This window comes from Pseudomonas sp. NPDC087626, assembly GCF_044743405.1.
Taxonomy (GTDB): domain Bacteria; phylum Pseudomonadota; class Gammaproteobacteria; order Pseudomonadales; family Pseudomonadaceae; genus Aquipseudomonas.
Map to the genome: position 1 here is coordinate 110,166 of NZ_JBIUWJ010000007.1, position 82,148 is coordinate 192,313.

Below are 82,148 nucleotides of genomic sequence, written 5' to 3' on the forward strand. Positions count from 1 at the left end.
GCGCGCAGGTGGTTTTCGAACTGGCTGCACTCGGCGCCTTCGGTGGTCCAGTGCCCGGAGTTGTGGACCCGCGGAGCGATTTCGTTGGCCTTGAGGCCACCGTCGACTTCAAAGAACTCGAACGCCATCACGCCGACGTAGTCCAGTTGCTTGAGCACACGGCTCGAATAGTCCTCGGCCAGGGCTTGCAGCGGGTGCTCGGTGCTGGCCACGGACAACTTGAGGATGCCGCTGTCGTGGGTGTTGTGCACCAGTGGGTAGAATTTCGTCTCCCCATCACGGGCACGCACGGCAATCAGCGAGACTTCGCCGGTGAACGGCACGAAGCCTTCCAGCAGGCAGGCCACGCTGCCCAGCTCGGCGAAGGTACCCTCCACATCTTGCGCGGTGCGCAGGACTTTCTGGCCCTTGCCGTCATAACCCAGGGTGCGGGTTTTCAGCACGGCGGGCAGGCCGATGGCAGCCACAGCGGCGTCCAGGTCAGCTTGCGACTGGATGTCAGCGAACGCCGGGGTGGGAATCCCCAGGTCCTTGAACATGCTTTTTTCGAACCAGCGGTCGCGAGCAATGCGCAGCGCTTCGGCGCTCGGGTAGACCGGGACGAACTGCGACAGGAAGGCCACGGTTTCAGCCGGGACGCTTTCGAACTCGAAGGTCACCAGGTCGACTTCGTCGGCCAGTTGACGCAAGTGATCCTGATCGCCGTAATCGGCCCGCAGATGCTCACCCAGCGCGGCGGCACAAGCATCCGGCGCCGGATCCAGGAAAGCGAAGTTCATGCCCAGCGGAGTTCCCGCCAGGGCCAGCATGCGGCCCAACTGGCCGCCACCGATTACACCGATCTTCATCGTCAACAACCTCAGGCGATGCGTGGGTCTGGATTTTCCAGGACGCTGTCTGTCTGCTCAGCACGGAAGGTTTTGAGCACCGCGTGGAACTGCGGGTGCTTGGCGCCAAGGATACTCGCCGACAGCAGGGCTGCGTTGATCGCGCCCGCTTTGCCGATGGCCAGGGTGGCGACCGGAATGCCCGCAGGCATCTGCACTATAGAGAGCAGCGAATCAACGCCCGAGAGCATCGACGACTGCACCGGCACGCCCAGGACCGGCAGGTGGGTCTTGGCCGCACACATGCCAGGCAAGTGGGCCGCGCCGCCAGCACCGGCGATAATCACCTCGATGCCACGCGACTCAGCCTCCTCGGCGTACTGGAACAGCAGGTCCGGGGTGCGGTGGGCAGAGACCACTTTCACCTCGTAAGGGATGCCGAGCTTTTCCAGCATATCGGCGGTGTGGCTAAGGGTGGACCAATCGGACTTGGAGCCCATGATCACGCCAACCAGTGCACTCATCGTCGCGCCTCTTCTCTCTGGGCGCCCGCAGGCGCATCAAAAAACAACAAGCCACGCAGGATGCGTGGCTTGTTTGTACGAATTATGGCCAGTCGTAACCGGCCGAAGGCCGCGCAGTATACCTCAAAGAAGCGGATAAACAGCCCCTGTGGCGACCATCTGTCACGCGCTCGAAAAATAGGTATTTCTTGACTATCAAGTCAGTCAATTGACTGCCTGAATGTGTTCGGATCTCGAGATCGCTAGTTTATTAAAACGCTTACTCGAAACAATTAAACCCACTAAAAAATTGCGGACACCGCCAGACAACGTAAATATAAAACGGCAAAAAATCATAATTGAACAGGGAGTACAAATATGAAAAAGCCTATTACCATAATAGTTGTCCTTCACAATGACCTTCAGGAATATCAAAAAAATGATTTATACACTGATTACTTTTCCTGGTTGAAAACAGAACTTGAATCCATCTCGGAACGGTACGTCAGATTTTTGTTGCACTCTCATCATGAAGTTCCGCACTTATCAGGATACAACTACAAAAACGAAGATGGTGTAGCTGCGCTGCGAGGGTGGGTAAACCTGATACAGGACTGGTATACAAAGATATTAAAATACGAAGAACATGAACCGGGCCTGACGAAAGTCCTCTTGTTGACCCGAAACAATATCTACGCAAAGGCAGGGGGGCTCCTCGGAGGGATAGCCGGATACGGCCTTGTCAAAGGTCATTGCGCAATTGCGGCGATCACCTCCAAACAAATTCCAGCACATGAAATAGGCCACATGTTGGGCGCGACACATGAAGACAGCGAAGTCATCTATAACGGCTGGTGGCACGACACGATCATGCTCTCGGACGAATTCTCCAGCGCACGTGGAAACGCTTATCGATACAGTGATAAGAACAGGGAAAACATTCGCAAACACCTTAGTACTTTTGTGTAAGTTCGATTCGCATCGTGCGATCGGAAATCCGAGCATGGCGTGTTTGCGCTATTAACACGCTGACGCCGAATTAACAGCAATTCATGGCCACAGCAGTGGCCATGAATTTTTGGCACTCAAACAGTAGCACCCGCTACGCCACTCTCGAGCTTGCGCCACAACAACCGGACATTCGCTTTGCGCACCAGCGCACAGCGATACAAACGGATCTCCAGCGGCACATGCCATTGCGGTCCACCACACACTACCAATTCGCCACGCGTCAGCTCGGCACGCACGCTCAGCTGCGGCACCCAGGCGATGCCCAGCCCCTCCAGGGCCATGCTTTTCAGGCTGTCGGCCATGGCGGTTTCGTAGATCGTGGTGAAACGCAGTGCCCTTTGGCGCAGCAGCATATTCACCGAGCGGCCAAGAAACGCACCGGCGCTGTAGGCCAGCAACGGCACGCTGCCCTCGCCTTCCAGATCGAACAGCGGTTTTCCATCGGCATCGGCCGCGCACACCGGCAGCATTTCGGTGTGGCCCAGGTGCAGCGAAGGAAAGATCTCCGGGTCCATTTGCATGGCGGCATCCGGGTCGTAGAACGCCAGCATCAGGTCACAACCGCCCTCGCGCAGCGCATGCACCGCATCGCCGACGTTGGTCGCCACCAGGCGCGTGGCGATGTTCAGGCCTTCGTTGCGCAATTGTGCGATCCAGCGCGGGAAGAACCCCAGGGCCAGGGAGTGCGCGGCCGCCACCTGCATGACCTCGCCCTGGCCGCCTTCAAGGTGGTGCAAATGCCGCAGCACTTCGCCCAGTTGTTCGACCACGGTGCGTGCGGTTACCAGGAACAACTGGCCGGCCGCCGTCAGCTCGATCGGCGTGCGCGAGCGATTGACCAGTTGCAGGCCCAGTGCGGCCTCCAGGCTGCGGATTCGCCGGCTGAACGCCGGCTGGGTGACGAAACGTCGCTCAGCCGCCTGGGAGAAGCTGCGGGTGGCAGCCAGGGCACTAAAGTCCTCCAGCCATTTGCTTTCCAGATTCATCAGGTCCTCCCGGACACGCACCATTTTAGGTCACACGCTCGCCGCTCGGGCGGCGTCACATCGGCATTATGCCGAATACGCATAGGCCAGTGTTTAACAGCATTGGCCCAAAATTCTCCACAAGCCTAGCATTCACAGCGTTCCGGCACAGACCGGGTCCATATCGAGATGATTTCTATCATGTCCTCCGCTGCATCTTTCCGCACCGAAAAAGACCTGCTTGGCGTACTCGAAGTACCGGCTCAAGCGTATTACGGCATCCAGACCCTGCGAGCGGTGAACAACTTCCGTCTCTCCGGCGTTCCGATTTCGCATTACCCGAAGCTGGTTGTGGGTCTGGCAATGGTCAAGCAGGCCGCTGCTGACGCCAACCGCGAGCTGGGTCACCTCAGCGAAGCCAAGCACGCTGCCATCAGCGAAGCCTGTGCTCGCCTGATCCGCGGCGACTTCCACGAAGAGTTCGTGGTGGACATGATTCAAGGCGGCGCTGGCACTTCGACCAACATGAATGCCAACGAAGTGATCGCCAACATCGCGCTGGAGGCCATGGGCCACCAGAAAGGCGAATACCAGTACCTGCACCCTAACAACGACGTGAACATGGCGCAGTCGACCAACGACGCTTACCCAACGGCCATCCGCCTGGGTCTGCTGTTGGGTCATGACGCCCTGCTCGCCAGCCTCGACAGCCTGATCCAGTCGTTCGCCGCCAAAGGTGAAGAATTCGGCCACGTCCTGAAGATGGGTCGTACCCAGCTGCAAGACGCCGTGCCGATGACCCTTGGCCAGGAATTCCGTGCCTTCGCCACCACCCTGGGTGAAGACCTGGCACGCCTGAAGACTCTGGCTCCGGAGCTGCTGACCGAAGTCAACCTGGGCGGCACCGCGATCGGTACCGGCATCAACGCCGACCCGCGTTACCAGCACCTGGCCGTTGAACGCCTGGCCTTGATCAGCGGTCAACCGCTGGTCCCGGCTGCCGACCTGATCGAAGCGACCTCCGACATGGGTGCCTTCGTGCTGTTCTCCGGCATGCTCAAGCGCACCGCGGTCAAGCTGTCGAAGATCTGCAACGACCTGCGCCTGCTGTCCAGCGGCCCACGCACCGGCATCAACGAAATCAACCTGCCAGCGCGTCAGCCAGGCAGCTCGATCATGCCAGGCAAGGTCAACCCGGTTATTCCGGAAGCCGTCAACCAGGTAGCGTTCCAGATCATCGGCAACGACCTGGCCCTGACCATCGCGGCCGAAGGCGGCCAGCTGCAACTGAACGTGATGGAGCCGCTGATCGCCTTCAAGATCTTCGACTCGATCCGCCTGCTGCAACGCGCCATGGACATGCTGCGCGAGCACTGCATCGTCGGCATCACCGCCAACGAAGCCCGCTGCCGCGAACTGGTCGAGCACTCGATCGGCCTGGTCACCGCGCTGAACCCGTACATCGGCTATGAAAACGCCACCCGTATCGCCCGCATCGCTCTGGAAAGCGGCCGCGGCGTACTGGAACTGGTGCGCGAAGAAGGCTTGCTCGACGAAGAAATGCTCGCCGACATCCTGCGCCCGGAAAACATGATTGCCCCGCGTCTGGTGCCTCTGAAGGCCTGATGCTGTAGCACCGCTCACCAGGTCGAGGGACTAGACACCTCTCACCTTTTGAGGGCTTGGAGATCATTCTCCAAGCCCTTTTTTTTACCTGCAAAACCCTCGGTACGGGGGCTATAGCTGAATCCTTTAATCAGCTGTTGCAGACGTGTGCTCCATGGATAGGTATAGTGCCGCCCCTCTTCGCAGGAGCGGTCGTCGGTAGCGAGATCCAACCCGTGCGAAACCCGAACTAATAACAAACCCGCGATATGAAGCCGGGACAAATACCGCTTGGCCTGTAGTGCTGTGCACAAACGGGTGTAACGGAATGTGTCTGACTGGTCAGCATTTGCCAACACAAAAAACAGCGAGGAATACTCCATGCTCGAAGTCATTAACGACTTCCTCTCAGGGAAAGTACTGATCGTGCTCATTGTCGGGCTCGGTGGTTACTTCACGATCCGCTCGCGTTTCGTTCAATTGCGGCACTTTTTCCACATGTTCGCGGTGTTCCGCGACAGCCTCAAAAGCAGCGCTGGCCAGCTCAGTTCATTCCAGGCCCTGATGCTCAGCCTCGCCGGCCGTGTCGGTGCGGGCAACATTGCTGGCGTCGGCATTGCCGTGACCCTCGGCGGCCCAGGCGCAGTGTTCTGGATGTGGGTGACCGCGCTGGTCGGCATGTCCAGCAGCTTCTTCGAATGCTCCCTCGGCCAACTCTACAAGCGCTGCGACTCTGAAGGGCAGTACCGTGGCGGTCCGTCCTATTACATCCAGCACGGCCTGCAGAAACGCTGGCTGGGGATGATCATGGCGTTCCTGCTGCTGATCACCTTCGGCTTCGCCTTCAACGGCCTGCAAGCCCACGCCGTGACCCACTCGCTGAACAACGCCTTCGGCCTCGACACCACCTACACCGGCCTCGGCCTGGCGGTGCTGCTGGGCCTGGTGTTCGTCGGCGGGATCAAGCGCATCGCGGCCATCGCCGACCTGCTGGTGCCGGTCAAGACCCTGGTCTACATCGCGGTGACCATCTACGTGATCGTGCTGCAGTTCGACCAGGTGCCGGGCATGCTGATGACCATCGTCAAGAGCGCCTTCGGCCTGGACCAGGCCTTCGGTGGCCTGGTGGGCAGCGCCATCATCATGGGGGTGAAACGCGGAGTGTTTGCCAACGAAGCCGGCCTGGGCAGTGCGCCCAACGTCGCCGCCGTGGCGTCGGTCGAGCACCCGGTCGCGCAAGGCGTGGTCCAGGCGTTCAGCGTATTCCTCGACACCTTCATCATCTGCACCTGCACTGCGTTGCTGATCCTGCTGTCGGGTTTCTACACCCCGGGCTTCGAAGGTGACGGCATAGCCCTGACCCAGAACTCCCTGGCCGCAGTCGTCGGCGAGTGGGGCCGGATGTTCATCTCCGTGGCACTGGCGTTGTTCGTGTTCACCTCGATCCTCTACAACTACTACCTGGGCGAGAGCAACCTGCGCTACTTGATCGGCGAGAACCGCAAGGCGCTGATCGGCTATCGCGCCCTGGTGCTGGTGCTGATCTTCTGGGGTGCCATCGAGAACCTCAGCACGGTGTTCGCGTTCGCCGACATCACCATGACCATGCTCGCGTTCGTCAACCTGATCGCGCTGTTCCTGCTGTTCAAGGTCGGTATGCGCATCCTGCGCGACTACGATGACCAGCGTGCCGCCGGCATCAAGACCCCGGTTTTCGACTCCAGCAAGTTCCCCGACCTGGACCTGGACCTCAAGGCCTGGCCAGCCAACCCTCCCGCCGCGCCCCAGGCTCAGGAGCAACTGCAAGGCGTGACCGCAGCGCAACGCTGATCGGTAAAAAACCGGGTGCATCCCCTGCGCCCGACGTGACACAAGGTACGACCGGGGTCATGCTCGGTCGTACGCCGTCATCGTTCTCGGAGAATGACCATGAACTCATCTACCTATCCCGCCGCCCAACACGTCATGGTGCTCTACACCGGTGGCACCATTGGCATGCAAGCCAGTGCCCATGGCCTGGCGCCGGCGTCCGGCTTTGAAACACGGATGCGCGACTACCTGCACAGCCAGCCCGAGCTGGTGCTGGCGCAGTGGCGGTTTCGCGAAATGGCGCCGCTGATCGACAGCGCCAACATGACCCCGGCCTACTGGCAGCGCCTGCGCGAGGCCGTAGTCGAGGCGGTCGAGATCGACGGCTGTGACAGCGTGCTGGTCCTGCACGGTACCGACACCCTGGCCTACAGCGCAGCGGCCATGAGTTTCCAACTGCTGGGCCTGCACGCCCGCGTGGTGTTCACCGGTTCCATGCTGCCGGCCGGCGTGACCGACAGCGATGCCTGGGAAAACCTCAGCGGTGCCCTGGTCGCCCTCGGCCAGGGGCTGGCACCGGGCGTGCACCTGTACTTCCACGGCGAACTACTGGACCCGACCCGCTGCGCGAAAGTGCGCAGCTTCGGCCGGCACCCGTTCAAGCGCCTGGAGCGCCAGGGTGGCGGCGAAAAGGCTGCCGGCATACCGACGGCGCTTGGCTATAAACAGCCCAGACAACTGGCTAACGTCGCGGTGTTGCCACTGTTTCCCGGCATCGGTGCCGAGATCCTCGATGGCTTGCTCAACAGCGGCATCCAGGGCCTGGTGCTCGAATGCTATGGCAGCGGCACGGGGCCCAGCGATAACCCAGGGTTTCTTGCCAGCCTGGAACGGGCGCGCGATAAAGGCGTAGTGGTCGTTGCGGTCACGCAGTGCCATGAAGGGGGTGTCGAGCTGGATGTGTACGAAGCCGGCAGCCGCTTGCGCGACGCCGGCGTACTCTCGGGTGGTGGCATGACCCGCGAGGCAGCATTCGGCAAGTTGCATGCGCTGCTGGGAGCCGGGCTACAAACCGCTGAAGTCCGGCGGCTGGTCGAATTCGACCTGTGTGGCGAACTCAGCTGACACACCGCCCACCCCAGAACTGTCCTGCCAGCGATAGCGTTGTTGCCTGACACCGCGCTTTCACTGGCAAGACAGCGTCTACTATGTTCATCGCCAGGCACATAACTTGCTGCCTATTCCAGTACCCCATCGCTGGAATTGCCCATGCTGCACTCCCACCTCACCACGCTCAACGCCGTCTCGCTGGTGCTCAACACCTTCAAGGCCGAGGGACTTTCCAGCGATGCCTTGTTGGCCGGCAGCGGTATCAGTGCCGCGGACCTGAACCGGGCCGACACGCGCATCACCACCAACCAGGAGATGCAGGTCTGCGCCAATGCCGTCGCGCTCAAGCGTGACATCGGCCTGGAACTGGGCCGGCGAATGCACGTTTCCTGCTACGGCATCCTCGGTTACGCCCTGCTCACCAGTGCCACCTTAGGTGACGCATTGCGCCTGGCGATACGCTACCCGGCGCTTCTGGGAACACTCTTCGAGCTGAGCCTGGAGGACGATGGCGAGCGCGTCTGGTTCGTCGCGGCCGATTACCGCGAAAGCCCGACGATGGCTGTGTTCAATGCCGAGTTCTGCCTGGTCTCGCTGAAAGTCATCTGTGATGATCTGCTGGGCCATTCGCTGCCGTTGCGCGGGGTCCGCTTCGAGCATGCAGCACCGGACTATGAGGCGAGCTATGCCGAACACTTCAACTGCCCTCTGCATTTTGGCGCACGTGACACTGCGTTTGCCTTCGACAGGCACTGGTTGCAGCAAGTGCTGCCGCTGGCCGATGTCATCACCCACCAGGCCATGGCCGAACGCTGCCGCAAGCAGAACCTGGAATTCACGGGGCGCCAGGCATGGCTGGGGCGTATCCGGCAATTGCTCAGCTCGCAATTGAACGCCGCGCCAGGGCTCGAAGGCCTGGCTGGGCAGATGAATTGCTCGGCGCGCACCCTGCGCCGCCACCTCAAGGACCTGGGCTGCAGTTATCAGGAATTGCTCGACGAATTGCGCTTCGAGCAGGCCAAGCAAATGCTCTGCGAAGACCAGCTACCGATCTACCTGATCGCCGAGGCATTGGGCTTCAGCGAAACCGCCAGCTTTCGCCATGCGTTCGTGCGCTGGAGCGGTGTCGCGCCGAGCCAGTTCAGGCCCTGAGGGATCAAGGGGCGAATTTCGGTCATCTTTTTTGGCCGTATCGATCCCCTTTTGGCCTTTCCTGCCGTTCTCTGAAACCCTGCGTGCCGCAAGACTGTGTTCAACCGAATCAGCCCTGCGGAGAACAACAACATGCTGACCATCTACTCGGACGATCACCACCTGCACCACGGCCGTTGCGAACTGATCGACGGGCAACTCAAGCCATGCTTTGAGATGCCGTCACGCGCCGACCATGTGCTGGCACGGGTGCAACAGCAGAACCTGGGGCCGGTCGAGACGCCCAAGGACTTCGGCCTTGAGCCGATCGCGCGCATCCACAGCCGCGACTACCTGGACTTCTTCAAAGGCGCCTGGGCGCGCTGGACCGAGTTCAACACCGACGGCGATCTGCTGCCCTACACCTGGCCCGCCCGCACCCTGCGCGCGATCAGGCCCACCAGCCTGCACGGCCAACTCGGCTACTACAGCTTCGACGGCGGCGCACCGATCACCGCCGGCACCTGGCAAGCGGCCTACAGCGCTGCACAGGTTGCCCTGACCGCGCAGGCGGCGATCCAGGCCGGGGCTCATAGTGCCTTCGCCTTGTGCCGGCCACCGGGACACCACGCCGCTGGCGACTTGATGGGCGGTTACTGCTACCTCAACAACGCCGCCATCGCCGCCCAGGCATTCCTCGACCAGGGTCACCAAAAGGTCGCGATCCTTGACGTCGACTACCACCACGGCAACGGCACCCAAGCGATTTTCTACCCGCGCAGCGACGTGCTGTTCACCTCGATCCACGGCCATCCAGAAGCCGAGTTTCCATTCTTTCTTGGCTACGAAGATGAACTGGGCGAAGGTGCGGGCGAAGGTTTCAACTTCAACTATCCATTAGCGGCCGGCAGCGGCTGGGACACCTGGAGCGCAGCGCTGGAACAGGCCTGTAAAGAGATCCAAAGCTACGGCGCCGACATCGTCGTCGTATCCCTGGGTGTCGACACCTTCAAGGACGACCCGATCTCGCAATTCAAGCTCGACAGCCCGGACTACCTGGCCATGGGCAAACGCATCGCCAGGCTCGGCGTACCGACCCTGTTCGTCATGGAGGGCGGTTATGCGGTCGAAGAAATCGGCATCAACGCGGTGAACGTTCTAGAAGGTTTTGAAAGCGCTTGAAGAGTCGGGCATCTGATAGCCGCCTCGCTCCACCGTTACCAGACCTGCGCTAGCGCAGGTTTTTTTTGCCCACAATATTTTTTTACCGCCAATGCCTCCCTACCCATCACTACTTTGCAACGGATTGCGCACCCAACATCCCACGGTGCCTTCTGCCCCCCGCAAGGACGTGACCATGACTGAGTCTTCCAGCCCCTCTGCTGTACCAGGCCTACCACCCGATCAAGATGCCCTGCTCACCCAATTGGTGGCCGGCCCCTCGATCAGGGAAGTCGCCACCCATGCCCTGCAACCCGCCTTGAAAACCCTGTACCCGCTACTGTCTATCGACCCACGGCTGGCGATGGTGGTAACGCCGACCTGGACCTTGCACAACCAAGCCGTCGTTCCTGGGCCGCGACATGTCGAATCGCTGACCGATGCCCTGGTGCGCCATGGCGTCGCCGGTTCGCCGGTGGTCTACCTCGATGGCGAGCACTACCTCACCTTGCAACCCCAGGAGCGGACACCGGCTCAGTTGCCCGTCAGTATTGACGCCATCGGGCAGTTGCTAAACGAGCTGGTGCCGTTGCTGTTTGTCGCGTTTCAAGAACAGCAGGTCGATTACTGGAACCAGTTCACCCGCGCCTCGGCCCCGCGTTGGCAAGAATTATCCAAATCCCTGCGCGAGCTCTGGAACATCGATACCAACCCGAACTGGAGCAATGACCTCTGTGCGATGGCCCGCAACCTGTTCACCTACCCGCAAAAAAGCGCTCGCACGCTTCACGACCGCTATCGGTCGCGTGCATGCCTGGTCGACCTGGATTACCTGAACAAGGGTCTCTCGAACCACCTCAACATCCTCGACATGGCTGTACTCATTGGGACGGTGGGCACGCGCACGTTAATCCTCAGTCACTCCATCACCAGTGGTTTCAAGACCTATGATTCCTTGCAGGCGCTAGGCGAGTCCTTGCAGGCATACGCCGATGAGTCGACAGCGGACAATACCTTGCAGTGGCGACTGATTGAGCCCGAGGGCAATTACTTCGACCATCTGGCGTGCAACCTGATTGCCCTGCAAGCCGACTCGATTGGCGAGTTGGCGAACGATACCGCAACCCACAACCCTGACCTGGCGCCCCACATCAGCCGTACGCAAAACGAACTCGATCCGACGGACAAACAGGCACCTTCGCGATTCAACCGAGTCGAGCAAGCACTGCCGGACTGGATGGCCAACGCTTCCTCCAGCGATCTCACCGCTTACAGCCGTCACCTGATGGACCTGGCAACCATTCAGGAACAAAACCTCGGGCAGTCCTTTGAGGATGGGATCAAGCCGATTCGTCAGTACGCCCTGGATCAGTTGCGCGAGGCCATGCTCAAAGAGCATGCCGATGCCGAGCGACTGAACCTGGCTGATATCGAAATCGTGGTCGACAGCGTGGTGGTCTGGGGCAGCTTTACGCCCCTGGTGGAGCCTGAGCGCACCATCCTGAGCCTGGTCGACCTGGCGCTGCAAAACCTGATTGCCCTGCCGCTGGGCAACAAATCCGTGCGTAGCACCAGCGCCACAGCACTACCCACCTGGATGACGGTGAGTTACCTGGAGGCACTGATCGTCAGCGTCGACATCGGCAAGACCTACCCGGCACTGATCAAGAGCAAGTTGCTTGACGATCCGCTGGACAGCTTGCGGCGACAGAACCTGTTCACCAGTCGCCTTCGCGTCGAACTGCCACTGCTGGCCTTGCAGCAAAAGATTCGCGCGCAGGCTGGTATCGACGAACTGGGTTACCGCTACGTCGCCGCCGTGGTCCAGGTACTAGACGCCAATCGCTGGGTCGATGGTCAGGAGATCGTCATTCGCCCACTGGCTTTCAAACCCGGTTGGCGCATTGGCAACTCGACCGACAAAGTGACCAACATGTTCGTGATCGGCCCTCGGCAGATGGATAAGGGGCCATGCCTGCTTTACCGCCCCATGCTCGATCGGCCCCTGAGCCAACACCCGACGCCAGCCAACCTGATTTATGCCATCAAGCGTTCCCCGACATTGCGCCAATCGGTGCTCGCCTGGCTGCCGGACGGGGCGCGCGCCAATTACAGCAACTACGTGTTCACCGGTGACCGGCCTTCGGTCTGGACCCTTTCACAACTCCTGGCCGATCCTCTGACCCCCTTGCAGATGGGCGGTACGCTTACCCTGGGTTCTGAGGTCCTCGCCAGCGATTCCCTGGCCACGCTGTACAAGGCCAACGTCAACGCGCTGGTCGAGCTGGCGCAGCGACAATCGGTATCCAATGCGCAAAATCGCTGGGGCACCTTCAAACATGCAGCCTGGTTGATCCTTAACGCGGCACTGCCCTTTCTTGGCCGCACTGTCGGGACGGCCGCCTGGATCTGGCAGGTGCTGGATGACGTCGAACAAACCCTGGACGCCGCTGATACAGGCGACCGCGCACAACAAAAAACCGCCATGACCGACCTGTTGCTGACCCTGGCCATGGTCCTCGCCCACCACGCCAGCACACGCAAACCGACGGCCCGCAGAGTCGAGGAAAAGGTGCCGATAACCGAAGTAACCGAGAGCCCGGAAAAACCCGCAGTCACCCCTAAGACCATTGTTCAACAGCCTGATGTGATCGGCGAACATCCTGCACAACACCGCACATCGGTTACGACCGACGCCACCCTGAATCTGGCCAGCACCCTGGATCGCTTCGCAATCACCCGCCCCGAGAAAATCACCCTGACCACCGGTGAAAACGCTGTTCTGCGCGGCCTCTACCATCACGAGAACAGGTACTACGTATCCGTGAGTGAACGCTGGTTCGAGGTGGCCGTGGACGACGTGGGTGAGGTATCGCTTATCGACAGTCGACAGAACCCGGTGCGCAGCGGTCCTGCGTTGATCCGCAATGCGCGTGGCGAGTGGTTCATCGACACCCGCTTGCGCCTGCGTGGCGGCGGTTTGTCGAGTCGGCGCAAGGCACTGAAACAGCAAAACCGAGCGCGCGTCAGCGAGCTCAAAAAACAACTCGGTGAATTTGATAACGAACGCGAACTGGCACGTGCCGAGCTGACGGATGCGCGCAAAGCGATGAAATCGCTCAGTGGTGACGCCCTGCTTGCAGCCCAAACGCAGTTTCTCGAGAAGCTCGAGCGCCGCACCCTGGAGTACGCCACCCCTATCGAACAGCTGAAATCGCTGAACCTGCTCGACTCGGCCCCCAATTACCGAACTGCCATGGTCGAGATGCTCGATACCCAGCTGTTTTTTAACCAGACATGGCTTGATGAGCGCAATCCCACCTTCGCTCAGACCCTGACGCAAACCCTGGGGTTGCTTGAGGCCGAAGAAACCACAGGGGGGGCTGCCGACCGCGCAACCTACCGGAGAATGATCGACCTGACCGAGGAGGTGATCGGCAAAATCGAGTTTGCTCAATCGCGTTTCCAGGAGTTGAGCCGACTGGGTCGAAGCGCTGCCGAGGTCACCAGCACCTATCAGGCAAGACTGCCCGCGTTCAGCCTTAATGACCTCAAGGCGCTTCAGGTCTCGCTGGCCCGCGAGGTCTGCCTGAAAGAGGCAACCAGCGCTGCGCTGATCGAAGTTCAAAACTCATTCGAACGCCTGCTCGACACCGCCAACCTGGTGATCCAGACCTCGCAGGAATTGATGCTGGAAGGAGCTACCTGGGTTGCGGGCGACCGTATCGAGGGCCTCAACGGGACGCTGGAGCAGTTTGCCGCCGTCGACCAGGCGTTCGAAGACTTCGCCCTCAACCACAAGGACGCGGTGCTGGAGCAACCGTTCAAACATCTACGGATGCGCATCAGCGGGTTCCAGCAGACCGCCGAGGGTTACCTGGCGCAGTTGCTACGCGAGCAACTCCCACTGGAGCCCCAGCCCGGCCCTTCAAGGCCGGCGCCAGTGTCGCGCAAACGGGTAATCAAGACCCGCTTTCGGGGCACGGTCGTTGGCGAGGTCCGCCCCTCGGCGCCGGGACAACCGATATTGCTGGACGTAAAAGCGCCCATGACCGGCGACGTGATTGCCACCTTTCACGAAAAAACCCCCGGGGTCTGGGTTGAGCGGTTACAACCCCGGCGTCCTCGCCCGGCCGTACCACTAGCCGATCTCCAGGCGCAGATCACTCAAGGCCGGACGCTGCTTGATGGCGTGGAAAGCTTCATTCGACAAACCGAAGCGAGCGCGAAAAAACCAGGACGTATCCCGGTGGAAATCGAAGAACTGTTCCAGCACAAAGCCGACCTGCTCGACGAAGCTGCCAGGAGTCTGGAGCAGGCCCGGATCAGCGCCAATACCAGCAACGCGCCTGTGCCAGAGATCGAGCAACTCAACCAGGCACGCGATCGACTGAACGCCGAGGGCTACCGGATACGGGTCGAGATGATCAAACAACAACCGCCCACAGCCGCCCGTGTCGAATGGCTACTCGCCAAGAATGAAATCGACATAGTTTCGGGTGGTGATCGACGCCGGCTCAAAGGCCCGCGCCGGGATTACTTGCAGGAGTATGAAATTCGCCAGCGCCGCGGTGGGCAAACGCTGTGGTACGCACACTTCCACTACTCCAGCCAGGACGCGCCGCTCAAAGCGTTTACCGCCGCCCACCTGAAACTGCGCGATCAGCGATTCCTGACCGCAGCATTGGACGTACACGCGGCCACCAGCGCCCAGATGATCGCCATCTATCGCAGCGAAATCAGCCCGCAACTGGCGCACTCGCTGTTCTTTTCGTAAGCCGCGGACGTCAAAAAGGAAAATGACGATGACTGAACATACTGAGAACACCGATACCCACGCCCTGCTGGAAAAAAGCCAGGTCGTTCATCAGACCAGCCGGGGTCCCACTGTCGATGAGGTTGCCGCCCGACTGCTGCGCCGGGCGCTGGAAGAGCTGTATCCGGAACGGAATATCGACCCCGGCCAAACGCTGATCGGCACGCCTCAATGGCAGTCCGTCGACGGTACGCTCGTGGCCATGCCTACCCGGTTCGAATCACTGACCCAGGCACTGGTCCGGCAATTTTTCAGCTCGGCCACTGCCAACTATCTCGAAGGCGAGCACTTCCTGACATTAAATCCGCCAACCTCGCCCGTGGTGCATCTGGACCTCGGCATCGAAGCCATTGCCAGGTTGCTCAACGACTACGCCCCCTTGCTCTTCGTGGCCTTCGGCGAACACCAGCTTGCGTATTGGAACGAAGCCGGGCAACGGGCGCCGCACTGGCTGCAACTGTCCGATGCCTTGCGCAAGACCCTCGAGGTGCAACACCTCAAGGATTGGGATGACGAGCAGTGCCTGGTGGCCCGGGCCATATCGCTCCATCCGGACAAAAAGCAGCGCCAAGCCCACGACTCCGCGCTTTCGACTATCCGGGTATGCCTGATCGATATTGACTCGGTCGACGCCCAAGGCAATATCCGACATTTGATACTGGCCGGTGCCTGCGTGATCACTGGCCGTTATAAACAACGTGACCTGCTGATGATGTACACCGTTGAAAATGGTTATGAAACGTTCGACTCCCTGGAACAGTTGGGGGCTTCGTTACCGGAACGCGTGGAGACGCAACCGACCGGGTGCAACCTGAAGTGGCAGCTGTTCGAGCCCGAGGGTAATTTTTTCGATCATATGGCTTGGGCGCTGATCACCACCCAGCTCGATGCCATCGCCGCAATCAGCCACGAAAGCCTCACGGCCGAAACGCAGCAGAAATTCGATTCAATCGCTCTGGCGGAACACGCCAGCGCCCAGGAAAAAACGGCACTCATTGGCCTCGATAACTCAATACCCGATTGGCTGTTTGGTGCTTCGGCTGCCGATCTGGATCAGTACAGCCAATCCGTCAATGCGCTGGGAAAACTGTACAAACAGACTGACAAAAAACTGGTGCGGATTCTGCCCCTCACGACCTACGCCCAGAACCGCCTGCGCGACGCAATCATTGCCGATAAGAAACCCGCCGCCGGGTTGCCGCTGGACAGCCTCGAGATCACCGTCACCAACAGTTTCGAATCCGGCGGACTGACACTGCCCAATCCGCTCGACGTGCACACCGAAACACTCGGCGAGTACGCCTTGCAAAACAGCGCACCGTATCAGGCCACCCTGCGGTTCAAGCCGACACAACCGCTCCCTGACTGGCTGAACGTTGCGTACCTGACGAAAATGGCGAGCAAGGTCGACGTCGGTGAGGCATACCCTCAACTGATCAAGGACAAACTGATCGACGATCCGCTGCAGGCGCCCTTGCAGCAGCATTTTTACATCGACCAGATGCGTGCCCTGCTGCCGCTGATAGCGCTGGAGAGCAAGATCCGTGGTATCGGTGGCATTGATCAACTGGGTTGCCTTTACGTGCGCGAATGGCTCAAGCCGACCCTCGGTCACTCGCAGCCGGTGGTCACTCGCCCACTGACGTTCATCCAGTCAGGGCAAACCACAGGCGACACCGTCGCCAACATGTTCATCATCGCCCCGCGCGAGCCGGCAGTCGGGCCTTGCCTGCTCTACCGCCCGTTGTTCGAACAGCCATTGCTGCAGTTCCCTTCAGCGCAGAACCTGCTGTATGCCCTGCATCAACCGGGAGAGTTGAGGGATTCGGTGCTGGCGTGGCTGCCAGACTCGGATATCGCTTTCAAATACGCCCAGTACACATTCCCCGTCGGCCTGCCCAGCCCATGGCTGGCGGCGCAGTTGCTCTCCGAGCCCTGGACAACCGTGGACTGGACCGGGCCGGTCGAACTCGGGTCAGTGCAATTGAGCGGCGACATCTTCAAGGTCCTGTTCAAGACCCATGCCCTGGCCATGGCCGAACTCTCCGACCGCCAGTCGTTATCCAATGCACAACGACGATGGGCCTTGCTGCGTGACAGCGGCTGGGCGTTGTTCAATGTTGCCGCGAATTTTCTCAGCGGCCCGGCGGGGGCTGCGGTCTGGATCTGGCAAAGCATCAGTGAAATCGAGCAGGTGCTGGACGCCCATCAGCGTGGTGATGCCTATGCGCAATGGAGCGCGGTTGCCGATATGCTGCTGAACCTGGGCATGATCCTGGCACATCACGCCGCCACACGTCGCAAGACCGACCCCCGAACGGCATCGGCACCGCAGGTTGACCACGACAGGTTACCCGAGACCAACGTCACGCCGACGGTCAAACCGGCGGCCCCCACTGTGACCTTGGTTCCCACTCCCATGACCGGTGAACTTGCGTCCAGCCATTACTCCTCACTTGAAGCCAGCGGCTCAGTGCCCCATCGCTCGCCCTCGGCCCTGGTGGTTTTTCTGAGCGCCTTGAGCGTACCGCCCCCCGATCTCACAGCCCCAACCGTGGAAACCCTTCTGCGCGATACCGCGCGCCTGTATCGCCTGGATGCAAAGACCTATGCAAAGGTCGGCGAGCGCTGGTACCGCGTTATCGAAAATGACGACGAGCAGATACAAATCGTTGATCCACAAACACCCTCGAAAACCGGACCTCTGTTGAGCCATACCCAACAAGGCCAGTGGTTCGTCGACACACGTTTGCGGTTGCGCGCAGGTGCTGGTGGTACCAGCCTGCGCAGCCAGCTCAAGGCACAACGCAAGGCCAAGGAACAACAGAAAAAACAACTGGGTGTCGAGCTGGAGAATTTCAAACGCCTGGAAGCGTCGAACAATGCCATTTTGATAAAGGCCCAGGCAGAGATGATGGACGCCACCGGGCAAGCGCACGAACAGGCGACAGCGCGCTACCTCAGTCACTTGGAAAAACTGATTGGTGACTACGATCAGGCTCTGAAAAACCTCGAGCAATGGCGCATCAACGGCGGAAGTGAAGGCTATTTCCAAGATTTACAGCACATGACCATCGAGCTGCAAAAGAACCTCGCCCTATGGCTCGTACTCAAGCGCAACGCCTATGCAACACTCACCCACATGTTGGCTCAGGACACTGCCATCGACTCAGACGCCTCATTGCAGCTACACGTTGAGAGTGTCAGGCAAGCGTTGGCATTGAGTCAGGAAATAATCGCCCGTCTGCACATTTCCCAAGTGGCGCTGGAGAAAATCGCCGCGGTAAGCAGCGCCGGCATGACCACTGCACAAAGCCTGCGAAAACTGATGCCGGTGTTCACCGCGTGGGATTTAAAGTCCAACGAAGTCGGCATGTCGCATGAGTTGTGCATGCGCAACACTGCCACCCAGAACGCTGAACCGGCTCGTGAAGCGGTGGGCCTGGTGATTATCGAGGCCGCAACCGCCACCCACCGGCATACGGCCTTGATCAGAACGCCGGATAGCGGTGCGACCAGCGCGCAGCGCATCGACACCCTGAGCAGGCTGATCGATATTTACGTCGATGCCGATCAGCGTCTTAAAGACTTCCCCGAAGAATACCCCGACAAGGTCGAGCCGACTGGGCTTGAACGGGTCAGCACATTGATCGGCGAGTTCAGGCAACTGGCGCAGGAACAACTCAATGCGCTGCTGCCCGTGAGCGGGACGAGCGCCGTGCCGGCCGCACCGGCACCCGCAGTTGCGGGCCCGTCCCGGCCTGCTGGCAAAGTCACCAAGAGCCGACCACGGGATCCCGTGCCCGCCAGACCCTCGCCATCCGGCGAGCCACTGCTCGAGGAAATGGTTCCCACCAGCAAAAGTCCTGCACCGATGTCAGAACTGGACGATATCGACATCATTGCCAATGCCCTGACCTTGACTGAAGAAGTACAGGGTTTTATTGATCGAACCCGCAAGGATGCCTTCAGACCTAACCGTATTCCCGCAGACATGCAGGATCTGTTCGATCACCAGGCCCAGCGACTGGAACAAGCCGCGATCAATGTCGACCTTGCCCTGGCGCGCATCAACAAGGCAGGAAGAACCCGACTTCCTGTGGCTAACCTGAGCTCAGATCTCAATGAGTACGCCGCTCGTTTACGCACACAAGGCATCAGTATCCGCGCCAGCCTGCTCAAGGAGCGCCCGCCCCGGCAGGCCTATTTGCAGTGGCTGCTGGACAACAACCAGGTAAGGGTCGTGCGCAACCAACAAGGCCGAATCAGGACCAAAAAACGCCAGGACTACTTTCAGGAGTACCAGGTGCTCGACATTACTGACAACGACCAGCCGTTATGGCTTGTGCATTTTCACTACAACTCGCCTGACGCTCCTTTGGCGCAGTACACCGCGGCGCACCTGAAGATCGCCGACGAGAAGTTGAAGCAGTTCACTGCCGAACGTCGCAAAGTACTCACGACCCTGGCGCCGATCGACTACGTACTGCGGCGCATCAGTGATCCGTCGCTGTTCTTCAGTCTGCCAGACCAACCCTGATGCACGACCGCGGGCGGGCGGGTAATCCGCCCGCTTCAGCGAACACGCCAAACCGGCCGCAATCGTTCCAGCGCCGCCTTGATCGAGGTCTCCGGTACTGCCGCAAACCCCAGCACCAACCCCGCACGTTGATCTATCGGGGTTACGCAGGTCGGTAGCCAATAACTGCTCAAGCCGTTGATCTCGACGTCGACGCTGCTCGCCAACTCGATCAGTTCACGCTCACGCGCCACGCTCTCGACAGGCACGGTCATGTGCAGTCCGGCGGCAATCGCAGGTAACTCGCCCACGCCCGGGATATCCGCCGGCCAACCGCTAAGCAGAGTATTGCGCCGGCTCAGCGCCGCACGGCGCATGCGCCGGATATGCCGCTGGAAATGCCCGGCTGCCATGAACTCGGCCATCACTGCCTGGGTACTGACCTCAGAATGGCGAACGTCCACGGCACGCCGCCGGGAAAAGGCTTCAACCAGCCCCAATGGCAATACCAGGTATCCCAGGCGCAGTGCCGGGAATGCCACTTTGCCGAAAGTCCCGACGTACAACACCCGGCCACCGCGATCGAGTGCTGCCAATGGCGCCAGCGGTGCTCCGCTATACCGGTACTCGCCATCGTAATCATCCTCGACAATCCAGCCTTGCGTACGCTCGGCCCAGGCCAGCAGTTCCAGGCGCCGCGCGAGGCTCATCACCACACCGGTGGGGTACTGGTGTGATGGGGTGACGTAGGCCAGACGGCAATCGGTAACCCTGGCCAGCTCGGCGCAGTCGATGCCCTCGCTATCTACCGCCACCCCATGCAAACGCGCACCTGCCACCGCGAACGCATGACCAGCGGCGCGGTAACCCGGATTCTCGACCGCGACCCCATCGCCCGGCTCCACCAGCAACTGTGCACAAAGGCTAATCCCCTGTTGCGCGCCACTGGTGATCACAATTTGCTCAGCGCTGCACTGCATACCTCGCGAACTGCGCAGATAGGCGGCGATCAAGCCGCGCAAGCGCGCGTCACCCTCAGGGGCGCCGTAACACAGTTGCTGCAAGTCCGGCTTGCGCCAGAAAGCCGCATTCAGCTTGGCCCATACCTCGAACGGGAACAGGTCGAACGCTGGCACGCCGACCCGAAAAGCCCTCGGCGGGCCACTCGGTGGCGAGGGCAAATGATGCTTTTGCATCCGTTCCAAGGCAGCATTGTGGATAACTTTACTGGATAAAATTCCAGGTGTTTCTGCCTGTTTTGTGGATAAACCTGTGGGTAAGCCTGTTGATAACCCTGTGGATGGATTTGTGGATAGTTTTTTTGCCGGCAACCCGTTTTGCGGCAATTGTGCGACGTAAGTGCCATCGCCGACCCGCCCCTCGATGAAACCTTCGGCGTACAGCTGGTCGTAGGCGCGCACCACGCTGTTGCGCGAAATCGCCAACGCTGCCGCCAGGTCGCGACTCGCCGGCAAACGTGTACCGCTGGCCAGGCGCCCGTCGAGTACGCGCATGCGCAAGGCCTGGTAAAGCTGGCGGCTCAAGCCTTGGCGTCGATCCAACTCGATGCCTGCGGGGTTGAACGACAAGGAAGGCGGCACGCTTGTCATGGGTAATGGACCTATGAAATTAGCCGTTAATGGCTCTTACAACAGACCAATAGCCTGCCTAGGATGCTGGCATTCGCCAAGGAATTTTTCCATGTACACGCCCAGTGCCTTTGCCCTCGAAGATTTGCCCGAACTGCAGCAACAAATGCTCGGCAGCCGCCTCGCACTGCTGGTCACCCATGGCGAGCAGGGCCTGCAAGCCAGCCATTTACCGTTGCTGCTGCAGGTCGACGAAGGTCCCCATGGCACCCTCTACGGCCACTTTGCCCGGGCCAATCGGCAGTGGCAGGAGCTCCAGGGCGGCGCCGAAGCGTTGGTGATCTTTGCTGGCGCCGACGCTTACGTGAGCCCCGGGTTTTATCCCAGCAAAGCCGAGCACGGCAAGGTCGTGCCGACCTGGAACTACATCGCCGTGCACGCCTACGGCACGGCCGAGGTGTTCACCGATACCGAGCGCCTGCGCCACCTGGTGGGCGCCCTGACCGAGCGCCATGAAAGCGCCCGTGCCCAGCCGTGGAAACTCGCCGACGCGCCCACCGATTACATCGACGGCATGCTCAAGGCCATCGTCGGCTTCGCCCTGCCCATCCAGCGCCTGGAAGGTAAGCGCAAGCTCAGCCAGAACCGCAGTACCACAGATATCGCCGGCGTACGTGAAGGGCTGGCTGCCAGCCCCGACCCGCATGACCAGGCACTCGCCCACTTGATGCCAAAGGAATGAACATGAGTCAGATCGAAATTCGCCGCGTCAGCGCCGACGACCACGCCGCCTGGCTGCCGTTGTGGCAGGCCTACCTGGGCTTCTACAACACCGAGCTGCCGGACACCGTCAGCCACAGCACCTGGCAGCGCATGCTCGACCCGAGCGAGCCGACCCATGCAGCGCTGGCCTGGGCTGACGGCAAGGCGATAGGCATGGTGAATTTCATCTACCACCGCTCGAACTGGAGCATCGAAAGCTCCTGCTACCTGCAAGACCTGTTTGTGGCAGCGCAAACCCGCGGCACTGGAGTCGGCCGTCAACTGATCGAATTCGTCTACAGTACCGCCAAGGCCGAGGGCTGCTGCAAGGTGCACTGGCTGACCCACGAAACCAATGCCACCGCGATCCAACTCTACGAGCGCATCGCCGAACGCCCTGGCTTCATCCAGTTTCGTAAAGCCCTTTAAGGTTCAAGGAGAACAACATGTCGACTTCACTTGCAGACTGGCAAGGCGCCCCGCCGCCCTCTGCGCAACGGCTCGAAGGGCGCTTCATCTGCCTGGAGAAACTTGACCCGGCGCGCCATGGCGAGGGTCTGTTCAAGGCCCTGCAAGGCCCCGGCGCCGACCCGAAACTCTGGGACTACCTGCCTTACGGCCCGTTCCCGGAGCGCAGCGTCTTCGATGCCTGGCTGAACAACCACGCCGCCCACAGCGACCCGTATTTTTTCACCGTCATCGATCGCGCCAGCGGCGACGTACAGGGAATGCTCAGCCTGATGTCGATCGTCCCGGCCCAGGGCCGCATCGAAATCGGCCACGTCACCTTTGGCGCACCGATGCAACGCTCACCGAAAAGCACCGAGGCCGTGTACCTGCTGGCCAAGGAGGCATTTGCCCTGGGCTACCGTCGCCTGGAGTGGAAGTGCAACAACGCCAACGCCCGCTCCAAGTACGCCGCCGAACGCCTGGGCTTCAGCTTTGAAGGGGTGTTTCGCCAGCACATGGTGGTCAAGGGCCAAAACCGTGACACCGCGTGGTATTCGATCCTGGACTCGGAATGGCCGACGATTGGCGCAGGGTTCCAGAAGTGGTTGGCAAATGACAACCAGACGGACTCGGGGCAGGTGAAGACCCTGGTGGAGTGCCGCGCCTAAGTGCTTTGAGGGCAAAAGATCGCAGGCTGCGATCTTTTGCCCTAACTGCTTAAACCAGTTTCTGCGCCAGCACCGCGATGTGCTCCGGGCCGATGCCGCAGCAGCCGCCCAGGTGACTGGCGCCACGCTGCTGCCAGTCGGCCGCCCAGTGCAGATAGCCCGGCGGATCCAGGTCATCGCGCAGCGGGTCCAGACCATCGTTGGCCGTGGCCTCTTTGGGTTGCGGCGGGAAAGCGTTGGCGTATGCCCCGATATCAATGTCCACAGCCAACCGGGCGAAGGTTTGCCGTGCGGCATCGATTGCCGCCCCGATCACTTCCGGTTGGCTGCAGTTGAACAGCAGGGTCTGGACCCCCAACTCAGCCGCCACCGCAGCAGCCTCGGCGACGGGCTCGCCGGAGCGCAGGCGCGGCACGTCATCGGTGTCTTCGTCCTTGAGGGTAAAGGACAACCAGAACGGTTTGCCATCCTTGGGCAACCCGGCGTGAATCGCCCGCGCTTCGGCGATCGAGCTCTGGGTTTCAGCCAGCCACAGGTCGACATGGGGCGCCAGGCCCTTGACCAACGGCGTGAGCAATTCGCTGACTCGCGCAGCATCGAACAGGTCCGGACGATAGGAGCCAAACAGCGGCGGCAAGGAGCCCGCGACACGCACTGGTTTACCCGAAGCGTCCACTGCCCGGCGCGCCAACTCACCGGCCAAGGCGGCAAGCGCCTCACCTTCAGCCGCAAAACGCGCTTCGCCGATATGAAACGGCACCACTGCGTAACTGTTGCTGGTGATCACATTGGCACCGCTTTCGATATAAGCCGCATGCACCGCCTCGACCGCCTGCGGCGCTTCGCTCAACGCCAGCGCCGACCACTCGGGCTGCCTGAATGGCGCTCCTCGGCGTTGCAGCTCACGGCCCATGCCGCCATCCAGAATCACTGTCCTTGCTACGCCCATATGCTTTTCACTCATATGCTTATGAAAATAACTCACTATCAGAGTCAGCCTTATAACTATTTAATACGCACCATTCAGTTAATCACAACCTCTTTTTTGTTCAGGGATCGACCGTGAAATTTCAACCACTGCTGGCCCTGGGCCTAACGATTCTGGCTGCCTCCACCCAAGCGTTTGGCGGCGCAACCCTGGACCGGGTCGAGCAGAAGAAGGAGTTGGTAGGGGTGCTGATGGAGAGCTACCCGCCCTTCTCGTTCCTCAACGAACAGAACCAGCTCGATGGTTTCGACGTGGATGTGGCCAAGGCCGTTGCCGACAAACTGGGGGTCAAGCTGCGCCTGGAAACTCCGTCCTGGGACGTGATCGCCGCCGGGCGCTGGAGCGGTCGATACGACATCTGCATCTGCTCCATGACCCCGAGCAAGGCTCGCGCCGAAGTGTTCGACTTCCCGGTGCAGTACTACGCCTCGCCAGCGGTGATCGTGGTCAACGCCAAGGATGAGCGCATTCACGGGGCCAAGGATCTGAGCGACAAGAAGGTCGGCCTCACCAGCGCCTCCAGCTACGAAAGCTACCTGAACAAGAACCTGGTGATCGAAGGCGCCGAAGACACCCAGTTGCAGTACCCGTTCGAGAACGTGCAGATCGCCCCCTACGACACCGACAACGTGGCCTTCCAGGACCTCGGCCTGGGGGCCGGTGTGCGCCTGGATGCAATCCTCACCAACCTGGTCACCGCCCAGCCGCGCCTGACCCAGGACCAACGCTTCAAGCTCGCCGGCGAGCCGCTGTATTCAGAGCCCAACTCGGTGGCCATCGAGAAAGGCGATGCCCAGTGGGACGCCAAGGTGCGTGAGGTGTTCGCCCAACTGAAACAGGACGGCACCTTGAGCCAGCTGTCGCAGAAATGGATCGGCGCCGACATCAGCCAATGACTTCCTTCCCTCCTCCCCAGCCACCGCAACCGGTGGCTGAGTCGTTGCTCAAGCGCCTCTGCGGTTTTCGCACCCGCCTGTACCTGACCTGGGCGGCGATGTTCGGGTTGTTCGCCAGCTTCTTCCTGAGCTTCGACCTGAAGTTCTCGATCATCCTCGACAAGCTACCGAACCTGGTAGGCCTGCACCTGGCCCCCAATGGTTTCCTGCAAGGGGCCGCGCTGACCCTGTTCCTGTGCCTGTGCTCGATTGTTGCTTCATCGTTGCTGGGCTTCGTCACCGCGCTCGGGCGTCTGTCGAACAGCGCCGTGGCCTTCGGCATCGCCAGCTTTTACGCGTCGTTCTTTCGCGGCACACCGCTGCTGATCCAGATCCTGCTGATCTACCTCGGCCTGCCGCAACTGGGCATCGTCCCGGGCGCCATCGCCGCCGGTATCATTGCCCTGTCGCTGAACTACGGCGCGTACCTGAGCGAGATCTTCCGCGCCGGCATCCTGGGCGTCCCCTACGGCCAACGTGAAGCCTCGCTCGCCCTGGGCATGCGCGAGAGCGTGATCTTCTGGCGCGTGACCCTGCCACAAGCCATGCGCACCATCATCCCGCCCACCACCAACCAGTTCATCTCGATGCTCAAGGATTCGTCGCTGATTTCGGTGATGGGGGTCTGGGAAGTGATGTTCCTGGCACAGTCCTACGGCCGCTCCAGCTACCGTTACATCGAAATGCTCAGCACCGCGGCGATCATCTACTGGCTGATGTCGATCGGCCTGGAGCTGATTCAGGCGCGCATGGAAAAGCATTACGGCAAGGCTTACGCCAAGCGCGGCTAGGCTTTCTTGCTCGGCGCCAGCGAGCCCATCCTCCAGGCTTTTCGCCCCCTGCAGTCGGCCGTAGAGCAGGCAAAAAAAAGGGGAGCATGTGCTCCCCCGAGGTAAAACGTTGCAGATGAAGGCGTTAAATCAGCCTTCGATCTCGATCAGGATTTCGCCCGGGTTGACCCGGTCGCCCTTGGCCACGTGAATGGCGGTGACCTTGCCGGCGATGGCCGATTGCACTTCGGTTTCCATCTTCATCGCTTCGGTGATCAGCACGGCCTGGCCGGCTTTCACAGTGTCGCCTTCCTTGACCAGCACATCGACGATGTTGCCCGGCATGGTGGTGCTGACGTGGCCCGGGGCCGTGGCTTGCTTGCGCTTGCTGCTGCCACCGCCGACAAATTCGTTGAGCGGTTCGAACACCACTTCTTCCGGCATGCCGTCGATGGACAGGTAGAAGTGACGCTTGCCTTCGGCCTTGACGCCCACCCCGGTGATATCGACGCGGTAGGTTTCGCCGTGCACATCGATGACGAATTCGGTCGGCACGCCTTCGCCACCCGCCGAGGTCACGCCGCCAGCTTCAGGAATCGGCAGCAACACTTCCGGAGTCAGGGTGCCGGCTTCGCGCTCTTCGAGGAACTTGCGCCCGATGTCCGGGAACATGGCGTAGGTCAGCACGTCTTCTTCGGACTTGGCCAGCGCGCCGATTTCGCCACGCAGCTTGGTCATTTCCGGCTTCAACAGGTCGGCCGGACGAACGTCGATCACTTCCTCGCTGCCGATTGCCTGGCGACGCAGGTTCTCGTCGACGGCACCCGGTGCCTTGCCGTAACCGCCTTGCAGGTACAGCTTCACCTCGTTGGTGATGGTCTTGTAGCGCTCGCCGGCCAGCACGTTGAAGAACGCCTGGGTGCCAACGATCTGCGAAGTCGGGGTCACCAGCGGCGGGTAGCCGAGGTCATGGCGCACCCGCGGGATTTCCGCCAGCACTTCGCTCATGCGGTTCAGGGCGCCCTGCTCTTTCAACTGGTTGGCCAGGTTGGAAATCATCCCGCCCGGTACCTGGTTGACTTGCACGCGGGTATCGACCGCGGTGAACTCGCTTTCGAACTGGTGGTACTTCTTGCGCACGGCGTAGAAGTACAGGCCGATCTCTTGCAGCAGTTCCAGGTTCAGGCCGGTGTCGAACTCGCTGCCTTTAAGGGCGGCAACCATCGACTCGGTACCCGGGTGGCTGGTGCCCCAGGCGAAGCTGGAGATGGCGGTATCAATGTGCTCTGCACCGTTTTCGATGGCCTTGAGTTGGCACATCGCGGCCAGGCCGGCAGTGTCGTGGCTGTGGATGAACACAGGCAGCGACTGTTCGGCCTTGAGTGCCTTGACCAGTTCGCCGGTGGCGTACGGGGTCAGCAGGCCGGCCATGTCCTTGATTGCCACCGAGTCGCAACCCATGGCTTCCATCTGCTTGGCCTGGGCCACGAACGCCTCGATGGTGTGCACCGGGCTGGTGGTGTAGGCGATAGTGCCCTGGGCGTGTTTGCCGGCAGCTTTCACCGCTTCGATGGCCACCCGCAGGTTACGCACGTCGTTCATCGCGTCGAAGATGCGGAACACGTCGATGCCGTTGACCGCGGCCTTGGCGACGAAAGCCTTGACCACGTCGTCGCTGTAATGGCGATAGCCCAGCAGGTTCTGGCCGCGCAGGAGCATCTGCAGGCGGGTGTTGGGCAAGGCGGCGCGCAGTTTACGCAGGCGCTCCCACGGGTCTTCCTTGAGGAAACGTACGCAGGCATCGAAGGTGGCGCCGCCCCAGCATTCCAGCGACCAGTAGCCGACTTTGTCGAGCTTGTCGCAGATCGGCAGCATGTCTTCGGTGCGCATGCGGGTGGCGAGCAGCGACTGGTGGGCGTCGCGCAGGATGGTGTCGGTAACAAAGATCTTCTTGGACATTCTTATCTCCTCATAGCAACAAGCTTCAAGCTACAAGCCGCAAGAAAAAGCCGATCTGCTTCTACTTGCAGCTTGCCGCTCACAGCTTGGCGCTGCATTCAAAGGCCTGCGTGGGCGGCGATGGCGGCGGCGATGGCCAGGGCCAGCTCTTCGGGTTTGCGCTTGATCGAGTAGTTGGTCAGTTCCGGGTGGCTTTCAACGAAGCTGGTATTGAACTGGCCGCTACGGAATTCCGGGTTGCGCAGGATTTCCTGATAGTACGCAGCGGTGGTCTTGACCCCCTGCAGGCGCATGTCGTCGAGGGCGCGCAAGCCACGGTCCATGGCCTCTTCCCAGGTCAAAGCCCAAACCACCAGTTTCAGGCACATCGAATCGTAGAACGGTGGAATGGTGTAGCCGGTGTAGATCGCCGTGTCGGTACGCACGCCAGGGCCGCCGGGGGCGTAGTAGCGAGTGATCTTGCCGAAGCTGGGCAGGAAGTTGTTCTTCGGGTCTTCGGCGTTGATGCGGAACTGCAACGCGAAACCACGGTGATGAATGTCTTCCTGTTTCACTGACAGTGGCAGGCCGGAAGCAATGCGGATCTGCTCACGGACAATGTCGATGCCGGTGATTTCCTCGGTGATGGTGTGTTCCACCTGCACCCGAGTGTTCATCTCCATGAAGTACACCTCGCCCTCGGCGAGCAGGAACTCCACGGTGCCAGCATTCTCGTAGCCCACGGCCTTGGCTGCGCGCACCGACAGGTCGCCGATGTAGGCGCGCTGTTCCGGGGTCAGTTGTGGGCTGGGGGCGATTTCGATCAGCTTCTGGTTACGGCGCTGGATCGAGCAGTCGCGCTCGAACAGGTGCACCACGTTGCCAAAGCTGTCGCCGAGGATCTGCGCTTCGATGTGCTTGGGATTGACGATGCATTTTTCCAGGAACACTTCCGCCGAACCGAAGGCCTTGGTGGCCTCGGAAATGACGCGAGGGAAGTTCTGTTCGAGTTCTTCGCGGCTGTTGCAGCGACGAATACCACGGCCGCCACCACCGGAAGTGGCCTTGAGCATCACCGGGTAGCCGATGCGGTCGCCTTCGGTGAGGGCTTCTTCGATGCCCGCGACGTTGCCTTCGGTGCCTGGAGTTACTGGTACGCCCGCCTTGATCATGCTGCGGCGCGCTTCAGTCTTGTCGCCCATGCGGCGAATGACTTCTGCCGACGGGCCGATGAACTTGATCCCGCGTTCTGCGCAGATATCTGCCAGTTCGGCGTTTTCCGAGAGGAACCCATAACCTGGGTGCAACGCGTCGCAACCGGTTTCCACGGCCAGGTTCACCAGCTTGCGCGGGTTCAGGTAACCGGCCAATGGCTCGGCACCGATGCTGTGGGCCTCATCGGCGCGCTTCACATGCAAGGCATGACGGTCGGCGTCGGAATAAATGGCAACCGAGCGAATGCCCATCTCGGCGCAGGCACGTACGATTCGTACGGCAATTTCACCACGGTTGGCGATCAGGATCTTTGTTATCACTTGGAGTTTCCCTTGAGCCGGTTGCTACCCACGACCCGCTAGACCGGGTCGGCGAGTGACTAAATGTTTCAAGCCAGTCGCAGAGCCACACTATCCCGCGCAAGGGATTAACAAAAATCAATAATTATTGGGTTAGCTATAAGTAAAGACTTATAGTTGAGCGACAGGCCCGCCACCAGAGCACCTATATAATGCGTAAGTCATTGATGCGTATGACATTACGGCAATTGCAGATCTTCAATGAAGTCTGCGATTTACGCTCCTACAGCCGCGCAGCTGAGGAAATGTCACTCACACAACCGGCCGTCAGCCTACAAATTCGTCAGCTTGAAGAGCTGGTTGGGCAGCCATTGTTCGATTATGTCGGTAAAAAGCTCTACATGACCGAAGCAGCTGAAGCGTTACAGCGGGCCAGTCGGGACATCTTTGGCCGCCTGGAAAACCTCGATATGCAGCTGTCCGACATGCAGGGTTCGCTGCAAGGACAGCTGAAACTGGCGGTGGAATCCAGCGCCAAGTACTTCGTCCCCCATCTGTTCGCCGCCTTCAAGCGCCAGCACCCGGAAGTCAATTTGCAACTGACGGTAGTCAACCGTGGGCAAGTGATCCGGCGCCTGTCGGATAACCGCGACGACCTGGTGATCATGTCCATGGTGCCGCAGGACATGGGCCTGGAATTCCTGCCCTTCCTCAATAACCCGATTGTCGCCGTCGCCCCGCCTGACCACCCGCTGTGCCACATGGGCCCCCTGCGCTTGCAGGACCTTGAGCCTTACACCTTGCTGTTGCGCGAGCCTGGTTCCGGGACGCGCCTGGCCTGTGAAGAGTATTTCAAGGAGAAGCGCGTGCACTTCAACCAGACCCAGGAGGTCTCGTCGGCCGAGGCCCAGCGCGAATGTGTGGTGGCGGGTCTGGGCGTGGCGCTGTTGACGCGCCACGCCCTGAACCTGGAGTTGGCGACCGGCGGGCTCAAGGAGCTGCCGGTCGAAGAGCTGCCGTTGTATCGCAGCTGGTGCGTGGTGCAGGCCAAAGCCAAGCGCCTGTCACCGGTCGCGCATGCGTTCCTGGGATTTATCCGCAATGAACGGGTGCAGATCAGCGCGCTGGTTGAGCGCTTCGACGCGAAGCTGCCGGGCTCGCTTGCCAGTAATTGAGCTCAAGGCTGTCGGAAAAGTCGCCAATCTCGGCGAGAAGTTGCCGGCGCTCACAACGATCTTCAATCGCGCGGCGGAACGCCATGCGGCGCTGGTCTTCCTGCTGACGGCGGGTTTTGATAGCGCTGTTGCGTTCTTCGTAGGGCTGGGCCATTTCGAGTCTCCCAAGGCGAGTACGGGAGTTTCAAGATAGGCCGCTGGGATGACGGTTTGGCTGCGCGTGGGTTACAGGGATGTGAACATTGGCAGACGTCCTGGCGAGCAGGCTCGCGATAAGATCGCCAAGACCTGCCACCATCGCGATCGAAATCAGTCGTCCAGCGCCTTCACCGACTTGGGCGACAACCGCAAGCTGCGCAGGCTGCGCTTGACGCTCTTGAGGTGGTTGACCAGGCTCGGGCCACGCGCCATGGCCACGCCCATGGCCAACACGTCGATCACCACCAGGTGGGCGATACGCGAGGTCAGCGGGGTGTAGATTTCGGTGTCCTCATGCACATCGATCGCCAGGTTGACGGTCGACAGCTCGGCCAGCGGCGTCTGACTCGGGCACAAGGTGATCAACGATGCACCGCTCTCACGCACCAGATTGGCGGTGATCAGCAGGTCCTTGGAACGCCCGGACTGGGAGATGCAGATCGCCACATCAGAGGGTTTCAACGTGACCGCCGACATCGCCTGCATGTGCGGGTCGGAATACGCTGCAGCCGTCAGCAGCAAGCGAAAGAATTTATGCTGGGCATCCGCCGCCACCGCGCCAGACGCACCAAAACCGTAGAACTCGACACGCTGGGCCTGGGACATGAGCGTCACGGCCCGCTGCAGTTCGATCGGATCGAGCTTCTCGCGAACCTCCATCAGGGTGTGCAGGGTGGTGTCGAAAATTTTCAGGCTGTAGTCGGCGACCGAATCGTCTTCGTGGATCGCGAACTGGCCGAAACTCGCACCCGCCGCCAGGCTTTGCGCCAGCTTCAGCTTCAAGTCCTGGAAACCCGAACAGCCGATGGCACGACAGAAGCGCACGATGGTCGGTTCGCTGATGCCAACGCTGTGGGCAAGATCGGCCATGGAGCTGTGCATCACTGCCGCAGGGTCAAGCAGCACGTGGTCGGCAACCTTGAGTTCCGATTTGCGTAACAGGTGGCGAGACTGGGCGATATGTTGCAACAGGTTCAAAGGGCAGGACTCATTGTTATGGGCAGGCGCCGGGGATGTAGCAAGCTTGTAGTTATACTACAAGAATTCACTTTTTGCCTGCTCAATGCATAACTCCATGTCCCCAGCCTGCGCCATGCGCGCTGCATGTAGCCCTCAGAGCGCAGACCGGCCTGGCACCCGGTGCTGCACGCCGACGAAAAACACATCTACATACTAGGACACTACATATGTAGCGCATTCATCCTCCCCTGTAGAAGGATAGTGACAGTGCAGGACACACACACTATTCATTACAGGAGTTAATAACCATGAGTCTTACTACATGTGGCTGGGTAGCCCAGCAGGACCTTATGCCAGTCAGCCCGACCTTTCGCACCTATGGCACGGTCACCGTCGCCCATTCGGGCATTACCCCCAGGCTGACCAAAAGCAGCCAGCAACCTAACCCAAGCGCCTTGAGACTGGACCTTACGCTGGAGCATACCGAGCAAAACGCTCTACTCGTTGAGGTGGATAAAACTGTCGAGTTCAGGCAATCCGGCGACTTGAAACTGACGGCCGTCAGCATTTTCTACGAAGGCACCTTGCTGGTGCACCTGGGTGACATCCAGGTTACTCACTGAATTCAGGAAGTCATTCCTGGAGCTTGACCATGCCAGCCAACGACCCATAGGAGCCGGTGGCTGGCATGCCTAAGACCGCCCCTCATCTGCCATCCTGGGCACGCAACTGCTCGGCAAGCGCAACGGCCTCCACAGGCCGACTGATCAGATAGCCTTGCACCTCATCGCAGCGCGATGCCTTGAGAAACTCAAGCTGCTCCTGCCGCTCTACGCCTTCCGCGACGACCTTCAGCGACAAGCCATGGGCCATGGCAATGATTGCCCGGGTGATTGCCGCATCGGCACAGCCCTCGCCCAGGCCGCGGATAAACGCCTGGTCAATCTTCACGTAGTCCACGGGAATGCGCTTGAGATAACTCAACGACGAGTAGCCGGTGCCAAAATCATCGATCGCCAGTTTCACCCCGAGATCACGCAGCTGCTGAAAGGTAGCAATGATGTGTTCGACGCTGTCGAGCAACTGGCTTTCGGTCAGTTCCAGCTCCAGGTAGCGTGGCTCCAGGCCGGTTTCCTCGAGGACCTGGCGCACCAGGCTGACCAGCTTGCCCTGGCGCAATTGATGCACCGACAAATTCACCGAAACCCGGATCGGCGCCAGCCCCTGGCGCTGCCACTCGCATGCCTGCCAGCAGGCCTGACGCAACACGAATTCGCCAATCGGGCCGATCAACCCGGTTTCCTCTGCCAAGCCGATGAACTCAGCCGGCGACACCTGCCCCATGGTCGGATGGTCCCAGCGCACCAGCGCTTCGGCAGCGTTCAGGCGACCGCTGGCCAGACACTGCTTGGGCTGGTAATAGACTTTCAGCTGTCGCTCTTCGATGGCCTTGCGCAACTGGTTTTCCAGTTGCAGGCGCTCAAGGGTGCTGGCCTGCAGGCTGTCGGTGTAGAACTGGAAATTATTGCCACCCAGGTGCTTGGCGTGCTGCATGGCCATGTTCGACTGGCTGACCAACGCGGGAATTTCCCGCGCGTTATCCGGCAGCATGCTGATACCCATCGAGGCACTGACTACCAGCTCATGCCCATCGATGCTCAACGGCACCCGCAGCTTGGCCGCCAACCGGGTGGCGACCCGCGCCAGACTCGACAGGCTGCCATAGGCATCAAACAGCACGGCAAACTCATCCCCGGACAAACGGGCGATGGTGTCCGCTTCCGGCAGCGCGTTCACCAGGCGCCGGGCCATTTTCTGCAACAACTGGTCGGCCACATCATGGCCCAGGCTGTCGTTGAGCAATTTGAAACGATCCAGGTTGATGTGCAGCAGAGCCAAGCTGCGACCGCCCTGGCGCACCCGCTGATGAGCGTCCTGCAGACGCTCACGGAACAGCGCACGGTTGGCCAGCCCGGTGAGCTCGTCGTAGTGGGTCAGGTAGCGCATGCGCTCTTCGGATTCGCGCCGAGCGGAGAGATCGGCGAAGAAGCCCACAATATGGCTCACAGTTCCCCGAGAATCGCGCACTACGTTCAGCTGCAACCATTGCGGGTAGAGCTCGCCGTTCTTGCGCGCCTCCACCAACTCGCCCTGCCAACTGCCGTGTTGTTCCAGCGCCTGATGAATCGTTGGGTAGTGGCGGCGGGCGTCACGACTGCAGGGAAGCTCGATCACATTGCGCCCCAGCAGGTCCTCGGCCTGATAACCAGTTACCCGGCTGAACGCCTGATTGACCGCAATCAACGCGTAATTCGGATCGAAAATCACAATGCCTTCGCTGGCGGCCTCAAACACCGTCGCCGCCAACTGGCGCTGTTCTTCCAGGCCTTTGCTGGCGCTGATGTCGCGCCGCGTGCCAACCATGCGCAGCACACGACCATCAGGGTCGCGCTCCACCGCGCGCCCCCGGTCCTCAATCCAGACCCAGTGCCCGTCACCGTGACGCACGCGGTACTCGATCTGGTAATCCTCGCTGCGCCCCTTCAAATGCGCGACCAGTGCCCGCCGCAGCGGCGGCAAGTCCGAGGGATGCAGGCGCGGCTTGAGGTGGCTGAGCATCTCGGTGATGAACTCGGGCTCGATCCCGAACAACTCCTTGAGCTGGGTGTGATGCACTTCGTCGGTTTGCAGATTCCAGTCCCACAAGCCCAGTTCGCTGGCCTTCAACGCCAGCGCCAGGCGCGCTTCGCTTTTGCTCAGCGCCTGGTTGGCGGCGTCCAGTTCGAGGCTGCGTTGCGCCACCCGAGTCTCCAGGCCGACTTGCGCGGCGCGCAGCTCGGCTTCGGCCTGGCGGCGCTGGTCGATTTCCCGCGCCAGTTCCTGGTTGAGCTGGTCACTACCGCTTTGCGCCTGCCGCAAATGCTCGATCAGCGCCTGATTCTGAAAGCGGCGCAACAACCCTCGTCCGATCAGCCGGTTGACCTGCCACGCCACCACACTCAAGGAACCCAGCAGAATCAGGCCGAGCCAGCCCCAGCCCTGCTGCTGTTGATCGCCGCCCCAGAACAGATAGCCGATGGCCGGCAGCAGGCAGGGCAACGTAAAGGACAGGAAGGCCGACAGGCTGACCGCGTAGGCGACACTGGCGCACAGGGTGGCCGCGCCGATCAGGCCAAACACCCAGGCTTGCTGCAGGAAACTGTCGGTGGGCACCAGGGCGATACCAGCTGCGGCCAAGGTCAGGCCACTGAGGGCCGACCCCAGCAGGAACATGCGCCGCCAGATCGGCTGCGCCTGGCGGCTGGGCATGGCCGAGTCGAAGGCTGCCACCTGGATCACCCGCAATGCCACCAGCAACAGCAACCAGACCAGCCAGGCACTGACCAGCACATAACGCTGCGGGTCCCAGAGCAAAGCGGCGCAGACCAGGCCATTGAGCAACATCAGCAAGGTCGGCAGCAGCGAGCCCTGGTACAGCATACGCGTGCGCTCGACCGCCATCTCCATGGCGTACTGCTTGCGGATAACCTGCGGCTCCACGAAGGATCCTGCCAGGCTGGAGCTGAAGGTCATAGGCGATATTCTTGTTCTTATAGAGGGGGCATGCGTGCCCGAAACGTCGACGGAGCATACACAAGCAAGCACCCTGACCAAACTGGCGCGAGGGATAAAATCGACGAAAGCGAGTGCCTGGCAAAACCGCGCAAAACCGCAGAGCCGCGGCCTGTAAGGGCCGCTGCCGCGTGACTGGGTGGTCGCCCTCGGCAACTCTTTCATCGGTTAATGCAAAGCTCGGTTTGCCCGGTTTGACGCGGCACCCTAGAATGCCCCGATGCGCGATGACCTCTCCCTTTTGCTGAACTCACTCAACGATGCCCAACGCCAGGCCGTAGCTGCCTCCGTGGGTCGTCAGTTGGTCCTGGCCGGTGCTGGCTCCGGTAAAACCCGTGTGCTGGTGCACCGTATCGCCTGGTTGATCCAGGTCGAAAACGCCTCGCCTCACTCAATCCTGTCGGTGACCTTCACCAACAAGGCTGCTGCCGAGATGCGCCATCGCATCGAGCAACTGATGGGTATCAACCCGGCCGGCATGTGGGTCGGCACCTTCCACGGCCTGGCGCACCGCCTGTTGCGGGCGCACTGGCAGGAGGCCGGCCTGAGCCAGACGTTCCAGATCCTCGACAGCGACGACCAGCAGCGGCTGGTCAAGCGGGTGATCCGTGAGCTGGGCCTCGACGAGCAGCGCTGGCCGGCCCGCCAGGCCCAGTGGTTCATCAACGGCCAGAAAGACGAAGGCCTGCGTCCACAGCACATCCAGGCCAGTGGCGACCTGTTCCTGGGCACCATGCGCAGCATCTATGAGGCCTACGAGGCCGCGTGCCTGCGCGCCGGTGTCATCGACTTCTCCGAGTTGCTGCTGCGCGCCCTCGACCTGTGGCGCGACCATCCGGGATTGCTGGCGCACTACCAGAAACGCTTCCGCCATATCCTGGTAGACGAGTTCCAGGACACCAACGCCGTGCAGTACGCCTGGTTGCGCCTGCTGGCCAAGGGCGGCGACAGCCTGATGGTGGTGGGTGACGACGACCAGTCGATCTACGGCTGGCGCGGGGCGAAAATCGAGAACATCTATCAGTACTCCGACGACTTCCCGGATGCCGAGACCATTCGCCTGGAACAGAACTATCGCTCCACCGCCGGTATCCTCAAGGCGGCGAACGCCCTGATCGCCAACAATACCGGGCGCATGGGCAAAGAACTGTGGACCGATGGCGGTGAAGGCGAAGCGATCAACCTCTACGCCGCCTTTAATGAACACGACGAAGCCCGCTACGTTGTCGAAACCATCGAAAGCGCGCTGAAAACCGGCTTGGCGCGCAGCGATATTGCGATTTTGTACCGCTCCAACGCCCAGTCTCGGGTGTTGGAAGAAGCCCTGCTGCGCGAACGCATCCCGTACCGCATCTATGGCGGCCAGCGCTTCTTCGAACGTGCTGAAATCAAGAACGCCATGGCTTACCTGCGCTTGCTTGAAGGGCGCGGCAACGACGCGGCCCTGGAGCGGGTGATCAACGTTCCGGCGCGTGGCATTGGCGAGAAAACCGTCGAAGCCATCCGCGACCACGCTCGCCACAGCGATGTGTCGATGTGGGAAGCCATGCGCTTGCTGATCGCCAATAAAGGCCTGACTGGCCGCGCTGCCGGCGCCCTGGGCGCCTTCATCGAGCTGATCGACAACCTGGCGGCGAAAACCGCCGAGATGCCGCTGCACTTGATGACCCAGACCGTCATCGAGCAGTCGGGGCTGATTGCCTACCACGAAGCGGAAAAAGGCGAGAAAGGCCAGGCCCGGGTAGAAAACCTTGAGGAATTGGTCAGCGCCGCGCGCAACTTCGAGAACAGCGAAGAAGACGAAGAGCTGACGCCACTGGCTGCTTTCCTCGGCCATGCCTCCCTGGAGGCCGGCGATACCCAGGCCGACGAGCACGAAGACAGCATCCAGTTGATGACCCTGCACAGCGCCAAGGGCCTGGAATTCCCCTACGTGTTCCTGGTCGGTATGGAAGAGGGTCTATTCCCGCACAAGATGAGCCTGGAAGAGCCCGGCCGTCTTGAAGAGGAGCGTCGCCTGGCGTACGTCGGCATTACCCGCGCCATGCAGAACCTGGTGATGACCTACGCTGAAACCCGGCGCCTGTATGGCAGCGAGACCTACAACAAGGTCTCGCGTTTCGTTCGCGAAGTACCCAAGGGCCTGATTCAGGAAGTGCGGCTGTCCAATAGCGTCAGCCGGCCGTTCGGCGGTGGCCAGAAGCAGAGCTCGAGCAGTATGTTCGCCGGCACGGAAATCCCCGAAACCGCGTTCAGCCTCGGCCAGCAAGTGCAGCACGCGGTGTTCGGCGAAGGGGTGATTCTCAACTTCGAAGGTGCCGGGGCCCAGGCCCGGGTGCAAGTGAACTTCAGCGAAGGCAGCAAGTGGCTGATGCTCGGCTACGCCAAGCTGGAAGCGATCTAAAGGCTCGCGCGCGTCCTTGTGGGAGAGCGCCGGACGGCGCTCCGTCTGCTTGCGAATAGCTACACCGCCGTTTATCAGATGCATCGAGGCGTGTGCATTCGCGAGCAGGCTCGCTCCTACAGGATGCGGCGTTGATCTTTGCTCCTAGTCCTTCTGAACTTGTCGGCCCATCCCACAGACAAAAGTACATAGCCCTACGCAGGCCGGCTGAGCTGAACCCAGCCTGTCAGGCAAAAGCCCGAAACACTCTGCCGCTAGCCAGCAACACTTCACCTGTGCAACATGGCGCGCGTGCCATCCACAAATGGGAACTCCCTTTATGAAACGTTTTCTTAGCATCGCCATGGCGTTGTGCATCGGCCTGACGATGAGCCTGGACGCCAACGCCAAGCGCTTTGGTGGCGGCAAGAGCTCCGGCGCTGCGCCGACTCACCAGACCAGCCAAATGGCTCCTTCTTCTCCTGGCATGGGCGGCGCTGCGGCGACCGCTGGTGCTGCCGGTGCCGCGGGCGCTGCGGCCAAGGCCGGCGGTGCTTCGCGCTGGCTCGGCCCGCTGGCCGGTATCGCCGCTGGCGGCCTGCTGGCCTCCATGTTCATGGGCGGTGGCTTCCAGGGCATGCAGATCTTCGACATCCTGATCATGGCGGTCATCGCCTTCGTGATCTTCCGCTTCATCGCCGCTCGTCGTCGCAAGCAGCAAGAGCACCTGGCCCCGGCCGGTCACGCGCCAATGCAGCGTGAAGTGTTCGAGAACAAGCCTGCCATGGGTTCGATCTTCGGTGGTTCGGCCGCTCCGGCTGCCGCTCGTCCGGTGATCAACGCTCCGGCCTGGTTCAACGAAGAGCGCTTCATTGAAGCCGCGCGCAACCACTTCCAGTCCCTGCAGCAGCACTGGGACGCTAACGAAATGGACAAGATCGCCGAGTTCGTGACCCCACAACTGCTGGAGTTCCTCAAGCGCGAACGTGCCGACCTGGGCGACGGCTTCCAGTCGACCTACATCGACAACCTCACCGTGCAACTGGACGGCGTGGATGATCGCGCCGACAAGACCATCGCCACCCTGACCTTCAGCGGCGTGTCGAAAACCTCGCGTTTCGACCAGGGCGAAGTGTTCAGCGAAAGCTGGAACATGGAACGTCCGCAAGGCGACAACCAGCCTTGGCTGGTCGCCGGTATTCGCCAGAACGGCTAATACCTCGCGCGGTTCGCATGCAGTAATAAAAACCCCAGCCTCGGCTGGGGTTTTCTATTTCGCGGTTGCATCTATAGCAAGCTACTGTATAAACCGCCCCAACCAAACCGCGCCATTGAGCAAGAGGATCCCGGACGTGGAAGAAATCATCGAACAACTGCGAGAAGCCAACGAACCGGTACCGGTGCCCTTGGAGCTGCCTGACGAAGACCAACTGGTGGAAATCGAGGAACAACTGTTCATCGACATCCCGTTTGTCTTCAGGGAATTCCTGCTGACCGTCAGCGACGTGGTCTACGGCAGCCTGGAACCTGTGACTGTCACAGACCCGCAATCCCACACCTACCTGCCGGACGTTGCCGCCAACGCCTGGGACGCAGGCGTGGACCGTAGCCTGATCCCTATCTGCCAGGATGGTGACGACTACTACTGCGTCGAAGAAGACGGCACCGTGGTGCTGTGGCAAGCCGAAGACGAACTGGTTGCCGAAGAAACCTGGGAATCGGTATGGCACTGGGCGCGGGACGTCTGGCTGGAAAGCTGAGTCTGGCCCCCTGCCTGCGGTTGCTGTAGCCGCTGGCGAAGCCTGCGTTCGGTTGCGCAGCAACCGCCAGGGCCCTCGAACAGGCGACGGCTACGCCGCCGAACGCAGCCTCGCAGGCTCGGCAGCTGCTACGGGTCTGCGGATCTGCGGATCTGTGCTTCAATGGCCGGACGACTCCTTGTGGTTGTCCAGGGTTTCCAGCAGGGCCACCTGCATCCGCGTATGCACACGGATGAACCAGCGCCAGAGGAGCGCCGCCACCGCGGCGGTGACCACGGCAATCAGCAACAGCAACTTGTTGGTCGGTAAAATACTGGCCGACAAGGCTGCCAGCAGCAGGAAAATCACCAGCAGCGAGAGAATCGGGATCACTTCGGCGATCACCCGGCGCACCCGTTGTGTGTGGCGGCCAGCCATCTCCGGCTTCACCCCCATTTCCGCCAGCAGCATCGAGAGCGCCTTGATCTTGCGATAGGCGGCAATCAGGAACGGCAGCGACACCAGCAGCGCCCCACCCCAGATCAGGGCCTTCTGCCAGCTCGGATCGCTGATCCAGTCCTGCAGATAAGCCGACATGCGTTCGGCGAAAAACCCGCCCGAGAGGAAGATCGCCACCACCAGCGCCAGGTTCACCCCCACCTGCAGCAGAATCCGCCGGATCATCGACGCCAGCAGTGCGCCCTCACCCTGCGGCTGGATACTGCGCAACCATTCGCCATACATTCCCAGCACCCGGCCAAGGCGCGTCGGTATAACCGCGGCGAGCTTGATCGAGAGTGGGTCAGCCGCGCGAATCAGGTACGGCGTCAGCAGCGTGGTGATCACCGAGACGGCGACCGCCACCGGGTAGAGGAAGTTGCTGGTGACCTGCAAGGTCATGCCCAGCGCCGCGATGATGAAGGAGAACTCACCGATCTGTGACAGGCCCATGCCAACCCGCAGCGAGGTGCGTCCATCGTTGCCGGCAATAAAGGCCCCCAGGCCGCAGGACAGCATCTTGCCCAGTACCACGGCGACGGTGATCACCGCAATCGGCCAGGCGTACTGCAACAGAATCAGCGGATCGAGCATCAGGCCAATGGCGACAAAAAAGATTGCGCTGAACAGGTCGCGTACGGGTTCGATCAGGCGCTCGATTTTCAGCAATTGCCGCGACTCAGCCATGATCGCGCCAATCAGGAACGCCCCCAGTACCATGCTGTACTCCAGCTTGACCACCAGCAGGCAAAAGCCGAAACACAGGCCCAGCACGGTGATCAGCAGCATTTCATTGCTTTCGAATTTCGCCACGTAGGCCAGCAGCCGCGGCACCAGCAGGATGCCGATGACCAGCGCGACGATCATGAACAGCGAGAGTTTGCCGACGGTGGAAAACACCTCGCCCGAACTCACGGTACCGCTCACCGCGATGCTCGACAGCAAGGCAATGATACCGATCCCCAGGATGTCCTCGACGATCAGCACGCCAAAAATCAGCTGGGCAAAACGCTCGTTCTTCATCTTCAGGTCGTTGAGCGCCTTGACGATGATGGTGGTCGAGGAGATCGCCAGGATCGCCCCGAGAAACAGCGAATCCATGGTGTTCCAGTCGAACCAGCGGCCAATTTCGTAGCCAATCCAGATCATCAGCACGATTTCCAGGAACGCCGCGATAAACGCCGTAGCACCGACCTTGAACAACTTGCGCAAGCTGAACTCGAGGCCGAGGCAGAACATCAGGAAAATCACCCCCAGCTCGGCCAGGGTCTTGATGGTCTGCTCGTCATGGATCAGGCCGAATGGCGGGGTGTGCGGGCCAATGATGAAGCCGGCAACGATGTACCCCAGGACCACGGGCTGCTTGAAGCGATGGAACAGTACGGTCACCACCCCCGCCACCAGCATGATCACTGCCAAATCCTGAATGAAACTGATGGCATGCATGGCGAAGGCTCCTTGATGGGGGTGCTGTAGGCGTGACGCGAGAAAAATCCTGTCGAACGGGCTTTTGAAGGGTAACACCGCGACTTCCGGCAGAAACGCGGTGCAATATATGGAAACAGATGGATACAAGCGTGACGACCGCGAGCGGCGCGGCGTCCCGTTAAGGATGCTTTGAAAAACAGCTCAAGTGCCCGCAGAGGTACGCCCCTGAATCCCTGCCTAGAACCGTGAGTGTGCTATGGAACCCGGAAATGCCCAGCTGTCGATGACAGTACTGATGACCCCCGACATGGCCAACTTTTCTGGCAATGTCCACGGCGGTACCCTGCTCAAGTACCTCGACGAAGTAGCCTACGCGTGCGCCAGCCGTTATGCCGGCCGGTACGTGGTGACCCTGTCGGTGGACCAGGTGATTTTCCGCGAACCGATTCACGTCGGTGAGCTGGTGACATTCCTGGCGTCGGTCAACTACACCGGCAACACCTCGATGGAGGTGGGCATCAAGGTGGTGACCGAAAACATCCGCGAGCGCTCGGTGCGCCACACCAACAGTTGCTTCTTCACCATGGTGGCGGTCGACGACCAGCGCAAGCCCGCGGCGGTGCCACCGCTGCAACCGCAGAACAGCGAAGACCGCCGCCGCTACATCCAGGGCAAACAGCGGCGCCAGGTCCGCCAGGAACTGGAAAAGCGCTACCAGGAAATCAAGGCCGACGTCTGAGCAATCAGAGGCTGATCGCAGTGGCTTCGAACTTCACCCGCGGATGGGCGATGCGGTCCTGGGCCCGGACCAGCTCCAGCTCGTAGCTGGCGCAGGCCTGGGTTTCCAGCAGCACTTCATGCACCGCCGCCGCGGCAAACTCGAACGCTGCCACCAGGCTGTCGCCCATTAGCACCCGCGCCAGGAACAACCCCGACGTCAGGTCGCCCACGCCCACCGGCTGGCGCGGGAACGCCAACAGCGGACGACGCAGGTGCCAGCTGCCTTCGGCGGTCACCAGCAGCATTTCGAAGCCGTCCGCCAGCTTGCCGGGATAATCCAGGTGCTTGACCAGTACCGCCTTGGGGCCACGCGCCAACAAAGCGCGGGCCATGCCCAGGCAATCGAACAGCGACTGCGGCTTGCGCCCGGAGAAGCTGTCCAGCTCCAGTTGGTTCGGGCACATGAAATCAGCCACGGCCGCCGCTTCGTTGAGCAGGAAGTCGCTGACTTCGGCGGGCACGATGCAACCCTTCTCGGCATGGCCCATGACCGGATCGCAGAGGTACAGCGCCTGTGGGTTGGTCGCCTTGATCCGCGCCACGCCACTGAGGATCGCCCGCCCCTGCGCCGCGCTGCCCAGGTAACCCGACAGCACTGCGTCGCAATTGCCCAGCTCGCCGATGGCGGCAATCCCTTCCACCAGCGCAGGAATCTGCTGGGGCGCCAACACCTCGCCGGCCCACTGGCCGTATTGCGTGTGGTTGGAGAACTGCACCGTGTTCAGCGGCCAGACGTTCACCCCAACCCGCTGCATCGGGAAAACCGCGGCGCTGTTGCCAGCATGACCGAAAACCACGTGGGACTGGATGGCGAGCAGATGCGGTGTACGTTTCATGCGGGATTTCCGTAAAACGATTGAAATTCGAGCCGCGCAGTATGCGACTAAACGCAGCCTGTACGACAGGCCAATGTCGCAGTTAAGCTGGTGCCAATTAGTTGGAGTGCGTTTGATGCTGACCCTGGGAAATATCTTCGTGCTGATGCTGCTGGCGACCGGTGCAGCATGGCTGTGGCACAACCACGGCTTGCGCGAGCGAGCGCTGGAACGGGTCAAGCGCCACTGCGCCAAACTCGACATCGAATTGCTCGACGGCAACGTGGCGCTGAAGAAAATCGCGTTCGTCAAAGATGCCAACGGCCGACGCCGCCTGGCGCGAATCTACAATTTTGAGTTCACCGTGACCGGCGAAACCCGGCATGCCGGTACCATCACCCAGTTCGGCCAGCACAGCGCACAGATCGAGCTCGCGCCCTACCCGATGCCCTATGATGAAAAACCGGCGATGCCAAGCGCCGAAGTGATCGAGCTGAGCCAGTGGCGCCAGGATCACAGCAAGCAGCGTCCCTAAGGCCTCAAGCCAGCGTCACCCGGCAAGCGGCCAGGGCCTGTTGCAGTTCATCCACCGCTTGCGGCGCCTCGAAGATCAATTCCAGGCGTGAATCCTGGCGCCACTCACTGGCCCGCCAATCCAGCGCCGCGTTCTCCAGGGCATTGGCGGATATCCAGCCTTCGGCGCTGTGGATAACCAGTTTGGCCCGACGCCAGGTGAGGCCCTGCAGCCAAGCGGCAAGGCGCTGGCGATCGAATACCTGGCTCGAGTGCCAGCGCCAACCGATGCTCCACCCCCCTTCCTGCTGCTGACTCAAACAGATTGGCGAGGCCGGGTCGGTCCAGATCAATGGAGCGGGCGCCACGCCCCTGGCGGCAGTAATGTTATCCACAAGCGCCTGGGCCTGGCTTTGCCCGCCTGGCAGCTCGCTGAATGGCAACCGACCGTGCTCGGTCCAGATCAGCGGGCACTGGGGCAACAACCCGCTAATTCGTTGCCGTTGGTCCGCAGCCAGGTGCTCGGCCTTGTTCAGCAGCAACAGCCCGGCGCTGGGCAGCGCTTGTTGTTGCGCGGCGGGCAATGGCTTGCCGGCCGCCAGCGCCTGGGCGTCGAGCACCATCACGCTCGGCTGGAGCGCCAGCACCCCTTGCCAGGGAGCCTCGCTCAATTGCCGGAGCAACTGTGCCGGATGGCCGAGACCCGAAGGTTCGATGAACAGGCGATCGGGACGTGAGCGGCGCAGCAACCGACCCAGGCCGATCTGGAAAGGTGCGCCATTCACGCAGCACAGGCAGCCGCCGGCCACTTCTCCCAGCGCAATGCCATCTGCGCCGGTGGTCAACAGTGCGGCGTCGAGGCCGATCTGTCCGAACTCGTTGATCAGTACCGCCCAACGTTCGTGCGCCGGCCGCTGCGCCAGCAAGTGACGAATCAGACTGGTCTTGCCGGCACCCAGGGGGCCGGCAATCACGTGGGTAGGGATGTTCTGCAACAGGCTTGGCGATTTCACGGCAGAGAGCGACATCACAGGAAGATCATCGCAATATGCCTGAGCGCCGGCCGATTCACTATCGCCACCTGACTCACGCCAGCCAGTCCAGCGTCAGGATCAGGCGGCGCTCTCCCGCCGCCAGGGCCGGCGAACGGTGGATCAGGCCCGCGCCTTCGTTGCCCTGCCACTTCTCCCCCTTGAGCAACGCCACTTCACCACCGAGCATCTGTTGGCACTGCCCAGGCTCGGCTTGCGGATTGCCCAGGAGCTGACGCTCGATCATGCCCTCTTCCAGCCACTGGCTGCCGATCCCCGCGTAGGTGGTGATCAGCCGCACTGGCACATGGTCGACGTGAAAACGAGGACACATGGCTTTATCCAGGGTACGCACCCGCACCCCGATCCGCCGTGCCCCGAGCAGGCAGGCAAAGGCACTGATCAGCCAGGCAACATCGGCGATAAATCCCTCATAGCCCTGCAGATCACTGCAACAAGCCGCCAGGCTGCGCAGGTCGGGTTGCGCCTCGTCATTGGCCAATTCGACCACCAGCGATTCGGCCAACGGCTGGTTCAGCGACAACAACAGCGTGGCGAAATCGACGATATGCAATGGCAACCGACGCTGCCACAGCGCCAGGTTGATCCCGTCCTCAAGGATCCGGGTGAACACTTCGGGGGTCTGGCCAATGGCCTGGCGGACCAACGGCCGGGCCTGGAGCGCAGGCGCCCGGCTCATGCCGCCTCCTCGTCGAACCAGGGACCGAAGGGATCGACCAGCGAGCGCCACCCCTCCACGCCCATGGCCATTTCGTCAGCGCTGAGCAGGCAGTCATCCAGCTCTGCAGTGAGCTGGGAAAAGTCGATGTTCTGCCCGATGAACACCAGCTCCTGACGACAATCGCCGGTGCCAGGCAGCCAATTTTGCATGATCGCCGCGGTGCTTTCCTGATCGTCCGGCCACTGCTCTTTCGGTACAAAACGCCACCAACGCCCAGCAAAACCGTGGCGCATCAAGCCGCCTGCCTGGGACCAGCTGCCGGCATCCTGGTGCTTGCTGGCCAGCCAGAAAAAGCCCTTGGAGCGCAGCAGTTTGCCGTTCACCCAGGGCCGGTCGATAAAGCTGAAAAAACGCTGGGGATGAAACGGCCGGCGAGCCCGGTAAGCCGTTGAGGCGATGCCGTACTCGGTGGTTTCCGGCACATGCTCGCCGCGCAACTCCTGGAGCCAGCCCGGCGCCTGGGCCGCCTTGGCAAAATCGAAACGCCCGGTATTGAGGATCTGCCGCAACGGCACCTCGCCCATGACCATGGGGATGATCTGCGCCTGGGCATTCAGGCGCTTGAGGATGGCGATCAACTCCTCCCGTTCGGCACTGCTGATCAAATCGATCTTGCTGATCAGCAGCACATCGGCGAACTCGATCTGCTCGATCAGCAGATCGGTAATCGAACGCTCATCGTCCTCGCCCAGGGTCTGCCCGCGGGAGGCGAGGCTTTCGGCGGCCTGGTAATCAAGCAGGAAGTTCATCCCGTCGACCACCGTGACCATGGTGTCGAGCCGCGCGATGTCGGCCAGGCTCTGCCCCTGTTCATCACGGAAGGTGAAAGTCTCCGCCACCGGCAACGGTTCGGAAATCCCGGTGGACTCGATCAGCAGGTAATCGAAGCGACCGTCCCGGGCCAGTTTGCTGACTTCCTCCAGCAAGTCCTCACGCAGGGTGCAGCAAATGCAGCCGTTGCTCATCTCCACCAGTTTTTCTTCGGCGCGGTTCAGGCTGACATCGCGCTGCACCTCGCTGCCGTCGATGTTGATTTCGCTCATGTCGTTGACGATCACCGCGACCCGCAGATGCTCGCGGTTGCGCAGGACATAATTGAGCAGGGTGCTTTTTCCGGCGCCGAGAAAGCCGGAGAGCACGGTAACGGGAAGGCGATTGGGCATCAGGTAGTCCTCTGGGCAGCAGGCGTCACGGGAGATCACAGATCAGGCAAGGCGCAAATGTTATAGTATAACAGTGCAAATAAGCCAATCAGTGCTTGTCGCCCGCGACGAAGAGCGCAATCCTTGGCCCTGCCACCTGCCCGAGAAACCCCATGCCCTATGCCCTGAAATGCACCTTGTTCGGCCTTTTGCTGCTGTTCGCGGCCGATGCCTGGGCGCAACTACCGGGGCTGGCTACCTGTACCCGCAGCGCCACCCTGCTGGCCTGCGTCGACCCGCAAGGCAATGCCTACAGCGTCGCCACGGCGGGCAATACCACCTACATGCGCGGCTTTGAACAAAACGGCAAACGGTACTGGGCGCAAACCACCAGCCGTTACGGTCAGCTCACGTTCTTCACTGGCCTGGCCTCCGATGGCGAGGCCTGGGTCGGCTACAGCCGGCGTGTTGGCTGGACCACACTCAACCGGTTTTCCAGTTCAGGGGGAGCCAGCGCCCGCTTCACCTGCAGCCGCCTGACGGGCTGTTGAGGGCAATAGGGGGCATGGCTTGAAAAAGCTGTCGTCGATTTGATTGTTATAATATAACATTCGAAATCATCTCCTACGACGGACCCGCTCATGAATGCGCTGACTCTGCCGGATATCGCCGCGCAGGCCGCACGCCAATCCTTGCCCCTGGACTGGGTGGGCATGTGCGGCATTGCTCTTCCTGTTCTATTCGACGACCAGCGCCTGAATGCCAAAGCCGATGCCGGCGTCAGCCTCGATGACGCGCAAGCCCGTGGCATACATATGTCGCGCCTGTACCTGGCACTGGCCATGCTGGAGCAGGAGAACCTGACACCCGCACTTCTGCGCCGCGTACTGCAAGATTTTCTCGACAGCCATCAAGGCCTGGCGACCTCTGCTTACCTGCGTATTCACAGCGATGTCCTGCTGCAGCGCTCAGCCTTGGTCAGCCCATTGGCCGGCTGGAAAAGTTACCCGATCAGCCTCGATGCGCGCCTGCAAGGGGCGGTGTTCCACGTGGAACTGCGTGTCGATGTCAGTTACTCCTCCACCTGCCCCTGCTCCGCGGCGCTGTCCAGGCAACTGATTCAGCAGCAGTTCGTCGATGACTTTGCCAACACACCTTTGCAGCACGCCGAAGTGCTGGCTTGGCTTGGTTCCACCCGCGGCATAGTCGCCACCCCCCACAGTCAGCGCAGCACGGCCCAGTTGTGCTTGCACCTGGACGGGACGCTCGACGATCTGCCGCTGATCGCCGCCATCAACCACGCCGAAGCCGCCCTGGGCACCGCGGTACAAACCGCAGTCAAGCGCGCGGACGAGCAGGCCTTCGCCCTGGCCAACGGGCAAAACCTGATGTTCTGCGAGGACGCTGCACGCCGCCTGCACCTGGCGCTGCAACGCTTCCCGGGGCTGCAGGCGTTCGATGTGCGCGTGGTCCACGCCGAAAGCCTGCACGCCCATGATGCAGTCGCCGAAAGTCACTGGCGCCGGGAGCAACCATGATCCGCAAGAATCCCTCCGGCGACTTGCCGCGCATTGCCGAGTCCGCCTACGTCGATAAAACCGCAATCATCTGCGGCAAGGTGGTAATCGGCGAGAACGTGTTCGTCGGCCCCTACGCGGTGATTCGGGCCGACGAAGTCGATGAGTCGGGCCAGATGCAACCGATCACCATCGGCGCCAATTCGAATATCCAGGACGGCGTGGTCATCCACTCCAAATCCGGTGCGGCGGTGACCATCGGCGAGTTCAGTTCCATCGCCCACCGCTCCATCGTCCACGGTCCCTGCACCGTCGGTAATCGGGTGTTCATCGGTTTCAACAGCGTGCTGTTCAACTGTGCGGTCGCCGACGGTTGTGTCGTGCGGCACAACTCGGTGGTCGATGGCCGCGACTTGCCCAGGGATTTCTATGTGCCCTCCACCACCCGCATCGGCCCCCACACCGACCTGTCCCAGTTCCCGCCGGTCAGCGTCAGCGCCTCGGAGTTTTCCGAAGATGTGGCACGCACCAACGTCGATCTGGTGCGAGGCTACAAAGCCTTGCAGAACGAGTTTTGAGCATGGCCAGTGTGCTGATTCGCAATGCGCGACTGGTCAACGAAGGACGAGTATTCGATGCTGATCTGCTGGTGGATCATGGGCGCATCGTGAAAATTGCCAGCAGCATCGACGGCGAAAACGCTGCGGTACAAATCGACGCCAACGGCCAATGGTTGCTGCCGGGGATGATCGACGACCAGGTGCATTTCCGTGACCCGGGGGCGCCGGAAAAAGGCAGCTTCTACAGCGAGTCGCGCGCTGCGGTGGCCGGTGGCATTACCAGTTTCATGGACATGCCCAACACCCATCCGGCGACCTTGACCCTGTCAGCGCTGGCCGATAAAAAACGCCGGGCGGCGATGCATTCGGTGGCCAACTACGGCTTCCACTTCGGCGTCAGCAACGACAACCTGGACACCGTCGCGGCGCTCAACCCCAGTGAGGTGGCAGGGGTCAAAGTGTTCATGGGCGCGTCCACCGGGAACATGCTGGTGGATGACCCGCGCGTTCTGGAACGGCTGTTTGCCGAGGTGCCGACCTTGCTCCTGGCCCATTGCGAACACAGCCCCAGCATCCGCCTCAACGAGAGCGAATTCGCCGAACGTTACGGCGACAGTGTGCCCGCCAGCGCCCACCCGCTGATTCGTGATGCCGATGCGTGCTTTCGGTCATCCTCCCTGGCCGTCGACCTGGCCAAGCGGTTTGGCACTCGCCTGCACGTCCTGCACCTGACCACCGCCCGCGAACTGGCGCTGTTCGATGACCGGCCCCTGGCGCAGAAACACATCAGCGCCGAGGTCTGCCTGCATCACTTGTTGTTCGATGATCGTGACTATCCACGCCTGGGCAACCTGATCAAGTGCAACCCGGCCATCAAGACCCAGGCTGACCGCGATGCGTTGCGCCGGGCCCTGCTGAGTCACCGCCTGGATGTCATCGGCAGCGACCATGCGCCGCATACCTGGGCGCAGAAACAGCTGCCTTATCCACAGGCACCCGCCGGCTTGCCACTGGTGCAACACGCCCTCCCCGCGCTGTTGGAACTGGTGGCCGACGGCCTGATTCCGCTGCCGACGCTGGTGGCGAAAACCAGCCATCGGGTAGCGGACCTGTTTGCTATTCCCGATCGCGGTTACCTGCGCGAAGGATACTGGGCCGACCTGGTGCTGATCCGTCCCGAACCTGGGGGCAAGGCGGTCGACCAGCAGCCGATTCTCGCGCAATGCGCCTGGACGCCGTTTGCCGGACGGCGGTTTCGCCACAGCGTCAGCACTACTCTGGTCTCGGGACAAATCGCCTGGCACGCCGAAAGTATTAATGACGGCTGCCAGGGTTTACCTTTACGGTTCATGCGTTGAATCCGGTTTTGCGTAAAACTGCCGGGGGTCACTGAGCATGCTGAAAATCACCTTGGCCGATGGGACCGTGCGCGAGTACGACCAGGCGCTCTCAGTATCGGAGCTGGCCTCGAGCATAGGCCCGGGGTTAGCGAAAGCAGCGGTCGCCGGACGGGTGAACGGCCTGCTGGTGGACTGCGCGTTCATGATCCGCCAGGACGCCCGCGTCAGCCTCATCACCGCCCGCGAACCGCAAGGCCTGGAGATTCTGCGGCGCTCCTGCGCACTGCTGCTGGGCATGACGCTCAAGCAACTGCATGCCAAGGCCGAGCTGGTTGCCGCAGCGCCAGTCGGTGATGGTTTCTACTGTGATTTCACCCTGGCGCGAGCCTTGGGCCCTGAAGATCTGCAACGGATCGAGACCCGGATGATCGCGCTGGCCGCCGCCAACCATTCACTGCATTACGTGCTGGCGAGCTACTGGTCGATGGACGGCACCGCGCTGGCCGCAGGCCCCTATGTACCCACCACCCGGGTGATGAACGCGTTTGCCCTGACCCACTTGAGTGGCAAGGGAACGCAACGCATCTATGGCGTGTGCTGGACCGACCAGCAGGAGTTGCAGGCGTGGCAAGCCACCCCGCAACTGGTCGTCATCAACATCGATGAACGCCAGATCGACTACAGCCAAGCGCTGACCGACACCCTGCGCCGCGCCGGGGTGCACGCTCACTCGGACCTGCGCAACGAGCATATCGTCAGCAAGATCCGCCAGCATCGATCGCAGGGCGTGGAGTATGTGCTGGTGATTGGGCAACGGGAGATGGAGGGCGGTTTTGTCAGCCTGCGCGACGGCTTTGGAGACGACCTGGGCAGGATGAGTGTGCAGGCGGTGTGCGACTATCTGCTGAAGGCCAGTGACGGGCGGCATTGCGCCGCCCCACAGCAAAGCGCTTAAGCCCGCGGCTTGACGGTGCCGCAATCCTGCCCCAACCACACGGCACGGGTGTCCATGCTGCCCTGTTGCTGGATGCCGGTGGCATTGAAGGTGCCATTGACCTTGGTATTGAACTCGCGGTCGCTGAGGAAGGTGGCAACACCGGAACCCTGGGCTTTCGGGCAACTGAAGCGAAACTTCCACTGGTTAGCGCTGCGGTCGGTGATCTCTTGCTTACAGCCCGACTGCGCGTCCTGCAGCGGAATATCGTCGGTTTTCACTTGCTCGGGTGTCAGGCAAACACGGATGCCCTTGCCGCCCATGTTGATCCCCTGTTTCTCCAGGGCGGCCTTTTGTGCCGGGGTCATCTGGTTACCCAACTGCCCGAGGATCAATTGCAGGTCCGGCAGATTCTGGTTGTCGACCTTCATGTTGCTGGAGGTCAATTCCCACAGACCCGGTTGCAGCATCTGCGCCTGAGCGGCCACAGGAAGTGACAAGCCAACAGCCATGGCCAAACCCAGCAGACGTACGTTCATTGAGTAACTCCTAGTCAGTAATGGCCGTTAGACGTCGCCAATCTACTTCGGTTGCATGGCGAATTAAATAGCGACATTCATCGAAGAACATGGTCTGTTACGCATTGAATTCTCCGGAGCAAGGTTGCCCCATGGATTTTTTTGGCCCCCATCTTTTTGCCTACCTGATCACGCTCATTCACTCCCTGGGCACGATGGCCGCAGTCCACGCCGTGCTGACCGTCAGGACCGCCCAAGGCTCGATTGCCTGGGCCCTGTCGTTGATCTTCATTCCCTACCTGACCCTCATTCCCTACCTGGTGTTCGGACGCAGCACCTTCGATGCGTACATCAAGGCTCGGCGCCAGGCCAACGAAGAGATGCGCAAGGCCATCGCCGACCTGAACTGGCGCCCCTGGGTCGAGGAAGCGCTGACGGCCCGCGCCTCGAATGCCTACGACTCGCTGCGCGCCATGCCGAAGCTGGGGCGCATGCCGTGCCTGGCGAACAATCAACTGCGCCTGCTGATCAACGGCCAGGCCACCTTCGACGCGATCTTCGAAGCCATCGAGCAGGCCCGGGAAGCGGTGCTGATCCAGTTCTTCATTGTCCATGACGACCAGCTCGGGCGGCGCCTGCAAAGCCTGCTGATCAAAAAAGCCGCGCAAGGGGTCGCGGTCTACCTGCTGTATGACCGCATCGGTAGCCACTCCCTGCCCCACCGCTACGTGCAGGAGCTGCGCGACGCTGGTGTCCAGGTCAAAGCGTTTGCCACCCGCAGCGGCTGGCTCAATCGGTTCCAGGTGAACTTTCGCAACCATCGCAAGATCGTGGTGGTCGACGGCCGGCAAGGCTTCGTCGGTGGGCACAACGTCGGCGACGAATACCTGGGCGCCAAGCCCCCGCTCTCGCCATGGCGCGACACCCACGTGGCGGTCAGCGGCCCGGTGGTGGCCTGCATGCAGGAATCGTTCGCCGAAGACTGGTTCTGGGCGGCGCGCGAACTGCCGCCATTGATCCTGCCACAGAGCTATCCCGACGACGGCGTGCTGTGCCAGTTGTTGGCCAGCGGCCCGGCAGACCCCTACGAAACCTGCTCGTTGTTCTTCGTCGAAGCGATTCATGCCGCCACGCAGCGCGTGTGGATCACCAGCCCGTACTTCATCCCCGATGAAGCGGTATTTGCCGCGCTGCGCCTGGCGGTCCTGCGTGGCGTCGATGTACGGTTGCTGCTGCCGTCGCGCCCGGATCACCGTATCGTCTATGCCGCCTCCAGCCTGTATGCCTTTGAAGCCGTACGGGCCGGGGTCCGGGTGTTCCGTTATCAACCGGGGTTCCTGCATCAGAAGGTGGTGCTGGTCGACAGCGAAATCAGCGCCATCGGCAGCGCCAACCTGGACAACCGTTCGTTCCGGCTGAATTTCGAGGTGATGTTGTTGACCGTCGACAGCGCCTTTGCCGGCGAAGTGGAACAGATGCTCAACGCCGACTTCGCCCTGTCCCACGAGATCAACGAGGACGAAGGCCGGGAGACCCACCGCCTCAGGCAGCTCGGCATGCGGGTCGCCCGCCTGATTTCGCCGATTCTCTAGGGCGTGTAGATATCGTCCCGGGTCCAGGGCAGCTCGTGGCTGCCATCGGCATGGGCCTTGACCGCCAGGATCTGGTGCAGGTTGATCCAGCCCCGCGCGAACGCGTAGGCGCAGCCTGCCAGGTACAGCCGCCAGATCCGCAGCGCTTGCTCCGGCACCTCTTTGGCCGCAGCTTCAAGGTTGTCTTCCAGGCGCTCGCTCCAGTGATCCAGAGTGCGCGCGTAGTGCAGGCGCAAGCTTTCGACATCGACTATTTCCAGGCCCACCTCGCTGATCTCGGCCGAGATCATCGACAGATGGGGTAGCTCGCCATTGGGGAACACATAACGCTCGATGAACTCGCCGGCGCCTCGCCCCACTGGCCGACCATCGATATGCTTGGCGGTAATCCCGTGGTTCATCACCAGGCCGCCTTCGCGGACCGCACCAAATAAAGTCTGGCAGTACTGCGCCAGGTTGGCGTGGCCGACGTGTTCGAACATGCCGACGCTTACCACCTTGTCGAATCGGCCATCCTGCGGCAGGTCGCGATAGTCGAGCAGTTGCAACTCCACCAGATCCTCCAGCCCTTCGTCGATGACCCGCTGCCGGGCCAACGCCAGTTGCTCTTTGCTCAGGGTGACGCCGAACACCCTGACCCCGAATTCCCGCGCCGCATACCGCGCCAACCCGCCCCAGCCGCAGCCGACATCCAGCAAGTATTCACCCGGTTGCAGCCGCAGCTTGCGGCACAGGTGGCGGAATTTGGCTTGCTGGGCCTGCTCCAGGGATTCGCTGCCGGTTTCGAAATAGGCACAGGAATAGGCCATGTCGCTGTCCAGCCACAGCTGGTAGAAGGCATTCGACAGGTCGTAGTGGTAGGAGATCGCCGCCGCATCGGTGGCCTTGTCATGCACGCTGCGAACCGGCTGGTCGTCATCGTCTTCGTTGAGCAGGGCCTGGCTCCACTCATCACACACCCGGATCACGTCGCTGATCGACCCTTCCAGCTCCAGCTTGCCCTCGACGAAGGCCGCGCCCAACAGGTCCAGGCTGGGGTGGGTAAATTGCGCGACCATTTGCGGGTCCTTGACCACAATCGTGACACTGGGCGCAGGGCCCAGGTTAAATTCGTGGCCGTCCCAGAGTCGCAAGCGAAGTGGCAGTTGCAGATTCTGTAAGGCCGGTGGAAGTTGCGCGAGCATGAAAATTCCCCTTGTTTCAGACGTCTGAAATGAGGGTAGACCATCGTAGAAAATTAGCTGGCTATCGAATCAGACAGCTGCGCAGGCACGCCCTCACTGCGGTTGACTGTCATTTCTGGTTTCAGTTCGATAAAGCCGATTGCTCACAATTTGTCCCCGCCTACATGTTCCACGTGGAACCCCGCGCCTGGCTGTCAACCGAACGCGGGGGACGCCGTTACTGACTCAGGAAGCCTGGCGTCGGCGCCGCAGCAACAACAGGCCCGCTACCCCCACCAGAAGCAGCCCGCCGACCTGCAGCACGCGCTTGTACGGCCGCAAGTCCGAACGCACGTTGTCCACTGCCTCGGTCACGTAGCGCTGGTTGGCGGCGGCGAAGTCCGGCTCCTCACACTGCTGGCCAAAGTTCTCTGCCCACGGCACATAAGGCCCCTGCTCGACGTAGCGCCGGTACAACGCACGCTGGTCCTCCAGGCCGGTATCCCAGCCCGAGGCCTTGCACAGCACGGCGGCGAAGGCCTGGCTGGTATGGGGCAGCAGGTCGGCCGCCTGGCTCGCCAGCGCGGTGGCGACATAGCGATAGTGGAAGCGCTCGTTCGGCTGGGCGACGCTGGCGTGCTGACGCTGGACTTCGCCGAGGGCGATCAGGGGGGCGGCCTTGATCTCGGGGATGTCGAGGCTGAAGTTGCCATCGAAGGTGGCGAAATCCGGGGCCATCTCGTAACCGAGCAGCTCCATGCCGTGTTCCCGGGCCAACCGGCCCGCGTCATAGAAGGCTGCGGCACGCTTGGTCGGCCACCAACTCGACTGCGCGGTTTCGCGCAAGCCCACGTACTCCTTGGCCAGCGCCTGCAGCCCAGGGTTGTCGAAGTACGCCGCGGCCTCGGCATAGCGCTCCTCGCGCAGCAAACGCCGGCCCAACAGGTCGCGCAAGCGCGCGCTCACCGGCAGGGGCTCGTAGTTGTCACGCTGCTCCTGGGTCAGTGGTGTGGGGGCCGGCACCTGCTGGTCCACGAACTGCTTGAGTTCGTCCACCGTCAGCACCCGCTCCGCGACCAGCGCGGCATCCTGCCAATACAGGTCCTGGCTGCGGTACAACTGCTCGAATGCCTGCAGGTAGTCGCCGCGCTCCAAGGCCAGCAAGGCACTTTCACCCTCGACCCGGCAGCCGGGCTTCAGCGCTTCATAGTCACCGCTGGCGGTGTTGCGCAGGCCCCAGTCTTCATCCTGGGGAAAGGCTTTGGCCGCCTTGGCATACGCACTGGCAGCCAAGGCCTTGTCGCCGTCGCGCAGCGCCATTTTTGCCCGCAGCCACCAGGCCAGGCCACCGTCACCGGCATGCTCGAGCAGGGTTTTGCTGGTGGCGTAGTCACCGATCTGGTAGTTCAGCGCCGCGAGGCGGTCAGCATTTTCCAGGCTGCCGGTAGTGCTCTGTATCAGGGCCTTGATGATTTTCTGTTCAGCCGGCGGTTGCTCACCGAAGGACCAGCCTACGTGGCTGATCAACGCCGCCGTGATCAATTGCTGGACTGCCTGGCCTTCGAGCAAGGGAATGAGCTGCGCCTCAGGCATGGCATTTAGCTCATCGATCAACTGCTTGAGGGAGCTGTAGCCGACGGGCGAACCTTGCCGGCTTTGGGTCGCGTACAACTCGACGGCACTGTTCCAGTCACCCGCCTGGCGCACCAGTCGCGCTTCTTCACCGAGGCTGGCAATACCCAGTTCGAGCGGGTCACTGAAGCCGTCGACACTCAGTTGACGGGCCTGGATAAAGGCCTGCCGGGCTTGTTGCAAGACGTCCTGGCTGGCGGGTTGATGCTGCTCGCTGGCCTGCTGATTGATAGCCATCAATGCCCGGCCGAGCGAGTACGCGGCCCAGGTGCTGCGCAGGGCGCGCTGGTCGGCCGGGAGCGCCAGCACCTGGCGGAAGTAGTCGGCTGCCGTGGTCGCATCGCCAGTGTTGAACGCCACCGCACCCGCGGTATAGAGGCTGAGTTCCGGGGCCAGACCGGCACTCTCGGCCAACACCTGGTGCGCGTCCTGCAGGGTTCGCAGCCGGGTTACCTGCGCGCGCTGCGCGTCAGTCAGGCCCAGCTGTTCAGCGTTGTTCCGGGCCTGTACGTAGGGGTCCAGGTCACTGTCGTAATCGCGGCTCAGGCCAGTTGTCGCCGCTGGTTTCAGGCCGGCGATGACCTTGCCCAGGCGATTGATCTCGAACTGGAAACTGCCTTCCGGCAACTCACCCAGGGTCATCGCCCGGTCGCCCAACAGGCGCAGTGGAAAGTCCGGCCCGCAGGCGGTGGCAGTGCCCAGCGGCAGAAACAGACTCAACGCGAGCAAATGCCGCGACCAGTTACGGGAATACATGTGAACCTCCTTGATCAATTTGTGTGCAGCGTGCCCAACCCAGGGTGCGCTCGGCACCGGCGGGCAAGCGGCCGTCCCTGAGGCGGCTGAAACTCAGTTGTTCAGGCGTCTGCTGTACGGCATAGCCGTTGAGCGCATCTACGGCGACGCATTGGCTGACGGCCAGGGTCACCCGTTGCGGCAAGGTGCCGTCGAGGTTGCCGTCATTTCTGACCACGATGTCGTACAGACCTTGCTGGCTGGAAAGGTTCAACGCCAGGCGGCTGCGCAGTTGCTCGCCGCGCGCCACGGCCCCCAGGGTTGTGAGGCTCCAGGCACGCCGGTCGCCCTTGAGCGGCAGGCGAAACCAGATCAATCCGGCCAGGTGTGGCGGCGGCTCGGCACGCAACTGGCTGGCCAGTGTCGCCAGTTGTTGCGGGTCGGCCATCAGTTCGCGGCGCTGGCCGACCCGTTCGATCGGCACTTCACTCTCCACCAGGGGCGCCCCGCCCTCTCCCGGCAGCAGGGCGATGCCATAGGCCGGCAATGCCAGGTAAAACGGTTGCCGAGTGATCCGGCTCCAGCGCTCGGCCCATTGCTTGGCTTGCACCGGGTCGAACAGGCCAAGCTCCGGACGGCTCACCGCGTGCACCTGCAAGACGCTGCTGTCGACCGCCGCCAGCAAGGCCGCCAGCTCGGGACTGTCGAGCCAGGCTGGCAAGGCAGTGATGCTCAGCTTCAAGGAGGCGGGCAAGGCCTGGCGCAAACCCAGCAGGAACTCGCGATAGGCCGGCAATCGCGCGGTCCCGGCGTCGTGATCGATTTCCACACCTGCCAGCGTCAAGCCCAAGGCCTGCCAATCGGCGACCATTTGCAGGATCTGCGCCGTGGTATCGACCGGGTCCAGGTGCTTGAGCTGGCCATCCAGGCGGACCACCGCAATCAGCGACCGGCCGTCACGCTGCAACAACGGCCCATCGATCTGCGCGCGACGCCAGCCGCCTTGTGGATAAGTCTGCAGGGCGAGGACCCGCAGGGTGGAAAAATCGGCACGCGATTGCGCCAGCGCCTCGGCATGGGCGGTGGTCCATTGGCGCTGCCAGATGTAGAGCTGTTGATCGAGGGGGGGCGCGGTCGACTGCTGGCAACCGCCCAGGAGCGCGAGGCTGAACAACAGCGCACGACGCAGAAGATAAATCGAAGACATTAAGGGCCTGTGGCTGAAGGACTGACCTGGCCCGCTGGGGGTGATAGTTTTGTTGTGGGTGTTTGTGTGGGAGCGAGCCTGCTCGCGATGGACGCAAGAGCGCCGCGGTGAATCAGGCTTGATGCGTCATCGTTGACGACCATCGCGAGCAGGCCGCAAGCGGGCACCCGCTCCTACAGTGATATTAGGTGCCCACAGATTCCGCATACACCTCGCTCCCACATTCACATCAACACACAGCCGGGCCGGTGCGTCAGCCTACGCAGCCAATGGCTTGCGGGCAATGATCACCTGACTTTTTGCGACTACGCCATCCAGCGCCTGCTTGATCTGCTCGCCGCGTGGCGACTCCAGGACCGCCGCCCAGGTCTCGGCCCAGTGGTTGAGCAGCGGATGGTCGGGACTGCTCAGGTCGACCTTGGCTTCCCAGAACAACATCATCCACAGCGACCAGTAGAAGCCGTACTGGCTGTGGCTGAGCACTTCCAGCCCGGCGTCGCTGACCATCTGCTTGAACTGATCTTCGCTGATGATGCGGATGTGGTTAGGCTTCTGGAAGTACTCGGGGGCGGCGATGTCTTTCTGCAGGTTTTCCGAACTGGGGTGCGGGACACTCAGCAGATAGAGCGCGCCCGGCTTGCCGACGCGCACCAGTTCGGCGAGAAACTGCGCGGGGTCGTCGACGTGTTCGATGACCTCGGTGGACACCACCCGGGTCGCCGTCTGATCGGCAATCGGCAGTGGCGCGCAGTCGGTGACGTGGCACTCGACGCTGGCCGCGATGGTATCGCCCAGGCGCAGGCGAGTGGCTTCGACCTTGGCCGCGTCGATGTCGGCAATGATGATGTGCGCCCCCCGGGTAGCACAGAAGTGCACGTTGCCACCGTCACCACACCCCACGTCCAGCAGCGTGTCGGCGGCCGTTACCGGAAAGCCGGTGAACAGTTCGCCGGTCTGCTGGTTGAACCAGCCACTGAGCACCGCATCGCGCAGGCCCAGCATGTAGGGATCGACCTTGGGTGCCGGCGCAAGCGTTGCCGCGGGGGGCGCGGCTGGCGCAGGGGGACAGGCCGCAGCGGGGGCAACAGCGCCCCCCGCCAGCTTCTTCAACAGGCTCAGCATGAGGTGACTCCTGGGGATGGGGTGGCCGCTCGGGACGCACTCAAGCGTTTGACCAACGCCGCGCCGCGATTACGCATAGGCATTTCGATAAAGCGGTAGTTGAGCTCGCTCAACAGCACGATCAGACCGAACGCCAGCAAGATCGTGATGATCGGGTGGCCGGCCGGGCTCGGCAAAGACGCCGCCTGCAAGCGAAAGATCAATTCGCGCACCAGCGCATAGGCCGGGATATGGATCAGGTAGATGCCATAGGAGCGACTGCCGATCCAGGTCATCACCCGCTTGAACAGCCCCGGTGGCATCAGGTAGTCACAGTTGTAGGACGCCAGCCAGACCAGCACCGCACTGAGCAGCGCGATGGCGCCGATGCGGTAGGAGGTGAAGGTAAAACGATCGGTCGCCAGAAAGCTCATCAACATGGCAATGGCCACCAGCACCGCGATACCTGCCCAGGGCCGGCGCAAGAAGGTCGGCTGCCAACGGCGGTAGGAAGGTTGTGCACTCCACATGGCCAGCAACACCCCCAACGCCAGCGCGTCGGTGCGGATCACCATCAGGATCGGCGTGCGCAACGTCAGCAGTTGCACCGCCACCAGCGCCAGCAAGGCCCACACCAGATGTTTGCGGCAGACCAGGATCAACAACGGAAACAACAGGTAGAACTGCTCCTCCAGGGACAGGCTCCAGTACACGAAGCTGGTGCCGTACTCATAGTGGAAGAAGCTGTCGGCGAAGCGGAAGTTGGCGTACTGCAACACCCCGGCCAGCGTCGCCTGCAGGTTGGCGACCAGGGTGCCGAAGGCGCCTGAGCGGTTGATGAACAGGCAGGCGAGGAGCATCAGCGCTAGCCACAACCAGGCCGACGGCAAGAGTCGAAAGGCGCGCCGCAGCCAGAAATTGCGGGTCTGCTCCCAGCACTCCTGGCGCGTACTGCAGCCCTGCAGCGCGGGGATCAGGCTGCGCGCGATGACAAACCCGGAAATCGCGAAAAACAGATCGACGCCCCACCAGGGCTGGCCCAGGGCATGGATGGCTTGCAACAGCGGGACCTGCCCGGCGAACAGGCTGTCTTGCAGGTGATGGAACAGCACCCCGAGCACGGCAATGCCGCGCAACAGTTCGATGTCCATGATCCGCTTGTCACTCATCCCGCGCTCCCGGGCGTTACTTCGCCAGCCATGGGCTTGCGCGCGATGATCACCTGGCTCTTGGGCATGAACTGGTCCAGCACCTGCTTGATGGCCAACCCGTCGGGCTGCATCAGCAAGTCATGCCAGGTGCGGGCCCAGCCTTCCATCAGGGGCGGGTAAGGCGCCTGGATCCGGTCACGCACTGCGCCTGCCATATCCCGCCCCGCCGCGCGCTCGCTGGCCCAGAAGAAGATCATGCCCATGACCCAGAAAAAGCCGGTGGCCTGACGGTGTTCAATGATTAGCCCCGCGTCTTCGACCAGGGCGGCAAAACGTTCATGGGAAAAGATCTGCACATGGTTCGGCGCCTGGAAATAGGCGGCAGGCGCGATGCCTCGTTGCAGGTGCTCACCCACCGGCGCGGGCACGCTGAGCAAGTACTGGGCACCGGGACGGCCCATGCGCACCAGCTCGGCCATGAACTGCTCGGGGGTATCGACGTGCTCCAGCACTTCCATGCACACCACTTTGCTCGCACAGCCGTCCGCCAGCGGCAGCGGCAGGCTGTTGCTGACCAGGCCGAGGGCTGGGGCCTGGGTCATGGCATCCACCTGGCGTGCCAGTTCGCGGACCTTGTCCTGTTCGCTGTCGGTAAAAATCACCGCGGCGCCCTGGCGCACCGCAAACAAGGTCGCCGCGCCCTCGCCACAACCGACGTCGAGCAGGGTGTCGTCGGCGCCAATCGCAAAGCCCTTGAGCAATTCCCCAGTACCGCCGAGAAACCAGCCGTCGAGTACCGCATCGGTGAAACCACAATCACGCGGCGATACCACCGGGACCGGGGCCGGTACTGGCTCCGCTACCGGGACGGGCGCAGGACGCAGCCAGTCGAGCAGGCGGCCGATCATGCTGGTTTCGCCTGGGCGATCACGCTTGCCAGAAACGCCTGCAAGCGCTGCTCGGTAACCGCTTGGCTACAGAACGCCTGCAGACGACTGACGGCATGGGCCGACATGCGTGCATAGCGTGGCGCATCGTGACGCGCCACCTGATAGCTGGCCTGGTAGGCCGAACACAGCGAATCCCAATTGGTGACGTACCGCAGGGTGCGGTAGGCCGCACGCGGGTCATGGGGCCAGGCGGTGAGTTCGTCGGTCGAGTCGACGATGAAGGTGTTTTGCCCATCGATGTAATCGGCCATCGCCGTGTTGCACGGGGCGACCGCCGGCTTGCCGCAGGACATGAACTCCATCAGCGGCAGGCACTGGCCTTCACCGAATGAACTGTTGACCACAAAGCTGGTGGCCTGCACCAGGCGCTCATAGTCCGCATCGGCGAGGAAGCCGTGGATCAACACAATGCGGCAACGGTAGTGCTGGTTCTTGTAAAGGTGGTGCAGCATGTCATTCAAGGCGTCCGCGATGTCGTGGTGCGTGAGCTTGAGCACCAGGGTGGCATCGGCACACTCGCGGAACGTGGTGCAGAACGCGCTGAGCATGTCCTGCCAGTTCTTGCGCCCATCGTAGGGGTTGAACACCGAGGTGTAGATCACCCCGTCGAGCACCAGTTCGTGCTCGCCGGCAGGCGCGGCGAAATCCACCGGCTCGCCTTCACGCAACGCCACCGGGCCATACGGCCGCAGGTCCAGGTTGCGGCTGTCGATCAGCAGGCCACGCAGGCTGAGCCTGACCTGTTCGGCCAACGGCTGCTGCCCGAGCGCGCGCCCGCGCCCGGCAAAACGGTCCCAGACCGGCGCCGGAATCGCGCTGATCGGGTAGTCCGGGCCCATGGCGTCACGCACCGCGGTCACGGTAAAACTGGAATGGGTAATCGCGGCGCCGACCTTGTCCAGCACCATGCGCCAGTCGTGCCGGGGTTCGCCCTGCCAGGTGTCGGTGGGAATGGTGCTGAACTCCCAGGCAAACACCGGAATGGTCGGACAGGCGTAGTGGATCGGTGTGCGATGGGGCGGCGAGAACGACAGGAACACGCAGTCTTCGCCACGGCTTTGGCAGTCGAAATACAGGCGGTCGACCAGTTCGTCGGGGTTGCTGACCTCGATCACCTGCCCCAGCCGCTCCAGTACCGGACGGAACTCCTTGAGCACAAAGTAGTAGCTGTACTCGGGACGGCCGAGATTCTGCTCGATGTTACTTTTGTTGGTTTCCGAATGAATGATGATCAGCATGAGGCCGCCCCTGCGGTCGCGACCGGCGACTCAGGCACCGGGCTGGTTGGCTGTTGCAGTCGCAGGAAGTCCGCCAGGCGTTGCTGCACCCCTGGGAAATTGCAGTAGTCGCGCATCCGCTCGTTGGCCGCACTGGCCATGGCCTGGTAACGCTCGGGCTGCGCCTTGGCCATGTGATAACTGGCCAGGTAGGCATTTTTCAGCGATCCCCAATCGGGACGCTGGTAGACGGTGCGGAACAGGATCCGGCTGTCCTGCGGCCACACGGTCGGCTCCTGGCTGGAGTCGACGATAAAGGCCACGCGGTCGTCGATGTAGTCCAGCATCGCCGTATGCCGAGGGGCGATCACCGGCTTGCCACAGGCCATGAACTCCATCAGTGGCAGGCACAGCCCTTCGCAGCGCGAGGCATTGACATAAAAACTGGCGGCGCCGTACAGCCGGGCAAACTGCTGGTCGTCCAGGTAGCCGTGGATGACCACCACCCGGCAACTGAAGGGCGACAACTGCGACAGCAGGGTCAGCATGTGCACGTAGTAGGTGGACAGGTCTTTCTGGGTCATCTTCAACACCAGGGTGGCGTCTTCGACATCGCGCATGGCCCAGCAGAATGCAGTGATCAAGTGGTGCCAGTTCTTGCGTCCGTCATCGGGGTTGAACACGCTGACGTACACCACCCCCTCGACCTGAATTTCGACCACTTGATCGGTGTCGGGAAACACTGCTTGCGGGTGTGAATCCTCGAGGGGCACATGCGCCCTTTCAACCACCTCCACTACCGGGGCAAGCGGCGATACTTCGGCGGCAGGTCGCTCGCCGCGCAGGCGTGCTCGCAGGCTTTGCGGCAGCAAATCACGAAAACCTTCGCCGTAGACCTGGTGCAGGTAATGGCGAAAGATCACCAACTGCCGGCGCAAGGGTTGGCTGGCAGCCTCGCGCAGACTCTGGCGCAGGTAATGTTTGGTGATGAACAGACGCCGATGCCAGGTCAGCGGTGGCGCCAGAACCACCGCTTCAGGCTCAAGAGCGGGCTCGGGTTGCGGCTCAGGTTGCGGTTCAGCCTCAGCGACGATCGGCGCGATCAGGCCGTCCGCCGAAAGCCCCAACGTGCGGCTGTCGATGATGCAGCCCAGGGTCTGCAAGGTGGTGCCGGGGTTGACCGGCTGGCTCGCGGACTGTTGGCGAATATCGGCGAACCGTTCCCAGAGCGGGGTCGGCAGCACCAGCACCGGGAAGTCTTCGCCCAAGGCCCGACGCATCGCCTGCGCCGTATGGCTGGACAGGGTGATGACCCGGCCATGCTGCGCCAGGGTATGGCTCCAGTCCTGCCGGGGGTCGTTGTCCCAGTGCTCGGTGGGAATGGTGTCGAACTCCCAGGCAACCACGCAAATCGTCGGGCAGCTCAGGTCGGTAGGCGTCTTGTGTGGCGGTGCGAACGAAAGGAACAGGCTTTCTTCACCCTCGGCGGCAAGGCGTCGAAAAAGTGGGTCGACTTCGCTGATCGCGTCCACCATATGGACCCGACCCAGGCTTTCAAGGACCGGACGATAAGCCTTGAGGACGAAGTAGTAGCTGTATTCAGGACGGCCGAGGCTCTGGCTGATCGAGCGCTCGTTCACATCCGAGTAAAGAATGAAATTCATGGCATCCCACGCTGAAACCGCCTTTTCGGCAGCCTCATTCTTATGACGGCACAGCCCTGGATTTACCCGCCATAGCGCAGTTCGTCCAGCGCCTGCATGCCCGTCTACGTTCTTGTTTTTGTGGTCAGCTTTGTGTGGTCGAAGGACCACTTTGCTGATCGCTGGGCAATCGTGCTGAGGGGCATTCTAAACACATCCGTTGGGGATTCGTGAACACCGGCGATGAATAAATCCGACGGTCCTGACGAGAACTGCCCAGTCACGTTAAGACCTGTTGAAATTGCCGCGCAATTGGCACAGATTGACGCAAACAACTACAACAACGACTTTGCATATCAGAACCTTCCGAAAAGTGAGCACAGCTTTTCGGGTTCGCCCAATGAATTGATTGGGGTATGGCAAAGTTTACCGATTGAGGGGCTGTTGCTTGAAAAAGCGTCTGTTCGTTACAGGCCTGAATGGATTCGTCGGCCGTCATATCCAATCACGTCTGAACGCTGTCGACTCGCAGTGGCAACTGCTACCTGTTGCCCCGGGCTACGACCTGCGCGAGCCAAAAAGCCTCGAAGGTCTATGGCCGGAACTGCCCGATGCGGTGATTCACCTGGCGGGGCAAACCTTCGTTCCCGAAGCCTTCCGTGACCCGGCCAATACCTTGCAGGTCAACCTGCTGGGCACCCTCCACCTGTTGCAAGCACTCAAGGCTCGCGGCTTCAGCGGCACCTTCCTGTATGTCAGTTCAGGCGATGTGTATGGCCAGGTCAGCGAAAGCGCCTTGCCCATCGACGAACACCAGCCACCCTGCCCGCGCAACCCCTATGCAGTGAGCAAGCTCTCGGCAGAATTGTTGTGCCTGCAATGGGGCATGACCGAGGGCTGGCCGGTACTTGTCGCGCGCCCGTTCAACCACATTGGCACCGGGCAAATGGACAGTTTTGTCGTCGCCAGCGCCGCCCGGCAGATCTGCCGGATCAAACAAGGCCTGCAACCGGCGCAACTGCAGGTCGGCGATATCGATGTGACGCGCGACTTCCTCGACGTCGCGGACGTGGTGTCGGCCTACCTGGCCTTGCTGGCGAAGGGCGAGCCTGGGCAGGTGTACAACATCTGCTCCGGCATCGAGCAGAGCGTACGTGGCCTGATCGAGCAATTGGCCGATCTGGCCCAGGTCCCAGTGCAACTGATTCAAGACCCTGCGCGCATGCGCCGTGCCGAGCAGCGGCGTGTCTGCGGCAGCCATGCCCGGCTGCACCAGACCACCGGATGGGCGCCTGAACTTACAACACAACAATCCTTGCGGGCGATCCTGTCCGACTGGGAGTCACGGGTACGACAAGAATGACAAAAAGTGCACTGATCACAGGGATCACCGGCCAGGATGGCGCCTATCTGGCCAAACTGTTGCTCGACAAGGGCTACCAGGTTTTTGGCCTGGTCGCACGGCGCAGCAGCGACTCGCGCTGGCGCCTGCGGGAAATGGGTGTGGAAGGTGATATCCACTACCTGGACGGCGACATGGCCGACGCCTGCTCGGTGCAGCGCGCAGTAATCAAGTCGGCACCCGATGAGGTGTACAACCTGGCGGCGCAAAGTTTTGTCGCGGCGTCCTGGGACCAACCCGTGACCACCGGAATCGTTGACGGCCTGGGCGTGACCCACCTGCTTGAAGCGATTCGCCAGTTCAGTCCACACACCCGTTTCTACCAGGCCTCGACCAGCGAGATGTTTGGCTTGATCCAGGCCGCACAGCAGGACGAAAACACCCCGTTCTATCCACGCAGCCCCTACGGCGTGGCCAAGCTCTACGGCCACTGGATCACGGTCAACTACCGCGAAAGCTTCAACCTGCATGCCAGCAGCGGCATCCTGTTCAACCACGAATCGCCGCTGCGCGGAATCGAGTTCGTGACCCGTAAGGTCACCGACGCCGCCGCCCGCATCAAGCAGGGCAAACAGCAGGAACTGCGCCTGGGCAATATCGACGCCAAGCGCGACTGGGGTTTTGCCGGTGACTATGTCGAAGCCATGTGGCTGATGCTGCAACAGGACAAGGCCGACGACTATGTGGTTGCCACCGGCATCACCACCACGGTGCGCGAGATGTGCCAGATCGCCTTCGATCATGTGGGCCTCAACTACCGCGACTTCGTGAAGATCGACCCGGCGTTTTTCCGCCCGGCCGAAGTCGACGTGTTACTCGGCAACCCGGCCAAGGCTCAACGGCTGCTGGGCTGGAAACCGAAAACCGATTTGCAGACCCTGATCCGCATGATGATGGAAGCGGACATGAAACGCGTCGCCAAGGAGTAGGTCATGTTCGAAGATCAGTACGGCAGGACAGTCTGAATGCTCCTCAACCTCTATCGCTCACTGCGCAGCTATCGGGGTTTCATCCTCGGCAGCGTCAAGCGCGAGTTCCAGTCGCGTTATCGCAACTCTCTGTTCGGTGCCTTGTGGACCGTGCTCAACCCACTGTCGATGATCGTGGTGTACACGGTGATCTTCTCCCAGATCATGCGCGCCCGGTTGCCGGGCGTGGAGGATGGGCTGGCCTATAGCGTGTACCTGTGCGCCGGGCTGCTGACCTGGGGGCTGTTCTCCGAGATCACCCTGCGCAGCCAGAGCATGTTCCTGGAAAATGCTAACCTGCTGAAGAAGATCAGCTTCCCCAGGATTTGCCTGCCGGTGATTGTGCTGCTCAACGCCGGGATCAACTTCGCAATCATCCTCGGCCTGTTCCTGGGCTTTTTGCTGATCACCGGGCGCTTGCCCGGCATGGCGTTGTTGGCGCTGGTGCCGTTGCTGGCCCTGCAAGTGATGTTCTCGGCCGGGCTGGGGATGATTCTTGGTGTACTGAACGTGTTCTTCCGGGATGTCGGGCAATTCTTCGGCATCCTCCTGCAGTTCTGGTTCTGGCTGACGCCCATCGTCTACCCGATGTCGATCCTGCCCGAAGGCATCCAGCGCGTCCTGGCGCTCAACCCGCTGACCGCCTTGATGCACAGCTACCAGAATGTGTTTCTCTACAACCAGTGGCCGGACTGGAGTTCGCTGACCCCCGTGCTGGTGATCGGCCTGCTGTTCTGTGTGATGGGGCTGCGGCTTTTCCGCCAGCGTGTCGGTGAAATGGTGGATGAGCTCTGATGGGAACCATACGCGTCAGTGGCCTGGGCAAGGCCTACAAACAATACCCGAACCGCTGGAGCCGGCTGATTGAATGGCTGGTGCCCTTCTCCCGTCCTCGCCATCAACAGCATTGGGTGCTGCAAGGCGTCGATTTCGAAATCCCGGCCGGTGAAGCCGTGGGCATTGTCGGGGTCAACGGTGCCGGCAAAAGTACCCTGCTGAAAATGATCACCGGCACTACCCAGCCCACCTGCGGGCAGATTCATCTGCAAGGCCGCGTGGCGGCCCTGCTGGAATTGGGTATGGGTTTCCACCCGGATTTTACCGGTCGGCAGAATGCCTTCATGGCCGGTCAGTTGCTGGGTATGCAAGTCGAGGAGATCGAGGCGCTGATGCCGGAGATCGAAGGGTTTGCCGAGATCGGCGAAGCCATCGATCACCCGGTGCGCACCTATTCCAGTGGCATGCAGATGCGCCTGGCGTTCAGTGTGGCTACCGCGCGCCGACCCGACATCCTGATCGTCGATGAAGCGCTGTCGGTCGGTGATGCCTACTTCCAGCACAAGAGCTTCGAACGCATCCGTAGCTTTCGCCGCGCCGGCACCACGTTGCTGATCGTGTCCCACGATCGCTCGGCCATCCAGTCGATCTGCGACACCGCGATCCTCCTGGAGAAGGGCCGCATGGCCATGCACGGCAAGCCGGAAGAAGTCATGGACTACTACAACGCCATGCTCGCCGAGCGCGAAGGCCAGATCGTGCGCCAGGAAATGCTCGCCAACGGCCAGGTGCAAACCATCTCCGGTACCGGTGAAGCGACCATCCACAGTGTGCGCCTGCTGGACCAGCGCCAGCGTTCGGTGGAAGTCGCCGAAGTCGGCCAGCCCATGGTGCTGGAGGTGCAAGTGGACGTGCGCCAGGACATCGAGCGCCTAGTGCTGGGCTTCATGATCAAGGACCGCCTCGGCCAGGCGATCTACGGCATCAACACCCACAGACTCGACCAGGCGCTGACGGACCTGCACGCCGGCGAGCGGGTGACTTACCGCTTTGCGTTCCCCATGCGCCTGGGCAAGGGCAACTACTCCGTGGCCCTGAGCCTGTCACGCCTGGACTCGCACCTGGACCGCAACTTCGAATGGCGCGATTACGGCCTGGTGTTCCACGTGATCAACAACCGCCAGGAAGACTTTGTCGGCTGCTCGTGGCTGGAGGCACAAACCAGCATCACCCGTTCATCAGAAACCTCGGTACAACCTCAGGCGCCGGAGACCGCCCCATGACACGACTGCTGGTTGAATGCACCTATGTGTTCGAACACCCGCAAGCCAACTCGGGTATTCAGCGCGTGGTGCGCAACGTCATTACCGAGCTGCCAAGAAACAACCCGGCCGTCGAATGCATTCCCGTGGTGATGCTCAAGGGCGCGCTGTATCAAGTGACCAGCCTGGCGCCACTCAAGGTGCCCAAGCTGGACCTGATGGGCGTGCGCGTACGGCTGGAGCAGATCGCCAACCGGTTCTGGCTGATGCACCGCACGCTGGAGCGGCGCACGCCGTTTCGCCAATCCCGGTTCGCTCGCCGAGTGTTGTATGTAGGCTGCCGGCTGGCGGCATTTGCCGCGTTGAGCGTACCGATCCGGCTGCTCGATTTCTGCCTCAGGCGCCAGGAGATCCCCACCCGCTGCCAACCCCTGCAGCATCAGGCGGGCGATCAACTGGTGCTCCTGGACTCTTCCTGGCACGCCGATTTTTTCCCCCTGGCCGAACAACTCAAGCGCGATGGCGTGGGCATTGTCTCGGTGATCTATGACTTGATCCCGCTGACCCACCCGCAGTTCTGCGACGCCGGACTGGTCCGGGTGTTCAACGACTGGTTCGACTGGATCGCGAAGACCGCCGACGGTTACGTGGCGATTTCCGCGACCATTGCCGATCAGGTACGCGATGAGATGCTGCGCCGCGTCGGGCCCGAGCAAGTGGCGCAACGCTGGTTCGACCACTTTCACCTGGGCAGCGAGCTGGACCTGTGCGACGACGCGTTGCCTGTGGAGCCGGCCCTCAAGCAGATGTTCAAGAACAAAGACCCGGTGTACCTGATGGTCAGCACCATCGAGCCGCGCAAGAACCACGCCTACCTGCTCGATGCGTTCGAGCTGGCCTGGGCCAAAGGTTCGCGCGCGCGGCTGTGCATTGCCGGGCGCATCGGTTGGAAGTGCGATGCGCTGATCGAGCGGATCCGCCAGCACCCGCAGCTCAACCAACGCCTGTTCATGTTCAATGACCTCACCGACAAGAGCCTGGAGTACGCCTACTCCAACGCCACTGCGCTGGTCTTCCCGTCCTATGTCGAAGGGTTCGGCCTGCCGCTGGTGGAGGCCATGCAGCGCGGTTTGCCGGCGATGGGCAGTGACATCCCGGTGTTCCGCGAGATCGGCGGCCCGTTCATGGCGTACTTCGACCTGAATGACCCGCAGACCCTGGTCGACCTGATGACACAGATGGAAACCACCGGCACCTTCCCGGCGGAGCGCGACGTCAAGGAGTGGCGCTGGCTGGGCTGGCGCGAGGCCAGTGCACAACTGGTGGAGCGCGTCCTGCGCCATGTGCGCAAGACCCCGACGACGGTTGAGAGGCAGCATGCAGATTGCTCTTAATGCGCGAATCCTGCAGGCGCCACGCACTGGCATTGGCCATTACCTGGCGGAGCTGGTCAACGCCCTCGGCCAGGAACCGGACATCACGCTGTCGTTGTTCCACGGCTGGGGCTGGAGCTCCCAACTGCCGAGCGCCGCGATGCCCGGTTACTCACGGCTGAGCCCGGTGCTGCGGCAGATCCCCGGGGCGTATCAGGCACGCCGCTGGCTGGAGCAACGGCGCTTCGATCAGGGCCGCCCCGGCAACATCCAGCTGTACCACGAACCGAGCCTGTGGCCGCTGGCATTCAAGGGGCCGACGGTCGTCACCCTGCATGACCTGACGCACGTGCACTACCCCGCCACCCAGCCGGCGGCACGCTTGAAAGAGATCGAGCGACGCCTGGAACAGGGGGTGAAACAGGCCAGCCTGATCCTCACCGATTCCCAGTTCATTGCCGATGAGGCACAAGCGTATTTTGGCCTCGGCCCGGAACGCTTCGTGGTCGCCCCCCTGGGAGTCGCTCCGCGTTTTCACCCCCGTACCGACTTGACCTTGCACCCGGTACTGCAGGCGCATGGGGTGGAGCCGCGCGGCTACTTCCTGTGCGTCGGCACCCTGGAGCCGCGCAAGAACCTCGGGCTGGCGCTGCGCGCCCATGCCCAACTGCCGGAATCGCTGCGCCAGCGCATGCCCTTGCTGATTGTCGGGATGGCCGGCTGGAAAGCCCAGCAGCTCGACGATGAACTGCGCAAAGGCCTGGCCAGCGGGCATGTCTGCCTGCTCGGGTACCTGCCCGATGAGGAAGTCGCCCACTTGGTGGCCGGCGCCCGGGCCCTGGTATTTCCATCGATCTATGAAGGTTTTGGCCTGCCCGTGCTGGAGGCCATGGCCAGTGGTACCCCGATCATCCTCACCCGACGCTCGGCCATGCCGGAAGTCGCGGGGGCTGCGGGCAACTATATTGAACCCGAAGACCTGCACGGCTTGCGTGATGCCATGAGCCGGCTGGCCGACGATCAAGTGCATTGGCAGGTAAGCCGAGAAGCCGGGCTGCAACAGGCGAAGCTTTTTTCCTGGGATCGCTGCGCGACGCTCACCGCGCGCGCCTATCGCCAGGTTTTAGGAGGTTGAATGCGCGTCCTACATTTCTATAAAACCTATCTGTCGGAAACCGTCGGCGGCATCGAGCACGTGATGTTCGAACTCTGTGAAAGTGGCGCCGCCCATGGCATCGAGAGCCAGGTGCTGACATTGAGCGCCAACCCCGTGCCGGCGGTTATCCCATTTGGCCAGCACCAGGTGCACCGAGCCAAACTCGATGTGCAGATCGCCTCCACCGGGTTCTCCTACAGCGTGCTCAAACAGTTTCGTGAGCTGGCGGCCGAAGCTGACGTGATCAACTATCACTTCCCCTGGCCGTTCATGGATGTAGTGCATTTTCTCAGCGGCATGAACAAACCGAGCGTGGTGACCTACCACTCGGACATCATCCGCCAGAAGCTCCTGCTCAAACTCTACCAACCGTTGATGACGCGGTTTCTGGCCAGCGCCGATCGGATTGTCGCAGCCTCGCCGAACTACCTGCATACCAGCGAAGTGCTGAAAAAATTCCCGGACAAGACCCGGGTCATTCCCTATGGCCTGAACAAGGCCGCCTACCCAAAGTCCGACCCTGAGCGTATGGCCCGTTGGCGGGAACGCCTGGGCGAGCGCTTTTTCCTGTTCGTCGGGGTGATGCGCTACTACAAAGGGCTGCACATCCTGCTCGAAGCCCTCAAGGGTGTCGATTACCCGGTGGTGATCGTCGGTGCCGGGCCGCTGGAGGCCGAATTGCACGCGCAGGCCGCCGCACTGGGCCTGCGCAATATCCAGTTCCTCGGTCGTCTCGACGATGAGGACAAGGCCGCCTTGCTGGAGCTGAGCTATGCCATCGTGTTTCCTTCGCACCTGCGCTCGGAAGCCTTTGGCATTTCGCTGCTGGAAGGGGCGATGTATGGCAAACCGATGATCTCCAGTGAGATCGGTACCGGTACCAGCTATATCAACAGTCACGGCGAAACCGGGCTGGTGGTGCCACCGAGCGATCCACCGGCCTTGCGCCAGGCCATGCGTACCCTGTGGGACAACCCGCAACAGGCCGCCGCCATGGGCATCAAGGCCGAGGCTCGTTACCGGCAGTTGTTCAGCGCTGAAGAAATGGGTCGCCAGTGGGCGGCGTTGTACGAGGAAGTGCTGGCCGAGAAGTCACTGTCCTATGCCTGAACGGCGCCAGCGTAGAGCCAGCGCCGCCGGACGCCGCACGACCTGCTCCACCTGCAGCGTCCACAGCCTTTCAGCGCCTTGGCAGGCCGCCACTTGCGGCCCGTCGAGGATGATTTCGCTACGACCACTGAGCTGCAGCACATCACCCGTGGTGAAATCGATGAACAGCAGCCCCGCTCGGGGATTGAGCAGCAGGTTGCCCAAGGTATTGAAGTGGCGGTTGCCGGCAAAGTCGGGGATGGTCAGGCGATTGCCCTGCACCTGGACAAAACCGGCATCACCGCCACGATGGGAAACATCCACCGCCCGTGAGTTATCCACATCCACATAGCTGGCGACAAAGAAGGTGTCGGCTGTGCGAATCAGCGCCCGGGCCGCGTCATCCAGGGCATCCAGGTAGTGCACGATGCGCGCGGACGGGTCGGCCAGCGGCACTGACTCGAACTGGCGGATCTGGATGTACTGCGGGCAATTGCCGAAAGACTGCTCAACCGCAACACTCAACCCCAACTCGTCGACCGTCAACACCCGGCCATTGAGGCGGTTGCGCCGACGACTGTGCAGTTCGATCCCCAGTAACCCGATCGCCGCGCCGGCCCGTACCTGCGCCGGATCATCGAGACTGGGCAGGCTGTCCAGGCGCAACCGCGCAGGTTGCGGTGAATGGGCAAAGCCGGGGGGGCCCTCGAGAACGCTGGCCCAAGGATTACCTTGGGCGTCGACTGCACCGAACAGCATGAAGGGTAACTGAGCATAGAACTGGCGATGTTGCTCCGGCATCTCGGTGCGGATCACCTTGCGCCCGAACGCCTCCATGCGTTCAGCAACTCCCACCAGGGTTTGCAACTGCCGCTCACCTGCGTGCCAGGGTGAAACGTCCATCACACAACTCCCCTGCGCACTTGGCGCAGTTTCAGGCGGTTTGCAGGCCGGCGACAGTGCGGGGCATCGCCACGAAACCCGGCAGCGCTTCGATTCGCGCCAGCCACGCCTGCACGTTGGCGTACTCGTCCAGGGCAACATTGCCTTCCGGGGCGTGGGCGATGTAGCTGTAGCCGGCAACATCCGCGATGGTCGGCTCGTCACCCACCAGGTAGCGGGAGGTGGCGAGTTCCTGATCCATCACCTTGAGCAGTGCGTGGGCGCGGGCGATGACTTCTTGCGCGTTGTGGGGGGCGCCAAATACTGTGATCAGGCGCGCGGCGGCCGGGCCATAGGCGATTGGCCCGGCCGCCACCGACAACCAGCGCTGCACCCGTGCAGCGCCCACGGGGTCGGCAGGCAGCCAACGGCCCTGGCCATATTTTTGCGCCAGATACAGCAAAATGGCGTTGGAATCAGCCAGCACCACGCCTTGATCATCGATCACCGGCACCTGGCCAAACGCATTCAACGCGAGGAAATCGGCTTGCTTGTGCTCACCTTTCGCCAGATCGACAAAAATCAGTTCGGTGGGCAAATCCAGTAAAGACAGCATCAGCTCCACCCGATGGGCGTGGCCGGAGCGAGGGAAGTTGTAGAGTTTGATGCTGTGCATGGTCGACTCCAGAGGGGGAAATCGCGCCGCTCAGGAGCGAACCGCGCTGATGGAGTCCATCTTGCGTCAGCTGAAAAAACAACAGAATCACCAGAAAAGGCAATCCACCATTTCACCCACCGCAATAATGCTTCAGCCGCGTAATGCCGGATGCTCGCGCAGCGCCTGCACTGCGTAGTCGACAAAACTGCGCACCCGCGCCGGTGCCTTGCGCCCACCTTGATACACCACGTGGATAGGCAACGGTGGCAGCTCAAAATCCTCGAGGACAATTTCCAGCTCACCGGCTGCCACCTTGTCCGCCACCTGATAGGACAACACGCGGGTCAACCCCAGGCCCAGGGTTGCTGCCGTGATGGCCGCCTGATTGGCCGTCACCACCATGCGTGGCTCCAGGCGCACACTCATCGAGGCGCCCGCCGCCATAAAGGGCCAACTGCGCTGCTGCCCGATGGCAGAGGTGGCAATAATCCGCGCGCGGGCGAGTTCCTCTGGGTGCAGGGGGTGACCAAAACGCCTGAGGTAGTCGGCAGAGCCACACACCACCCGGCGTACCTCACCGACCGCAATCGCGTACTGGCTGCTGTCCGGCAGCTCGCCAATACGCACCGCAACATCAACGCCCTCCTCGACCAGGCTCACCACCCGGTCCACCAGCAATGCATTGATGCTGACCTGCGGATACTGCTCAAGAAAGCCCACCACTACCGGCGTGACATACAAATCGCCAAACAGCACCGGCGCGGTAATCGTCAATTGCCCCCGGGGGTCGGCATGACTACCCGCCGCCGACTCTTCGGCGTCCTGAATATCGGCGAGAATCCGTCGACAGTCTTCCAGGTACCGCTGCCCCGCTTCTGTCAGTTGCACAGTGCGCGTGGTGCGAATCAGCAACTGCGCACCGATCCGCACTTCCAGCGCCGCCACCGCCCGGGTCACGCTGGCAGCCGACAGCCCAAGGCGCCGGGCTGCCGCCGCGAAGCCCTGGTCATGGGCCACGGCCATGAACACCTGCATTTCCTGAAAACGGTCCACTGCCTGTCCTCGGGCTGGAGTGCTTGGTTTGCAAGAAAAGCACAGAGGCTGCCAACGCAGCAACCAACGCTCCTACTAGCGGGATGTGCGACAAGCTGCCGAACGCAATGGTGATGCTGCCAAGTACTCCACCCAGTGCTGTGCCCAGGTTGAAGGACGCGATATTCAATCCGGCGGCCACGGCGGTTGATTCCGGGATATAGCACTGGGCCTGTTTCAGCAGACGCAGTGTCAACATGGTCACGATGGAAAAGAAAAAGACCCCCAATGTGCCGACCAAGAGCGTCATCATGAGCGCAGAGCCACTAAACCAATAAAGTCCGATCAAGTTTATGGCCAAGCCCGCCAATGCCATCACGGTGCTGCGGTTCGCGTCCATCTTGTCCACAAGATAGCCGCCAAGCAGATTCCCCACGATGGAGCACAGGCCAAACAGCAGCATGCCCAGACTCAGCCGCTGCACGTCCACCTCGGTGATTCTCAGCAAGTAGGGAGAGACGAAGGTGAAGAATGAAAAGGTCGCAATGCTCACCAGTACGCCGATGCCGGCGGTGATGAGCAATTGCGGATGGGTGATGGCCTTGATCCCTTTCCATGCGCTCGCTTGCCTGCTGTCCGAAGGCTCTGTGCTGCTGGTCATGAAAAGCAGCAGTCCGAGCATGCTCAACAGGCTGAGTACCCCGATAGACAGGAAAATGCCCCGCCATGACCAGATGCTGCCCAGAAACGTGCCAATCGGGACGCCGAAGGCGAGCGCGAGGGTCAAACCTATCCACACCACGGATAGCGCCCGTCCCGAACGCTTCTGATCAACCAGCTTCGTCGCGGCATCCGATGCTACCGCCATGAAAACACCATGGCCCAGGCCCACCAGAAACCGGATCACCAGCAGCATCGACAGATTCGGCGAAAGGCTCATCAGCACGCTGCCGACAGCGAGGACCGCCATGGCAAGCATCAGAATGTGCTTGTCCCTCCAGTGCGAGACGAGGGCTGTGATGAACGGTGCGCCAATGGCTGCGCCCATGGCATAAGCGGCAATAGCGGTGCCAACTGCAGCAATTTTTGAGTCGAGGTCGGCCGCGATGGCGGAAACCAAACCTGCGACGACAAACTCGGAGAGGCCGAATGCAAAGGTACACAATGAAAAGACATAAATGGCGGCAGGCATGGCAGTCCCTGGTTCGACAATAGTGGAGTGACCTTGGGCTCACTCTGGGATCGGGTGCTGCCGTACAGTAGTGCCAGTGCCTATGTTGGTAAAATACTGTTTTTATCGCGAAACAAGACGCTGAACGTCTCAATTGGTCAGTGGCAGAACAGCGCCTCGGACTGCCTCGATTAGCCGGTCCCGGATCGGCGAGTCCTGATTCGCGTTCCACGCCATCAGCAGGTCCAAATGCAGCAGTTCTTCGGGCGCATCCACGATGATGGGGCGAAAGACAATGTCTTCGTGCATTCCTATCGCCAGCGATGCGGGTACCAGGGCAATGCCGAACCCGCTGGCCACTAACGCGATCAAGGTTTGCAATTGCCGTGCTTGTTGAACAATGTTTGGCAGGAACCCTGCGGCTTGGCAAAGACCGATAAGTTGATCGTGAAAGCCTTGCCCCAGCGGTCGGGGCGATGCCACGAAAGCCTCGTCCTTGAGTAACGCCAACTCGATGGATGCGTGATCCTCAAGCCGATGCCCAGCAGGCAGCGCGACGCATATCGGCTCGCGCAGGATAGTCTCGAAGCGCAGATGGGGCGTGGTCGTCCCCGGCGTGCGCATGAAGCCGATATCAGCAGCGCCGCTCTCCAGCGCCTCCACCTGCTCGTGGGTCGTGGCCTCCTTCATGGTAAACGCTACCCCTGGCGACGCGAGCCGGAAGCCCCGTAGCGCCCGCAGCAACGGGGCATAGGACACAATGTTGATGAATGTCATCGTGAGGTGGCCCTCGAGCCCTTCGGCGACACGCCGGGTATGCGTCACGCCCTCATCGAGAGACTGAAGAATGCACCTGGCAGTCTGCAGAAACGCTGTGCCGGCAGGCGTCAACAATACGCTGCGGTTCGTGCGCTCGAACAGCGGGAAACCAATCTCGCTCTCCAGCCGGCGAATGGCTTGGCTCAGGGGCGGCTGAGCCATATGCAGGCGCACCGCAGCCCGATTGAAGTGCAGTTCTTCGGCAACGGCAATGAATTGCTGTAGCAGGCGAGTTTCGATCATTGAAACCTCCAAAGTCTTATTGAGTTTGATCATTCTGACTGATAGTCGGCTTCATCGAGGCTTGAGCGATTGACGGGTTCGGGTTCGGCATTACTCGCGATATGTCTTAAAATAGCCGGTTGCCGAAAGAACCGTCATGGCCATAGCCATGAAGGGCTTTCATCCTTTACAAATAAATGTGGTGAAGATGAACAAGCCTTTCATTTCGCTGTGCCCTGAAATTACTCGGGCGCACGCACTGACGCTGATGGATTGGTTGGAGGATGAGCGCGTCACCTGCTATCTGAGCGATTCGCGTGATGTTTCCCGCTCCATCGAGCAAGTCATCGATCGGACTCAATCGCCGATCCTGACCCATCTATTCAACCGGGGCGGCCGATTCTTCATGGCCTATGACCGGTATGACGCTCCGGTGGGCTTTGTCCGTCTGATCAAGACCGGCTCAAATTGCGAGATAGTCCTGGTCATCGGAGACAGCGACAAATGGGGCCGAAACCTTGGCGCCCGCACGATCCGCGAAGGCATGAAACTGGCCTTCCTCGACATGCGGGCCGAGAAACTCATCGCCAAGATCCACCCGGACAACGCGCGCTCGCTGAAAGCCTTTTTGCGCAGCGGCTTTGTGCTTGAGAGCGAAACGCCGACATTGAAGTCATTTTCCATGACGGCGGGGCGCTACCTCCAGCGCTTGCGCGAAGGTGCCGTTGACGACTCCACCAGGATCTACATCACTGAAATCGACAAGGCCAGGCTCGAGAGTCTAATCGTGCTCGAGCAAGGCCCGACCGTGGTTGAACTCGAACATGAGCTTGAGCGAGCCATTGTCGTCAAGCCGCAGCAGGTGGCGTGCAATGTCGTCACGATGAACTCCAGGGCCTTGCTGCAGCTGGACGACGAAGAGATCGAAGTAGTCCTGGTCTACCCCGAAGACGCGGACAGCAACGCAGGGAAGCATTCCGTGTATTCCGACATCGGCGCCGCCATCCTGGGCTATCAGGAGGGGGACGCAATCGACTGGCGAATTTCTGACCGAACCCGCCGGATTGAAATCAGGAAAGTGCTTTACCAGCCGGAGGCGGCGGGCGATTTCCACCTGTAATTGCGTCTTTTACTCAGTGTTCGTCCATCAGGCGCGAGGATCCCCACAGGACGGGGGCCTCGCTTTGCGTGCCTGAATGGGCCGTTGTTATTTCGCTGTGGATAACTTATTCCACAGTCACCGACTTCGCCAGGTTGCGTGGCTGGTCGACGTCAGTGCCCTTGAGCACGGCGACGTAGTACGACAGCAGTTGCAACGGAATGGTGTAGAGGATCGGCGACAGGATGTCGTGAATGTGCGGCATGTTCACCACGTGGGTGCCTTCGCCGTTGCTCATGCCGGCTTTCTCGTCGGCAAACACGATCAACTGGCCGCCACGGGCGCGAACTTCCTGCAGGTTGGATTTGAGTTTCTCCAGCAGCTCGTTGTTCGGCGCCACGGTGACCACTGGCATATCGTTGTCGACCAGGGCCAATGGACCGTGCTTGAGCTCGCCCGCCGGATAGGCTTCGGCGTGGATGTAGGAGATTTCCTTGAGTTTGAGTGCCCCTTCCATGGCCACCGGGAACTGTGCGCCACGGCCCAGGAACAGTGAGTGATGCTTGTCTGCGAACAGTTCCGCGACTTTCTCGACGATACCGTCCATGGCCAGGGCTTCGCCCAGGCGGATCGGCAGGCGACGCAGTTCTTCGACCAGCTCGGCTTCCACGCCAGGGGCGAGGGTGCCGCGGACCTGACCCAGGGACAGGGTCAACAGCAGCAGGCCGACTAGCTGGGTGGTGAAGGCTTTGGTCGAAGCCACACCGATTTCACGACCGGCCTGGGTCAGCAGGGTCAGGTCGGATTCACGCACCAGGGAACTGATGCCGACGTTGCAGATTGCCAGGCTGGCGAGGAAGCCCAGCTGCTTGGCGTTACGCAGGGCGGCCAGGGTGTCGGCGGTTTCGCCGGACTGGGAGATGGTCACGAACAGGGAATCGGGTTGCACCACCACCTTGCGGTAGCGGAACTCGCTGGCGACTTCGACCTGGCACGGGATGCCGGCCAGCTCTTCGAGCCAGTACCGGGCAACCATGCCGGCGTGGTAACTGGTGCCACAGGCGACGATCTGCACGTTGCGCACTTTGGCAAACAGCTCGGCGGCTTGCGGGCCGAAGGCCTGGACCAGCACCTGGTCCTGGCTCAGGCGCCCTTCCAGGGTGCGTTGGACCACGGACGGCTGCTCGTGGATTTCCTTGAGCATGTAATGGCGGTACTCGCCCTTTTCGGCCGATTCGGCGCTGTCGCGGTACTGTACCGACTCGCGTTCCACGGCCTGGCCGTCGACATCCCAGATCTGCACGCGGTCACGCTGGATTTCGGCGATGTCGCCTTCTTCCAGGTACATGAAGCGGTCGGTTACCTGACGCAATGCCAGTTGGTCGGAGGCGAGGAAGTTCTCGCCCAGGCCCAGGCCGATTACCAGCGGGCTGCCACTGCGGGCGGCAACCAGGCGATCCGGCTGCTGGGCGCTGATCACGGCCAAACCATAGGCTCCGTGCAGTTCCTTGACCGTGGCCTTGAGGGCAACGGTCAGGTCAGGCTGATCCTTGAGCTTGTGGTTGAGCAGGTGGGCGATGACTTCGGTATCGGTGTCCGAGGTGAACACATAACCCAGGGCCTTGAGTTGTTCGCGCAGGGCTTCGTGGTTCTCGATGATGCCGTTGTGCACCACCGCCAGGTCGCCGGAAAAATGCGGGTGGGCGTTACGTTCGCACGGGGCGCCGTGAGTTGCCCAGCGGGTGTGGGCGATACCCAGGCGGCCGACCAGTGGTGTGGTTTCCAGGGCCTGCTCCAGTTCGCTGACCTTGCCCGGCCGACGCACGCGCTCCAACGTATTGTCGTTGGTGAAGACTGCCACACCGGCGCTGTCATAGCCGCGGTATTCGAGGCGCTTGAGGCCTTCGAGCAAAATGGCGGTGATATTACGTTCCGCAACTGCGCCGACAATTCCACACATGCTATTTCTCCTGGCTGACTGCCGCGCAAATCAAGTGAATGCCGCGGGCCTGAATCTGATCGCGCGCTTCGATGGGCAGGCGGTCATCGGTAATAAGGGTATGGACGCTGCTCCATGGCAGCTCCAGGTTAGGGATCTTGCGTCCGATCTTGTCGGATTCGACCATCACGATCACTTCGCGGGCTACATCGGCCATGACCCGGCTGAGGCCGAGTAGCTCATTGAAGGTGGTGGTACCGCGCACCAGGTCGATGCCGTCGGCACCGATGAACAACTGGTCAAAATCATAAGAGCGCAGGACCTGTTCGGCCACCTGCCCCTGGAATGACTCTGAATGTGGGTCCCAGGTTCCGCCGGTCATCAACAGCACAGGCTCGTGTTCCAATTCGCTCAAGGCGTTGGCCACATGCAGAGAGTTGGTCATGACCACCAGGCCAGGTTGCAGGCCCAGATGGGGAATCATCGCTGCCGTGGTACTGCCGCTATCGATGATGATGCGCGCATGCTCGCGAATCCGCTGCACGGCGGCGCGAGCGATGGCCTGTTTGTAATGGGAAACCGGCTGGCCGGGATCGCTGACCAGCTCCTGGGGCATGGTGATTGCGCCGCCATAACGGCGCAGCAGCAGGCCATGGCTTTCCAGTGCAGCCAGATCCTTGCGAATCGTCACTTCCGAGGTTTCGAAGCGTTTGGCCAATTGATCCACACTGACTTCACCCTGCTCGGTGAGCAAGGCAAGGATATTGTGTCGGCGTAGGGGCGTGTTGCGTTTCGACATGGATTGGTAAGTTTCGTTTCGAAAGATAACGAAAGCAATAAAAACCTATCAGCGAAACTTCGTCAAGCGGGCAGAAGAAAAAAGCTTCGCGGGCAAGCCTTGCTCCTACCAGGAGCAGGCTTGCCCGCGAATAAAGTGGATCATGAGCCTGTGGATAACTCAGACCTTCTTGATCTTCTCCGGGCGTTTCCAACCGTCGATATTTTTCTGCCTGGCCCTGGCCACTGCCAGTTGGAACTTATCCACATTGGTGGTGATCGTTGACCCAGCTGCGGTGGTTGCACCGGCAGAGATATCCACAGGCGCAACCAGGGAGTTGTTGGAGCCAATGAACACGTCTTCGCCCAACACGGTTTTCCATTTGTTGGCGCCGTCGTAGTTGCAGGTAATGGTGCCTGCGCCGATGTTGCTGCGCGCACCGATTTCAGCGTCACCCAGGTAGGTCAGGTGACCGGCCTTGGCTCCTTCCCCGAGGTGGGCATTTTTCAGTTCGACAAAGTTACCCACATGGGCCCGCGCTTCCAGGACCGTGCCCGGACGCAAGCGGGCGAACGGGCCGGCATCGCTGCCTTCACCCAGAACCGCGCCATCAATGTGACTGTTGGCCTTGACCACCACGCCTTTGCGCAGGGTACTGTCCTTGATCACGCAGTTCGGGCCGATCTCGACGTCGTCCTCGATGACCACGCGGCCCTCGAGAATCACGTTGATATCGATCAGCACATCCCGACCGACGGTCACTTCGCCGCGCACATCAAACCGGGCCGGATCGCGCAATGTCACACCCTGGGCCATCAGTCGGCGACCCGCGCGCAGCTGGTAATGACGCTCGAGTTCGGCGAGTTGCTTGCGGTCGTTGGCGCCCTGCACTTCCATGGCGTCGTGGGGTTGTTCGGTAGCCACCACCAGGCCATCGCTGACGGCCATGGCAATTATGTCAGTCAGGTAGTACTCGCCTTGGGCGTTGTTGTTGGACAACCGGCTCATCCAGTCACCCAAACGCTCGAAAGGCACCGCGAGAATCCCGGTATTGCCTTCGGTGATGGCCCGCTCGGTCTCATTGGCGTCTTTTTGCTCGACGATGGCGGTGACTTTGCCAGCCGAGTCACGCACGATCCGGCCATAGCCGGTCGGGTCATCCAGCTCGACGGTCAACAAGCCCAATTGCTGCGGCGCTACGTGGGTAAGCAGACGTTGCAGGGTCTCGACTTCGATCAGCGGCACATCGCCGTAGAGAATCAATACGGTGTCGGCCGTGATGAACGGCACAGCCTGGGCCACGGCATGCCCGGTACCCAATTGCTGGTCCTGCAGGACAAAATTCAGGTCATCCGCCGCCAGGCGCTCACGCACGGCGTCGGCACCATGGCCGATCACCACGTGAATGCGCTCGGGCTGGAGTTGCCGGGCGCTGTGGATAACATGGCCAAGCATCGAGTTACCTGCCACGGGATGAAGCACCTTGGGCAAGGCTGAACGCATGCGGGTGCCTTGACCTGCGGCGAGGATAACGATTTCTAATGACATGACTGGCTACCAATCCGGGATGGTCAGCGGCTGCGACCAAATGGTGAATTGCAGAAAAAGAAAAAGGGTAGCCGAGGCTACCCTTTTTAATCAATCACACAACAAGCGGGAGGCGATTAGCCGCCGAACTTCTTGCGGATCTGCTGGACGGTGCGCAGCTGAGCTGCAGCCTCGGCCAGACGTGCGGAAGCAGAGCCGTAATCGAACTCGGCGCCGCGCTCATGCAGGGCCTTCTCGGCAGCCTTGACGGCTTCCTGAGCGGAGGCTTCATCCAGGTCGGCAGCACGTTGCACGGTATCGGCAAGTACCTTGACCATATTCGGCTGAACCTCGAGGAAACCACCGGAGATGTAGAACACCTCGGCTTCCCCGCCTTGCTTGATCAGGCGGATCGGACCCGGTTTCAGATTAGTGATCAGCGGCGCGTGACCCAGGGCGATACCAAGATCACCCAGTGCACCGTGCGCAATCACCATCTCGACCAGACCGGAAAAGATTTCTCCTTCCGCGCTGACGATGTCGCAATGGACTGTCATAGCCATCTGATTGCCTCAACCTAAATTAGCGCCCGTCGCCGGGCGCCTGGATTACAGTTTCTTGGCTTTCTCGATCGCTTCTTCGATGCC

At 61.3% G+C, this 82,148-nt stretch carries 67 protein-coding genes and 1 pseudogene (1 of these 68 only partly in view); 34 read left to right on the forward strand and 34 right to left on the reverse strand.

The window, feature by feature from the left end:
• Nucleotides 1–848: the 5' portion of a 5-(carboxyamino)imidazole ribonucleotide synthase gene (locus ACIOVD_RS08335; RefSeq protein ID WP_095164942.1), read on the reverse strand. Its footprint begins 238 nt before the window's first position; only the first 848 of its 1,086 coding nucleotides appear in the window; it begins with the start codon at nucleotides 846–848; the stop codon falls past the left edge of the window.
• An 11-nt stretch (nucleotides 849–859) separates the two neighbouring features.
• On the reverse strand, nucleotides 860–1,351 hold the full coding sequence (purE, locus tag ACIOVD_RS08340) for a 5-(carboxyamino)imidazole ribonucleotide mutase (protein WP_095164944.1): 492 nt from the start codon (nucleotides 1,349–1,351) through the stop codon (nucleotides 860–862).
• Between the two features lie 357 nt (nucleotides 1,352–1,708).
• On the opposite strand from purE, the gene ACIOVD_RS08345 reads away from it, so the two are divergent.
• Entirely contained in the window at nucleotides 1,709–2,299 is a 591-nt protein-coding gene (locus tag ACIOVD_RS08345; protein WP_095164946.1) for a hypothetical protein, read from the forward strand.
• A gap of 116 nt (nucleotides 2,300–2,415) precedes the next feature.
• Here the strand turns inward: ACIOVD_RS08345 and ACIOVD_RS08350 are convergent, their stop codons facing one another.
• Entirely contained in the window at nucleotides 2,416–3,327 is a 912-nt protein-coding gene (locus tag ACIOVD_RS08350) for a LysR substrate-binding domain-containing protein (RefSeq protein WP_095164948.1), read from the reverse strand.
• A gap of 180 nt (nucleotides 3,328–3,507) precedes the next feature.
• On the opposite strand from ACIOVD_RS08350, the gene aspA reads away from it, so the two are divergent.
• The gene (gene aspA, locus ACIOVD_RS08355) at nucleotides 3,508–4,932 is read left to right on the forward strand and encodes an aspartate ammonia-lyase (protein ID WP_095164950.1); all 1,425 of its coding nucleotides are present in this window, start codon (nucleotides 3,508–3,510) and stop codon (nucleotides 4,930–4,932) included.
• Nucleotides 4,933–4,973: 41 nt separating this feature from the next.
• On the opposite strand, the gene ACIOVD_RS08360 is transcribed toward aspA, so the two are convergent.
• Nucleotides 4,974–5,294: a hypothetical protein gene (locus tag ACIOVD_RS08360; RefSeq protein WP_401127085.1), complete on the reverse strand. Its 321-nt coding sequence runs from the start codon at nucleotides 5,292–5,294 to the stop codon at nucleotides 4,974–4,976.
• Between ACIOVD_RS08360 and ACIOVD_RS08365 the strand changes: the two genes are divergently transcribed.
• From ACIOVD_RS08365 to ACIOVD_RS08390, 6 genes are all read left to right on the forward strand, one after another.
• Complete coding sequence (locus ACIOVD_RS08365; RefSeq protein ID WP_401127087.1) at nucleotides 5,293–6,741, forward strand: alanine/glycine:cation symporter family protein; 1,449 nt, start codon at nucleotides 5,293–5,295, stop codon at nucleotides 6,739–6,741. The two genes, ACIOVD_RS08360 and ACIOVD_RS08365, sit on opposite strands and share 2 nt — an antisense overlap.
• 99 nt (nucleotides 6,742–6,840) lie before the next feature.
• Nucleotides 6,841–7,845 (forward strand): asparaginase, encoded by a 1,005-nt coding sequence (locus ACIOVD_RS08370; protein WP_401127089.1) that lies wholly within the window; start codon nucleotides 6,841–6,843, stop codon nucleotides 7,843–7,845.
• 144 nt (nucleotides 7,846–7,989) lie between these two features.
• Nucleotides 7,990–8,982 (forward strand): AraC family transcriptional regulator, encoded by a 993-nt coding sequence (locus ACIOVD_RS08375; RefSeq protein ID WP_401127091.1) that lies wholly within the window; start codon nucleotides 7,990–7,992, stop codon nucleotides 8,980–8,982.
• A 132-nt stretch (nucleotides 8,983–9,114) separates the two neighbouring features.
• Nucleotides 9,115–10,143, forward strand: coding sequence for a histone deacetylase family protein (locus tag ACIOVD_RS08380; protein WP_095164960.1), 1,029 nt, complete (start codon nucleotides 9,115–9,117; stop codon nucleotides 10,141–10,143).
• A 175-nt stretch (nucleotides 10,144–10,318) separates the two neighbouring features.
• Nucleotides 10,319–14,899 carry a hypothetical protein gene (locus ACIOVD_RS08385; protein WP_401127093.1) on the forward strand — a complete coding sequence of 1,527 codons (4,581 nt, stop codon included), beginning with the start codon at nucleotides 10,319–10,321 and terminating at the stop codon, nucleotides 14,897–14,899.
• 28 nt (nucleotides 14,900–14,927) lie between these two features.
• Complete coding sequence (locus ACIOVD_RS08390; RefSeq protein WP_401127095.1) at nucleotides 14,928–19,478, forward strand: hypothetical protein; 4,551 nt, start codon at nucleotides 14,928–14,930, stop codon at nucleotides 19,476–19,478.
• 35 nt (nucleotides 19,479–19,513) lie between these two features.
• Here the strand turns inward: ACIOVD_RS08390 and ACIOVD_RS08395 are convergent, their stop codons facing one another.
• On the reverse strand, nucleotides 19,514–21,067 hold the full coding sequence (locus tag ACIOVD_RS08395; RefSeq protein WP_401127097.1) for a PLP-dependent aminotransferase family protein: 1,554 nt from the start codon (nucleotides 21,065–21,067) through the stop codon (nucleotides 19,514–19,516).
• A gap of 91 nt (nucleotides 21,068–21,158) precedes the next feature.
• On the opposite strand from ACIOVD_RS08395, the gene ACIOVD_RS08400 reads away from it, so the two are divergent.
• Genes ACIOVD_RS08400 through ACIOVD_RS08410 form a run of 3 tightly spaced genes read left to right on the forward strand, consistent with a single transcriptional unit; the run spans nucleotide 21,159 to nucleotide 22,926 of the window.
• The gene (locus ACIOVD_RS08400) at nucleotides 21,159–21,788 is read left to right on the forward strand and encodes an FMN-binding negative transcriptional regulator (protein WP_320333293.1); all 630 of its coding nucleotides are present in this window, start codon (nucleotides 21,159–21,161) and stop codon (nucleotides 21,786–21,788) included.
• A 2-nt stretch (nucleotides 21,789–21,790) separates the two neighbouring features.
• On the forward strand, nucleotides 21,791–22,237 hold the full coding sequence (locus ACIOVD_RS08405) for a GNAT family N-acetyltransferase (protein ID WP_159998623.1): 447 nt from the start codon (nucleotides 21,791–21,793) through the stop codon (nucleotides 22,235–22,237).
• Nucleotides 22,238–22,254: 17 nt separating this feature from the next.
• Nucleotides 22,255–22,926: a GNAT family N-acetyltransferase gene (locus tag ACIOVD_RS08410; protein WP_401127100.1), complete on the forward strand. Its 672-nt coding sequence runs from the start codon at nucleotides 22,255–22,257 to the stop codon at nucleotides 22,924–22,926.
• A gap of 49 nt (nucleotides 22,927–22,975) precedes the next feature.
• Here the strand turns inward: ACIOVD_RS08410 and ACIOVD_RS08415 are convergent, their stop codons facing one another.
• Nucleotides 22,976–23,875: a homocysteine S-methyltransferase family protein gene (locus tag ACIOVD_RS08415; protein WP_401127161.1), complete on the reverse strand. Its 900-nt coding sequence runs from the start codon at nucleotides 23,873–23,875 to the stop codon at nucleotides 22,976–22,978.
• 113 nt (nucleotides 23,876–23,988) lie between these two features.
• On the opposite strand from ACIOVD_RS08415, the gene ACIOVD_RS08420 reads away from it, so the two are divergent.
• Together ACIOVD_RS08420 and ACIOVD_RS08425 are read left to right on the forward strand one after the other, a co-directional pair.
• A complete protein-coding gene (locus ACIOVD_RS08420) occupies nucleotides 23,989–24,810 on the forward strand; it encodes an ABC transporter substrate-binding protein (RefSeq protein ID WP_095164976.1) in 822 nt (273 codons plus the stop codon).
• Nucleotides 24,807–25,640, forward strand: a complete 834-nt coding sequence (locus tag ACIOVD_RS08425) for an amino acid ABC transporter permease (RefSeq protein WP_159998627.1) — start codon at nucleotides 24,807–24,809, stop codon at nucleotides 25,638–25,640. Before ACIOVD_RS08420 ends, ACIOVD_RS08425 begins: the two co-directional genes overlap by 4 nt.
• 129 nt (nucleotides 25,641–25,769) lie before the next feature.
• Here the strand turns inward: ACIOVD_RS08425 and oadA are convergent, their stop codons facing one another.
• Together oadA and ACIOVD_RS08435 are read right to left on the reverse strand one after the other, a co-directional pair.
• Nucleotides 25,770–27,578: a sodium-extruding oxaloacetate decarboxylase subunit alpha gene (oadA, locus tag ACIOVD_RS08430; RefSeq protein WP_401127103.1), complete on the reverse strand. Its 1,809-nt coding sequence runs from the start codon at nucleotides 27,576–27,578 to the stop codon at nucleotides 25,770–25,772.
• A gap of 98 nt (nucleotides 27,579–27,676) precedes the next feature.
• A complete protein-coding gene (locus tag ACIOVD_RS08435; protein WP_095164982.1) occupies nucleotides 27,677–29,092 on the reverse strand; it encodes an acetyl-CoA carboxylase biotin carboxylase subunit in 1,416 nt (471 codons plus the stop codon).
• A 191-nt stretch (nucleotides 29,093–29,283) separates the two neighbouring features.
• On the opposite strand from ACIOVD_RS08435, the gene ACIOVD_RS08440 reads away from it, so the two are divergent.
• Nucleotides 29,284–30,246, forward strand: a complete 963-nt coding sequence (locus ACIOVD_RS08440; protein WP_095164983.1) for a LysR family transcriptional regulator — start codon at nucleotides 29,284–29,286, stop codon at nucleotides 30,244–30,246.
• Here the strand turns inward: ACIOVD_RS08440 and ACIOVD_RS08445 are convergent.
• Entirely contained in the window at nucleotides 30,188–30,400 is a 213-nt protein-coding gene (locus tag ACIOVD_RS08445; RefSeq protein WP_095164985.1) for a PA3496 family putative envelope integrity protein, read from the reverse strand. The genes ACIOVD_RS08440 and ACIOVD_RS08445 overlap by 59 nt on opposite strands.
• A gap of 155 nt (nucleotides 30,401–30,555) precedes the next feature.
• A complete protein-coding gene (hexR, locus tag ACIOVD_RS08450; protein WP_095164987.1) occupies nucleotides 30,556–31,422 on the reverse strand; it encodes a transcriptional regulator HexR in 867 nt (288 codons plus the stop codon).
• 290 nt (nucleotides 31,423–31,712) lie between these two features.
• On the opposite strand from hexR, the gene ACIOVD_RS08455 reads away from it, so the two are divergent.
• Nucleotides 31,713–32,027, forward strand: coding sequence for a hypothetical protein (locus tag ACIOVD_RS08455; protein WP_401127106.1), 315 nt, complete (start codon nucleotides 31,713–31,715; stop codon nucleotides 32,025–32,027).
• An 82-nt stretch (nucleotides 32,028–32,109) separates the two neighbouring features.
• Here the strand turns inward: ACIOVD_RS08455 and ACIOVD_RS08460 are convergent, their stop codons facing one another.
• A complete protein-coding gene (locus ACIOVD_RS08460; protein WP_401127108.1) occupies nucleotides 32,110–34,977 on the reverse strand; it encodes an EAL domain-containing protein in 2,868 nt (955 codons plus the stop codon).
• A 259-nt stretch (nucleotides 34,978–35,236) separates the two neighbouring features.
• Here ACIOVD_RS08460 and uvrD point away from each other — a divergent pair, with 259 nt between their 5' ends.
• From uvrD to ACIOVD_RS08475, 3 genes are all read left to right on the forward strand, one after another.
• Nucleotides 35,237–37,420 (forward strand): DNA helicase II, encoded by a 2,184-nt coding sequence (gene uvrD / locus ACIOVD_RS08465; RefSeq protein ID WP_159998637.1) that lies wholly within the window; start codon nucleotides 35,237–35,239, stop codon nucleotides 37,418–37,420.
• 319 nt (nucleotides 37,421–37,739) lie between these two features.
• A complete protein-coding gene (locus ACIOVD_RS08470) occupies nucleotides 37,740–38,615 on the forward strand; it encodes a Tim44 domain-containing protein (protein ID WP_095164995.1) in 876 nt (291 codons plus the stop codon).
• Nucleotides 38,616–38,751: 136 nt separating this feature from the next.
• Nucleotides 38,752–39,159: an SMI1/KNR4 family protein gene (locus ACIOVD_RS08475; protein ID WP_095164997.1), complete on the forward strand. Its 408-nt coding sequence runs from the start codon at nucleotides 38,752–38,754 to the stop codon at nucleotides 39,157–39,159.
• Nucleotides 39,160–39,318: 159 nt separating this feature from the next.
• Here the strand turns inward: ACIOVD_RS08475 and ACIOVD_RS08480 are convergent, their stop codons facing one another.
• Complete coding sequence (locus ACIOVD_RS08480) at nucleotides 39,319–41,082, reverse strand: cation:proton antiporter (protein ID WP_095164999.1); 1,764 nt, start codon at nucleotides 41,080–41,082, stop codon at nucleotides 39,319–39,321.
• A 238-nt stretch (nucleotides 41,083–41,320) separates the two neighbouring features.
• Here ACIOVD_RS08480 and ACIOVD_RS08485 point away from each other — a divergent pair, with 238 nt between their 5' ends.
• Nucleotides 41,321–41,803 (forward strand): acyl-CoA thioesterase, encoded by a 483-nt coding sequence (locus ACIOVD_RS08485; RefSeq protein ID WP_095165001.1) that lies wholly within the window; start codon nucleotides 41,321–41,323, stop codon nucleotides 41,801–41,803.
• A gap of 4 nt (nucleotides 41,804–41,807) precedes the next feature.
• On the opposite strand, the gene pdxY is transcribed toward ACIOVD_RS08485, so the two are convergent.
• Nucleotides 41,808–42,680: a pyridoxal kinase PdxY gene (gene pdxY / locus ACIOVD_RS08490; RefSeq protein WP_095165003.1), complete on the reverse strand. Its 873-nt coding sequence runs from the start codon at nucleotides 42,678–42,680 to the stop codon at nucleotides 41,808–41,810.
• 115 nt (nucleotides 42,681–42,795) lie between these two features.
• Here pdxY and ACIOVD_RS08495 point away from each other — a divergent pair, with 115 nt between their 5' ends.
• Nucleotides 42,796–43,194, forward strand: coding sequence for a DUF3301 domain-containing protein (locus ACIOVD_RS08495; RefSeq protein WP_095165005.1), 399 nt, complete (start codon nucleotides 42,796–42,798; stop codon nucleotides 43,192–43,194).
• A gap of 4 nt (nucleotides 43,195–43,198) precedes the next feature.
• Here the strand turns inward: ACIOVD_RS08495 and ACIOVD_RS08500 are convergent, their stop codons facing one another.
• The 3 genes from ACIOVD_RS08500 to zigA all read right to left on the reverse strand — a co-directional run bounded on the left by ACIOVD_RS08500 (nucleotide 43,199) and on the right by zigA (nucleotide 46,108).
• Complete coding sequence (locus ACIOVD_RS08500) at nucleotides 43,199–44,170, reverse strand: CobW family GTP-binding protein (protein ID WP_401127163.1); 972 nt, start codon at nucleotides 44,168–44,170, stop codon at nucleotides 43,199–43,201.
• An 88-nt stretch (nucleotides 44,171–44,258) separates the two neighbouring features.
• Nucleotides 44,259–44,903 carry a DUF1826 domain-containing protein gene (locus ACIOVD_RS08505; protein ID WP_401127112.1) on the reverse strand — a complete coding sequence of 215 codons (645 nt, stop codon included), beginning with the start codon at nucleotides 44,901–44,903 and terminating at the stop codon, nucleotides 44,259–44,261.
• Nucleotides 44,900–46,108: a zinc metallochaperone GTPase ZigA gene (gene zigA / locus ACIOVD_RS08510; RefSeq protein ID WP_401127113.1), complete on the reverse strand. Its 1,209-nt coding sequence runs from the start codon at nucleotides 46,106–46,108 to the stop codon at nucleotides 44,900–44,902. Before zigA ends, ACIOVD_RS08505 begins: the two co-directional genes overlap by 4 nt.
• Before the next feature lie 152 nt (nucleotides 46,109–46,260).
• Here zigA and ACIOVD_RS08515 point away from each other — a divergent pair, with 152 nt between their 5' ends.
• From ACIOVD_RS08515 to ACIOVD_RS08535, 5 genes are all read left to right on the forward strand, one after another.
• Nucleotides 46,261–46,638: a glutamine synthetase gene (locus tag ACIOVD_RS08515; RefSeq protein WP_095165010.1), complete on the forward strand. Its 378-nt coding sequence runs from the start codon at nucleotides 46,261–46,263 to the stop codon at nucleotides 46,636–46,638.
• Between the two features lie 90 nt (nucleotides 46,639–46,728).
• The gene (gene folE2, locus ACIOVD_RS08520) at nucleotides 46,729–47,625 is read left to right on the forward strand and encodes a GTP cyclohydrolase FolE2 (RefSeq protein ID WP_401127116.1); all 897 of its coding nucleotides are present in this window, start codon (nucleotides 46,729–46,731) and stop codon (nucleotides 47,623–47,625) included.
• Complete coding sequence (locus ACIOVD_RS08525) at nucleotides 47,622–48,182, forward strand: carbonate dehydratase (protein WP_095165013.1); 561 nt, start codon at nucleotides 47,622–47,624, stop codon at nucleotides 48,180–48,182. Before folE2 ends, ACIOVD_RS08525 begins: the two co-directional genes overlap by 4 nt.
• Before the next feature lie 2 nt (nucleotides 48,183–48,184).
• Nucleotides 48,185–49,522 (forward strand): dihydroorotase, encoded by a 1,338-nt coding sequence (locus tag ACIOVD_RS08530; protein WP_401127118.1) that lies wholly within the window; start codon nucleotides 48,185–48,187, stop codon nucleotides 49,520–49,522.
• Between the two features lie 37 nt (nucleotides 49,523–49,559).
• Nucleotides 49,560–50,459: a His/Gly/Thr/Pro-type tRNA ligase C-terminal domain-containing protein gene (locus ACIOVD_RS08535; RefSeq protein WP_401127120.1), complete on the forward strand. Its 900-nt coding sequence runs from the start codon at nucleotides 49,560–49,562 to the stop codon at nucleotides 50,457–50,459.
• Here ACIOVD_RS08535 and ACIOVD_RS08540 read toward each other — a convergent pair.
• Nucleotides 50,456–50,977, reverse strand: a complete 522-nt coding sequence (locus tag ACIOVD_RS08540) for a DUF3617 domain-containing protein (RefSeq protein ID WP_095165019.1) — start codon at nucleotides 50,975–50,977, stop codon at nucleotides 50,456–50,458. The genes ACIOVD_RS08535 and ACIOVD_RS08540 overlap by 4 nt on opposite strands.
• 131 nt (nucleotides 50,978–51,108) lie before the next feature.
• On the opposite strand from ACIOVD_RS08540, the gene cls reads away from it, so the two are divergent.
• Complete coding sequence (cls, locus tag ACIOVD_RS08545; RefSeq protein ID WP_159998655.1) at nucleotides 51,109–52,548, forward strand: cardiolipin synthase; 1,440 nt, start codon at nucleotides 51,109–51,111, stop codon at nucleotides 52,546–52,548.
• On the opposite strand, the gene cfaB is transcribed toward cls, so the two are convergent.
• The 8 genes from cfaB to ACIOVD_RS08585 all read right to left on the reverse strand — a co-directional run bounded on the left by cfaB (nucleotide 52,545) and on the right by ACIOVD_RS08585 (nucleotide 63,368).
• Nucleotides 52,545–53,732, reverse strand: a complete 1,188-nt coding sequence (cfaB, locus tag ACIOVD_RS08550) for a C17 cyclopropane fatty acid synthase CfaB (protein WP_401127122.1) — start codon at nucleotides 53,730–53,732, stop codon at nucleotides 52,545–52,547. The genes cls and cfaB overlap by 4 nt on opposite strands.
• Nucleotides 53,733–53,957: 225 nt before the next feature.
• Complete coding sequence (locus ACIOVD_RS08555; RefSeq protein ID WP_401127124.1) at nucleotides 53,958–56,099, reverse strand: hypothetical protein; 2,142 nt, start codon at nucleotides 56,097–56,099, stop codon at nucleotides 53,958–53,960.
• Nucleotides 56,086–57,285 carry a DUF3142 domain-containing protein gene (locus ACIOVD_RS08560; protein WP_401127126.1) on the reverse strand — a complete coding sequence of 400 codons (1,200 nt, stop codon included), beginning with the start codon at nucleotides 57,283–57,285 and terminating at the stop codon, nucleotides 56,086–56,088. Before ACIOVD_RS08560 ends, ACIOVD_RS08555 begins: the two co-directional genes overlap by 14 nt.
• Before the next feature lie 258 nt (nucleotides 57,286–57,543).
• The gene (locus tag ACIOVD_RS08565; RefSeq protein ID WP_401127128.1) at nucleotides 57,544–58,407 is read right to left on the reverse strand and encodes a class I SAM-dependent methyltransferase; all 864 of its coding nucleotides are present in this window, start codon (nucleotides 58,405–58,407) and stop codon (nucleotides 57,544–57,546) included.
• Complete coding sequence (locus ACIOVD_RS08570) at nucleotides 58,401–59,555, reverse strand: acyltransferase family protein (RefSeq protein ID WP_401127130.1); 1,155 nt, start codon at nucleotides 59,553–59,555, stop codon at nucleotides 58,401–58,403. The genes ACIOVD_RS08565 and ACIOVD_RS08570 overlap by 7 nt, the downstream gene beginning before the upstream one ends.
• Entirely contained in the window at nucleotides 59,552–60,445 is an 894-nt protein-coding gene (locus ACIOVD_RS08575; RefSeq protein ID WP_095165035.1) for a bifunctional 2-polyprenyl-6-hydroxyphenol methylase/3-demethylubiquinol 3-O-methyltransferase UbiG, read from the reverse strand. The genes ACIOVD_RS08570 and ACIOVD_RS08575 overlap by 4 nt, the downstream gene beginning before the upstream one ends.
• On the reverse strand, nucleotides 60,442–61,725 hold the full coding sequence (locus ACIOVD_RS08580) for a glycosyltransferase (protein WP_401127133.1): 1,284 nt from the start codon (nucleotides 61,723–61,725) through the stop codon (nucleotides 60,442–60,444). Before ACIOVD_RS08580 ends, ACIOVD_RS08575 begins: the two co-directional genes overlap by 4 nt.
• Nucleotides 61,719–63,368, reverse strand: a complete 1,650-nt coding sequence (locus ACIOVD_RS08585; protein WP_401127135.1) for a glycosyltransferase — start codon at nucleotides 63,366–63,368, stop codon at nucleotides 61,719–61,721. Before ACIOVD_RS08585 ends, ACIOVD_RS08580 begins: the two co-directional genes overlap by 7 nt.
• Nucleotides 63,369–63,795: 427 nt before the next feature.
• Between ACIOVD_RS08585 and ACIOVD_RS08590 the strand changes: the two genes are divergently transcribed.
• From ACIOVD_RS08590 to ACIOVD_RS08620, 7 genes are read left to right on the forward strand one after another with little or no spacing between them, the layout of a single operon-like run.
• Entirely contained in the window at nucleotides 63,796–64,710 is a 915-nt protein-coding gene (locus tag ACIOVD_RS08590; protein WP_401127137.1) for a GDP-mannose 4,6-dehydratase, read from the forward strand.
• A complete protein-coding gene (gene gmd / locus ACIOVD_RS08595) occupies nucleotides 64,707–65,678 on the forward strand; it encodes a GDP-mannose 4,6-dehydratase (protein WP_095165043.1) in 972 nt (323 codons plus the stop codon). The genes ACIOVD_RS08590 and gmd overlap by 4 nt, the downstream gene beginning before the upstream one ends.
• Nucleotides 65,679–65,714: 36 nt before the next feature.
• The gene (locus ACIOVD_RS08600; RefSeq protein ID WP_095165044.1) at nucleotides 65,715–66,512 is read left to right on the forward strand and encodes an ABC transporter permease; all 798 of its coding nucleotides are present in this window, start codon (nucleotides 65,715–65,717) and stop codon (nucleotides 66,510–66,512) included.
• Entirely contained in the window at nucleotides 66,512–67,777 is a 1,266-nt protein-coding gene (locus ACIOVD_RS08605; RefSeq protein ID WP_095165046.1) for an ABC transporter ATP-binding protein, read from the forward strand. Before ACIOVD_RS08600 ends, ACIOVD_RS08605 begins: the two co-directional genes overlap by 1 nt.
• On the forward strand, nucleotides 67,774–69,150 hold the full coding sequence (locus tag ACIOVD_RS08610; protein ID WP_401127140.1) for a glycosyltransferase family 4 protein: 1,377 nt from the start codon (nucleotides 67,774–67,776) through the stop codon (nucleotides 69,148–69,150). The genes ACIOVD_RS08605 and ACIOVD_RS08610 overlap by 4 nt, the downstream gene beginning before the upstream one ends.
• Nucleotides 69,134–70,264, forward strand: coding sequence for a glycosyltransferase family 4 protein (locus tag ACIOVD_RS08615; RefSeq protein WP_401127142.1), 1,131 nt, complete (start codon nucleotides 69,134–69,136; stop codon nucleotides 70,262–70,264). Before ACIOVD_RS08610 ends, ACIOVD_RS08615 begins: the two co-directional genes overlap by 17 nt.
• A complete protein-coding gene (locus ACIOVD_RS08620; protein ID WP_159998678.1) occupies nucleotides 70,265–71,395 on the forward strand; it encodes a glycosyltransferase family 4 protein in 1,131 nt (376 codons plus the stop codon). It begins immediately after the preceding gene.
• Here the strand turns inward: ACIOVD_RS08620 and ACIOVD_RS08625 are convergent.
• The 5 genes and pseudogenes from ACIOVD_RS08625 to ACIOVD_RS08645 all read right to left on the reverse strand — a co-directional run.
• A pseudogene (locus ACIOVD_RS08625) lies at nucleotides 71,387–72,277 on the reverse strand (pyridoxamine 5'-phosphate oxidase family protein); the annotation flags it as partial. The gene ACIOVD_RS08620 and the pseudogene ACIOVD_RS08625 sit on opposite strands and share 9 nt — an antisense overlap.
• A gap of 31 nt (nucleotides 72,278–72,308) precedes the next feature.
• A complete protein-coding gene (locus ACIOVD_RS08630; protein ID WP_401127144.1) occupies nucleotides 72,309–72,932 on the reverse strand; it encodes a glutathione S-transferase family protein in 624 nt (207 codons plus the stop codon).
• Nucleotides 72,933–73,064: 132 nt separating this feature from the next.
• On the reverse strand, nucleotides 73,065–73,967 hold the full coding sequence (locus ACIOVD_RS08635; protein WP_401127146.1) for a LysR family transcriptional regulator: 903 nt from the start codon (nucleotides 73,965–73,967) through the stop codon (nucleotides 73,065–73,067).
• On the reverse strand, nucleotides 73,921–75,138 hold the full coding sequence (locus tag ACIOVD_RS08640) for an MFS transporter (protein ID WP_095165056.1): 1,218 nt from the start codon (nucleotides 75,136–75,138) through the stop codon (nucleotides 73,921–73,923). Before ACIOVD_RS08640 ends, ACIOVD_RS08635 begins: the two co-directional genes overlap by 47 nt.
• A gap of 129 nt (nucleotides 75,139–75,267) precedes the next feature.
• Nucleotides 75,268–76,179 carry a LysR family transcriptional regulator gene (locus ACIOVD_RS08645; RefSeq protein WP_401127149.1) on the reverse strand — a complete coding sequence of 304 codons (912 nt, stop codon included), beginning with the start codon at nucleotides 76,177–76,179 and terminating at the stop codon, nucleotides 75,268–75,270.
• A 136-nt stretch (nucleotides 76,180–76,315) separates the two neighbouring features.
• Between ACIOVD_RS08645 and ACIOVD_RS08650 the strand changes: the two genes are divergently transcribed.
• Nucleotides 76,316–77,278: a GNAT family N-acetyltransferase gene (locus ACIOVD_RS08650; protein WP_320333320.1), complete on the forward strand. Its 963-nt coding sequence runs from the start codon at nucleotides 76,316–76,318 to the stop codon at nucleotides 77,276–77,278.
• Nucleotides 77,279–77,384: 106 nt separating this feature from the next.
• Here the strand turns inward: ACIOVD_RS08650 and glmS are convergent, their stop codons facing one another.
• From glmS to ACIOVD_RS08670, 4 genes are all read right to left on the reverse strand, one after another.
• A complete protein-coding gene (gene glmS, locus ACIOVD_RS08655; RefSeq protein WP_401127151.1) occupies nucleotides 77,385–79,217 on the reverse strand; it encodes a glutamine--fructose-6-phosphate transaminase (isomerizing) in 1,833 nt (610 codons plus the stop codon).
• Between the two features lies 1 nt (nucleotide 79,218).
• Entirely contained in the window at nucleotides 79,219–79,995 is a 777-nt protein-coding gene (locus ACIOVD_RS08660; RefSeq protein WP_401127153.1) for a DeoR/GlpR family DNA-binding transcription regulator, read from the reverse strand.
• 159 nt (nucleotides 79,996–80,154) lie between these two features.
• On the reverse strand, nucleotides 80,155–81,522 hold the full coding sequence (gene glmU, locus ACIOVD_RS08665; RefSeq protein ID WP_401127155.1) for a bifunctional UDP-N-acetylglucosamine diphosphorylase/glucosamine-1-phosphate N-acetyltransferase GlmU: 1,368 nt from the start codon (nucleotides 81,520–81,522) through the stop codon (nucleotides 80,155–80,157).
• A 116-nt stretch (nucleotides 81,523–81,638) separates the two neighbouring features.
• Nucleotides 81,639–82,064: a F0F1 ATP synthase subunit epsilon gene (locus ACIOVD_RS08670; RefSeq protein ID WP_095165061.1), complete on the reverse strand. Its 426-nt coding sequence runs from the start codon at nucleotides 82,062–82,064 to the stop codon at nucleotides 81,639–81,641.
• Nucleotides 82,065–82,148: the final 84 nt, after the last annotated feature.

What these genes read in the sequence shown, in the direction of transcription:
- purE (WP_095164944.1), bottom strand. Translation starts at nt 1,351, where the DNA reads ATGAGTGCACTGGTTGGCGTGATCATGGGCTCCAAGTCCGATTGGTCC.
- ACIOVD_RS08345 (WP_095164946.1), top strand. Translation starts at nt 1,709, where the DNA reads ATGAAAAAGCCTATTACCATAATAGTTGTCCTTCACAATGACCTTCAG.
- ACIOVD_RS08350 (WP_095164948.1), bottom strand. Translation starts at nt 3,327, where the DNA reads ATGAATCTGGAAAGCAAATGGCTGGAGGACTTTAGTGCCCTGGCTGCC.
- aspA (WP_095164950.1), top strand. Translation starts at nt 3,508, where the DNA reads ATGTCCTCCGCTGCATCTTTCCGCACCGAAAAAGACCTGCTTGGCGTA.
- ACIOVD_RS08365 (WP_401127087.1), top strand. Translation starts at nt 5,293, where the DNA reads ATGCTCGAAGTCATTAACGACTTCCTCTCAGGGAAAGTACTGATCGTG.
- ACIOVD_RS08360 (WP_401127085.1), bottom strand. Translation starts at nt 5,294, where the DNA reads ATGGAGTATTCCTCGCTGTTTTTTGTGTTGGCAAATGCTGACCAGTCA.
- ACIOVD_RS08370 (WP_401127089.1), top strand. Translation starts at nt 6,841, where the DNA reads ATGAACTCATCTACCTATCCCGCCGCCCAACACGTCATGGTGCTCTAC.
- ACIOVD_RS08375 (WP_401127091.1), top strand. Translation starts at nt 7,990, where the DNA reads ATGCTGCACTCCCACCTCACCACGCTCAACGCCGTCTCGCTGGTGCTC.
- ACIOVD_RS08380 (WP_095164960.1), top strand. Translation starts at nt 9,115, where the DNA reads ATGCTGACCATCTACTCGGACGATCACCACCTGCACCACGGCCGTTGC.
- ACIOVD_RS08385 (WP_401127093.1), top strand. Translation starts at nt 10,319, where the DNA reads ATGACTGAGTCTTCCAGCCCCTCTGCTGTACCAGGCCTACCACCCGAT.
- ACIOVD_RS08390 (WP_401127095.1), top strand. Translation starts at nt 14,928, where the DNA reads ATGACTGAACATACTGAGAACACCGATACCCACGCCCTGCTGGAAAAA.
- ACIOVD_RS08395 (WP_401127097.1), bottom strand. Translation starts at nt 21,067, where the DNA reads ATGACAAGCGTGCCGCCTTCCTTGTCGTTCAACCCCGCAGGCATCGAG.
- ACIOVD_RS08400 (WP_320333293.1), top strand. Translation starts at nt 21,159, where the DNA reads ATGTACACGCCCAGTGCCTTTGCCCTCGAAGATTTGCCCGAACTGCAG.
- ACIOVD_RS08405 (WP_159998623.1), top strand. Translation starts at nt 21,791, where the DNA reads ATGAGTCAGATCGAAATTCGCCGCGTCAGCGCCGACGACCACGCCGCC.
- ACIOVD_RS08410 (WP_401127100.1), top strand. Translation starts at nt 22,255, where the DNA reads ATGTCGACTTCACTTGCAGACTGGCAAGGCGCCCCGCCGCCCTCTGCG.
- ACIOVD_RS08415 (WP_401127161.1), bottom strand. Translation starts at nt 23,875, where the DNA reads ATGGGCGTAGCAAGGACAGTGATTCTGGATGGCGGCATGGGCCGTGAG.
- ACIOVD_RS08425 (WP_159998627.1), top strand. Translation starts at nt 24,807, where the DNA reads ATGACTTCCTTCCCTCCTCCCCAGCCACCGCAACCGGTGGCTGAGTCG.
- oadA (WP_401127103.1), bottom strand. Translation starts at nt 27,578, where the DNA reads ATGTCCAAGAAGATCTTTGTTACCGACACCATCCTGCGCGACGCCCAC.
- ACIOVD_RS08440 (WP_095164983.1), top strand. Translation starts at nt 29,284, where the DNA reads ATGCGTAAGTCATTGATGCGTATGACATTACGGCAATTGCAGATCTTC.
- ACIOVD_RS08445 (WP_095164985.1), bottom strand. Translation starts at nt 30,400, where the DNA reads ATGGCCCAGCCCTACGAAGAACGCAACAGCGCTATCAAAACCCGCCGT.
- ACIOVD_RS08455 (WP_401127106.1), top strand. Translation starts at nt 31,713, where the DNA reads ATGAGTCTTACTACATGTGGCTGGGTAGCCCAGCAGGACCTTATGCCA.
- ACIOVD_RS08460 (WP_401127108.1), bottom strand. Translation starts at nt 34,977, where the DNA reads ATGACCTTCAGCTCCAGCCTGGCAGGATCCTTCGTGGAGCCGCAGGTT.
- uvrD (WP_159998637.1), top strand. Translation starts at nt 35,237, where the DNA reads ATGCGCGATGACCTCTCCCTTTTGCTGAACTCACTCAACGATGCCCAA.
- ACIOVD_RS08470 (WP_095164995.1), top strand. Translation starts at nt 37,740, where the DNA reads ATGAAACGTTTTCTTAGCATCGCCATGGCGTTGTGCATCGGCCTGACG.
- ACIOVD_RS08480 (WP_095164999.1), bottom strand. Translation starts at nt 41,082, where the DNA reads ATGCATGCCATCAGTTTCATTCAGGATTTGGCAGTGATCATGCTGGTG.
- ACIOVD_RS08485 (WP_095165001.1), top strand. Translation starts at nt 41,321, where the DNA reads ATGGAACCCGGAAATGCCCAGCTGTCGATGACAGTACTGATGACCCCC.
- pdxY (WP_095165003.1), bottom strand. Translation starts at nt 42,680, where the DNA reads ATGAAACGTACACCGCATCTGCTCGCCATCCAGTCCCACGTGGTTTTC.
- ACIOVD_RS08495 (WP_095165005.1), top strand. Translation starts at nt 42,796, where the DNA reads ATGCTGACCCTGGGAAATATCTTCGTGCTGATGCTGCTGGCGACCGGT.
- ACIOVD_RS08505 (WP_401127112.1), bottom strand. Translation starts at nt 44,903, where the DNA reads ATGAGCCGGGCGCCTGCGCTCCAGGCCCGGCCGTTGGTCCGCCAGGCC.
- zigA (WP_401127113.1), bottom strand. Translation starts at nt 46,108, where the DNA reads ATGCCCAATCGCCTTCCCGTTACCGTGCTCTCCGGCTTTCTCGGCGCC.
- ACIOVD_RS08515 (WP_095165010.1), top strand. Translation starts at nt 46,261, where the DNA reads ATGCCCTATGCCCTGAAATGCACCTTGTTCGGCCTTTTGCTGCTGTTC.
- folE2 (WP_401127116.1), top strand. Translation starts at nt 46,729, where the DNA reads ATGAATGCGCTGACTCTGCCGGATATCGCCGCGCAGGCCGCACGCCAA.
- ACIOVD_RS08525 (WP_095165013.1), top strand. Translation starts at nt 47,622, where the DNA reads ATGATCCGCAAGAATCCCTCCGGCGACTTGCCGCGCATTGCCGAGTCC.
- ACIOVD_RS08530 (WP_401127118.1), top strand. Translation starts at nt 48,185, where the DNA reads ATGGCCAGTGTGCTGATTCGCAATGCGCGACTGGTCAACGAAGGACGA.
- ACIOVD_RS08535 (WP_401127120.1), top strand. Translation starts at nt 49,560, where the DNA reads ATGCTGAAAATCACCTTGGCCGATGGGACCGTGCGCGAGTACGACCAG.
- ACIOVD_RS08540 (WP_095165019.1), bottom strand. Translation starts at nt 50,977, where the DNA reads ATGAACGTACGTCTGCTGGGTTTGGCCATGGCTGTTGGCTTGTCACTT.
- cls (WP_159998655.1), top strand. Translation starts at nt 51,109, where the DNA reads ATGGATTTTTTTGGCCCCCATCTTTTTGCCTACCTGATCACGCTCATT.
- cfaB (WP_401127122.1), bottom strand. Translation starts at nt 53,732, where the DNA reads ATGCTCGCGCAACTTCCACCGGCCTTACAGAATCTGCAACTGCCACTT.
- ACIOVD_RS08555 (WP_401127124.1), bottom strand. Translation starts at nt 56,099, where the DNA reads ATGTATTCCCGTAACTGGTCGCGGCATTTGCTCGCGTTGAGTCTGTTT.
- ACIOVD_RS08560 (WP_401127126.1), bottom strand. Translation starts at nt 57,285, where the DNA reads ATGTCTTCGATTTATCTTCTGCGTCGTGCGCTGTTGTTCAGCCTCGCG.
- ACIOVD_RS08565 (WP_401127128.1), bottom strand. Translation starts at nt 58,407, where the DNA reads ATGCTGAGCCTGTTGAAGAAGCTGGCGGGGGGCGCTGTTGCCCCCGCT.
- ACIOVD_RS08570 (WP_401127130.1), bottom strand. Translation starts at nt 59,555, where the DNA reads ATGAGTGACAAGCGGATCATGGACATCGAACTGTTGCGCGGCATTGCC.
- ACIOVD_RS08575 (WP_095165035.1), bottom strand. Translation starts at nt 60,445, where the DNA reads ATGATCGGCCGCCTGCTCGACTGGCTGCGTCCTGCGCCCGTCCCGGTA.
- ACIOVD_RS08580 (WP_401127133.1), bottom strand. Translation starts at nt 61,725, where the DNA reads ATGCTGATCATCATTCATTCGGAAACCAACAAAAGTAACATCGAGCAG.
- ACIOVD_RS08585 (WP_401127135.1), bottom strand. Translation starts at nt 63,368, where the DNA reads ATGAATTTCATTCTTTACTCGGATGTGAACGAGCGCTCGATCAGCCAG.
- gmd (WP_095165043.1), top strand. Translation starts at nt 64,707, where the DNA reads ATGACAAAAAGTGCACTGATCACAGGGATCACCGGCCAGGATGGCGCC.
- ACIOVD_RS08600 (WP_095165044.1), top strand. Translation starts at nt 65,715, where the DNA reads ATGCTCCTCAACCTCTATCGCTCACTGCGCAGCTATCGGGGTTTCATC.
- ACIOVD_RS08605 (WP_095165046.1), top strand. Translation starts at nt 66,512, where the DNA reads ATGGGAACCATACGCGTCAGTGGCCTGGGCAAGGCCTACAAACAATAC.
- ACIOVD_RS08610 (WP_401127140.1), top strand. Translation starts at nt 67,774, where the DNA reads ATGACACGACTGCTGGTTGAATGCACCTATGTGTTCGAACACCCGCAA.
- ACIOVD_RS08615 (WP_401127142.1), top strand. Translation starts at nt 69,134, where the DNA reads ATGCAGATTGCTCTTAATGCGCGAATCCTGCAGGCGCCACGCACTGGC.
- ACIOVD_RS08620 (WP_159998678.1), top strand. Translation starts at nt 70,265, where the DNA reads ATGCGCGTCCTACATTTCTATAAAACCTATCTGTCGGAAACCGTCGGC.
- ACIOVD_RS08630 (WP_401127144.1), bottom strand. Translation starts at nt 72,932, where the DNA reads ATGCACAGCATCAAACTCTACAACTTCCCTCGCTCCGGCCACGCCCAT.
- ACIOVD_RS08640 (WP_095165056.1), bottom strand. Translation starts at nt 75,138, where the DNA reads ATGCCTGCCGCCATTTATGTCTTTTCATTGTGTACCTTTGCATTCGGC.
- ACIOVD_RS08645 (WP_401127149.1), bottom strand. Translation starts at nt 76,179, where the DNA reads ATGATCGAAACTCGCCTGCTACAGCAATTCATTGCCGTTGCCGAAGAA.
- ACIOVD_RS08650 (WP_320333320.1), top strand. Translation starts at nt 76,316, where the DNA reads ATGGCCATAGCCATGAAGGGCTTTCATCCTTTACAAATAAATGTGGTG.
- glmS (WP_401127151.1), bottom strand. Translation starts at nt 79,217, where the DNA reads ATGTGTGGAATTGTCGGCGCAGTTGCGGAACGTAATATCACCGCCATT.
- ACIOVD_RS08660 (WP_401127153.1), bottom strand. Translation starts at nt 79,995, where the DNA reads ATGTCGAAACGCAACACGCCCCTACGCCGACACAATATCCTTGCCTTG.
- glmU (WP_401127155.1), bottom strand. Translation starts at nt 81,522, where the DNA reads ATGTCATTAGAAATCGTTATCCTCGCCGCAGGTCAAGGCACCCGCATG.
- ACIOVD_RS08670 (WP_095165061.1), bottom strand. Translation starts at nt 82,064, where the DNA reads ATGGCTATGACAGTCCATTGCGACATCGTCAGCGCGGAAGGAGAAATC.